The organism is Kribbella sp. NPDC050241 (assembly GCF_044459685.1).
Classification (GTDB): Bacteria; Actinomycetota; Actinomycetes; order Propionibacteriales; family Kribbellaceae; genus Kribbella.
In genome coordinates this window covers 221295-312729 of record NZ_JBITJE010000009.1, presented here as the reverse complement: position 1 = coordinate 312729, position 91435 = coordinate 221295, and the positions used below count along the sequence as shown (strand labels likewise).

The following is a 91435-nucleotide window of genomic DNA, read 5'->3' as shown; positions in this document are numbered from 1 at the left end:
CCTGACTACAAGGTGTTCGCCGACCAGGCAGCCCGCACGGTCGAGGTGCCGAACGTGGCGAACTCGATCACCATCTGGCAGACCTTCCGCGACGCCTACTCCAAGTCGGTCATCTTCGGCCAGCAGGACCCGAACGAGGCCCTCGACGGCGCAGCCCAGAAGGTCGACGAACTCGCCAAACAGTCTTGACGTCCTCCTCGCCCAATTGGCGAGGATTCCAACTACTACGGAAAGGTAGTCAGTTGAGGTTCACGCTTCGGCGAGACCGGGACCGGCATCTCTCGGCGTGCGCTGACGGCCCGTCCGGCCGCGATGTTGACTGCCGCGTTGACGTCAGCGTTTGCCCGATGTCCGCAGGCAACGCACCGGAACACCGCTTGGCTCTTACGGTTGTCCGGTGCGCAATGCCTGCAGACGCTGCAGGTTTGCGACGTGAACGCGGGATTGATCTTCTCGACCCAATCCGTGCGGCGCTCGCGAGCACGGGCGTGCAGTTTGGCGATCGCCGCCTTGACCAGTGCACGGCGGTTGGAGCCGCGACGGCAGCGGGCGAGACGGCGCTGGAGCCGCTTGAACCGTTCCAGTTCCGCTTCGGACAGCCCGGGACATGTCAGGAGCTCACCCGTCGACAGCGCCGCCGACACGGTGACGCCGTGGTCCACGCCGACGACCTCTCCGGTACCCGGTGCAGGGATCGGAGGCGGAATGACAGCGAAGGCGATGTGCCAGCGACCCGCCCGGTCTCGAGTGATGCGGTACGACTTCGCCTCCGGCACGGCGCGGGACATCCGGAACCGCACCCAGCCGACCTTCGGCACATTGACCGCCGCCCACTTCCGGCTGAGCTTGATCACGCGCGATGCCTGGCCGCCCACAACACGGAATCCCTCGTGCAGAGCAGCCTTCCGCCAAGTCGGTCGCTGGTGAGTCCCTGCGTAGAAGTTCCTGACGGCATGGTCGAAATCTCGCAGCGCCTGCTGCTGCACGGTCTGCGACCCGGCCCTCAGCCAACCGAACATCGCTCGCGCCTCGGTCAGTTGCCGTGCCTGCTCGGCGTACCGCGGCGTCGATCCCTTGTCACGCGTCCACATCGACCACTGCTCGAGCGCCAGGTTCCACACGTACCGGGCGTGCCCACACTGGCCGAGCAATGCAGCCTGGTGGGTGCGAGTGGGGTAGAGCCGGAACCGCGACACGCAACATATCAAATCAGGTCGTACCGACAGTTCCCGATCGCTGAAGGGAGGGAGTCGCGGTTGTTCTCCGCCTGCATGGGCGGGATATCCCCGCGACCAGTCTGATGAGACGAGGTTCGGTCACCCGGATCCTGGGTGAGCACCCGGTCGGGACGGTGTTCGTCGCGCCGTACGTCGTGTTCCTGGCCGCGGTGTTCGCCTACCCGCTCGGGTTCGCGGTGTACATGTCGTTCCACGACTACTTCTTCACGGCGCCGGGCGCGATCGTGGACCGGCCGTTCGTCGGGTTCGCCAACTACGTCACGGTGCTGACGGACCCCGCCGTCCAGCGGTCGTTCGTGAACGTGCTGATCTTCCTCGTGATCAACGTGCCGCTGACCGTCGTGTTGTCGCTGGGGCTGTCGACCGCGCTGAACTCGGCGATCCGGTGGCGGACGTTCTTCCGGGTCAGCTACTACGTGCCGTACGTGACCGCGAGCGTCGCCGTGGTCGGGGTGTGGCTGTTCCTGTTCAACTCGAACGGGTTGGTCAACTCCATCCTCGGCCCGCTCGCGCCGGACCCGTCCTGGCTGGTGAACTCGAAGCTGGCGATGCCGACGATCGCGGTCTACGTGACCTGGAAACAGCTCGGGTTCTTCATCCTGCTCTACCTCGCCGCCTTGCAGAACGTCTCGAAGGACCTCTACGAGGCGGCCTCGATGGACGGCGCGGGTCGCTGGAAGTCGTTCATGAACGTCACCGTGCCCGGCGTGCGGCCGGCGACCACACTCGTCGTCCTCGTCGCCACGGTGACCGGGGCGAACCTGTTCACCGAGCCGTATCTGCTGACCGGCGGTGGTGGGCCCGACGGCGCGTCCGCGTCGCCGGTGCTGATCATGTATCAACGCGGGATCGAACAGGGTAATCCGGATGTCGGCTCCGCGATCGGCGTACTGCTGGTGATCGGCGTCCTCATCATCGCTCTGCTCGAACGGCGCTTCGTGGGGAGGGAGGAGTGATGAAGGTACGGTTCGTCGCCTTGCTGCTGGGAGCCTTCGTGTTCCTGTTCCCCTTCTACTACATGCTGATCGGCAGCCTGCAGGCCGAGCCGGATCCGTCCGTCTCCGGGTCGATCCCGACCGGGAACGTGACCCTGCACAACTACAGCGAGATCAACAAGGCGATCAACCTCGGGAAGTCGTTGGTCAACTCCGGCATCTTCACCGGCGGGGTGATCCTGGGGACGCTGGTCTTCGGTGTGCTGGCGGGCTACGCCCTGGCCCGGTTGCAGTTCCGCGGCCGCGGGCTGGTGTTCAACCTGATGCTGCTGATCCAGGTCGTGCCGTTCCAGTTGCTGACGATCCCGCTGTACGTGCTGATCGTGCGCAGCTACGGGCTGGCGGACTCCTACGGCGGCATGATCCTGCCGTTCCTGATCAACTCGACCGCGGTGTTCGTGTTCCGGCAGTACTTCCTGCAGTTGCCGGCCGAGCTCTTCGACGCGGCCCGGATCGACGGTGCGTCCGAGCTCAGCATCCTGTGGCGGATCGCCGTACCGCTGGTGAAGCCCGCCCTGCTGACCGGCGTCCTGCTGACGTTCATCGGCCCGTGGAACGAGTTCCTCTGGCCGTTCCTGATCACCAAGCAGCAGGACCTGCAACCGCTGGCGGTCTCACTGTCGAACTACCTGACCACTGTGTCGGCGCGGGCGGCGAACCCGTTCGGCGCCGTACTCGCGGGGGCGTGTGTGCTGGCAGCGCCCGCGGTGGCCCTGTTCCTGATCTTCCAGCGCCGTTTCATCTCGACGAACATCTCGTCCGGGGTCAAAGGCTAATCCTGAAAGGTTTTGTGGTGACTGTTCCTTACACGCTCACTCGGGTCGGCGTCCTGATGACGGCCGATCCGGGCAACGAGCTGGAGGCCGAGGGCGTCCTGAATCCCGCCACCGGCCACACACCGGACGGGCAGCTGTACCTGCTGCCGCGACTGGTTGCTACGGGCAACGTATCCCGCGTCGGCCTGGCCAGGGTCGAGGTCAAGGACGGAGTACCTGTCGGTGTCGAGCGCGAAGGTGTCGTCCTCGCGCCGGACGAGGGCTGGGAGCGCGGGCTGAACAACGCCGGCGTCGAGGACCCGCGGGTGACCTTCGTCCCGTCGCTCGGCCTGCACGTGATGACGTACGTCGCCTACGGCCCGCTCGGCCCGAAGCCGGCTCTGGCGGTGTCGTCGGATCTCCGTGAGTGGCGGCGTCTCGGTCCGCTGCACTTCGAGTACCAGCCCGATCTCGACACCGATCTGAACCTGTTCCCGAACAAGGACACGGTGTTCTTCCCCGAACCCGTGGCCGGCCCGGACGGCGAACCGTCGTACGCGATGTTGCATCGGCCGATGTGGGACCTGGGCTGGTTCCGTGAGGGCGAGGGCGTGCACCTGCCCGCCGGGGTGACCGACGACCGGCCGGGGATCTGGGTGTCCTTCGTGCCGGTGTCGGCGGTCCAGGAGGACGTCCGAAACCTCGTCCACCTGCGTCAGCACCGGCTGCTGGCGATGTCGGAGTACCCGTTCGAGGAGCTGAAGATCGGGGCCGGGCCGGCGCCGCTGCGGGTGCCCGAGGGCTGGCTGGTGATCCACCACGGCGTCACCGGTGAGCAGCCGGAGGGCTTCGACCCGACGACGCAGAAGGTCTGCTACGCGGCCGGTGCGCTGCTGCTCGACCCGAACGACGTGACCAAGGTGATCGCCCGGACCGAGGAACCGATCCTCGTGCCGGAGACCGAGGAGGAGAAGGTCGGAACGGTCGGGAACGTGGTGTTCCCGACCGCCATCGAGGAGGTGGACGGAGTGCGGTACGTCTTCTACGGGATGGCCGACGCGGCCATCGGGGTCGCCCGGCTGGATCGCCTGCCATGACCCCGACCCGCCGAACCGTCCTCGGCGGAGCGCTCGCTCTGACCGCCGCTTCCACCGTCACGCTGCCGGCTGTTGCTTCCAGCAACAAGCTGAGCAACCTCGCCCATCTCGACTTCCTCCGTACGTCGGTGACACCGCCTGGTGCTGCCGGCCACAGCACCTTCGGCTCCGGCCCGATCGGAGTGCTGTGGACCTATGCGGACCGTCAGTCCGACGGCTCGTACAAGCGCATCGGCGGCGGCACGTACGACGCCGCCACCAACACCTACGGGCAGGGCGCGTACAACGCGGACGACATCGCCCGGGCCACAGTCGTCTACCTACGGCACTACCAGCAGTTCGGTGACGCCGCCTCCCGGAACGCTGCCCGCGACCTCCTCCGAGGTCTCACCTTTCTCCAGTCCGCGAACGGGAACGTCGTTCTGTGGATGCAGCCGGACGGAACGCTGAACCCCAGCGCCGACCCGGTCGAGCTCCCCGACCCCTCCGACTCCGGCCCGTCGTACTGGCTGGCCCGGACCGTGTGGGCGCTGGGGGAGGGGTACGCCGTCTTCCGGCGACTGGACCGTGGCTTCGCCGACTTCCTGAAGGACCGGCTCGAGTTGGCGGTCGCCGCGCTGGAGCGGCAGGTGCTGGTGCGCTACGGCCAGTGGAACATCGTCGACGGCCGTCGTCTCCCCGCTTGGCTGATCGTGAACGGCGCCGACGCGACGTCCGAGGCGGTTCTCGGGTTGTCGGCGTACGTCCGAGCCGGCGGGTCGGCGCGGGCACGTCGTGCGCTGACGCAGTTCGCCGAAGGTGTTGCTGCGATGAGCGCCGGGTCGACGAGCCAGTGGCCGTTCCGCGCACTGATGCCGTGGGGCGAGTCGATCTCGGACTGGCACGCGTGGGGTGCCCAGATGCCGTCCGCGCTCGCCGCTGCCTCCTCAGCGCTCGGGTCCCGCCGTCTACTCGACCCGGCCATCGGCGACACTGCCGGCTTCACACCGCTGCTCGTCACGGCCGGCGGTCCCGACAACGGTTGGCTCCCCGCGCCGATCGACCGTACGCAGATCGCGTACGGCGTCGACGCCCGGCTGCAAGGCCTGCTGGCGGTCGGCCTCCCCGGCCTCAGGCAGATCGCCTCCTTCGTCGCGGCCTGGTACTTCGGCGCCAACCGCGCCGGCACCCCGATGTACGACGCGACCACCGGCCGCACGTACGACGGTCTGGCCGGCGACGGCGTGGTCAACCGCAACTCGGGAGCCGAGTCCACCATCCACGGCCAGCTCTCGATGCTCGCCCTGGACGCATCACCGGCCGTCGCGCAGCTCGCACAGCAGTTGGGCAGCGCAACCCCGGCGTACGACGGACTGACGGTTGTCGAAGGAGAGGCCGCCACCGGTGGTGAGGTGGTCACCCCGCCATCCGCGTGGACCGGCGAATCCCAATGGAGCAACGGCTCCTACCTCTCATTGGCCGCCGGTACGTCGGCGCAGTGGACCCTGCTGTCGTCGCCTCAACCGCGCCTGGTGCTCCCGATCGTGAACCTCGTCGACACCCCGGACGCGGGCCGCACCACGTGGACCAGTGGCTCCCGGCGGCTCGGCACTATCGACCACGGGGCGGGTGGCCCACAAGGCATCTCCGCAGCCCCGGGCGCTCTGCTGCCGATGACGTTGGCCACGCCGCTCCCGCCGAATGCGACCCAGCTCGCCGCCTCGGCTACCGGACCGGCCCAGGTGGACGCACTCCTCCTCATCCCCAGCATCAGCACTCTCCGGCTGGGGACCGCCACGTTGCTGACCAGCGTCGACTCGCACCCCCGTAAGGTCAGCGCGACAGGCCGAATCGCCTACTCGTACACGTCGACGGGCAAGCTGCATTCGCAGGGCACGCCGTCTCACGTCTCGGTGCAGCCCGGCGGCTTCACCGTCGTCCTCGGGTAAGAGCCTCGGCACACCAGGCGGCGACGAAGGCGAGGGCCTGACCGCGCTGGTGGTAGAGGTGCCGGCTGTCGGTCTGCTGGTGGTAGGCGTTGTGGGATGCGGCGGAGGCGCGGCCCAGCAGGCCGGGGAGGAACCAGGCGTACTTGACGCCTGAGGCCATCACGGCGAGGCGGACCTGGTCGGGGTCCCCTCGCCAGCCGGCCTCGTGCAAGCCGTCGAGGTAGTTGCCGATGCAGGTCTCGGCCAGTTCGCGCATCCGCTCGGCCGGCCAGAACAGGTCGAAGACCGCGTCCGGGATGTGGTTGCCGATGTCCTCGCCGAGGGCTCCGTCGCCGGTGAACGCCCAGTCCAGCAAGGCGATCTCGCCGGTCGGCCGCTGAATCACGTTGCACACCCACAGGTCGAGGTGACAGCGCGCCCGCGGCAGGCTCGCGACCAGGTCGAGCAGGTCGTCGCGGTGGGCGAGCAGGTGCAGCCACGCCGACCGCAGTCCTGGCGGCCAGGTCTCCGCGATCAACGGCTGCTGCCAGGCCGCGTCATCGTCGGCCAGATGCCACGGCACGTCGCGACTCGTCGAGTAGTCGCGCAGAAAGCCGGTCGAGGTCCACGGTCGCCGGGCGGCGGGTCGCGCCTGCCACCGCCCGCAGGCCCGTGCCAGCGCGGCGTGCTCGGCCAGGCTGAACTCGGTCCCCGGCGTGCCGCCGATGTCCTCGAGCATCAGTACGGCGTGGTCGTCGTGCTCGGCGATCTGCGCGGCCGGTAGCACCAGGCCGGCAGCGGCGACCTGCTTGCGGAGTTCGTCGTCGGCGTACACCTCGAGTTCGCGGCGCCAGTAGTTCCAGTGCCGCGGATCGGTGGATGCGGCCCAGGGGCCGGTCGACTGGACCGGTTTCCGCAGTTGCTTGCGGATCACGGTGCTGCCGTCGGGATAGGTGAGGCGCTCGACCGTCGCCGTCACCGCGTTCAAGGGGTTGTGCCGCAATGTCGTCGTTCTGACATCGGCGTCAGCGGTCATGAACAGCAATGCTGACACGCCATCCGGCTCAGCGCAGCAGGAGAGTTCCCGGTGGGAGGCCGGTCAGTGCCTTCACGTCGCGGCTGAGGTGAGCCTGGTCGGCGTACCCATGCAGGGCGGCGACGTCGGCGAGGGCGGCACCGGTGCGGGCGTGGTCGAGGGCGACGTTCATGCGCAGGACCCGGTCGAGCATCTTCGGCCCGTAGCCGAACGCGTTCAGGCAGCGCCTGTGCAGCTGGCGCTCGCTCAGCCCGACGCTGCTCGCGAGGCTGATGACGCCGGCTCCACCGCGCAGCATTCCGGCGCGGATGCTCCGCAGTACGTGCGTGATCAGTCGGTCCGGCGGCTCCTCGGTCAGACTCGCGACCGCCTGGTCCAGCGCAAGTGCGGGCACGGGCGCCGACCGCACCTGGTCCAGCATGCGCCGGCTTCGCGCAGGCGACCACAGCTCGCGGAGCGGGACCCGCTCGTTCAGCAGTTCCCTTGCGGGTACGCCGAAGAAGTCCGGCGCGGCTCCGGGTGAGAACCGGATCCCCGCATACCTCGTCCCGGCGTCCGCGATACCGGTGTAAGCGCGGCTGTCCGGCCCGGACACGACCAAGTCGTCATTCATGAACAACAGGTCCATGCAGCCGTCGGGCAGAATCCGGTACTCGCCACCCGTCGCCGTCCGGGTCCACAAGGCAGCCCCGGGCAGCAGCGCAGGACGCTCCCGGTAGGGCTCACCAAGCTGACTCACCCCACCAGTCTGCAACGCCCCACCGACAGTCTTCAGTCGGGCGTGTTCCAGTTGGTGTCCGCAACTACCCGTAGCCGGTGGGCGAGCGGAACGGACGTGTCCTCGGGCTTGACGCTGCTGAGCGTGACCTGCCACCCGCCGACGTACGCCGAATGGAACTGCCCGTCGCGGTGCTGTTCGGCCCATCGTGCGATTGCGTCCAGCAGCCCCGTTCTGCGTGGGCGCGTCGTACCGGACATGCGGATCCTTCCCGTGGGGGAGCGGATCCCGAACCTAGCCCGCGCGAGTGTCACCCCAGTGGTACGACGTCCAGGACCTGCCCGCCCGTCGGGACATATTTGACCAGGGCAACGTTCTCGCGAAGACGCTCCTCGTGGAGGGTCGTGCCGGTGCGGCGATCGATCACCGTGCGCCAGATCTCGTTGCGGCGGAAGTAGTCCGCGCCGACCCGCAGGAAGCGCTCGCCGCGGGCGAACACCCGGTACGACGAATCGGTCGCTGCGTCAGCGAGGATGTCGCCCTCGAGGTAGCGCTCGCCGACGCCGACGCGCAGCTGGAACGTCCGGTCGGTGTCGTTGCGGAACTGCAGATCCACGTAGTTGTAGACGATGCTGCAACCCACGCCCCACGGCAGCACCCGGCCGTTGTCCGGGAACGGGTCGAAGCTGTGCGTCGACCGCTGTGTGACCGTCAGCGGCGAGTGCAGCACCATCCAGTGCAGCAGGTTCGCGAGCTGGCAGATCCCGCCGCCGATGCCGGGCCGCGCCTGCCCGTTCGACAACCGCATACCTTTCACATATCCCTTGCGGCGCGTCGCGTTCCCCACCAGCTTGTTGAACGAGAACGTTTCTCCGGGCCGGATCAGCAGCCCGTCCACCTGAGCACATGCGAGCCTCAGGTTGGTCACCTTGTTGTGCTGCATCCACATCTCGGTCTCGCCGAGCTCCCGCAGCAGCAGCGACTTGTGCCGCTTCACCCGCACCGGCAAGTCGTCCACCTGCCGCGTCTGCGCGTACGGCGTACTGGACCGCAGCCACTCGATCCGCCGCAGCATCCGGTGGTAGCGCACCGCCACCGGGTACAGCACCGGGATCCGCTCGGCCCATCGTTGCCGCCGCATCGCGGGCAGCACCCGCGCCTGCTCGGCGTCGCTGAGCTCCGCCAACCCGATCCGCCACGGCACACCCGGAGCCACCCCAGTGGACTCCGGGTCTGCCGAGTGGGCCTGAGAATTCAGCGTCCTGCTGAGAGTCGTGTCAGACATTCGTTCCCCCGAACGACGAAGACCGATCGTTCGACCGATCCGGTTAACGTACGCCGCGCCTGCGGCAACCACGTGACGGCAACACCACGATCCGATTGCGCTCGGTGAGACGTTCGTACTTCCACGAGAGTTCGCCTGACCGCTCAGTCAGCCGAGCTCGAGCGCCGTACAGACCCATCGGTTGCGGCGGACCTCCATCCGTAGCGCGATGGCGCGCGACCGGTCGCCGCGCCGCACGTGTGCCGCGACCTCCGCCACCCGATGGGCCGGCGTACACACCCGGATCGAGCGGATCACGCTGCGCTCGTGTGCTCCGCGCCCAGTGGCCGTCGTCGTCAACCCCAGCAGCCGCACTCGTCGGTTCAACTCCGCGAACACCTCCTCGTCCGCGAACCGCACCAGCTGCGAGATCGGCCGATCGCCGGCGATCACCTCCGACACCGCCTGCACCAACCGGGACGCCCACGCCACCGCATCCGGCATCCCGGGCCGGACCGTGGGCCGCTGGTGCTCAGGGTTCGGTACCGACCGCAGCAGTCGCACGTTCGACCGCGGTTCGGCGATGGAGTCCGGCCGGCTGACCGTTGACAGGTTGTTCATGTCAGTTCTCCTGGGAGGTGGGCGGCGTGTGAAGGACCTGGCCGGGGTGGATGAGGTCGGGGTCGGAGCCGATCAGCCGGCGGTTCGCGCCGTACCAATCCGGCCAGCGCTCTGCGATCTCCGCGTCCGTCGCGTGCGGTCCGAGCTCGTCCGCGGTGATGCGCCACAGCGACTCCCCAGGCCGGACGACTCGCACCGGCCGACCTGAGCGGACCGTCGTGTAGCGCGTGGGTGCTCCAGCGGTAGGGCGATCCGGTACGCCGACGCGCGCCGGCGACTCGGCCTCGGGCTGGACGGTGGAGCGCGGCTCCACCTGAGCCCAGGGGCGCGCCGTGCCCTCGACGGGGTCGGCGTGGGCTGTGGTGAGCGTGAGCGGAGTGACCGCGGCCACGCCCAGGGCGGACCGCAGGAGAGTGCGGGCAGTCGTCGAGGTGATCCGGCCGGCGATCGCGGACGCGGCGGCCCCGGCGACGCCAGGGAGCTGCTCGAGGATCGTCGCGAGCATCGCGAGGACGAGCCAGCCGTACGCGACCCAAGCGACCGTGCCGACCGCGAGGACCGCCATCGAGTCGAGATCGTGGCTGCTCGCCGTGCCGATCGAGCCTGCGGTCGCCCAGCGCAGACCCAGGCCGACGCCGGCCAGCGTCGTCAGCGTGAACGCGCCCTTCACTCCCCGTGTCATCGCTTCCCTCGTGATCTATGAGTTTGCTTGAGTTTGCTTTGGTTAGATCACTATAGATCCCGGATCAGGGCAGTTGGCAAGTGCTGCGGTAGGTTCGGGGCATGCGATGGGACGCGTTGTTCCAGGACCTGGAGTCGCAGTTCGAGGCGCTGCAGGAGGGAGACCTGTACGGCGAGGTCGCGGACCGGATCCGGACCGAGGTCGGCAAGATCACCGTGCTCGACCGCCTCCGCGGCGCCGTGGACACCGTCGTACGAGTCGAGTTGGCCGACGCCGAGCCCGTGCAAGGGCTGCTCACGCGAGTGGGGAAGGACTGCCTGCTGATCGAGGCGGAGCGGGCCGAGGAGTGGCTGATCCCGGTCGGCGCGCTGGTCGCGGTGCATCGGCTCGGTCCGTGGGCGGAGCCGGCGGTCGGGGCGGTGGCGGGGAAGCTGGGCCTGGCCCACCTGCTGCGCGGGATCGCGCGGGACCGGTCACCGGTCACGTTGTTCTGCGGGGGAGTCCCGGTCACCGGGACGATCGATCGGGTCGGCGCGGACTTCGTGGAGATCGCCGAGCATCCGCTCGACGCGCCGCGACGGCGCAGCGAGGTCTACAACGTCAGGCTGGTCCCGACCGCGGCCCTGTGCGCGCTGCGTCGCCGCTGACGCCGCTGACTCAGTGCAGGTCCTCGGCCTGCTCGGCTTCCTCGCCGAACGGGTGGGCGTCGATGAACTCGCGGGTCTCGGTGTACAGCCGCTCGATGTACTTCTCCAGCTCGGTCGCCTCGACCCGCCACTGGCCGCGACCGCCGATCTTGACCGCCGGGATGTCGCCGCGACGCACCAGCGCGTAGACCTGGTTCGCGGAGATGTTGAGCACCTCGGCGACGTCGGCGAGCTGGAGGAAACGCGGACCCGGCATCCGTCCTACTCCTTCACATCGTGGCTGGTTCCGTCAGTTTGCCATGGTTGGCGCCCGGATGACCGGGTTTGTCCCCAGCCTGTGACTGCCTGTGGATGACCGTGCACGGTGCGCCGCTGGACACGGCAGAATGTCCGCGCAGACGGATCGAGTGACTGGGGAGCCCGACGTGGTCGACACAGCAGTGCGGAGTGGGTTCGGAGCGCCGTCCGCGCCCGCCCAGCGCAACCGACGGGCCCGGTGGAAGGACGGCCGACTGCTCCTGGGCGTCCTACTCGTCGCCGTCACCGGTCTGGCCGGCGCGAAGCTGCTCTCGTCCGCCGACGACACCACCACGATCTGGGCCGCCAAGCATGACCTCCCAGCCGGCACCAAGCTGACCGGCGACGACCTCACCACAGTGCGGGTGCGCTTCACCAGCAGCGACGACGCGAACAAGTACGTCGCCGCCGATGCTGACCTCAAGGGTCTGGTCGTCGCGCGGCCCGTCGACGCAGGCGAGTTCGTTCCACGCGAAGCCGCCGTACCAGAGGCTGAGAGCAACCGCACCGAGCTGCCATTGTCGGTGGCGACCGGGCGGCTGCCGTCGGATGCGGCTGGCGGTGACCAGGTCGACATCTGGGTCGTCCCGAAGACTCAGGACCAGGCGGCCAAGCTGATGTGGAGCGACGTGCGCGTGCTGCAGGTCGATGCGGTGAAGGGCGTCGCTGGTGGCTCGGCCCGCCGGCAGGTCCTGGTCGGCCTCGATCAGGACGATCTGCGACGACTCCCGGCGGCTCTGACCGCGATGAGCTCGGGTGAGCCGGTGCTGGTCAGGCGGGGCAGCTGATGTCGATCCCAGTGCTGCTCGCGGTGACCGGAGCACCGTGGGAGGCAGACGTCGTACGCCGCGCAGAGCGCGCACCAGGCATCCGGGTCGTACGGCGCTGCGTGGACATCGCGGATGTGATGGCGGCAGCCGCGAGCGGGCAGGCGCGAGCGGTGCTGCTCGCGGACGACCTGCCACGGCTCACGTCCGATGCGGTGGCGGCGCTGCATGCTCGTCGGATCGCCGTCGTCGCGCTTGTTGATCCGTCTGAGAACGGCGAACCGTTCGGCACCGAGGACCGGCTCAGCCGGATGGGCATCGAGCGGATCCTGCCTGCCGACGTCAGCCCGGAGGACCTCGGCCGCGCGGTCACCGAAGCAGTGGACGCTGGACCGCCCATCACGGCTTCGCACTTCTCGGGCGGCTTCGTGCCGGTGACGCCGGAGACGGCCGGCAACCCACCACCCGAGTACAGCAACGGCAGCGGCCGGATGATCGCGGTCTGGGGCCCGACGGGTGCTCCCGGGCGAACGACGGTCGCAGTCGGACTGGCCAGCGAGCTCGCAGCCAAGGGCGTACCAACGCTCCTGGCCGACGCCGATGTGTACGGCGGGACCGTCGCACAGCAGCTCGGAATGCTCGACGAGACGTCCGGACTGGCGGCTGCAGCACGGTCGGCGGCCAGCGGCGCCCTCGACATGCCGATGCTGGCGAAGCACGCGCGGCAGGTGGAGCCACGGTTGCTGGTGCTGACCGGGCTCAGCCGGGCGGACCGGTGGACGGAGCTACGGCCGGCGGCGGTCGAGTCGATCTGGTCGACCGCGCGGATGCTCGCGCCGTGCACCGTGGTCGACGTCGGGTTCTGCATCGAGAGCGACGAGGAGATCTCGTTCGACTCGCTGGCGCCGCGGCGCAACGGCGCGACGCTCGCAACGCTGGAGGAGGCCGACGAGGTGATCGTCGTCGGTGCGGCCGACCCGGTCGGGCTGACCCGGCTGATCCGCGCGATCCACGAGCTGCGGGCGGTGGTGCCGTCGGCGGACATCAGGGTCGTGGTCAACCGCCTCCGCTCCGGCTCGCTCGGCAGTTCGCCTGCCGACGCCGTCACCGAGGCCCTCGATCGGTACGCCGGGGTCCCGGTCACCGCCCTGCTCCCGAACGACCAGAACGCCGTCGATGCGGCGATGGCCGCGGGCCGCACCTTGGCCGACGCGGCCCGGTCCAGCAAGGTCCGCAAGGCACTCCAGCAGCTCGCTGCCGTGGTCGCCGAGGGGTTCCCGAGCCGGGCTCATCAAGACCCGAGACTCAGGGTCGGGTAGGTGGCGATCCGGGGGAAAACCCCACCGACACCGGTGCGGGGATGTGTCAGGGTGAGCAGGTAGGTGTCACTCCCTGAGGGGGAAGCATGTCCCAGGTCCAAGGCCGGCCGACGAGCACGATGAGTCCCGAGCGGCGGTACGGGATCGCCATCTCCGTCGCGCTGATCCTGGGCGGGGTCTACTGGGCCCTGACCGGGCTCACCGAGGACACCAAGACGAGCCAGGCCGGCTACCCCGTGCAGGGTGACTCACTGCTGGTCGAGGCCAAGTCGACGAACGTCGAGGTTCGCGTCGGTGACGTCTCCGACGTGCGGGTCGAGCGGCAGTTCGAGCGGAATCTGTTCGGCTCCGACCCGAAGGAGCAGTACGACGACGGCAAGCTGGAGCTGAAGGACACCGGCTGCGGGTTCCTGTCGTTCGGCTGCGAGACGCACTACATCCTCACTGTGCCGAAGGACCTCAAGGTGACGCTGGAGAGCTCGAGCGGCGACCTCAAAGTCTCCGGACTACTGGACGGGGCGAACCTGAAGACCAGCTCCGGCGACATCGAGGTGCAGGACATCGGCGGCCCGCTCTCGCTCGAGTCCAGCTCCGGCGACCTGGAGGCGAGCGGCCTGACCGCGACGTCGGTGACGACGAAGAGCAGCTCGGGCAGCGCCGAGCTCGAGTTCGCCAAGGCACCGCAGTCGGTGGACTCGGAGGCGAGCTCGGGTGACGTGACGATCCGGGTCCCCAACGACACCGTGGCGTACAAGGTGGACACCGAGACCTCGTCAGGCGACGAGTCCGCCACCGTCACGGCCGACCCGGCTGCCACCCACACCATCGACGCCAAGACCTCCTCCGGCGACGTCACGGTCGAGTACACGCACTGAACTGACGACGCGTGTACGGCGAGTGACCGGCAGGACCGGCAGCGTGAGGCCGCTCATGTGCTGAGTAGGCTTGCGCGCATGTCGGACGGGAAGGTCGAGCTGCGCGGGCTACTGGTGGATTGGGGTGGGGTGCTGACCTCCGGGCTGGAGGAGGCGCTGCGCCGGTGGGCCGAGCTCGACGGATTCGACTTCGATTCCTACCTCCAGGCGGTGCTGGCCTGGCTGCCGGCCGAGAACCCGGCCGACGCCACGGCGGAGGCTGAGCTGAATCCCGTTCACGCGCTCGAACGCGGACAGATCGCCGTACCGGACTTCGAGCGCAAGCTGGCCTCGATCCTGCTCCGCCGCGACGGTACGCCGGTGCCCGCGGAGGGGCTGATCGAGCGGATGTTCGCGCACTTCGAGCATCAGCCGGCGATGTCCGCGCTGGTCCGCCGGGCCCGGTCGCTCGGGATCCGCACAGCGTTGCTGTCGAACTCCTGGGGCAACACCTACCCGCGGGACACCTGGGACGGGATGTTCGACGACATCGTCATCTCCGGTGAGGTGGGGATGCGCAAACCCGACCAGGAGATCTTCCTGCTGGCCGCCCGCCGACTCGACCTGAAGCCGGAGGAGTGCGTGTTCGTGGACGACCTGGAGCTGAACGTCGAGGCCGCCCGCGCGCTCGGCATGGCCGGCATCCTGCACACCTCGTACGACGAGACCCGCCGCGCCCTGGAATCCCTGTTCGGAGCCGACCTGACGTGACCGTGACGACCACCACCTCCTCACCCCGCCCGCTCGCTGCGCGCCGAATCCTGATCGTGATCGCGGTCTGCGCGGTCCTGGTCGCGCTCGGCGCGTGGATCGCCGGTCTGTTCGACGGCATGATCGACCTCCGGGTGTACCGGATGGGCGGTTCGGTGCTCCTGCACGGCGACGCGCTGTACGACGCGCAGCTGGCCGGATCCGGGCTGCCGTTCACCTACCCGCCGTTCGCCGCGATCGCGATGGTCCCGCTCGCCGCCGTGCCATGGGGTGTCGCGCTGGTCGTCTGGACCACCATCTCGGTGCTGTGCATCACCTTGCTGTGGCGGACCAGCCTGACCAAGACGTTCTGGTCGTTCGTGACCCAGCGCAAACGGACCGCGGTGCTGGCCGCGCTCACGGTGCTGTCGCTGATGCTCGAGCCGGTCTGGCAGACGTTGCAGTTCGGCCAGATCAACCTGTTGCTGACGGCAATGATCCTGCTGGACCTGGTCCGGCCGGCCGACGCCCGGCTGCGCGGCTTCTGGCTCGGTGTGGCGATCGGCGTGAAGCTGACGCCGCTGCCGTTCCTCGCGCTGCTGATCGTCACCAAGCAGTGGCGGGCGCTCCGCAACGCGGTGTTCGGCCTGCTGGCCACAATGGCGGTCGGGTTCGCGATCGTGCCGCACCAGTCCTGGCGGTACTGGACCGACGTCATCCTCGATGCGAACCGGGTCGGCGGACTGGCCTACACCGGTAACCAGTCGTTCAACGGCTTCCTGCACCGGCTCGGCAACGACGCGAGCTGGGTGCAGCCGACGTGGTTCGTGCTCTCGGCCGTGTTCGGTCTGCTGGTGCTCTGGCTGTCCCGGCGCTACTGGCTGGCCGACGAGCGGGTCACCGCGATCTCCGTGATGGCGCTCGCCGTGCTGTACGCGTCACCGGTCTCGTGGAGTCACCACTGGGTGTGGATCATCCCGCTCGGCGTGAGCCTCATCCGAGCCGTGAACCGGGTCTGGGGTCTCAACCCCGCGGTAGTCGCCGGCGTGCTCTGGTACGGCCTGTTCGTGCTGCGTTCGATCTGGTGGGTCCCCTACCGTGACGACCGCGAACTCAACTGGACCTTCTGGCAGTCGATCCCGGGCAACTCGCACCTGATCCTCGGCCTGCTCGCCTTCGTCCTGCTCGCCGTCACCAGCCGCTCCCTCACGCGTCAGGACGAGAACAAGAGCAGCAAGCCACCCGCGGTGTAGCCGACCATCACGACCAGCAACGGGATCTGACCGGCCAGGGCCTTCTGCCGGGGGAACAGAGCGACGGCGCGGTCGTGGGCCGAGATGACACCTGCCAGGTGGCCGCCCACCACCGCAAGCACCTGGAGCACGGCAATCGCCGTGCTGTGGTTGGTGATGCCGGTGTTCACGGCCAGCAGTCCCGTGCCGAAGATGTTGGCGCCGTTGCTGAGCGGATCACTCAGGTAGATGAGCGTCCGCTGCCCCTCGAGGATGAACAGCGTCAGGTAGTGCGCGACGACGTACCCGAGGGCGATCGGTATGACGGAGTGCGCGAACAGACGCGGCAGTGACGTCCGGGAGCTGTCCGACAGGCGTCCGGCCAGCAGAGTGGCGCCGGAGTACGTCACCAGCACGAACAGGATGAACACGATCAGCGCACAGGTGCCGAGCACGGTCATCGACACATCCTGGTTCTGTGCCCAGCCGATCCACGCCGTCGAGTTCGAGAACCCGTCGTACGCCGTGGAGCCGAGCAGAGCGGAGACCATGCCGACGAGGCCAGGTAGCGGCTTGAGGCCGTCCAGGTTCTCCAGCGGCCGGCGGACCACCAGCGCTCCGTCGGTACGACGGCCCCACGGCGACAGCCGGGACATCAGGGTCGCGTAGACCTCGAACGGGTCGGCGGTCGAGAACCACCGGTCGCCGAACAGGATCGCGCCGAACATCGTGATCACGACGTACAGCGCCATCCACGCCTGCAGGACCGGGATGGTGGCCCGGTCCGGTGCGACCAGCTCGAGCCAGGTGAACGCGAAGATGCCCAGTGCGGCCGGCCAGAGCCCGAGCCTCGGCGAGAGCTCCAGCAGGCCCTTCGAGGGCGGCTGCCGCAACGCCTTGCAGAGCAGGAGGTGCAGGGTTCGCAGCGGGTTCAGCGTCCGCCAGACCGGGCCGAACACGAGCGAGATCGGCACCAGCCCGACCCAGACCAGGATGTAGATGAACCCGAAGATGGGGTTGGTCAGCCGGTCCACGCCGAACACCAGCGACGTCATCGCGTAAAGGAAGGTCGCCAGCCCGACCACTCGGACCACCCAGCGGAACCAGCTGGCGTCGACGGTCCGGGTGATTGCGGCGGGCAACGGCTTGCCGGAGGCGTTGCCGCGGTACTTCGGGCTCCGCCAGGCCAGTGCGAGGACGACGAACGAGACGGCGACCGCCACCGCGGCCCCGCCGACCGCGAGGCCGAACGGGATCGGCAGGTCCTGCCTGCCACCGATCCCGTGCAGCGGGAGAAGAAGCGTGATCACGAGACGACGAGTTTGGCGACCAGCTTGCCGCTCTTGTGCGTCTCGATCTCGAAGGTGCCCTTCATGTTCGCGGTGAACTTGACCGAGGCGGGCTTGCCGGGCGTCAGCTCCAGTTCCTTGTCGTAGCCGTGGATGTGCAGCTCCTCGTCGGCGTCGCTGACCGCGGTCACCAGCACGGTCTGGCCGGCCTTCGCCTTGATGCTCGCGCCGCTCGGGTTCACCTTGCCGTTGGCAACGGTGACGTTGATGGTCACGTCGGCCTGCTCGCCGGACGGGTCCGCGGTGTTCGACGGGGTGGAGGAGTTCGGCTTGCCCGGCGTCGCGGTCATGGTCGGCAGGTCGCTCGGCGTACTGGCCGGGGTGCTCGGCGGGGTGCTCGGACTCGCGCCGCTGTCGGAGTCACCGCCGCCGCAGCCGGCCAGGACCAGCATGCCGAGGGTGGGGAGAAGGGCGGCGGCGGTACCGCGAGTGAGCGTCGAACGCATGGGTCGAGGGGCCTTTCAAGGGGTCTCTTCGGGTTCTCAGGACGCGGGACACGCCCTCTTGCCTGACGAACACAGATAGCTCAGTGTTCCCAGAGAGCTCTCTACGGCCAGTGTCGCAGCCCACTGTCGGAACCGGCCGCTAGGGTGACGAGACAAGCTTCGACTGCGAGAGGAAGGTGATCGGATGCCGGATCGGCTGACGTCACTGGACCTCACCTTCCTCAAGGCCGAGTCGCCGGCCACCCCGATGCACGTCGGGACGGTCGACATCTTCGAGCCGCCGGTGCACTCCGGTGACGGGTTCGACTACGAGAGCCTGGTCGCGCTGATCCGGGACCGGATCGCGTTCGTGCCGCGGTACCGGCAGCGGGTGCAGCAGGTGCCCGGCCGGTTCGCCGGCCCGGTCTGGGTGGACGACGAAGAGTTCGACATCACCTTCCATGTACGGCGCTCCGCTCTGCCCCGGCCGGGGACCCACGCGCAGCTGCTCGAGCTGGTCGCCCGGATCATGTCCCGGCGGCTGGACCGGGCCCGCCCACTCTGGGAGATGTACCTGGTCGAGGGCCTGCAGGGCGACCGCTTCGCGATCATCGCCAAGTCCCACCAGGCCCTTGTCGACGGCAACAGTACGGTCGACATCGGGCAGGTCGTGCTGGACGCGACCGCACATCCGCGGGAGACACCGACCGACACCTGGCAGCCGGACCATCCGCCGTCGGCGCTGGAGCTGCTGGCCGGCGTGTTCGCCGACGCCACCCGCCACCCGACCGCCGTGCTGGAGCTGGCCCGGGCCGAGATGGCCAGCCTGACCGGCTCCACGTCGGTCCGCGAGGTGCTCGGCGACGTGGTCGGCTCGCTGGCAGCGCAACGGCACGCGCAGGAGAGCTCACTGCACGTGAAGACGTCCGGTCAGCGCCGGTTCACCACCGTGCAGACCGACCTCGAGGACTACCGGACCGTCCGGGCGATGCACGGCGGCACGGTCAACGACGTGGTCCTCGCGGTCGTCGCGGGTGCGTTCCGGGCCTGGATGATGACGCGGGGTGAGGGCGTCGGACCGACCCGCAGCGTACGGGCGGTGGTCCCGGTGAGCATCCGCGACGACGAGGACGACGAGCCGACCTCGCTCGGTTCCCGGGTGATCGCCTCGACGGTGAACCTCCCGGTCGGCGAGAACTCCCCGGTCATGCGGCTGCACCAGATCTCGTACCAGACCAAGGTGCACAAGGACACCGGCCGCGCGGTCAGCGCCCGGTCCCTGGTCGGCATCGCCGGGTTCGCGCCGACCACCCTGCACGCGCTCGCCGCCCGGGTCGCCACCACCACGGTCCGGCCGATCGACGACGTGGTGATCACCAACGTGCCCGGACCGCAGTTCCCGCTGTACGCCCAGGGTGCGCCGATGCTCGCGTCGTACCCGGTGGTGCCGTTGATGCCCGGTCAAGGGCTGTCCGTCGGCGTCACGTCGTACGACGGGAAGGTCTCCTTCGGGCTGAACGCGGATCGCACCGCGATGCCCGACCTCGCTGTTTTCGGCCAATGTGTGACGGATGCGCTGGACGAGCTGCTCGACACGACCAAGGGCAGCCACAACCGGGCCTCCCGGGGCCGGAAGAAACCCCGCGGCACGACCAAGAAGGCGGGTACATGAGGGTCTACATCCCATCCACACTGCGGTTGCTGGGCGTCGCGTGCACTGCCGGCGAGATCGGCCCGGCGCCGCTGACCGCGTACGCCGTCACCCCGGCGCTGCGGGAGTGGTACGCCGAGGGCGACAACGAGGAGCTCGAGTACGCCGCGATGACGCAGGCTGCTCGTGCCTCGGTCGGACTGCTCGCGGCCGACCCAGGCCCGGCCCGGCGCCGCGTCGTGGTGGCAGCCGAGGTGAGCGCCGTACCGCCGGCCGATGGTTCGGTCGAGCTGGGGGACGCCCGGTTGGAGCTGCACGTCGTGATCCCGTGGACGACGGTCGCGGCCGTGCACCTGGACGCCGCGGGTGCGGACGCGGTGGTCGGGAAGGCCGCCGACCTGTGGGACGCCGCCCAGAACGGTGACGACGAGGCACTTTTCGCCCTCGATTCGTGCGAGGGTGAAGATCTGCTGTGGTATGCGACACAGGAGGTCCCCGATCTGCTCGCCGCGGAGAGATCCCGCGGCGGCGTGACGGGCCTGAGCTGACAGGGAGCTGATGGCGATGCAGGCGATCTGGAAGGGTGCCATCTCGTTCGGGATGGTGACGATCCCCATCAAGGTGTTCTCCGCGACCGAGGAGAAGGACATCTCGTTCCGCCAGGTGCACGTCGCCGACGGGGGCCGGATCAAGTACAAGCGGGTCTGTTCGATCGACGGCGAGGAAGTGCCGTACTCCGACATCGGCAAGGGCTACGAGATGGCCGACGGCCGGATGGTGGTGCTCGAGCCGGACGACTTCGCCGACCTGCCGCTGTCCAGCAAGAAGGTCATCGACGTCCTCGAGTTCGTGCCCTCGGACCAGGTCGACCCGCTGTACCTGGGCAAGTCCTACTACCTGCAGGCCGACGGCGGGCCGGGCGCCAAGCCGTACGTGCTGCTCCGGGACGCGCTCGACGGCTCCGAGCTCTACGCGCTGGTCAAGGTGGCGCTGCGGTCGCGGGAGAGCCTGGGCCTGCTGCGGACGGTCGACGACATCATGGTGCTGCAGGTGATGCTGTGGCCGGACGAGGTCCGCGACGCGTCGTTCGCGGCTCCGCCCGAGGACGTGGAGATCCGCTCCCAGGAGAAGGCGATGGCGTCGTCGTACATCGACACGCTGCGAGGCGAGTTCGACCCGGACCAGTACCACGACGAGTACCGGTCGGCGCTGGAGAAGGTGGTCGAGGCGAAGGCGGCGGGCGTGCCGCTGCCGGAGACCGAGGAAGAGGAGACCGAGGGCGCCGAGGTCGTCGACCTGGTCGCCGCCCTGCGTGCCTCCGTCGAGGCCGCCAAGGCTCGCCGCGCGGGCGGATCCGGGGACGCCGAGCCGGCCACGAACGCTCCGGCGAAGAAGGCGGCCGCGAAGAAGGCACCGGCCAAGAAGGCAGCAGCGGCCAAGAAGGCGCCGGCGAAGAAGGCTGCCAAGAAGACCGCGAAGAAGTCCGCATGACGGAGCAGCCCGGGATCCCGGACCCGCCGACCGGGGTCCCGGCGCCGCCACCGACGCAGACCGAGATCCCGAAGGACGCCTCGGAGATCCCGGACGATCCCAATGCGCCGCTGGTGAAGCCAGGCGCGTTCCTGCTGGAACTCATCCCAGTGCCGGTGACCGACATCGACCGGGCGAAGCGGTTCTACTCCGAGCAAGCTGGGTTCCACGTCGACGTCGACGTGTCACCCGTGGACGGCGTACGCGTCGTGCAGTTGACCCCGCCTGGGTCCTTCTGCTCGATCACCCTCCTGCAGGGGCTGCCGATGATGGACATGGAGCCGGGCAGCCTGCGTGGCCTTCACCTGGTCGTGAAGGACATCGAGGCCGCTCGCCAGGAACTGATCGGCCGCGGCGTCGAAGTCGGCGAGACCGAAGATCTCGGCGGCGTCTTCTACGCGTGGTTCCAGGATCCCGACGGCAACACCTGGACCCTCCAGCACATGCCCTGGCGGCCCTAACCCCGCTCGCAACCCGGCCATCACCAGCCGCCCGGCCGGCTGCTCGATCGGCACCCCTCCCGCGACCCACTGCAGGTACCGCGTCCCAACGCCGTCCGGCAGACGTCGAGAGACTCGCGCAGTCCAGGAATCCCCATGACCGTCACGTCGTACAGGCGCGGGTAGGTCTCCTGAGCCTCAGCACTCACGAAAGGCCGACACCAGTCACATCCGCGAATTACCGTCCCAGCGGACGGCGGCGGGGAATCACCTGCCGGTGGCTGATGCGCCAGCCGGCCGGGGTGCGGACCACGACGTCCTTGTACGTGAGGCTCGCGCAGCTGCCGTCGGCCATGATCCCAATGGCCTTCGAGAGGCCCGCGACCTCATCCTGGCCCACCTCGGTCAGCACGATGTTGGTGATGTGGTGGCCGACCGGGTTGCCGTCGCCGAGAGTCAGCCCGGCCTCCCACAGTGCCGTGGTCCCGACGATCACGCCGCCGCCGAGGTCCGAAACGTCGTACCTGACGTCCGGGGTGAACAGCCGGTCCGGCGGCTCGCCCGCGTCGACCAGGTGGCCGTGCATCGAGATCAGGTCGGTGATCGCGATCCGGTCGTCGAGATCCATGCGGTGCTCCTAACTGGGGAGATCCCCGGTTCTGGTTCGTCGGCTAGTCTAACCAGGGATGTCCCCACTTAAGCCATTGCGTGCCGATGCCCAGCGGAACCGTGACCAGCTCGTCGCGGTCGCGCAGGCCGTCTTCGGCGAGCTCGGCACCCAGGCGCCCCTCGACGAGATCGCTCGGCGGGCCCGAATCGGCAACGCGACGCTGTACCGCCACTTCCCGACCCGCGACGATCTGATCGTCGCCGTGTACGCCGAGGAGGTCGCAGAATTGTGTGCGGTCGACGACGGCGTCGACCTGTTCGACTGGCTGGAGCGGTTCGTCCGGCACGTGGCCGAGAAGGGGGATCTGGCGCGCAGCCTGGAGCCGTCGGCGCGGCGGTCGGAGCTCCACGACGGGTGGCATGCGGCCATGGTCGAGACGGTTGGGCGACTGGTCGCGCGAGCGCAGCGAGACGGTCGCCTGCGGGCCGACGTGGACCCGGTCGACCTGCTGGTCATGGCGGCCGGAATGGCGACGGCGGAGCCTGCTCGAGTGAAACGTATGCTACAAATGTTGAGGCGCGGGGCGGGTGCTTCCTCACCTGACCAGTAGAGCTCCTGGTCGGGTCTGTGGTCAGGTTCGTTCCAGGTGGTCGGTCGTGGCACCATGCTCGTATCACCAGCGAGCGCGCCGCCCACCCGCACGGCGTACCCGCACGATCCACACCACCAGATCGAGGAGCCCGCAGTATGGATGCCGTCACCGTCGTTCCGACGCCCGCCAACGAGACAGTGAAGGGGTATGCCCCCGGATCGGCCGAGCGCGCGAGCCTGGAGGCGAAGCTCAAGGAGTTCACCTCGGCGGGCGCGATCGACCTGACCTGCACCATCGGCGGTGAGCAGCGGCTCGGTGGCGGTACGTCGATCCAGGTGGTCCAGCCGCACAAGCACGCGCACGTGCTCGGCACTCTCGGCAACGCGACCGAAGCCGATGGCCGATCGGCTGTGGTGGCGGCGCTCGCGGCTGCCCCGTCGTGGCGGTCGCTGTCCTTCGACGACCGCGCCGCGATCTTCCTGAAGGCAGCCGATCTGCTCTCCGGCCCATGGCGCGACACCCTGAACGCGGCCACCATGCTCGGCCAGTCGAAGACGGTGCAGCAGGCCGAGATCGACGCCGCCTGTGAGCTGATCGACTTCCTCCGCTTCAATGTCGCGTTCGCGCGGCAGATCGTCAGCGACCAGCCGATCTCGTCGCCGGGGGTGTGGAACCGGGTCGACTACCGGCCGCTGGAGGGCTTCGTCTACGCGATCACGCCGTTCAACTTCACTGCGATCGCCGGCAACCTGCCGACCGCGCCCGCGCTGATGGGCAACACCGTGGTCTGGAAGCCGTCGCCGACGCAGCAGTTCGCAGCGCACTGGACGATGCGGCTGCTGGAGGCCGCGGGGCTGCCGGCCGGGGTGATCAACCTGGTCACCGGTGACGGCCTCGAGGTGAGCAAGGCCGCGCTGACCCACCCGGACCTGGCCGGTGTCCACTTCACCGGCTCGACCAAGACCTTCCAATCGCTGTGGGGCACGGTCGGCACGAACATCTCGTCGTACAAGACCTATCCGCGGCTGGTCGGCGAGACCGGTGGCAAGGACTTCATCCTTGCGCACCCGTCGGCGGACCCGGCGGTGCTCAAGACCGCGATGGTGCGCGGCGCGTTCGAGTACCAGGGCCAGAAGTGCTCGGCCGCCAGCCGCGCGTACGTCGCCCGCTCGGTGTGGGACCGGATCCGCGACGACCTGGTCGCCGAGACCGAGTCGCTGACCATGGGTGACGTCACCGACCTGTCGAACTTCATCGGCGCGGTGATCGACGACCGGGCCTTCGCCAAGCACAAGGCGGCGCTGGACCGGGCAGCGGCGACCGATTCGATCGAGGTCGTTGCCGGTGGCACCTATGACGACAGCGAGGGGTACTTCGTCCGGCCGACGCTTTTGGCGTCGGCCGACCCGACCGACGAGATCTTCACCACCGAGTACTTCGGCCCGATCCTCGGCGTGCATGTGTACGACGACGCCGACTACGACAGCGTGATGCGGGGGATGGAGCACTCGGCGCCGTACGGGCTGACCGGTGCCGTGATCGCGCAGGACCGGCACGCGGTCGCCGAGGCTGCGGAGTACCTGCGGTTCGCGGCCGGCAACTTCTACGTGAACGACAAGCCGACCGGTGCGGTGGTCGGGCAGCAGCCGTTCGGTGGTGCGCGCGCGTCCGGGACGAACGACAAGGCCGGCTCGATGTGGAACCTGATCCGCTGGGCCAGCCCGCGGTCGATGAAGGAGACCTTCGCGCCGCCGACGGACTACCGGTACCCCCACCAGGGCTGAGGGAAGGTAGTGGTGGGGCCGCGCCAGGGCTAAGTCACCAGGCCCCGCCGGACGGTGATGTAGAAGGTGGTCAGGTCGTCGATCAGGGTCTCGATCTGGCGCTGGTTCCTGAGGTTCGCGTCCACCAGCCAGTCCGAGATCAGGTCGAACAGGCCGCCGACGAGGCCGATCGCAACGCTGTGACGAACCGCCCGCTGGTCGGAGGCATCCCGGCCGGTGGGCGGTCCGTCGTACCGGTCCCAGAGCTGCTCGAGGAAGCCGGCCGCCCAGCGCCGGTTCGCCCGCCGCTGCCGCTCGACCAGCTCGGAGATCCCGGACGCCATCCCGAAGGTGACCTTGGTGACGCGCGGGTCGTCGACGAGCTCGTGCACGAAGGTCGCGAGCAGCCGCGGCGCCTCCTGCCGCTCGTTGCCGGCTGCCTGTGCGGCGACGCCGACCATCCGCTCCTCGAGCCGTTCCGAGGTCCGCCGCAGTAAGGCGACGTAGCACTCCTCCCGGCTGGAGAACAGCTCGTAGAAGCTCTTCGTCCCGATGTACGCCGTACTGCAGATCTGCTCGATGGACGTGCCGAGATAGCCGTTGGCGGCGAACAGATTGAGCGCCGCATCCAGCAGCTGCTCACGTCGTTCGGCCCGCCGTTGCCCGGCGTCCAGTCCCCGTATGGTGCGACTCATGCGCTGGACGTTACCCCTCGTACTCGACTCGTAACCGAGGGAACATGTTCCGAACACGAGCACTTGTTTGCAACCAAGGACCATGCTCTACTGCCCGTGATCCAACAACTACTGAACGATACAATCACGGGGAAAGCACCATGCCAAATCGTCTGCGTCGCGCCGCCGGCCTGATCGCCGCCGTCCTGCTCACCGCGTCCGCCGCCACCGCCACGACCGCGAACGCCGCGCCCTCATCCGGCTTCGACCACTGGTCCTGCAAGCCGTCTGCGGCTCATCCGAACCCGCTCGTCCTTCTGCACGGCCTCGGCGGCAACGGCCCCGGCAACTACTCGTTCCTCGGTCCGTTCCTCGCCGCGAAGGGGTACTGCGCGTTCACGCTCACCTACGGCCAGGCCACGCCCGCGATCCCGGTCGGTGGCACGGTCTCGATCGCGCAGTCGTCGGCCGAGATTCAGGCCTTCGTGCAGCAGGTCCGCCAGGCGACAGGCGCCGCGAAGGTCGACATCGTCGGGCATTCCGAGGGCGCCTTCCAGAGCATCTACGGCCCCAAGGTCCGCGGGTATGCAGGCCAGGTGGGCAAGGTGGTGGCGCTGGCTCCGCCGACACACGGTACGACATTCGGTGGTCTGGTCAGCGTGGGCGACTATTTGGGCCTCAGGCCGCTCGTCGACCAGGTGCTGCAGCAGTTCGGCTGCCCGGCCTGCGACGAACTCATCGTCGGTGGTACGGCGGTGGCGAAGCTGACCACGGGCCCGATCGCTCAGCCAGGTGTCAAGTACACGGTGATCGCGTCGCGGTTCGACGCGCTGGTGACGCCTCACGAGACGTCGTTCATCCGCGAGCCCGGGGTGACGAACAAGTACGTCCAGGACACCTGCCCGCTCGACCCGGTCGGGCATGTCGGCCTGGCCTTCGACCCGACGGTGGCCCAACTGGTCGCGAACGCGCTGGATCCCGCCCAGGCGTCCCGAGTGATCTGCGCGTTCGGCCCGCCGCTGTAACCACGGGTCAGGCGCTGCGGTGATACTCCTGCAACGGTGGATCAACGAGCAGCGCGGATCCGCATTTCACGCAGATCCACTCGTCGGGCTCCTCGACCAGGTGATCGGGTGCCTCGATCTGCTCGAACGGCATCACCGTGGCGCAGAAGACGCAGAACTGCGATTCCTCGCCCGGCTCCGTGCGCTGACCCTTCTGACGAAAGACTTGCTTCCGCATGACTGGCTCACCTCCGAAGAGCACCCCGCGCTCCTCAGACTGCCACCGCGCCCGACCCACCCCAGGTAGCGACACACACCCGAGCGAGCCCGGACACACCAACCGGGCTCCGGAGACAGCAACCGGGGCTCCAGACAGGAACCGGGGGCCGGGGACGGCAACCGGGGCTCCGGACAAGGAACCGGGGCCGGGGACGGCAACCGGGGCTCCGGACAAGGAACCGGGGCCGGGGACAGGAACCGGGGGCCGGGGACGGCAACCGGGGCTCCGGACAAGGAACCGGGGCCGGGGACAGGAACCGGGGGCCCGGGACGGCAACCGGGGCTGCGGACAGGAACCGGGGCTGCGGACAGGAACCGGGGCTGCGGACAGGAACCGGGGCTGCGGACTGGAACCGGGGGCCGGGGACAGGTCCTGTGCTGTCCGCAGCCCCCGGGAGGTGTTCCTGGTCCCGCGGTCTGGCGGTTAGTTGGTGCCGTTGTGCCACTCGCGGCCGGGGACAGGAACCCGGGGCCGGGGACAGCAACCGGGGGCCCGGGACGGCAACCGGGGGCCGAGGACGGCAACCGGGGGAGCGGACAGGAACTGGGGGCTGGGGACAGGTCTTGTGCTGTCCGGAGCCCCCGGGAGGTGTTCATGGTCCCGCGGTCTGGCGGTTAGTTGGTGCCGGTGTGCCACTCGCGGCCGGGGACAGGAACCGGGGGCAGGGGACAGCAACTGGGGGCCGGGGGCGGCAGCCGGGGGTGCGGACAGGAACCGGGGGCAGGGGACGGCAACTGGGGGCCCGGGACGGCAACTGGGGGTCGGGGACGGGAACCGGGGGTGCGGACGGGAACTGGGGGCTGGGGACAGGTCTTGTGCTGTCCGGAGCCTCCGGGAGGTGTTCCTGGTCCCGCGGGCTGGCGGTTAGTTGGTGCCGTTGTGCCAGTCGCGGCCGAGTTCGTGCTCCTTCTGCAGGCCGGAGCGGATCGCGTCCACCACGAACGGCTCCATCTTCTTGCCGATCAGCGGGACGGCGACCTTCACGTCCAGGTCGATCGCCTGCACGGCCTGAACGCCGCTGTCGGTGATGCTCGCGGTGCCCTTGAGCGTGACCGGGGTGTTGACGATCTCGCCGGAGACGTCGGCGTCGCGGGACCCGTCCGGCTTGGCCGCGTGCCAGGTCTCGGTCTGGACCAGGGTCAGCGTCTCACCGACGAACTTCTTGGCGAAGTCCGGGACGCCGTCCGACGGCATCTCCCGGCGGACCTTGACGACCGTGTCGCTCCCGGACTTGGTCACCTCGACGTTGTACGACAGCGCCTTGGTCTTCTCGCAGGCCTGCTCGCGGAAGGTGGCGTCCGTGACGATCGCGAACACTTCCTCGGGGGTGGCGTCGTACGACGCCGACAGCTTGAGCTCCATGCCGCACATCATGGCACCACCGATCGGTCACGGAACCCCTCCGCCGCCGTCGGGCACCGAGGATCGTTACCATCGCCCGATGGACAGCGGATATGTAGCTGTGCCCGGCGGGGCCCTCTATTTCGAACGCACCGGCCAGGGATCGCCCATCGTCTTCGTGCACGCGGGAATCGCGGACCTGACCATGTGGGAACAGCAGGTCGCCGAGTTCGCGAAGGACCACACCGTGGTCTGTTTCGACAGCCGGGGTTTCGGGCGATCGAGGACCGAGGCGGTAGAGTTCTCCCCGGTCGACGACCTGCGCGCTGTGCTCGACCACCTGGAGATCGGGCAGGCGGTGGTTGTCGGCTGTTCGCGCGGCGGTCAGCACAGCCTCGACTTCACGGTGGAGGAGCCGGATCGAGTCGCCGGCCTGGTCTGGGTGTGCGGTGGTGTCAGCGGCTCGTCGCACGAGGCGCCGCCGGCGCAGACCGCGGTCTTCGACCGCATCGAGGCGCTGTGGAAGGCGAAGGACTGGGACGCCCTGGTCGACCTGGAGACTCACGTCTGGACCGACGGCCCGTTGCAGCCCGAAGGGCGCGCACCGCGGGCGGTCCGCGAACACGTCCGACGGATGATCCATGAGATCGAGACGAGGACCGAAGAAGAGCCACAGGTCCTACCGCTGTCTCGGCCCGCCGCGGGCAGGCTCCAGGACATCGCCTGCCCGGTACTCGTCGTCATCGGTGCGCTCGACACCACTGGTACGCAGGCTTCCGCCGACTTGCTCACCGCCGGAGTCTCCGGTGTCGAGCGCGTGGACTTCCCCGACGCCGCGCATGTTCCCAACATGGAGCACCCTGAAAGGTTCAACACCGCCCTTCGCGATTTCCTCGCTCGCTACAGCCTCTGAGCGAGGCAAGGCGCTAGCGCGGGGTCAGCGTGAGGGTGACCGTACGGTTCTGAGCCGCATTCCGGAAGGGCGGCCTGCCCTGATCACCGGCCGGCCCTGATCACCGGCCGGCATGGCGAACGCGGTCAGGGGAGCCCGGATGCCGCACTGAGCTCCTGTGTGGCGGTGCGCGCGCGAAGGAGCGCCGTACGCGATCCGCCCGAGGTGCTGCTCCCCGGTACGACGACCGAGTAGCCGGTCACCATGATCGCGGCATCGAGCTCCGGCAGTCGCTTGCCCAGGGCAACCAGCGCGTCCTGCCGGTCGGGACCGAACTCGGTTCCGGCGGAGAACAGACCTTCGGCGAAGAGCACGCGCACCTGATGCCCGGCTCACCCACCTCCTTTCCACCACGGGAAGCCGGTCCGGATCGGAATCAGGACCGTCTGGACCCACCTTGGACCTCCGGTGGACGCACCCTGGACCGAACCTGCACCCGGACGAGCTGATCAGTGCCTGTTCGTTGCCTGGGACAACCCGATGGGCGTCAGGACAGCAGCAGGGACGCGAGGATGCCGAGGGTGAGGGGCAGCGTGACGGCGATCGCCAGCCGGCGGCCGCGACGGTTGCGCCGGCGGATCGTGGTGCGGTCGATCGTCGTCGCGCAGGGCTCGAAGCACAGCGAGTCGGCCGGTGCGAAGAGACCGCCGAGCCGATCGAGCATCGACTGAGCCGACGCCTGCCGGCCGGCTTCCTGGACGACGCGACGCCGGAGGAACTCCCGTGGGTCGCCGCTCGGGAGGTGCAGCCCGGGCGGCAGGGCGCGCTGTACGACGGCGTGGGCGGCGGCGGTCCGCCGTGACCTGCTGATCGAAGGCGGGAGGATCAGATAGGCCAGGTGGACCAGGGACGCGTAGTCCCCGAGCAGCAGCGCCTCGATCTGCGGTTCTTCCCGGGTCGGTCCCTGGATCGGTCCCGGGATCAGCGGCGTCTCGACCGTGGCGGACATGCAACTCCTCGTTTCGGCGTACCCACCTCCAACGAGCCAATCCCTGACCGGTCACGCACCGGTCAGCTACCCTCGGGCGCATGAGCAGTGGTGACGGGGTGGCGGGGCGGTGGGACGGCGTTGACGTGCATTTCGGCGAGGCGGGCGGACGGCTCACGTACGGGAGCTATCTGCGGCTGGGCGAGCTGCTCGATCAGCAGCGGCTGGAGTCGGATCCACCGGCGCACGACGAGTTGCTGTTCATCACCATCCACCAGGTCTACGAGTTGTGGTTCAAGCAGGTCCTGCACGAGCTGACCGCCTCCCGGGACGCGATGCTGTCCGGCGAACTGTGGCTGGCCGAGCACCTGCTCCGCCGCGTGCACACGATCGAGCGCACGCTCACCCAGCAGGTCGACATCCTCGAGACGATGACCCCGCAGGACTTCGGTGAGTTCCGGCACCGGTTGTCGCCGGCCAGCGGGTTCCAGTCGGTGCAGTTCCGCGAGATCGAGTTCTTGTCCGGGGCGAAGGATCCGTCGTTCGTCCGCCGGTTCCGCGGCCTGACCGAGGTGGAGAAGGAGCGCCTCGGCCGGCGGCTGGAGGAGCCGACCCTGTGGGACGCGTACCTCGTCGTCCTCGAGAAGGCCGGCTTCGGCACCGACACCGAGGACTCCGTCCGGGACGCGCTGCGCAAGGTTGCCGGTGACCGCAGCCACTACGCCGCGGTCTGGGAGCTCGCCGAGGTCCTGCTCCAGCACGACGAGTTGGCAGCCTCCTGGCGTGCCCGGCACGTGGTCATGGTCGAGCGCATGATCGGCACCAAACCAGGCACCGGCGGTTCCTCCGGCGCCGGCTACCTGCGCAGCCGGTTGGATCTTCGTTACTATCCGTTGCTTTGGGATCTGCGTACGACCCTTTAGTCTCACCGCGCACGGAGCCGATGAACGGCCCGATGAAGGGATGGCGCGGTGAAGGTCTACTCCGACGTGGGGACGCAGCGGTTTCGGCAGGTGCTCGGCGATCTGCTGCTGGTGGGCTGGGTCTGGTTGTGGGTCGAGGCCGGTCTGCTGGTGTTCCGGATCACGAACGCCCTCGGGGCGCCCGGACGGAAGGCGGCTGAGGCGGGCGACGGGCTCGCGGGGGACCTGCGCCGGTTGTCGGAGCCGATGGGCAAAGTGCCGGTGGTCGGCGACCAGTTGCGGTCGCCGGTGGACGGCGCCGCGGCGGCCGCGGGCAAGTTGGCCGAGGCCGGCCGGGACCAGGCGCACGCCGTGGAGCAGCTGGCGTACGTCCTGGCCGCCGTGACGATCGCGATGCCGGTGTTGCTGGCGTTGCTGATCTGGCTGCCGCCACGGATCCGGTTCTCCCGGCGGGCGACCGCGGCGCAGAAGTTCATCGACAGCGATGCGGACCTGCAGTTGTTCGCGCTGCGGGCGATGGCGAACCAGCCGATGCACAAGCTCGCGAAGATCTCCGACGATCCGGTCACGGCGTGGCGCGAAGGCGACACCACGGTGATCGGTCAGCTCGCCGGCCTCGAACTCCGCAGCACCGGCCTCCGAGCGCCGGCGCAGCTCCAGGTGGAGTGACGAAGCTAGGCTCAACGCATGGCGCGGGTGTTGCTGGTCGAGGACGATGACGCGATCCGGACGTCGCTGGGCAAGTCCCTGACGGCGGCCGGTCATGTCGTCACGGCCGTCGCAGCCGGCGCCGATGGCATCGCCGCGGTCGCCCGCGATCGGCCCGACGTACTGCTGCTGGATCTTGGCCTGCCGGACCTGGACGGCCGGGACGTGCTGGCCATGGTTCGCGCGGTGAGCGACGTACCGGTGATCGTGGCAACGGCCCGGGACGACGACGCGAGCGTGGTCAGGCTGCTCGACGCGGGTGCGGACGACTACGTGATCAAGCCGTTCAGTTCGGCGCAGATCGACGCGCGGATCCGGGCAGTACTGCGGCGGCTCGGCCAGGGCGAGCAAGGCGAGTCGACGGTCGAGCTGGGCGCGTTGCGGATCGATCCGCGGAGTCGCGAGGTCACGGTGGACGGTTCGCCGGTCGACCTGACACGCAAGGAGTTCGACCTGTTGCTGGCGCTGTCCCGCCGGCCAGGTGCCGTGGTGACCAAGCGCGAACTCCTGGCCGAGGTCTGGGGTCTGCCGTGGGGCGGTGGCGACCGCACGGTCGACGTTCACCTGTCCTGGTTGCGGCGCAAGCTCGGTGAGACGGCCGCGGAGCCGCGGTTCCTGCACAGCGTCCGTGGCGTCGGGATCAAGCTGGCGTCGGGGGGCTGACCATGCGCCGCCGGATCCTGTTCCTCTCGGTCGGCATGACCACGCTGGTCGTGCTGGCCTTCGCCGTACCGCTGGTGTTGTTGATGCGCAGTACGACGGCCAACGAGTCGAAGGAGCGAGCGCGGTACCGGGCCGAAGCGGTCGCGTACTACGTCGGCGACAGGGACAACAGCGCCGACGACATCACGGCGTACATCCAAGGGCTCAGCAAGGACGAGCCGGGCACGATCTCGGTCCGCCTTCCCGACGGTACGACGCTGGGCGACCCGCCACCGGGTGGAGTGTCGGCCCCGAAGCCGCTGCCGGCCGACTACGACGACGACGACGATCGGAAGGGTCCGCCGCAGCTCGGTGACGTGGACTATCGCTCGATCGACGGCGGGATGGCGGTCGAGGTCGCCGTCGGCACCCCGCAGGGCCCGGCCTCGGTCTGCCTGTTCCTGACCGCCGACGAGTTGTACGACGGTCTCACCCCGCGCCTGCTGATCCTGATCGGCGGCAGCCTGGCCGTACTCCTGCTCAGCATTGTCGGCGCCGAACTCGTCTCCCGCCGGCTCGCCCGCCCACTCGAGGAGACGGCCAGTACGGCGGAACGCCTGGCGAAGGGCGACATCGACGCCCGCGCTCCGACGACGGGCCCGGCCGAGGTCGCCAAGGTAGGTGCCGCGCTCAACGGTCTGGCCGATCGCATCGACGAGGTGATCGCGGTCGAACGCGAGGCCGTCGCCGACCTGTCCCACCGGCTGCGTACGCCGCTGACCGCGCTCCGGCTCCAGGTCGAGGCCCTGCCGGACCGCGAGCGTGCCGAGGAACTGAACACCCAGGTGACCAGCCTGGAACGGACGTTGACCGCGGTGATCAGCGCGGCCCGGCGTCCGCAACGCGAAGGCCGGGTCCCGCACTGCGACGCGGTCGAGGTGACCCGCAACCGGGCCGCGTTCTGGGAACCACTGTTCGAGGACCAGGGCCGGGAGCTCGCCCTCGATCTTCCGGAGCCACCCGCCATGGTGCGCTCATCGGCCGAGGATCTCGGCGCCGCGCTCGACGCGTTGGTGGAGAACGTCGTCGCCCACACCCCGGACGGTACGCCGGCCAGGATCACGCTGACCCGGGAGCAGAACGTCGTACGGATCGCTGTCGCGGACAAGGGACCGGGCATCCCGCTCGGAGCCGGTGAGCGTGGCCGCAGCGACCGGGGTTCCACCGGGCTCGGGCTCGACATCGCCCGGCGGTACGCCGAAGCCACCGGCGGCCACCTCACCATTCACGCCAACGAGGTCGTCCTGACCCTCGCTGTCCCGTGATCAGAGCGGGTAGACGCCCGCTGACAGCCTCAGGACAACAAGAAGCGGGGTGGCGCGCCGTTCAGGGCGTTGTCGGAGGTGAGCCAGGCGGCGGTCTCGGCCGGGCGCCGGCGCGCGATCTCGGACAGCAGGAGGTCACGGGCCTGGGCGGCGGTCCCGGTGTAGCCGGACTGGCTTTCGCGGACCACTTCGGCGTCGGTCGCGACCCAGACGGCGTACAACTCGGCGTCCGACCACCTGGCCAGGTCGGCGTCGATGATCTGCTGCTCCGAGGGCGTGGTGGTCCGCCGGCGCGACCTGACCAGGCCGATCGCCAGGATCGCGGCCGCGATCGCGACGGACCCGAACACGATCAGCGCGACCGAGAGCGACGCTTTGACCAGGGCCAGCGCGATTCCGGCCACCGCGACCACGCCGATCGCGACCGACCAGGTCACCATCGGCGCGGCTGGTCCGGGCGCGGACGGACGCTCAGCCACGACGTTCTCTCCTCCTCGGGCACCGCTCACGGTCCTGTGTATCCCGCTCACGGGGCGTAGCGGGGACTCGGAGGACGAACGACACACGATCTCAAAGTTTCCTCAGCATGCTCGTCAAAACCTGGGCCCGCTCACTGCGACCGCAACGCCTCGTAGTCCTTGGCGGTGAGCGGCTTCGTCGTCAGCGAGCCGTCCGCCAGCAGCGCCTCCACCGGTACCCCGTTGTGCGAGAACGTCACCTCGTCGACGGCCGGCAAGGCGGTCACGGACAAGACGATCTGCCCGACGGCCAGGACGTTCTCGGCCGCGGACCGGCCGCCGGTCTCCCCGGACAGTTCGAGTACGACGCTCTTCGCCTGAACGTGGATCACGCTCAACGTCAGTCCCGGCTGCAGGGCGGATGTGAGGCCCCCGGCTCGCTCGGTCGCGCTCGGTCCGTCCTGCAGCCCCTGGAGTACGGCGTTCATCAACTCGGTCGACGTCGTGCTCGGCGCCTCCCGGTTCAGCGCGACCAGCCGGTCCCGACGGACGAAGTTCACCTGAACCGTCGCCTGTCCGGACGTCGCCGGGGCGGGTCCCGTCGTCGGCCTGCTGGCGCTGCGCAACCGGGAGGGGATCGCCCCGGGGTCGATCGGCGCCGGGTCCTCCTGGACCGGAACCCCACAGCCGACCAGTACCAGAGCCGCTGCGACGGCCACGGCGATCGCCCTCACGACCGCCCCTCCGGCAGCCGTACGACGAATCGCGCGCCGCCGGTCGGAGACGCCGAACACCAGACCGCACCACCATGGATCGCGACGGTCTCCGCGACGAGTGCCAGACCCAGACCTGTCCCCGACGACGATCCGCGTTTGGTCGCGCCGGTGGCGAACCGCTCGAACACGCGCTCCCGATCGTGCGGCGGGATCCCCGGCCCGCCGTCGTCGACCAGCACCAGGACGTCCTCGTCGACCCGGGCGACCTCAACGGCGGTCAGCCCACCGCCATGCGTCTCGGCGTTCTCGAACAGGTTGCGGAACAGCCTGCCCAAGCGAGGCTTGTCGGCCTTCACGACGACGTCCGTCCCGCCGCGCAGCAGGGTGGGTTCGCGGCCGACCTCGCCGAGGACCTGGCGGAGCAGTTCGCCCAGATCGACGGTCGTGCTGGGCCGCTGGTCGAGACCGCCGTCGGACCTGGCCAGCTCGAGCAGGTCGTCGAGCAGCCGCCGGAACCGTTGCAGGTCGGCGGTGACGAGGTCCAGTGCCCGCTGTGACCGCTCCGGCAGCTCGTCGCGTCGCGCGTTCAGGAGGTCGACGCTGCCGACGAGTGTGGTCAAGGGGGAGCGGAGTTCATGGCTGACGTCGGCGGCCAGCCGGGCGTCGCGGTTGATCCGCTGCTGCAACGTGTCGACCATGCTGTTGAAGGACCCGACGATCGTGGCGAGCTCCGGGTCCTCCGTCGCGGGCAGCCGGGTGTCGAGCTCGCCGCCGGCGATCGACGCGGCTGTCACGGCGACCCGGTTCAGCGGGGTGACGACGGATCGGCTCGCCCAGAGCCCCAGGCCGGCACCCGCGGCGGTCGCCAGCGCCGCGCCACCCATCAGGATCCCGCTGAGCAGCCGCAGGTTTCCGTCGAGCTCACTGAGAGGAGCGATCTCGTAGAACTGCCCGTTGACCGAGGGCAGCGGCACTCCGACCACCATGTACGCCTCGTCGTCCGACCGGAACCGCTGACTGGCCGGACGGCCGTTCGCGATCTCTTCCAGCACCCCACCCGGTACGGCGTCCCGTCCCTCGTCGAGCGCGGACGCGTACCACTGGTCCCGCCACCGCAGGATGATCGAGTGACCCGCCGGGGTCCCGGCCGCGGTCAGGACCGCGGAGACATCGGCGCCGGCACTCGACAGCCGGCGCTGGACGTACGCCGCATCCGCGAACGTCTGGTGCTGGACGACTTTCTCCCGCTGGGCGAGCAGGTAGCCGCGGGCGAGGAGATAGGTGCTGATGGCAAACACAGCGGAGACGAGCAGCGCCACCACGGCGAAGGCGAGCACCAGCCGGTGCCGCAGCCCCAGGGCGTGCACGCCGAATCTCATCGCGGATCCAGCCGGTAGCCCATTCCCCGGACCGTGGTCACGAGTTGAGGTCGTCCGGGATCACGCTCGACCTTGGTGCGCAATCGTCTGATGTGGACGTCGACGATGCGTTCGTCGCCGTAGTACCCGTGTTCCCAGACCGAGGCCAGCAGCGCCGACCGGCTGAGCACCCGGCCGGGTGGCGAGGCGAGCTCGACCAGCAGCCGGTACTCGGTGACGGTCAGCGGGACGTCCTGGCCGTCCAGCCGGACCGCGCCCCTGGACGTGGACAGCATCAGCCGCCGGCCCGGATCGGAGTCCAGCACGATGTCGGGCTCGGCCGCCTCCGCGCTGGTCCGCAGCCGCCGGCGCAGCGCCCGCAGCCGCGCGGTGATCTCTTTCACCTGGAACGGCTTGGTGACGTAGTCGTCCGCACCGGCCTCCAGTCCGGCCACGATGTCGTGGGTGTCGGACCGCGCGCTGACGATCACGATCGGGATGTCGCTGATCCGGCGGATCTCCCGGATGCACGTGTAGCCGTCGATCTCGCCGAGCATCAGGTCGACCATCATCAGGTCCGGCATCGCGGCCCGTGCCTGTTCCAGCGCCGTCGGCGTATCCGCTGCCTCGGCGACCTGGTAGCCCTCGTCCTCGAGGGCGAGCCGCAGTACGGCCCGAATGCGATCGTCGTCCTCCACGATCAACACCTGCATCGGCACCGGCACATCCTCGCAACTCCGACCGCGGTTGTGACGGGCTGGGCGCCGCATGTCATCCGATCGTAAACAAGGACCACCACCGATCTCAAAGTCCGAGGCGCAGGGTTGTACCAGTGCCACAACTGCATCGGAGGACCCGTCGATGACCGAGACGAGCCACGGTCCACTTCCCCAGAAGGCCATCGTCACGTTGTCCGACACCGACCTGAACGACGGCCTGACCGCACTGCGCTGGCGGCTGCGCGAGCTCGTGATGGAGGGCGTGTGCCTGGTGGTCGTCGACGTGTCCGACCTGGGCCAGATCTCGTCGACCCTGCTGGCCGAACTGCTCGACACGCACCGCACCTGCCGCCGTCGTGGCGGTGGGGTGGTCATCCGGCATGCCAGCCGGAAGATGACCGACGTACTGCGCCGTACCGGCCTCGACAAGGTCTTCGAAGTCGAGGCTGCGTGACGGCGAAGCGATATGACCATCGCCGAGTTCGCCGCTCACACTTGTTGCCGGCAGCAACCGGAGCTCAGTGGAGGACGGGGTTCAACGGGCCGTCGGCGACGGTGCCCGGTGCGCGGTTGCCGAGGAACGCGGCGAGATCGCCCTGCTGGAAGGGATTCGCCGGCGGCGCGATCTCGATCGCCGCGTCCATGTAGATCACGGTTATCACCCGGCGTGGCGTCGTACTGGAGTTGCCCGGGGCGCGGTGGATCGTCCAGCCCGAGTGGAAGCTGACATCCCCGATCGCGTACGGCGAATCGTCGACGCGGAACCCGGACTCGGTCACGAAGGTGTCCAGCTTGGCCTCGGACTCGTCGCTGATCTCGAGCTCACGGCCGTACCCCGACCGGTGGCTGCCGGCCGCGAACGTCAGCGGACCGAGCTCCGTCGGAGTGTCCTGCAGCGGAACCCAGGCGGTGACGGTGCGGTCCGTCGACAGCGGCCAGTAGTGCTGGTCCACGTGCCACGGCGTGAAGCCTCCGCCGGCCTCCTTGTAGAGCGCCTGGTCGTGGTACAGCCGCACCGACGGCACACCGAGAAGCTGAGCGGCGATCCCGGCGAGGCGGCGGGAGAAGACGAACTCGCGGACCGCGTCGCTGTGCCGCCACAGGTTCTCGACCTGGAGGAACGCGCGGCTGTAGGTGTTGCGTTCGGCCAGCGGCAGGTGCTGGGTGTTGATCCGGAGGACCTGCTCGGTGATCTCGGGCTCGTAGTGCGTCACGACGTCGGGGCTCAGTACGCCGCGCAGCTTCACGTAGCCGTCAGCGGCGTACTGGTCGACGGCGCCCGGACTGACGGCGTACGGCTGGTCGAGTTCGGTGGCGGTGGTGGTCATCGGGCCTCCCAATCGGCGAATGGTGACCAGTTTCTCCTCAGCGGCGATCGGGGTGCCACGCGTCCAGCGGCCAAAACCGGTACTCTGCTGACCAATTCGATAGGGCGGATGGCGGTCGGGCGTCGGCAGAGTACTGTTCTGGCATGCGGCCGACGTACGAGCACATCCCTGCCTCGCCGCATCAGTCGTGGCATCTCGGGCTGCGGGCGGAGCCACGGTTCGGGTTCGACTGGCACTACCACCCGGAGTACGAACTGACGCTGATCGTCGGTGGATCGGGCCGGCGCTACGTCGGTGATCGGGTCGCCGATTACGGTCCCGGGGATCTGGTCCTGCTGGGGGCTGAGACGCCGCACACCTGGGAGTCGGAGGCGGCTGGGTGGCATGAGGCCGTGACCGTGCAGTTCCTGTACGACGCCTTCGGCACCGGGTTCTTCGATCGGCCCGAGTTCCAGGGCGTACGGCGCCTGCTGGCCCGATCCGACTGTGGCTTACGCTTCGACGGCGCCGACGGTGTCCCGGAAGCCATGGTTGCCCTGAGCAACACCACCGACGCGGCGAGAGGGACACTCGCCGTCCTGGAGATCCTGGTGTCGCTGGCCGGTCAGCCGGCTGAGACCATCGCGACCCGTTCCCTCGTCACCGACGTCGACGCCGCCGCCCGAGATCGGATCGACCGCGTGATCGGCCTGGTACGTCGCGACTACGCCGAACGCCTCGCCATCGGTGCGGCCGCGGCGCTGGTCTCGATGTCACCGGACGCGTTCAGTCGCTTCTTCCGGCGGCACACCGGCCGGACGTTCACCGACTACGTCAACGACGTACGGCTGGCCGAGGCGTCCCGCCGGCTGATCGAGTCGGACACGCCGATCAGCGCGATCGCGACCGGCTGCGGCTATCCCAACCTCTCGCACTTCAACCGCCGCTTCCGCACGCAGAACGCGATGAGCCCGCGCGACTTCCGCAATCACTTCAGCTCCGCCGCAGTACGCCGAGGGTGAGGACGATCGTGGCGGCGGTGATGGCGGCGCCGGTCCAGGCCGCGGTGGCGTAGGCCGTCTCGGCGGGGAACCGGTCGGTGGTGTGTGCGGCGAGGACGATGCCGGTCAGCGCGCTGCCGATCGAGAAGCCGATGCTGCGGACGACCTGGTTGACGCTCATCGCGCTGGCGGTCTCGGACTTCGGCGTCACGGCCAGGATCACGGCCGGCATGGATGCGAAGAACGCGCCGACGCCGAGGCCGAGGACCGTCATCGCGACCACAGGTCCAGCGAGGTGGGAGCGGGTCAGCGCGAAGAGGACGAAGGCCACGAGCACCGTCGTGGCGCTCGCGGCGAGCCGGCTCCGCGGGCTGAGGCGCAGCCGCGGCAGGAACTTCCCGGCGGCGAAGCCGGCCACCGAGAAGGGGACCAGGATCAGACCGGCCTCGAAGGTGTTCAGGTCGAAGCCGTAGCCGGTCGCGGCGGGCGTCTGGACGTAGCGGGTGATCAGGCTGAGCAGGAGGTACATGCCGATACCGCCGGTGAAGATCACCAGGTTCGCGCCCGCGACGGCCGGATGCCGGAGGAGACGGATGTCCACCAGCGGATGCGCGACGCGGGTCTCGACGAAGGCCCACAGCACCAGGAGAAGCAGTGCGAGGGCCAGGATCGCCGCTGACCAGGTCGGGTGGTCTCGCCAGAGCTGTGTCTGACTGATGACGACGAGGAGAGCCAGTAGACCGACGGTCAGGAGAGCCGCTCCGGGAATGTCGACTCGGCGACCCGGCCGCGGCGGCGCCTGCGGAAGCACCACGAACGCGGCGACGAAGGCCAAGGCCGTGACCACCAGCCCGAGGCCGTACGCCGCGCGGATGCCGGCGGCATCGGTCAACGCTCCGGCCAGGGGATAGCCGACGCCGATGCCGGCGGTCGATGCCACCGACAACAAGGCGATCGTGCTCGCGGCCCGCCGTTCGCCGAGGTGATCGGTGGCGGTCGCCATCATCAAGGCGGTCAGACCGAGCCCGGTCCCTTGCGCCGCGCGCCCGATCAACAACACGGCGAACGGCAGCGGTACGACGGTCAGCGCGCTGCCAAGGACGACGATGCCCAGAGTGGTCAGGACGACGGTCCGGCGATGCGGTCCGGATCCGAGCCGGCCGAGGACCGGGGTGGCCACAGCACCCGACAGCAGCGGGATAGTCAACGTCCATTGGGATGCCGCCAGGGACACGTCGTACTGGTCGGCGACCGCGGTGATCAGCGGCGCGCCGAGGCTTCCGACCACGGCGACGACCAGGGCCACGAACACCACAGCGGGAACCAGGAACCGGGGCTCATCGTTCATGCTGCCCACTCCACACCCGATGCATTGCCCGCCGATATGAATTCCGTCACCGGCAGCGCGAGACGCACGCCTCATCGACACGACAGACCGGGTCTGAGCGCGACGGCTCAGACCCGGTCAGTGGGGTGTGTCAGGTGGTCAGACCCACGGGTCGAACGGGATGCCGGCGGGCTTCGAAGCGTTCAGGAGGTTGCGGAAGCGATCGTCCTTGTCGGTGATCTTGATGGTCGCGGAACCGAAGTCCGCGGTCATCAGGGTGTCCCGCAGGCCGGTGCTGGGCCAGCCGTTCCAGTCGACCAGCGGCGGGTAGCGCCAGTTGTGGTAGTGGTTCTCCGGCGGTTCGTCGTTGCTGTTGGCCAGCCGGAAGAAGTGCGTGCTCGCGCCGTCCTTGTGGTAGACGACCTTCGGGTGCGAGCCGTCGAAGCGCACCTGCGACCTGGCGTAGGTGACCTGGCTGGAGTGCTGCGTGGTGGTCACGTACTCGACCTGGTTGGCCGACTGGTTGATCCACGAGATCACGTGTTCGAAGTCGTGCCGGTGGCCGCCGAGGCTGCTGCCGGGCACGGCCTGGTCCTTCTCGAAGTAGCTGGCGTAGATGACCGCACACCACCCGTTGTTGCACTTCGACCGGGCGTACGTCTGGGAGTTGTCGAGGTCCGACTGGTCCCGGCAACTGCCGTTGACCGCGCCGCTCGGGTTGAGGCCGGGGTTGAGCGTGCCGTCGGATCCGATCGCCGGTACGGCGTAGCAGCCGTCGGTGTCGTAGTCGTACGCCGGTGAGAACGACTGCTCCCATCCACCGGCGTTCTGCGGCAGGTGCGGTGGCGGAGCGGCGTACGCGGCCACTGCGGTGGTGACCATCAGCGTGGCGGTGCCGAGCACGACGCCGAGCAGTCGGCGGGTGCGCGTGCGTCGTCGAGGTGGGGGAGAATCGGGCGTCATTCTCTCTCCTTCAAAGGGGCGGACGATGTTCTGGGGCGCGAACATCGGACCTGAGAATGACAGGACAAAGACGTAGGTGCATATACGTAACGTGTCTACGGATTCAGGGTTTCGTCCCCGGTTCACCGTGCGGGTAGGGCCCGTTCACCGGCGTTCGGACATGACGACTCCAAGCGCATCCACTTGACGATCTGATGACGGCAGGATCGGGCGGCGCAGTGTGAGCATGTCTCTCGGATGACGAATGCTGAAGGCGTCTTGAGCGCTGCCGGACAGGGTTGTTACGTTCAACTCGCGGTCCGGCCGTTCTCCCCCGTAACGGCCGGCCGCATCTTATGAGGCCGCCGCCAACTCATCCGCCGCCAGCTGATCCTGGCCGGCAGCGCTGCCCCCACCAACATCGTGAGCGCCAGTACGACGTGCAGCCACACGTCAGCCGGCCCGATCGGCACCAGATCCGCGACCACCGGAGCCGGGCCCAACTGTCCGTAGCTCAGCAGCACGACCATCAGCAGTCCCGCGCCCGCCAGGAACGCACGGCAATGCCGCGCGGATCCCGCCATCACCAGAGCGGTGACGCCGAGCGCCAGCTGCAGGATCGCACCCACCACGGACACGTGAAAGACCCCGAACAACAGCCCTTCGGTACCGATACTCATCCGCGCGACCCCGAAACAAGCCAGCGAAATGAACGCTCCCGCCACCCACAGCGCAACCCCCTGGGTCGCGGTCGGAATGGAGTGCTGAGCCGATCTGTACTCCATGCGCTCTCCTCACACCGGGCGACCGTGCGGAATGACAATCCTACGAACCCGCGCGCCACTCCGCTCGCCTGTCCGGAGAGTCGTAACCCGGTGCACCCTGCGGTTCACCTGGACATTGCCGCAGGCAACAAGTCCTGAGCGCTACTCGGGGCCGACGGCGCGCCGCTATGATCCGGACGTGTCGACTCCGGTGCTCGCCACCAAGTTGTTTCCGCCGGCCCGGCGGTCGGAACTGGTGGCGCGCCCACGGCTCGCCGGCCGGTTGGACAGCACCCTGGACCGCGGCCACCGACTCACCCTCATCTCGGCGCCGGCCGGCTTCGGCAAGACCACGCTCCTCAGCGACTGGGCCGCGGGCCAGCAGCGGGTGGGGTGGCTGTCCCTCGACGAGGGCGACAACGTGCTGCCGCGTTTCTTCGCCCACCTCTGGGCGGCGCTCGCCGGCATCGGTCTCGACCTGGATCCAGCGGCACTGGACGACGCGCCGATGATCGCGGTCGTCAATGAACTCGTGCGCGCCGGGCGGCAGGCGCCGGACAGCCACTGGCTGCTCGTGCTGGACGACTACCACGTCATCCACGCGCCTGAGGTGCACGAGGCCATGACCTTCCTCCTCGACCACGCGCCGGATCAGCTGCATCTGCTGGTGACGACGCGCGCGGATCCGCCGTTCCCGCTGTCGCGGCTGCGGAGTCGCGGGCAGCTGACGGAGGTGCGGGCGGCGGATCTGCGCTTCGCGCCGGCGGAGGCCAGGGAGTTCCTGAACGAGATGATGGGCCTGCAGCTCACCGGGACCGACGTACAGGCGCTGGAGGAACGGACCGAGGGCTGGATCGCCGGTCTTCAACTGGCTGCGCTCTCGCTGCGGGGTATGGCGGATCGCGGGGACGTTGCCGAGTTCATCGGGGCCTTCACCGGCAGCCATCGCTTCGTCATCGACTACCTGGTGGATGAGGTCCTTGCCCGCCAGGACGCGGTGGTCCGCGACTTCCTGCTCCGCACCGCGGTCCTGGACCGACTGACCGGTGACTTGTGTGATGCAGTCACCGGTGGGGTCGGCGGTGGTCAGGTGCTGGAGGAGCTGGACCGCGGCAACGTGTTCGTGGTCCCGCTGGATGCCGAGCGCTCCTGGTATCGGTACCACCACCTCTTCGGCGATGTTCTGCGCGCTCGCCTGATGGCTGAGCACCCGGAGCAGCTGAAGACGCTGCATCAGGCTGCGAGCGCTTGGTACGCCGCGCACGACCTGGTCGCGGACGCCGTACATCACTCACTCGCCGCAGGTGACCACGACCGCGCTGCCTACCTGATGGAGGAGGCGCTGCCGGAGCTGCGCCGCGCACGGCAGGACAGCCTGATGCTGGAATGGATGCGGTCGCTGCCAGAGTCCGTCGTACGGCGGAGCCCGGTCCTGAGCATCGTGACCGCTTGGTCGCTGATGACGGCTGGTGACCTGGACGGGATGGAGCACCGGCTCGATGATGCCGAGGCGGCGCTGGCGGCCGGCGCACAAGACCAGGCGCTCGCGGCAACGTGGGCTGACAACGAGGACCTGCGAACCGCACCGGCGACCGTGTGGGTCTACCGGGCTGCGCTGGCCCAAGCGCGGCACGACGTACCGGCCACTGTGCAATGCGCCCGGCGGGCACTGGAGCTGGCGGGCGCCGAGGACCACTTCGTGCTGGGAGCCGCGTCCGGGTACCTCGGTCTGGCTGCGTGGGCGGCCGGTGACGTCGAGCAGGCCCTGGCTACGTTCTCGGACGCGGTCCGCAGCCTGCACGCGGCGGGGAACCTGATCGACGAGCTGGACACCACGGTAGTGCTCGCCGACATGTGGATCACCGCAGGCCGTCCCCATCGGGCAAGGCGGCTGTACGAGCAGGCCCTGGCGACGGCGATCGGAGGCGGCGAGCCGTACCCGCGGGCTGTCGCCGACCTGCACGTGGGGCTGGCCGAGCTGGACCGTGAGCTGGGTGATCTGGTCAGTGCAGAGGCCCATCTGGAGACGGCGAGGGTGCTCGGCGAGCGCGGCTCGATCACAGAGAACCGGCACCGCTGGTACGTCGTCACCGCCCAGGTGTGCGTCTCGAACGGCGACCACGCCACCGCGAGGGAGCTGCTCGACCACGCGGCAACGCTGTACCGGCCCGGCTTCTACCCGGACCTCCGCCCCCTCGCCGCCATGCGAGCCCGCGTGGACATCGCAGCCGGAGATCTTGCTGCGGCTCAGCAGTGGGCGGACGACCACGACGTCGCCGTGGCCGATGACGCGTCGTTCCAGCGCGAGTACGGCCACCTGACGCTCGTGCGGCTCCTGCTCGCCAGTGGCACCGCGCCACTGGGAGACGTACTTGCGCTGCTCGACCGGCTGTATGCCGACACTGAGCGGACGCGGGCAGGCAGTCTGTTGGAGATCGGCATGCTGCGAGCCCTCACTCATCAGGCGCGCGGGCAACGACCGGAGGCTCTGGCCGAGCTGGATGCGGCACTGGCCCGGGCGCCGGAGCCGGACGGCTACGTGCGCTTGTTCCTCGACGAAGGCGTCCCGATGCTTGCCCTGCTCCACGAGGCCGCGTCCTTCCAGGAGGGCGGCGAGTACGACGTACTGCGCCGGCATGCTCGCCGACTCCTCGGCACCGGTGCTGCCGACGTACCTGCCCGTGGATCACTGGCCGACCCGCTCAGCGAACGCGAGCTCGAGGTCCTGCGCCTCCTCGACAGCGAGTTGACCGGCCCCGAGATGGCCCGCCGGCTCTTCGTCTCGCTGAACACGCTCCGCACGCACACCAAGCGCATCTTCACGAAGCTGGACGTCAACAACCGCTCGGCCGCCGTCCGCCGTGGCCGCGAGCTCGGCTTGCTGTAGCACTCACCTGTCCCGCGAGGACATGTCACATCGTCAGTCACCACATGTTGTGACGCCCGGTCGCCACCTCCCGAAATACGTTCCGGACATACCGCGGCAGCCGCCACGGACCACCGGAACAGGAGCCGGACATGACCATCACGCCAACCACCCTCACCCGGGCCGCAGGCGCCGCCGCGGTCGTCGCAGGACTGATCTTCATCGGGGTCCAGATCAACCACCCGCACTTGGACGCCACCTCCATCGGCACGACCGAAGTCATGGTGCGGAACTTGCTGAAGCTGCTGATGGCCGTACTGGCGCTGGTCGGCATCACCGGCATGTACCTGAGCCAGGTCCGCAAGAACGGGGTCGTCGGACTCGTCGGCTACCTGGTTCTCGGCACCTGCTACCTCGCCATCATGAGCACCGTCGCCATCGCCGCGTTCGTCCTGCCCTCCATCGCCGACACCAACCCCGGCTACGTGAACGACGTCATCGCCGTGGCCAAGGGCCACTCCGCCACCGGCGACATCGGTCTGCTGCAGATCGTCCAACAGGTCCAGGGCTTCGGCTACCTGGCCGGCGGCCTCGTCTTCGGTATCGCGCTCTATCGCGCCCGCGTTCTGGCCCGCTGGGCGGCCGCGCTGCTCGCCGTCGGTGGCGTCGTCAGCATCGTGCTCTCCTTGCTGCCGGACGCGTTCTACCGGCTGCTGGCCTTCCCGAACGGCATCGCGATGATCGGCCTCGGCTACTCGCTGTGGCGCATGGCCCGAACCGTCACCACTCAGCCGGCCGCGGTCCGTGCGACGGCGGATGCGAAATGACCCAGCACACCGCCTCCGGCACCCGGCCGGCGCCGCAGCGCCGGCCGGGTTCCCGGGACGGTTCGAGCGTGCGAGTGCCTGCCGCGCTGGTCACACTCACCCTCATCCCGCTCGTCGCCGGGTCGCTCCGGCTCGTCGAGCTCGCCGGCGGCCCGCAGGTGTTGCCGACCAACCCGCGCATCGACGCCTCACCCGCCCCGGTCGTCCTGCACGTTGTCGCCGCCGTTGAGCTCAGTTGGCTCGGAGGCGGATGGCCAGTTCGACATCCCAGAGGGTCTTGCGTGGCTGCTGTCGGGGGTCCGTGTGGTACGCCTCGTAGCGGCAGCCGAACTGATCACCGGCCGGTACTTCGTCCTTGTCGAGAACGAGTCCCTCGGCTTCGGACCACTCCAGCAGAGCGCGGTTCGCGCGCAGCGCATGGTTGCGATAGATGAGGGACGCGTACTGACCGGCGGGCAGTACGCCGGGTCGCACCCGGTCGTCGCCCGGATGGCTGGTGCCGGTCACGCCGACCTCGAGTTCCATCGGTCCGTTCATGTCGATCGTGAGCAACCGAAGGAAGAAGTGCCCTCGAGGTTCGACGTTCGCCTGGTCCAACCACCCGATCAGCTCGTTCAGAAGCTGATCACGCACCTTCAACATCCCGCGGAACGGCGTGACCACCGTGATGCCGAGCGTGGCGACCTCAGCCCGGTCGTCGACATGAGGCGGAGTCAGGATCTCCATGCGAACATCCTGGGGTGCTTGACGCCACATGTCGATCCGCCGGCGATCCTGCTGGAGCTCGACCGGCATGACCACCCCATCGGACCTTGTGAAAACCCGTGGTCCTGCTTTCGCTCGGACGCCTATGTTGGCGGTCATGCCTTACGCGACTGCTGACGACGGGTCCGGCGGTGCCCGGCTGGAGTCGGTGGCCCGTACCGCGCTGGCCGCCTACAACCTGCCCGGCAAACCGGCCTTGCGTCCGCTCGCGTTCGGCCTCAATGCGACGTTCGAGGTGCGAGCGGCGTCGACGCGCTACGTGCTGCGGGTCCACCGAACCGGGTATCGCACGGCGGACCAGATCCGCTCGGAACTCGAGTTCGTGCGCACGATCGGCACCGAGTTGGCCGGCGACCCCGCGGTGCCGGAGCCAGTGCCGGATCGAGAAGGAGCGCTGGTCGTCGAGACGGAGTACGGCGGCGAGCGGCGTTACTGCGACCTGCTGAGCTGGCTGGACGGACGGGTGCACTCGGTCGGAGACGGCCTGGATGATGCCGGCGTGTGGGCGCTCGGGCGTGCGCTCGGCCGGCTGCACAACGCCGGCGCAGCCTTCCGGCCGTCGGTCGGATTCGCCTTGCCACGTTGGGATGCCGACGGCATGTTCGACCCGGCCGCTTCACCGTTCCGGCCGACGCTCGCTGTCGAGGACGTACTCGCGCCGGCCGATCGCGCACAGTTCGCCGAGATCGCCGCGCGGACACAAACGGCCTTCGACGCCCTCGGCAGAGGTGAGGACGCGTACGGAATCACGCACATCGACTACATCCTCGGCAACTGCTTCCTGCGCCGGGGCACGGAAGGCTGGAACGTCAGCGTCTTCGACTTCGACGACTGCGGGTGGGGGTACTTCGCTTACGACCTGGTCCCGTTGCTGGGCAACCTCGCCGGTTATCCGGGTCCGGTCAGAGACAACCCTGCCTACCCCGAGCTGCGGGACGCGTACCTGGCCGGCTATCGCAGTGCGCGGCCGCTGCCGACCGAGTGGGAGCGGCTCGTGCCGCTGATGCTGGCCGCGCGGAACGCCAACCACTGCCTGCTCACCGCCCGCCCGGACGTCTCCGGCACTCCGGCGGACGATGCGGCTTGGCGGATGGACCTGGCCCGCCGCTGCTTGGAACTGCCTGTCTAGATTCTGGTCGAGGCTCGGGTGCTCTCCGCGGGGTCACCCCAGCAGGCCGAGCAGGTCCTTGGAGATTGCTTGGGCCTCGCTGATCAGGAGGGGGACGGCCGCCTTGCCGAGTTCCTGCGTCATCCGGAACGTCGGGCCGGAGACCGAGATCGCCATCGAGATCGGGACCTCGGGGATCGCGACGGCATAGCAGACGACGCCGATCTCCTGTTCACCCTTGTCGGTCGCGTAGCCCGCGCGGCGGATCCGGTTGAGTTCCGTGCGGAGCTTGGCCAGGTCGGTGATGGTGTGCGAGGTCTCGGCCGGCATGCCGACCCTGCTCACGATGCGGGCGACCTGGTCGTCGGACAGGGCGGCGAGGATCGCCTTCCCGACCCCGGTCGAATGGGCGTGCGCGCGGTGCCCGACCTCGGTGAACATCCGCATCGCATGCCGCGAGGGGGACTGGGCGATGTAGACGACCATGTCGCCTTCCAGCACCGCGAGATTCGCCGACTCGCCGATCTCCCGGGCGAGCGTGTCCAGGTGCGGTGTCACGATCGGGCCGAACTGCGACTCGACCCGGCCCGCCAGTCTCGTCAGCTTGAGCCCTAGTCCGTAGTGGCGGTTCGGCAGTTGGCGTGCGTAGCCGAGTGAGACCAGCGTCTTGAGGAATCGGCGCGTGGTCGGAGCCGGGACGTCGATCGCGGCCGAGAGTTCGGTCAGCGACGAGTCGCCGCTGTCGGCCAGCAGCTCGAGCAGGTGGAACGCCCGTTCGACGGATTGGACACTCCCCGACGTCCTGTTCTCCACCGTCCCGCTCTCTGTCTCAACCCCCACGCCGGGATTCGCTGGAGCCAGCATAAGTGGTGCGCCGGACGGGTCAGAGCGCTATCGATAGCTTCCGCATATTGGAACTACTCTTCCGCATAGTGTTGACAGCTCTGCGTCGGTGAGCGAACACTTGGACCACCCAGATCAATAGCCCACAGCTCTCAGGCGCCACGTAGTACATCGGTGTAGAGAGCTGTCGTTGCGCAGACTTCGGGGCCTGCGCCGGGCGACCCCGCCTTGCCGAGGGAGACACTCATGACTTCCGGCTCGTTGCTCACCCGCCGCCGATTGCTCCAAGGGGGCCTGGGGCTGGCTGCCGCCGGCGTCGCCGGGACCTCGCTGGCCGCGTGCGGCTCAGGATCGTCCGGTACGCCGTCGGGCTGGACAGAGGTGACCTTCAGTTCCGTCGGCGATCCCACCACCCAGAAGATGTTCAAGGACATGATCGCGGCTGCTCAGAAGGAGAGCCTCGACGAGCACAAGATCAAGATCGTCTGGAAGCCCGCGCCGGGCGACGACTGGGCGAGCGTGATGCTGCAGTTCGCCTCCGGTACGGCGGCCGATCTGCAGCGCATCGACGACGACCGGGTGTACGACCTGGCGACCAACGGCAAGATCCTGCAGCTGGACAAGATGATGCAGGACGCCAGTACGGGGTTCGATCTGACCAAGTACAGCCCGACGTTCACGACCAAGGTCGCGGTCGAGGGGTATCAGTTCTCGATCACGCCCGGCATGAGTGCGAATGCCCTGTACTACAACAAGAAGCTGTTCGCCGATGCCGGGCTCACGGCGCCGACCTCGTGGGCCGATGCGTGGAGCTGGGACGAGTTCGACGCAGCGGTCAGGAAGCTGACGAAGAAGAGCGGCAACAGAACCGATACCTATGGTCTGCAGTACGCGGTCAACACGATCCAGCCCACGGCGTACGGTGCTGGTGACACCGCGCTCTACAACAACCAGACCGAGTGTGGTTACGGCAAGCCGGAGACGCTGGACGCGATCGACAAGCAGGTCTCCTACATCCGCGAGGGTTTCGCCCCCACCATCGACGTCGAGTACCTGCCGCTGTTCAACGCGGGAAAGCTTGCCATGACGTGGCAGGCCATGGACATCAGCGCGCAGATCAGCAAGAACGTCGACTGGGACGTGATGCCTTGGCCCAAGACACCGCTGTTCGCCATGACGAAGAACTACGCCCGGACCTGGGTCATCCCGAAGACCGCGAAGGATCCGCAGGCCGCCTTCCTGGCGATGAAGGCGCTGTGTGGCAAGGCGGCATCGGATGTCATGGCCAAGGCACAGTTCGCCGTACCCGCGCTGACCGAGGTCGCCAAGAGCGCCGCGTTCACCGACCATCCGCGGCCGAAGACGGCCAGCGTCTGGGCTGAAGCGCTGGGCACCGCCGCCGGCCACCCGGTCGACGTGCCGTTCCCGCGTGGGCCGATCGGCACGGCGCTCGCCGACTCCTTCGTCGAAGGCACCAACGCCAACAACCTGGTCAGCGGCAAACTCGCCACCACCGACTACCTCAAGCGCGGACGGGATGCCGTCAACGCCGAGATCAAGAAGCGCGGCTGGAGCGGGGACAAGGGCAAGGAGTTGCTCGAGAAGGGAGGAGCGCTCACCGATCCCGACCTGAAGGTCGCGGCGAAGTGACGGCCACCCAGACCCTCCAGGCGAGGGACCCTGCGGCGGTCGACCGGCGCCGTGGAGGGCGGCGCCGCAACCTCCGCGGCTGGATGTTCATCGGGCCGGTCGTCCTCGGAACGCTGCTGTTCAACGTCATCCCGGTCCTTCCGACCCTGGTGACGAGCTTCACCGACTGGGACGGCCTGGCCGCGCCGAAGTTCACGGGCGTGGCCAACTACAAGGAGATGTTCTCCGGGCAGGATCCACTGTTCGGCAAGAGCCTGATCAACACCGCCATCTACACGATCGGGTACGTCCCGGTCGGGATCATCATCGGGATCGCGCTGGCCGTGCTGGTCAACAACCGGCTCCGGGGGATGGCCGTCATCCGGGCGCTGATCTTCCTGCCGTACGTGACCTCCCTGGTCGCTGTCGGCGTCGTCAGCCGGTGGGTGTTCAGCGATCAGTACGGCGTGATCAACGCGGTCCTGGCCTCGTTCGGCATCACCGGACCGCACTGGCTGGGCGAGCCCGGATCGGCCATGGCCGCGGTGATCGTCACGGCGATCTGGGCGAACATGGGCTTCAACATGATCATCGTCCTGGCCGGCCTGCAGGGGGTTCCGGAGACGTTGATCGAAGCGGCCACCCTCGACGGGGCCGGCCGGTTCTCACGCTTCTTCCACGTGACGCTCCCGTTCCTGACGCCGACGATCTTCCTGTTGCTGATCCTGCAGACGATCGGCTCCTTCCAGGTCTTCGCGCTCGTCCTGGTGATGACGGGCGGCGGACCGGGCGACGGCACGTACGTCTACATCTACCACCTCTGGTACGAGGCGTTCTCGCTGCGACGGATGGGCTACGCCTCGGCCCTGGCGATCGTGCTCTTCGCTGTGCTTCTCGCGGTCACCTGGATCCAGAACCGGATTTCGAAGAGGTGGGTGTTCTATCAATGACGGTCGAAGACACTCGTGCTCCCGAACGGATCGCACCACCGCGGTCGCCGCTGCCGGTCGACGATGGCGGCGGTGAACGGCGACGGCGGGCCGGCCGGATCGTGGGACCGACGGCGACGTACGTCGTCTGCGTCATCGCGGCGTTGATTGCCATCGGCCCGTTCCTGTGGATGCTGTCCAGCTCGTTCAAGGAGCCGGGCGACGTGATCAGCCTGACCCCGCGCCTGCTCCCGAACCCGTTCACCCTCGACAACTACGCGTACCTCGTCAACAACGGCGTCCTGCCCTTCATCCGGTTCCTGGGCAACAGCGCCTACATCACGGTGCTGGTGATCATCGGCCGGCTGATGGTCTGTGCCTTGGGCGCCTACGGCTTCGCGCGGTTGCAGTTCCGCGGACGGGACGCCGCCTTCGGGCTGTTGCTCGCATCGCTGATGATCCCGGACATGCTGATGGTGCTGCCGCTGTACTCCGCCTATGTCAAGGCCGGCCTGATCGACACCCACTTCCCGTTGATCATCCCGCCGATCGTCGCCAACACGTTCGGCACGTTCCTGCTCCGGCAGTTCTTCATGACCATCCCCAAGGAGTACGACGAGGCCGCCCTCGTCGACGGTGCCAGCCACTTCCGGATCTTCGTGAGCATCATCCTGCCGCTGTCGAAGCCGGCCCTGGCCACGCTGGCCGTGCTGACCTTCGTCAACGTGTGGAACGACTTCTTCGGCCCGTTGGTCTACCTCAGCGATGTCAACAAGTTCACCGTCCCGGTCGGGCTGGCGTTCTTCCAGACCCAGGACAGCACCCAGTACGGCCCGCTGATGGCCGGAGCGACGCTGGCCATCATCCCGACCGTCCTGGTCTTCGTGTTCGCGCAGAAGTACTTCACCCGCGGAATCTCGATGACCGGAATCAAATGATGCCTTCTGGACAAGGAGACAATGTGACCAAGTACGTGGTGGCGACGGTCGACGAGATTCCACCCGGCCAGCGGAAAGTGGTCGAGATTGCCAAGCGGTCGATCGGCGTCTTCAACGTCAAGGGCAACTTCTACGCGATCCGCAATCAGTGCCCGCACGGCGGCGGACCGATGTGTGAGGGCGTGACGTCCGGACTGGTGCGCTCGGACAAGCCCGGGAACTACGACTATGTCATGCGCGGGGAGATCATCCGCTGCCCCTGGCACGGCTGGGAGTTCGAGATCGCCACGGGTCAGTCCTGGTTCGACCCCGCGAAGACCAAGGTCAAGGCGTATCCCACCGATGTGGAGTCCGGTGAGGCCCTGACCAGGAATCCGGAGCTGTCCGCGGCCGGGTTCCAGCCCGGTCCGTACTCCGGTGAAACGTACGAGGTCGAGGTCGACCGCGACTATGTCATTGTCAATATCTGACGCCCCGGTGGGAGCGGAGCCGGTAGGCGAAACGACCATGTGCCTGCGGGTGAGATCTCACCGGCAGGTGTCGTCCGGCGTGACCGAACTCTTGCTCGTCGCCGACGACGCCTCGGAGTTGCCGTCGTGGACCCCGGGGAGTCACATCGACGTACAGGTTCGCCCGGGGCTCGTCCGGCAGTACTCGCTGTGTGGCGATCCCGAGGATCGCCGCCAGTGGCGCATTGCCGTGTTGCGCGAGCCGGAGAGCCGTGGCGGCTCCGCCGCGTTGTGCGAGCGGGTCCGGGCCGGTGACGTGCTGACGGCGACCGGGCCGCGCAACCACTTCCCGCTGCACGAGTCCCCGCGGTACCTGTTCATTGCCGGCGGCATCGGAATCACGCCGATCATCCCGATGATCGGCGCGGCGCACGCGGCCGGCGCCGACTGGCGGCTGGTGTACGGCGGTCGCAGCGAGGCGTCGATGGCCTACCGGGACGAAATCAGGAGCTTCGATCCCGAGCGCGTTCTCGAATGGCCGCAGGACCGTCGCGGCTTGATCGAACTGGATCGACTCCTGGACGAACCACAGCCCGGGACGCTGATCTACTGCTGCGGTCCCGAACCCCTGATCGCGGCCGTCGAGGCGAAGAGCGCGCATTGGCCGCACAAGTCGCTTCAGGTCGAGCGGTTCGCGCCGAGACCTCTCACCGAGGTCGCGCCCAACACCTCCTTCGAGATCGAACTGGTCGACAGTGACGAGGTACTCGTCGTGCCGCCCGACCAATCCATCCTCGAAGTCGTGGACGAGGCGGGGATCTACGTCTTGTCGAATTGCGAAGAGGGCACCTGCGGCACCTGCCGGACGACCGTACTGGAAGGCGTTCCGGATCATCGGGACTCCGTCCTCGACGACGACGAGCGCGCCGCCAACGACACGATGATGATCTGCGTCTCGCGCGCACTGTCCGCCCGATTGGTCCTCGACCTGTGAGTTCCCAACCACGAAGGTGAGATCACAAGTGGCCACCCAACAACTCGAGAACTACGCACGACCCCGGCAGTGGGCCGGACTCGACCTGGTCGACACCGACGTACATATCAACCTCGGCAATCTGCGGAGCCTCTTTCCGTATCTCGAGGCGCGGTGGTGCGACTACATCACCGAATCCGGGATGGGCGGGCTGGCCTCGAACCTCTATCCGTCCAACGCGCCGAATCTCTTCCTCGAGGGCTCACGGCCGGACCAGGGACCGCCTGGATCGAGTCTCGAGCTCCTCCAGCAGCAGCTGCTCGACCCGTGGCAGTTGCAGTACGCGATCCTCAACTGCACCTACGCCGTCGACTCCGTCCACAACGACGACCTGGCGGCCGCGCTCGCCCGGGCGCTGAATCGCTGGCAGTTGCACGAGTGGCTGGAGCAGGATCCACGCCTGCGGGGCTCTGCCGTGCTTCCGCTGCAGAATCCGGCGCTCGCGGCCAAGGAGGTCGAATGGGCCGCGCAGCACAGCCAGTTCGTCCAGGTGACCGTGCCGTCGCGCAGCCGCGAGCCGCTCGGCCGGCGCGGATTCTGGCCGATCTACGAAGCCGCGCAGCGGGCCGGGCTCGTCGTCGGCGTCCAGGCCGGAGGTCTGAGCGGCAACCCGGTGACGCCTGTCGGCTGGGCGACGTACTTCGTCGAGGACTACGTGAGTGTTCCGCTGGCGTTCCAGGCGCAGCTGATGAGCTTCGTTGCCGAAGGCGTCTTCGTCCAGTACCCCGAGCTGACCGTCGCGACGATCGAGGGCGGCTTCAGTTGGCTACCGCCGATGCTGTGGCGGTTCGACAAGGACTGGAAGGGTCTGCGCCGCGAGGTTCCGTGGGTGGAACGTCCTCCGTCGGAGGTGATCCGTGATCACGTCCGGATGACCATCGCGCCGCTCGACCGGCCCGACACCCCGCAGTTCCTCGTCGACGTCATCGACCAACTTCTCTGTGACGAGATGCTGATGTTCTCCACCGACTACCCGCATGCGCACTTCGCGAACGCCGCCGACGCGCTGCCCGAGGGGATCTCCGGGGATCTGCAGACCAAGATCATGTCCGGCAACGCGCACGCGACGTACCGGCTGGGATGAGGAGAGACATGACACAGACACAGACACAGCCGCGGGCCGCACGCCGTACCGCCGCGAAGCAGATGATCATCGATTGCGACATCCACAACGTGATGGCACCCGGAGCTCTGGAGCCCTACCTCTCGAATCGCTGGCTCAGCCATCTGAAGACCTTCGGCTCGCGCCAGCACTCGGGCAACGTGTATCCGAAGGGATCGCCGGCCCGGTACGACGCCTTTCCGCCGTCCGGACTGCCCGCGGGTGCCGATCTGGGGTTCATGCAGAAACAGCATCTCGACGGGCTGAATGTCGAGTTCGGGATCCTGGGTCCGCTCAGTGGCTCCGGCAGCCAGCTCGATCCGGAGTTCTCCGCGGCGTTGTCGGCGGCAACCAACGACTGGCAGATCAAGGAGTGGCTCGAGCCGGAGCCGCGGCTGCGAGCGGGCATGATCGTGCCGGCGGAGCACAGCGAGCAGGCGGTCGCCGAGATCGAGCGGCTCGCGGGTCATCCGGGGTTCGTGCAGGTGCTGCTGGTCGCGCGCAGTGCCGCGCCGCTCGGCGACCGCCGCTACTGGAAGATGTACGAGGCCGCCGCCCGGCACGATCTGCCCATCGGCATTCACTACGGCGGTGGCGTTCGGGGCGTTCCGATGAGCGCCGCGGGCTGGCCGTCGTTCTATATCGAGGATCACGCGGGGATGTCCGCCGCGTTTCAGGCGCACGTGGCGAGCCTGATCTTCGGAGGGATCTTCGAGCGGCTTCCGAACCTGCGGATCGCGCTGATCGAGGGCGGGTTCGCCTGGCTGCCGTCCCTGGCCTGGCGGATGGACACGCACTGGGAGCGCTTCCGCGCCGAGGTGCCCGACGTACGCCGCAGGCCGTCGGAGTACCTGCGCGACCACTTCTGGATGACGACGCAGCCGATCGAGGAACCGCATCGACCCGCCGACCTGCTGAAAGTGTTCGAACACCTCGGCGGAACCGACAAGGTGATGTTCTCCACCGACTATCCGCACTGGGACTTCGACCATCCCCAGCACGCCTTCAAGGTCCGATTGTCCGCAGAGCAGCGGGACGACATCTACACCGAGAACGCCCGGGCGTTCTACCAGCTGCCGGCGCGGGTGGAGTCGCTTTGACCAAGATCAGCTCGATCGAGACGTTCGACGGCCATGGTTGCATCGTCCGTGTTCGTACCGACGACGGGCTGGTGGGGTACGGGCAGACGGCGCACTCCGAGGCCCGGATCACCGGGGAGGTGTTGCACACTCTGGTCGCGCGGAACTATCTGGGCCGGGACCCGTTCGACGTCATGACCCTGGCCGAGGAGTGCGCACGTGCGGAGTACAAGTACTTCGGCAGCTTCCTGTTCCGGGCGTTGGCCGGCGTCGACACCGCGCTGTGGGACCTGGTAGGCAAGGCGAAGTCCCAGCCGGTCTACCAGTTGCTCGGTGGAAAGTTCCGGCAGTCGGTGCCGGTCTACGGTTCGGCCATGCGTCGCGACACGACGCCCGAGGAGGAGGTCGACCGGATCGTCGCCGCCGTCGCCGCGCATGGATTCCGCGCGGTGAAGGTCAAGATCGGCGAGCGCAACGGCCGCGATGCGGAGTCGCGATCCGGCCGGACCTGGCGGCTGGTTCCCTTGCTGCGCAAGGCACTCGGCGATGACATCGAGATCAGCGCGGATGCCAATGGTGCCTACTCCCCGGGTCAGGCGGTCCGGGTCGGGCGACTGCTCGAGGAGTACGACTATCTGCACTTCGAGGAGCCGGTGCCGTTCTGGGAGTACGAGAACGCCAGGAGCGTCGCGGCGACCCTCGACATCCCGGTCGGGCTGGGGGAGCAGGAGTTCTCGGTCGAGACCATGCGACGGATCATCCAGGACGGCATGGCCGACGTCATCCAGCCCGACGTCTGCTACATCGGCGGCATCACGCGGGCCCGGCAGGTTGCGGATCTGGCCAACCTTGCCGGGCTCCCGTGTGTCCCGCACTCGTCGGGGAGGTCATTGACGGCGATCTTCACCGCGCATCTGGTGACGGCGATGCCGGCGTGCAACCTCTTTCACGAGTGGACCATCGAAGACGCCTCGAACATGCGGGTCTACGAGCCGTTCCCGGTCGCGCGAGACGGTCAGGTCGTGCTGTCCGACGCCCCCGGCTGGGGCGTCGAGATCTCCGACACCACGCTGCAACGCATGGAGCGCCGGATTTCCTCTCTCTGAACCGACTACCGAGGCGTTGTCTACTCGCCTCGCCGTGGCGGGGAGACGAACGAAGGGGCCCGGTCGTCAACCGGGCCCCTCCTCCTTCCCCTGAGAAGGTCCACTGGCCCTTCGTCGAGGTTGGCTCGGCGCTGCGACCGCCAAGTACGGTTCAGATCCCCAGGCCCTTGCCGTCGACGACCAGGCCGGCGGGTGGCGCCTTGGGTGCGGGAACCCGGCCGTAGTCGGTGAAGGTCAGGAAGTCGCGGCCGGCACCATTCTGGAAGCGGACCGGCCGGGCGGTGCGGGTGTCGATCCAGAGAGTGGCACCCTGTGCCACCAGCCCGACCGACAGGACGCCGTCCACCACCTTCTTGCCGGTCTTCTTAGGGCGGCCGATCCCTGCGAAGAAGCCCTTGAAGAAGGTGTCTTGCTTGGTCAGCTCGATCAGGTCCCGGCCCTCAGCATCGATTTTGGACGGTTTGATCCACTTTCCCTTCAACAGGGCGAGCATTGCGCTTGTCTCAGCCTTGCTGGCCTTGTCCGCCTTCGCCATGGCACGGATGGTTGCCTCCGACATGAGCATGTAGACGTCCTTGCCGACGACGCGGTAGGTGACCGGCAAACCGGCCACGAGGAAGGCACCCTGGCCTCCGCCCTTGCTGAGCCGCAGGTCGAGCCGCAGGTCGTCTGTGCCGTCCACCAGGAGGCCCTTGACCCTCACCCCGGGCGCGGCGCTTGCTGCTGCCTTCGTCCGGGCAAGGAGAGTTGCGGCGGGCAGTGTGGACAGGTCAGGCGGCGCGGGCGGCGTACGGGTGGCCGGCGGACTTGCCGGAGTGGACGGGGTGTTCGATGAGGGGGTGGTGGCAGGGATGGTGGTGGCCTCGTTGGTGGGGCCGCAGCCGACGAGTGCGGCGGCCAGCAGCGTAGTGCCGGCCCAGGCGCCGACTCGAATCCAGGGGAAGAACATGAGGAAGTACTCACTTTCTCGTCCGCCGGTGACATCCGGCGCAGGTGGTGGACCGCCGGTGACGTCCGGCGGTTGCCGCGGCGGGAGTTCGACGGACTCCACGGGGCGGCGGTGACGAGAACGACTCTGGTACGGCGTACTGCGGTCCCGCTGCCGTCTACTGCGGCCCCACTGCCGGATAGAATGCCGTCCCACTGCCGGACCTGCGCAGCCGCTGCGACGGGCGTTGTCCGGCACGGCGGGCAGGGTTGGGGGTGCGGTGGTGGGCGTAGTCCGGTTCGAGCTGCTCGGACCGCTCCAGGCTCGGCGAGACGACCGGGTGCTCGACCTGGGTCCAGCCAAGCAGCGCGCGGTTCTCGCGACGCTCCTGCTGTCGGTGAACCGGCCTGTCCCGATTGCGCGCATCGTCGACGTCGTCTGGCAAGGCGCGCCGCCGGGCAACGGCACCAACGTCGTCCAGAAGTACGTCGCAGGTCTGCGGCAGGTCCTCGAACCAGGTCGCGCACCACGCAGCAGCGGAGATCTCCTGGCGCTGACGGCCGGCGGCTACGTCCTCACTCTCGCGGCCGGCAGCACCGACACCGACCTCTTCGACGAGCTTGTCCGGCAGGGCCACCAACTCCGGACCATGGGAGACGTCGAGCAGGCGGCTGCCACCTTCCGCCGCGCACTAGACCTCTGGCGCGGCAGCGAGGCCTTGGCCGGACTCAGCGGTCCCGTCTTCGACGCGGCGCGCAGGGAGTTCGAGACTCGCCACGCAGCCGCCGCCGAGAGTTGGGCCGACCTGGAACTGGATCTCGGCCGCCACCTGAGCCTGCTGCCCGACCTCACCGGCCTGCTGAGCCGCCATCCCTTGCGCCAAGACCTCCACGCCGCTCACCTGCTTGCTCTCTATCGCACAGGCCGCCAAGCCGAGTCGCTCGACGTCTACCGCGCCACTACCCAGCTGCTCAAGTCCCATCACCAAACCCCCAGTCCACGGCTCCAGGCCCTTCACACGCGCCTCCTGAACAATTCCGCGGATCTTCTCCCACCGGAGGCGGGTGCGGGTCTGCGCTTCGACGTACTGGGTCCACTGCGAGCGAGCCGGGACGGACTCCCGCTACAGCTCGGCCCCAGCAAGCAGCAGGCAGTCCTGGCGACCCTGCTCCTGTCGGCGAATTCGGCTGTACCGCCGGACCGCATCCTGGATGCTGTCTGGCCCGACGACGGACGGCCGGACAACGGGCCCAACGTCGTACAGAAGTACGTCGCGGGGCTGCGGAAGGTTCTCGATCCGGACAGGGCTCCGCGGAGTGCTGGGCAGGTGCTGGACCTGACAGTTTCCGGCTATCGGCTCACGGTCGCACCGAACGGCTCCGACCTCGACGAGTTTGCCGCCCGGATCAGTCGAGCACGTGAGTTGCGAGCCCGCGCCGACCTGGAGGCGGCAGCGACGGAGTTGCAGTCGGCGCTCGGACTCTGGCGAGGCGAACCCCTGGCCGGCTTGCAGGCCGGGTCCGTCTTCGATGCCGCCCGTGACCGTTTGAAGGACGACCGGGCGTCCGCGTTGGAAGACTATGCGGAGGTCTTGCTGGAGCTGGGACGACTCGATGCCCTGCTCGAGTCCCTTCCAGCGCAGATCAAGGAGTTCCCGCTGCGTGAGCGACTCCGGGCTGTACTGATCGAGGCTCTCGACCTCAGCGGCCGGCGTACGGAGGCGCTCGCGGCGTACGACGAGACCCGGCGACTGCTGGTGGGGGAGTACGGGATCGAACCCGGCCAAGTGCTGCAACGCCTTCACACCCGCCTGCTCCAGGACAACGAGCCGCCCGGAGGACGGATTCCACGGCCTGAAGCGGCAACACCTCCGTCAGGTCCGTTTCGGGTCTCCTGGCCGCAGGCGCCCAGCGTCCCCCGACGCACTCGCCTGCAACGCATCTTGCTGAAGGTCCTCGCCGCCGCTTTGCCGATCGTCACCTGGGGGTTCGCCTGCGGCCCGATGATGGCCGTGCTCGCCTGGCGCCGCCGTAGCCGCCTTCTGGGTGCCTGCGCGGTCGGGTACTTCGCTCTGCAGTGGACCGGCGTGGTGATGTTCACGCAAAGCCCGGAAGACTTCAGCGGTATCTTCGACGACCTCGGCATGTCGTTGATGATCTTTCCCTTTCTCATCTGCTCAGTCCAAGCGGCCGTGATCGTCGCCCCGGCACCCTCCGCCGCCGCCGACCACGACCTCGCCGAGGAACACCGGCGCGTCGCGCGCGAGATCGCGGCTCGCTCACCGCTGTACGCGCAGCGGCTCGGCATCGGCCGCCCCGACCTTCCGCGGACGTTCGACGACGGTGGTCTGGTCGACCCGAACCATGTGCCGACGGAGCTTCTCGCCGCGGTCCCCGGCATTTCGCTCCAGCACGCGGTCCTGATCGTGGTCGACCGGACCCATCGTGGCCCGTTCAAGTCGGTCGAGGAGCTGGCTGAGCGAGGACTGCTGCCGCACCCGCTGCCGAGTTCCACCCGCGACCACCTCGTCGTCGTACAGCCGGACGACGGGTCGCCGATAGCTCACTAGCCACCTGCCCGCTTGACATCCTCATCCGAAGACACATACTTAGGTATATGCCTAAGTATTCGGAGGGGGCCGACGGCGACGCCAAGCTCGACCGAATGTTCCGCGCACTGGCGGACAGCACCCGCCGGGCGATGGTCGCCCGGCTGGTCCACGGGCCGGCGTCAGTGAGCCAGCTCGCCGAACCGTTCGGCATGGCGCTGCCCACCGTCGTCCAGCACCTCGGGGTGCTCGAGGAGGCGCAGATCGTGTCGTCCGAGAAGGTCGGCCGGGTGCGCACGTACCAACTCGTGCCCGACGCGCTGGTCCCGGCCAACGCCTGGATCGTGGCCCACCGCCGCCCGCAGGAACGCCGGCTCGACCGCCTGGGCGACTACCTCACCAACCATGACCCGACACAGGAGCAATGACATGAACGACCGCACCCAGACCCACGCCACGTTCGTGCTCGAGCGCGAGTACCCGGTCCCGCTCGAGCGCGTGTGGGCCGCCTTCGCCGACCCTGAGATCAAGCGCAAGTGGTTCGGCAGCGACGACTTCGTCTACGTCGAGCGCTCCGACGAGTTCCGGATCGGCGGCGTGGCGATCGACGACGGGCGTCTGGGCGAGGACGGCCCGCTGTCCCAGTTCCACGCCACGTACACCGACATCTCGCCCAACGAGCGGATTGTGTACACGTACGACATGTGGCTCGACGGGGTGCACGCCTCGACGTCGATCAGCACGATCGTGTTCGAGCCCACCGACGACGGCGCCGGCCCGGGGACCAGGCTCACGTTCACCGAGCAGGGCGTCCACCTGGATGGTGTGCACGGTCCCGGGCCGGATGCCGCGGCCGGTCGCGAGTCCGGCACCGCCGGCCTGCTCGACGCGATCGGCAAGCTGCTCGCCAACGGCGGCTGAACCCGTCGCGGTGGACCGAACTCACCGGAACCAGATCACCTCGATCGAGACCACACTGAAAGAAGCGGAGAACTGATGGCTGGAAAGGTGTTCTTCAGCGTGACGATGTCGCTGGACGGCTTCATCGCGCCCGAGTCCCTCGAGGACTTGATGGGGAAGCAGTGGATGGAACTGCAGGCGTGGGCGTTCCCGCAGCGGTTCTTCCGGGAGAACCTCAAACTCGGCAAAGGCGGCGAGGAGGGACTCGACAACGACATCGCTCGGGCGACGCACGAGCGCACCGGTGCGAGCGTCATGGGTAAGCGCATGTTCGACGCCGGCGAGAAGATGTGGCCGGAGGAGGCGCCGTTCCACACGCCGGTCTTCGTCGTGACGCACGAGAAGCGTGACCCCTGGGAGCGGCCCGGCGGCACCACCTTCCACTTCGTCAACGACGGCATCGAGGCCGCGCTCGACCGGGCCCGCGTGGCAGCCGGCGACCGCGACGTCCGCATCGCCGGTGGCGGCGCGACGATCCTGGAGTACGTGAACGCCGGCCTGATCGACGAGTTCTCGATCGCGCTGTCGCCCCTGCTGTGCGGCTCGGGAATCCGCCTGTTCGAGGGCGTGGACGCGGGCCGCGTCGCCTTGGAACCGGTCCGCGCAGAGCCCTCTCCGAGGGTCACCCACCTGACCTACGCCATCCGAGAGCGGTAGGCACCGCGGACGGCGTACGCGAACGAACACCCACGGTGCTGCGCGCTCGGAGAATGCGAGATGACCGTATGCGAGGACGAGCCCGCGGAGGTGCCGGACGAGAATGATTTCTCGGGTATCGCTGACGGTGTCCGAGGCGCGTGGGAGGCTGGCGAGTATGTGTGGTCGATACGCGTCGGTGGCCAGCCGTGCCGATCTGCTCGACGCCGGCGAGGACGCTGACCCGGTGCGGCCACTGCGGGCGAGGGGAGAGATCAGGTGCCCAGAATGAGGACGTCGACAGCTTTCGGGGTCGACATCGGCGGCAGCGGGATCAAGGGCGCCATCGTCGACCTGGAGAAGGGCGACCTGGCCACGGAGCGGGTGAAGTACCTGACGCCCGACCCGTCCACCCCGGAGCCCGTCGCTGCGGTCGTGGCCCGGCTGGTCAAGGAGGCCGGGTGGACCGGTGACCTGGGTGCGACGTTCCCGGCCGTCATCAAGAACGGGGTGGCCAGGAGCGCCGCGAACGTCGACAAGAGCTGGATCGGGACCGACGTCGACAAGGTCCTCACCGACATCACCCACTGCGACGTGACCGTGCTCAACGATGCCGACGCGGCCGGTATCGCCGAGGCCCGGTTCGGCGCGGCCAAGGGCGTCGGCGGCGTGGTCATCATGCTCACCTTCGGCACCGGTATCGGCAGCGCGCTGCTGCTCGACGGCCGGCTCGTGCCCAACACCGAGCTCGGTCACCTCGAGCTGGACGGGTACGACGCGGAGACGAAGGCCTCCTCGGCGGCGAAGGACAACGAGGGCCTGTCGTTCAAACAGTGGGCCAAGCGGGTGCAGCGATACCTTCGGCACGTGGAGAACCTGTTCACCCCCGACCTGTTCGTGGTCGGCGGCGGGGTCAGCAAGCACGCCGACAAGTGGGTGCCGCTGCTCGAGATCTCCACCCCGGTGAAGCCGGCTCAGCTGCTCAACAACGCCGGCATCGTCGGCGCAGCGATGGCCGCGCACGAGAAGTTCACCGAGTAGGCCGACGACAACCCGGCGCCGGCTCGGCGGCTGCGCGTTAGTACTGCGCAAAGAAGCTCACCTGGTCCTGTAACGCGGGTGTGGTCTGGACCGATGTAGGCCACGAACGGGTGGGGATCGACTGTTCACGCGCCGGTCCTCGACCTGGACGTGAGGCGTGTGCGGAACCGCTGGCCCGGACTGTCGAGCAAGTCTGGAAGGGCTTACATGTTCCGCAAGCTGATGGCGTCTGCTGTCGTCGTTGTCGTGGTGGCGTCAGCCACGTTGTTCGTTGTGCGGTCCGCGGATGCGGCCGGCGCCAGTGTGACCATCACGGCGACCGCAGCCTCGAACGGTACGACGACCTTGACGTACCGGGCGAGCGTGCTCCGGGCCGGGTCCGTGCGGGACATCGTCGTCTCGATTCCTTCCGGCTCGACCGGGCGGATTACCTCGGTCAACGGGACAGTGAGTACGGTGTCAGCCGGCGTGTTGCGGTGGCGGCCCAGTAAGACCGTGAACGTTGGCGTCGGTGCTCGTTTCTCCATCCCGCTGTACGGGCTGCGGTTGCCCGCCGGTGGGCCGTGGACGCTCAGCTTCAAGGCGACCGGAACGGCCGGGCAGATCCTGACATCCGGCACCGGGGTCCTTCAGCCGCTCAAGACCTACACGGCCGCTGTGCGCATCACCGCGACCAAACCGGTTCCTGGTCAGACCACGACGCTGACCTACGCAGGTACTGTGACGCGGGCCGGTGTTCTGTCGGCTGTGCGCATGCAGCTGCCGGCGGGGTCGCGCGGTGCGATCACCAGCGTGAACGGGACGTTGAGGACAGCGAGCGGCTATGTGACCTGGACGCCCAAGGCTCCTATCAGCGTTGCCGCCGGCGCGCGCCTGGCGATTCCGATCTACGGGCTCGTGCTGTCCAAGTACGGCGGTGTCCTCACCCTCTCCATGTCCGCCCAGACGTCGACCGGAACGTTGCTGCTGTCTGGGACTGGCTCCATCGCGTTGATCGCTCCGCCGGCCGCGATGCCGGCGGTGTCAGTGGCGGGTTTCGTGGCTGTTCCGGAGGGATGCCCGACCAGTTGGCCGACGACCGCCGCGGAGAATGCGAAGCCCGGTGACGACGAGTGGGTCATCCCGACATCGATGAACGGCCCGCTGGCGGCGTACCTCACCGAAGTCTCGGCGACCTGTGGCGACACCGTTGACCTCAAGGTGACCTCCGGCAAACCGGTCAGTGTTGTGGCGTACCGGATGGGCTACTACCAGGGCCTCGGTGCCCGTGAGGTCTGGCGGCAGGACGGCGTACCGACCGTCGTGCAACCGGCACCGACCACGGGCGGCACCGCCAACGGCAAAGAGCTGCGGATGACGTCCGCGGCGACCTGGACCAAGACGCTGACCATCGCCGTGGACAAGGACTGGATCCCTGGCACGTATCTCATCAAGGTCAGTGATGGCCGGTACGCGTCGTACGCACCGTTGACCGTCAGGGACGACACCGGGACCAAGCACGACCTGATGATCCAGCAGGCGACCGCGACCTGGCAGGCCTACAACTCCTATGGTGGCTTGGGTTTCTACTCCGGGGGTGTGGCCGGAGGTTCCGGTCGGCTGACCTTCGATCGCCCGTACAACGAGGGCCAGGGGTCGGGGCAGTTCCTGACGCTGGAGCAGGGGCTGGTGTTCTGGGCCGAGTCGAAGGGTCTCGACGTCACGTACTGGACCAACAACGACCTGGACGAATTCGGCGGTCAGTTGCCCGCGCGGGCCGGGACGATTTTCCTGCCGGGGCACGACGAGTACTACTCGCTGCGTATGCGTGCGGCGCTCAGTCAGGCGATCACTCGTGGTGTGAACGTGGCGAATCTCGGCGCGAACACGGCGTACCGGCTGATCACGTTCACCGACGCCAGCCGGCGGGCCTGGGATATCGACCGGTACACCGACGGCTACAACTCGACAACGTGGCGGTACCAGGGCGATGCCTATGCTTCGCAGCCGCTGCTCGGCGCGGAGTACATCTGTCCGGTGCTGGGGCAAACGCTGACCACGGGGACGAGCTGGATGTTCGCGGGCATCCCGGCAGGCACCGCCGTACCGGGGTTCATCGCGGGCGAGGTCGACTACGTCTGGCCAGGGTTGTACAAGCATCCGGGGCTGACCACGATCGCGAGCGGTACCGGCAACTGCCACTCGAACAACCAGGCCGTGCCAATGCACACGACCGCGTACACCGCACCGTCGGGTGCCCGGGTGCTGAACGGCTCGACGTTCGCCTACGGCTGCTTCCTCGTCCGCCGCTGCCCCTCCAACTGGACAGTTCCCGCACCGTCCCTGGCCTCGCAGCAGGCCGTCGGCGCGATCGTCGGCAACATCACCGAGTGGGTCAGCAAGGGCGCCATCCAGGTGCCGGCCGACACCACAGCTGCCGCGATGCGCGTCGGCCTACCAAAGCACACCCTCCAGACCAACGCCCAACCCTGACCCATCCACACCCGACCCCGGGAGTTGCCTCCATATCGGTCGGCTGCCAGGCTCGCGGCCGCGCAACACGCACGCCTCACCAAACGCCGCGGTGCCGACCGAGCCCAGATCGCCGTCGCCCATTCCATCCTCGTCGCGGCCTGTCACATGCTCAGTCCCGAGAAGCTGTGATCGGCCATCACCTCTCGTTCTCAACGGGGAGCTGCTGTTGGGGAACGGCGACCCGTGCCGCGGCGGCCGTGTCGTCCGGTGGCATTTCGTTACTCGGCTGAGGAGGTGTGGCCGTATGCCAATGCTGGCTGCGCGGCTATCCACTCGCGCTGTCCGATCAGGAGCCGCCGCCGCCGGCCAACGTGCCGTTCCCGCCGGTCGGCGCGCCGCGCAGCGCTGCGGGAGGCCTGTCCACCTCCCGGTCTTTGGTACGGCGTGGACGGTAGAGCTCCGCGGCGCCGGCCGCGAGGGTCAGCGACAAGACGAGGAAGCCGCCGTAGAGGTACCAGGGATTGCTCGGCTCATCGCCACCGGCTGACCAGAGGGCGAATTGCGACAGGCCGATGCCGGCAACACCGATCACCCGGGCCCACAGGTGGTGAAGGTAGAGGAAGCCGCCGAGGAGAAACGCCGGTAGGAAGAGGATGCCGGGGCCGGCGAAGGTCGGCAGACACAGGAGGGCGAGCACCCGCCACCACCGCGATCTGCCTGCGCGGCGTACGCCGTACAGGATCCCGAGCACGAGACCAGACACCCCGGTCAGCCCGAGGATGATGCCGGTGCCGGCCCAGGTGAACTGCGGCTCGGTCGAGATCAAGCGCATCCAGCCCCGAGCCGCAATTCCCCACCCGACGCCGAGCCCGAGCCCGGCAGCGGCCGAATGCCAGACGCTCACCATGACACCGGCAAACAGGCCAGCCGCGGACCGGCGACGCCGTGCTCATCGGTCGGGTCCTGATGGATCACGATCGCACGGTCGCCGGCCTGCGGAACGAACGGGACCGCGGCGAAGGCATGACCGGTGCCGCCGGCGGTGACGGTGAAATCGAGCCAGACCTCGGTCGTCTCGTCGACGCGAGGCGGGACACGGCCGGCCAGGGTGTCGGTGTTGTAGTGCGGACCGGCCGCGGCGCCGTTGCCCGCGACACACGGACCGACATGCAGATGCGCACCGAACCTGCGACCTGCCTGCGAGCGATCGATGCCGTGCACCTGCAGGCGGACGGAGGTCTCGCCGTCGTCAGACACCATCATGAGCACCGCCGAGGCATGGTCGAGTGGACCGGCCGTGGCGGGTGCCAGGTCGCGGAGCTCGCCGTGCTCGGTCACCACACGTGCATGTGGGTCGGCACCGGACTGCGCGGCCGCCACCGGAACGGCGACGAGCGCGGAGACGACGAGTACCGCCGTCGCGGGTAGAACCTTGCGCACCAGAGCTGTCATGACTCCCCCTCTCGCGTCCATGCTGGGTGCACGGATCACTACGACAGACGGGCCACTGACGCGGTTCGGGTGACAGCGAAAATACTCTCCCCGCCGCGTCACCCGGTCCGCGGACTCGCTCGTCCGTAAGGGTGATGGGGGCTATGAATGCGACTGCGGATCTCCCCGCGTACGGCGTACGACGGGACGCCGACGCGCTCGTGATCGCGTTGTTCCAGGCGGAAGCGGCCCGCCTGGTCCAGCTCGCCCGCTGGTTCGTCGACGACCGGACCGCGGCCGAGGACCTGGTCCAGGAAGCGTTCCTCCGGCTCGCCCGCAACCATCACCGGATCAACGATCAGGACCGGGCAGCGGCGTACCTGCGCTCGATCGTGATCAACCTCGCCCGCGATCACAACCGCCGCGGCCTGGTCTCACTCCGGCACCGCCTCCCGGCCGACCCCGACGACCGGTCGGCCGAGGACCACGCCGCCGAGGACGAGAGCCGCCGCGAGGTGATCGACGCCCTGCGCGCACTACCCCGCCGCCAGCGCGACTGCGTCGTACTTCGCTACTACCTCGAACTGTCCGTCGCCGACATCGCCGAGACCCTCGGCCTGTCGCCGAACTCGGTAAAGACCCATCTGCAACGCGGCCTGCGGTCGCTGAAAGCTGAATTGGAGGTTCAGGGATGAACCAGCGGCCCGAGACTCCCGGCGAACCTTCCGAGGTCGAACGCCGGCTGTACGACGCTCTGGACGCGGCGGCGACCCGGCCGCCGGCGCCGGATCTGTTCGAGCGTGTGCTCGGCAGCATCGCGGACGACCGGGTCCGGCGGCGCCGGATCCTCCGCACCGCCGGTGTTCTGATCGTCGCCATCTCGTTGCTAACGGCAATGGTCTTGCTGTTCACGCCGCGCACAGTGACCGGGGATCTGCTGCTGGAGTGGTGGATCCTCGAGCTCTTCGCCAACGTCCTGCTGATCGGATTGGCGCTCTGGCTCGGGCCGTTCATCAAACGCTTCGGCCGGGCCTACGCCGCGGACGTCTTCCACGACAACCCGCAGACCGGCAAGAGCTACATCGTGCTGACAGACATCGTGTACTACCTGATCTTCACCGCCTACATCCTGTTCACGATCAGCTTCCAGCCACGGGAGGACTGGACCCATTTCGTGGTGCCCGCACAAGCAGGCTTCGAGGCGGCCCGGCTCGGCGGCATCCTGCTGATCATCGGCGTCCTGCACGGTCTCAACATCATCCTGATGCCGATCCTCGGCCGCCTCTTCTCCCTCAACCGAAAGCTCTCCGGCCGGTGACCGCCGACCTGACCGTTGGTCCGGCGATTCACCTGGGATGCTAGGAGCGGGTCGATCGCGCAGGCCGTCGTGGCCACAACGGCTGCGACACCCGGGTTATCTGCACTCCTCAGGCGAGAAATGAGGTGTTCGCCGGTAGAGCACCAGGTTTCGGGCTGGTGGGAGTGTCAGGGACGTGAGCCACAGGGCGGGAGGGCGATCCGCGCCGGGCAGCGCGCGCTTTGATTCGAGGGGTTCACCCACCGGCCCGGCCCGTGTCGCCGCGGATCGGGTCCTGGCTGCTTTGCTCGCTCCGCCGCAGTTCCTGGGCAATCGCTTTTGCCGCGCGTCGGGCCTGTTTGGCGGCGAATCCGATCTGTGACGGTCTCGGCACGAACCCGATGAACCGCAGGCCGTCCGCGGCGGGCGCTTCGCCAGTGGTCTTCGGCCAACCTCGCTCGTCGAGCACGCCGAGGTGCCCGACCAGCTGCGAGAGGCCTCTCCGGAAGCCGGTCGCGCAGACCACGGCGTCCGGGTTGATTCGCGTTCCGTCCGCCAGCGCCACGCCGGCGGCGTCGAGGGCCCCGACGCCGCGGACGATCTCGATGGACTTGTCCCGGATGACCGCGATGACGTCTTTGTCCAGGATCGCCGGGGCCACGCCGAGCCGCGAGCTCCGCGCGAAGATACCTTCGGCGGGCACGGGGAGTCCGAATTCGTGCAGGTCTCCTATGTCCATCCTCCGGCTGAACCGAGCAATCGCATCGGCGATCCGGACCGGGGCATGGTAGAGCGGCGTCGCGATGAAGTCGCCCGGTATACCCCCGGGTCCCTGGCGGAGCATGATGTTGGGCGGCGTGCGAACGGCGAGCCACACCTTGGCCGCACCGCCCGTGGCCAGGTCGTAGGCGATCTCCATGCCGGAACTACCCGGTCCTACCACCAGGACCCGTTTGCGGTTGTATGGCAACGGATTGCGGTACTGCGAAGAATGAATCAGACCGCCTGGCCACTCGTCGCGCCCCGGCCAATCGGGGATGAAGGGCTCGTGATCGAAGCCAGTGGCAACCACCACCTGGGAAGCTTCGACCTCGCCGGTGGAGGTTGTCAGCCGCCAATGCCCGTCGGCTCGGTCGAGCCGTTCTGCCGTGCAGCCCAAGCACAGTTCGATTCCGTCCTCGTTCGCATGTCGCTCGATGTGGTCGATCACCTGGTCCCGTGTGGGAAAGGTCGGTGTCCCACTCGGGTAGGGACGGTTCGGCAGATGCGAGAACTGCCTGCCGGTGTTCAGACGCAGCCGGTCATAGCGACTGCGCCATGACGAGCCGACCTGGTCGGCCCGGTCGACGAGCAGCGGCCTGACGCCGCGATCGGCAAGGGCCACGGCTGCCGAGACACCGGACGTGCCCGCGCCGATGATCGCAACCTGGTGCGAGATCATCGCGAAACTCCCTTCCTGCAAGCGTCAGTCGCGCCGTCCCGTAGGGCGAGCGAGGTGGCCGTAACGACGAGTCCGCGCCGCGCACGCCGGCCATGACCATTCGTTCCGGGTTCAAGCGGTCTCGGCGATGATGACGCTTATCGGTCCGGCCAGCAGCCGGTGATCGAGAAAGCGCCAGCCCGTGTCGTGCAGCCAGGCGGTGCCTTCCTCGACGCTGTAGACGTCGCCGTCGTTGACGTGGATCGCGAACTCGCCTGCCATCAGCGCGGCCGGGAGCGGCTGGGTGTGGGTCGGGTCGGTCCAGAAGTCGGCGAGCAGCAGGCGGGCCCCTGGTTCGGCAGCGGCGCGGATCCGGTGCAGGATCGACTGGTTGGTCTCCGGAGCGAAGCAGTGCACCAGGTTGGCAAGCAGGAAGGCGTCGTACCCCCGTGGCAGATCGTCGGCCACGAGGATGTCACCGACGTGGACGTCGAGGCGGTCTGAATACGCCGTGGCGCGCAACTGTTCCCTTGCGACGGGCGCAACGAAGGGGAGTTCGAAGACGGTCGCGGTGAGGGCCGGGTCGGCCGCGGCCAGGGCGATCGACCAGGAACCGGTGCCGCCGCCGATGTCCAGCAGCCGGCTTCCTGCAGGCAGCGCGGCCGCCTCGGGAAGAGCATGGCAGGCCGCGGCGGTGGCGGCGGCGATGCCGGCCGACATGATCGGTATCAGGTCGTCGTCGATCTCGAAGATCTCGTGGGCCGGTCGGCCGCGGCCGAGGGCGCCGGCGAGGTCCTCCCAGGCGGGGTAGCTGAGCCGGTCCCAGAACCTGAGCAGCGGCCGGAAGTCGGCCGGGGTCGCGCCGGACAGGAAGGTGGCCGCCACCGAGCTGTTCGCGTAGCGGTCGCCATGCCGCTCGAGCAGGCCGATCGCGACCATGGCGTCCGCGCTGATGCGTGCCGTACGGCGCGTGAGACCGGTGCGGGCGGCGAGACCGGCGAGATCCACCGGCCCTTCGCCCAGCGCCTCGAACACGCCGAGCTCGCACGCCGCGAACAGGTGCTTGCTGGCCATGAAGCCCTGCGCGATCTCGAAGATCCGGCTCGGCGTCACGTCGTGGAGATTCCCCGTGGAGGCTGTGTCTGTGGTCGTCATGCCCTCAGCGTGCGGAGCGGCTTCAGATGGCCGCAATCCCACGATTCTGGGGGTGCCGCCGGACAGGGGCCGCGCCGTACTCTGCAGAGGTGACAGGGACTTTGGCACCGCGGATCCGCTACGAGATCCAGCGGCTGGGTGGCGGCGGAATGACGTGGGTGGACTTCGGCAACGCTGTAGCCGATGTGCTCGCGACCGTCATCCCCTTCCACGCCTGGTGCTGCCACACGGTCGACCCGGGAACGATCCTGTTCACCGGCAGCGTCAACCGGAACGTCGGCTGCTCCGGCTCGTGGCTGGCCCATCACGAGTACGTCATCGAGGACGTCAACAAGTGGTCCTTCCTCGCCCGCAGCGGCCGGATCGCCGGTGCGACCAGCATCGACACCCACGGCGAGCTGTCCCGCTCGATTCGGCACCGGTCCCAAGAGACCCACGGATTCGGCGACGAGCTGCGCGTGTCGCTCGTTGCCGATGGCATCTACTGGGGCGCGGCGGCCTTCCTGCGTCGCGCCGACGAAGCCTGGTTCACCGAGGGGGAGGTGCGGACGCTGGCCACGTTGGCTCCCGTGATCGCGACTGGTCTGCGCCGCGCCATGCTGGCGCGGCCGATCTCGCCGTACGTCGGAGGGCCGGTGGACCACGGCCCAGGGGTGGTCGTATTCGACGAGCACGGCGAGCCGGAGTCGATCTCCGGTGCCGCGGAGCGGTGGATCGGCGAGCTTGTCGAAGAGCCTCCACCGAGTTCACCGAGCGAGTCGAAGACGGTGCAGGCGATCGCTGCCCGCGCCCGCGCGATCACGCCCGGCACCGATCCCCTCGAACTGGCCGCCCGAGCCAGGGTCCGGACCCGCTCCGGCGCCTGGCTCCTGCTGTACGGCACCCGGCTCAGCGGAGGCACCGGCGACAGGACCGCGGTGATCATCCATCCCGCCACCCCGCAGGACGTCGCGCCGGTCATCGCCCTCTCGTACGGCCTGACCGACCGGGAGTGCCAGGTGGCCGTGCAGTGCGTTCAGGGTCGGGTCACCAAGGAGATCGCCCGCGCCTTGACCATGTCGCCGTACACCGTGCAGGACCACCTCAAGTCGATCTTCGACAAGACCGGTGTGCGCAGCCGGGGCGAGCTGGTCGGGCAGATCTTCCTCGACCACTACGCGACCCGCTGGGAGGCCCCGGCCGGCGCGACACCTGGCCTGCTGGTGCGCGGCATCTCACCCGACGAACCCTGACGCCGGCCGCTCAGATCAGCGGGTCCGCTGTGCCGTCCCGTGCCACAGCCCAGGCTGTGCCGGGTCTATGCGGGCAAGTTCTTGCTCCGTCGCTGCTCCGTGCGACGCTGACAAACACTGGTCATCGTTGATCATTGACGTATGGCGAAACCGCAGGTCAGGAGGCAGATGTGCCTCTCCCGGTCGAGGTTGCCGCCAGGCTGGAAGAGATCTACACCATCTTCGAAGGCGCGTCCGAGATCCAGCGCCTCGTCATGTCCGGGAGGCGCATCGGTACTCTGCCACCGCCTGTCCGCGGTTCCGCGGTCGCATGCGCAGCCGGCGGCTGTCGCCAGTCCCGTCGGGGACACGCATGCCAGCTACCTCAGCCGCCCGTGATCACGCCTACGCCGCCCGCGCGGTCATGGCGTCGGCGACAACAAAGCAGACCGACTTGCCGAGCTTGACCTTTTTGAGGGCGACAGGTTCGCGCATACCCCACAACAGAACTGGTCGGACTACCTGGGCACGGCGACCGTCACCAAAGCGGCCGGTGTCGCCATCGCGCGCAGTAGCGTGCAGGCCAACGGCTGTGGATCGTCGCGACCCGGTGCAGCACCTGCGGCGGGCTGACCGTGTACTACAGCGGCAAGTCGGTCGGCACGGTCAACCTCGCTTCGCCCAGCCTCGTGTGTACGCCGCACCTGAACAAGCAGCTCCAGGCGCTCGCCCGCAGCCAGAGACCTTTCCGACAACCATGAGAACGTGATGTGCAGCACGAGGCGTCACAGTCTCGGTCGCTGCGGGGTCGTATGTATGAGGAGGGCCGAATCATGCGAGGTCCCTGGAGCAATCTGCGAGCGAGAGTATTCCCTGATCACTGGTCGCTGCTGTTCGGCCAGATCGCCTTCTACAGCTTCGTTGTGGTGACGCTCACCGGCCTTGTGCTGATGGTGCCGTACCAACCGTCGGTCGAGCACGTTGTGTACGACGGCCCGTACGAACCGCTGCACGGCGTACAGATGTCACAGGCGATGGACTCGACGATGACGATCAGCTTCGAGCTGCGCGGTGGCCTGCTCGTGCGCCAGATGCACCACTGGGGCGCGCTGATCATGGTGGCGGCGATCCTGCTGCACCTGTTGCGGCTGTTCTTCACCGCCGGGTTCCGCCGGCCGCGGCGGCTGAACTGGGTGGTCGTCTTCGGGTTGCTGATCATCACGCTCGGCGCCTGCCTAACCGGTACGTCGCTCCCGGACGACATGGCGTCCGGCACGAGCCTCGCAGTACTCGACGGCGTCCTGCAGGCAACTCCGTTCGTGGGAACGCAGCTCTCGGCGCTGCTGTTCGGAGGGGCTTTCCCGGGCGATGTGATCACGCAGTTCTACCCGCTGCACATCATCGTCCTACCCGCACTCCTCGTTGTGCTCTTCATCGTCAGCGGGGCGCTCGCGCTCAGGAACAAACCGGCGCAGTTCGCCGGCCCCGGGCGAACCGAGGACAACGTGGTGGGAAGTCCGGCGACTGTCGCCGTGGTCAAGGGCGTCGGTCTGTTCTGCTTCGTCGCCGGAGTAGTCGGCCTGATGGGCGCGCTGGCCACCATCAACCCGGTGTGGCTGTTCGGCCCGGCCGATCCGGCGAACACCTCAGCAGGAGTCGGCTCGGCGTGGTACCTCGCCTTCCTGGACGGTGCGCTGCGGCTGGCGCCGGGCTGGGAGGCCGTCTGGTGGGGCAGGACCATCAGCTTCGCCATCCTGCTCCCGGTTGCCATCTGCACGCTGTTCCTCGCGCTCCTCGGGATCTACCCGTTCATCGAGGAGCGAGTGACCCGCGACCGGCGCGAACACAACCTGCTCGAACGCCCGCGCAGCAACCCGATCCGCACCGGCATCGGCGTGGCCGGAGCCGTCTTCTACGGCACGCTCTGGGCCGCCGCCGGGGCCGACACGATGGCCGTCCAGTTCCACCTCTCGGTCAACGCCTTGATCCACCTGTTCCAGGCACTGCTGATCCTCGGCCCACCGGTCGCCTTCAGCATCACCCGCCGTATCTGCCTGGGCCTACAGCAACGCGACACGGAGATCGCCACCAACGGCATCGAGACCGGCCGGATCCTCCGGCTCCCGACGGGCGGGTACGTCGAAACGCACCGCCCGGCCCACCTCCAACTCACCTCATCCGAAGCCAGCCGCGTGGATACGACCGGTCGTCGTTGACAGCCGGGCCAGCTCGTCCTCGGTCACGCCCGCAGCCGGCAACCGCGACAGGCGGTCCTCGTGAGTACGCCGCGAGCCCATCGCCCCGATGTAGCCGGCGCCGTCCGCAACGCCAACCACGCAGATCGCTGACGACGGAAACACCGACTTGGTGCCGATGCTCCGGTCAGTACGCGACCGTAGCCGGTGAACGGCCTGGTCCGGGTGCCAATAGCCGACCATCCTGTGCCGTCCGATTCTGCCTGGCGCCCCGACAATCGCCGCCGGAAGTAGCGCCGCGGGCCGGGTGGGCTTGGGTCAGGTCCCGAGCCGCCGTTGCTGCGTGGTCAGATCGTCAGTTTTGGGCGGCTTTGAGTTCGTCCTGGTGATTGGTGAGCCAGGTTGCGAAGGACTGGACCTCGGGGTGGAGTTCGCGGACCTTGGTGAGCTCGCGGTCGGCGGTGAAGCGGTCGGCGTCTTCGGCGTAGAACTGGAACATGTTGCTGAACTCGATGGCCAGCGGGAACGGGAGGGCGCGGTAGTCCTGCCAGGTCGGGGGCTGGTAGACGACCTCCTCGCCGAGTACGTCGGACAGGCCGGCGGCGTACTCCTTGCCGGTCAGGTGGTCGCCCGCGATGCTCACGGTCTCTCCGATGAACTCCGTGCCGCGCTTGAGGATCGCCAGTGCGGTCCGGCCGATGTCTTCGGACGCGATCCCGGACAGCAGCCGGTCCGCCATCGGCATCGAGATGGTCAGCTTGCCGTCCTCGCCGCGGGCCGGCGGCATTCCGTTGATGAAGGCATCGAAGTAGAACGTGGTCCGCAGGAACGTCGTCGGTACGCCGTACTTCGTGAACAGGTCGTCCGCCTCGCCCTTCGCGTCGAAGTGCGGCACCTTGTAGCGCCCGTCGTCCAGGCCCGGTACGTCGTCCCGATCGCTGAAGAACGGCCTGGTGTCCTCGAGTGTCGACCAGATCACGTGTGCAACACCGGCGTCCTTGGCAGCGGCCGCGGCGATGTCGGCCTGCTGGAGCTCCATCTCCGCCCGGGTCCGGGCCGCCTCCTCCTCGGGGGTGCGGTCGACCCAGTAGTTCGTCACCACGAAGGCGCCGTACACGCCCTCGAAGGCTGCCCGCACGCTCGCCTCGTCGTCGAGGTCGGCCGCGACCACCTCGGCGCCGGCCGCCGCCAGCTCCTTCGCCTTGGCGGACTCCGGGTTGCGGGTCAGCGCCCGTACGCCGAACTCGCCGGACGGATCGGCCAGGATCGCGCGGGCCAGTCCGCCGCCCTGGGCCCCGGTGGCTCCGACCACGGCGATCAGCTTCTGCTCAGTCATATCGAACTCCCCAGAATTTAGGTTGATGTGTCAACGCGATCGATCGTAGCGCGCTTGGTTGATGTGTCAACCCGGTCGGGTACCATGGTCGTCGTGGGCAAGGGACCGTGGCTCGACGACGACGAGCAGAAGGCGTGGCGCAGCTACCTGCTGATGCACAAGACGCTGGAGACGCACATGGAGCGTCATCTCCAGCGTGAGTACGGCCTGTCCAAGTCGGACTTCGAGATCCTGGTGAATCTGTCGGAGTCGAAGACCGGGCGGATGCGGGCGTTCGAGCTGGGCCGGGCGACCCAGTGGGAGAAGAGCCGGATGTCGCACCACCTGACCCGGATGGAGAAGCGCGGCCTGATCCAGAAGGTGGCCTGCGACTCCCGGTACCCGGAGATCGCGATCACCGCGGAGGGGATGGCGGCGATCGAGGCCTGTGCGCCGGCCCACGCGGCCCGGATCCGCGAGTTCTTCGTCGACGTCTTCGGGCCCGACCGGCTGGCCGTGCTGGGCGAGGTGTCGGACGAGATCGTCGACACCATCCGCAAGCACGAGGGCAACGACTGCCCACCCGAGGTGAGCGGGAACTGCTGACCTGAGAGGGCCTCACAGAGAGCTCTCAGGAGAACTTGATGCCGGCTTGACGGTCTCTTGGAGTGCGGCTGATGAGTCTGCCGCGAGGCTGACGGCATGGTCACCACAGAGGCGTTCGAAGAGCCCCACTCAGCCCGCCGGCGCTGGCTGCGCCGGGCGTCCGCGGCCGCGATCGCGACAGCGGTCCTCGGTATCGGCGGCACCGGACTGTCCGTCGCGATCGTGTCCGCACGGCAGGCCGACAACGGCAGCACCGGCACGACCACCAGCTCCGGCACAGGGTCCAGCAGCAGCGGTGGTTCCAGCAGCGGTGGTTCCAGCAGTAGTGGTTCCAGCAGCGGTGGCTCCAGCTCGGACGACAGCGGCTCGAGTGGTCTCGGCTCGGCCTCGTCCGGCTCGACCGCGCAGGGCGGGAGCAACGGATCATGAGCGCCTCGCGTACCTGGACCGCCTGGAGCTGCACTGTCCGCCTGACCGTCGACGACCCAGCCGTTCTCGGCGCTGCCTGTGGTGAGCTGAAGGCTCTGATGGATCGCGTCGACAAGGCGGCCAGCCGGTTCCGCCCGGACTCTGAGCTCTCGATCGTCAACTCCCGCGCCGACGCCCTCGTACCGGTGTCGCGTTTGCTCGTCGACCTGGTCGACGTAAGCCTGGTCGCGGCCTCGGTGAGCGGTGGTGCGGTCGACCCGACGGTCGGCGCCGCGGTGATCGCGGCCGGCTACAACGACGACATCGAGGCGGTACGGCGGCGGTTCCCGGAGCCACCGGCCGACCCGAAACCGATCCCCGGCTGGCAGCAGGTCCAGCTCAACCGGAAGCTCGCGTTGCTCGGCGTACCGAGTGACTGTGCTCTGGACCTCGGCGCGATCGCCAAGGCGTGGACCGCCGACCGGGCCGCTCTGGTGCTCAGCAAGCGCTACGGCTGCGCAGTCCTGGTCGAGATCGGTGGAGACCTCCGTGCCGCCGGCGATCCGGTCAAGCCGTGGGTCATCACGGTCGCCGAGCGCGCCGGTGACCCCGGCGTACTCGTCACCCTCGCTCACGGCGGCCTGACGACCTCTACCCGGACAGTACGGCGCTGGCAGACGCCGACCGGCTACGCACACCACCTCATCGACCCCCGCACCGGCAAGCCCGCGGATGGTCAGTGGCGAACCGCATCGGTCTGGGCGCCAACCGCAGTACGAGCCAACACGTTCAGTACGGCGCTGGTCGCGACAGGGGAGGCTGCGCTCGGGCGACTGACTCTGGCTGGTCACCCGGCCCGGCTGATCGACGACGGCGGTGAGGTCACTGAGCTGTCCGGTTGGCCGGCGTCGAGCGAGGCCGCCTGATGACACTCTGGTACCTCGCCCGCGCGGCGGGAATCGTCGCCATGGTCATGTTCACGGTGTCGGCCTCGCTCGGCATCCTCACGTCGGGCAGTCGCGATCCGGGGCGCCGGTTCTGGCTGCAGTACGTGCACCGCTCGGCGGCAGCCACCGGTCTGGTCCTGCTGACGACGCATGTCATCGCGGTCATCGCCGACGCCTACGTCGACATCGGTCCGGCCGTTCTGGTCTGGCCCTTCGGCTCCGGCTACCGCCCCTTCGCCATGGTCGTCGGAGTACTCGCGCTGTACGGGCTGGTGCTCGCCGCAGTCGTCGGAGCCGCCCGCGGCCGCCTCGCGAAGTCGGAGACCGTCACCAGGCACTGGCGCTCGATCCACGTCGCCGCATCGATCGGCTGGCTGCTGTCCATCGGGCACTCGCTGCTGGCCGGTACCGACCGCGGCACCCCCTGGATGCTCGCCATCACCCTCGGCTGCCTCGGCGCAGTCGCCGCAGCGGGTGCGTACCGCGCTCGCAGCCAGGCGGCACGCGCCGGTACGCCGCTGAACCTCGCACGAGCCGGGAGAACGCGATGACGACCTTGCAGGACACCCGAGTGCGGGTCATCGGTGAGCCACGGTTGCTGGCGGGTGTCGACCGGGGCGGTCTGGATCTGCAGCGCCATCACTGGAACCACGGCACTCAGCCGGACCTCACCCGCGAGACCTACACGCGGTTGGCCGAGTCTGTCGGTCTCAGAGGGCGTGGCGGGGCGGCGTTCCCGGTCGCACTGAAGCTGGCTGACCTCCCGGCCCGCGGCGTCGAGGCTGTCGTCGTCAACGGTTCGGAGAGCGAGCCGGTGAGCCGCAAGGACCGTCTACTCCTGACAGTCGCGCCGCACCTGGTCCTGGACGGTGCTGTCGGCCTGGCCCGCGCACTCGGTGCGCCCCACGTGCTGATCGCCGTACATGATGCGACCGCGGCAACCTCCGTTCGGGAGGCGATCGTGGAACGCGACGACGGTATGGCGATCGAGGTGAGCGACACACCTGGCCGCTTTGTCGCAGGTGAGGCCCGTGCGGTGCTGAGTGCGTTGGAAGGTGGCCCCGCCGTACCGCCCGGGCGGAGGGTGTTGCCGACAAAGAAGGGGTACCACCGGCGGCCGACGTTCCTGTCGAACGTGGAGACGTTCGCGCAACTCGCCGTACTCGCGCGACTGGGGTCGAGAGGGTTCAGTAGCACCGGACTGATCAGCGAGCCCGGTACACAGTTGCTGACGATCGACGGTGCCGTGCGACAGCCGGGCGTGATCGAGGCGCCGACCGGTGTGCCGCTGGACACTGTCCTGCAGTTCGCGGGTGCGGAGCCCGGTCCGGTGCTGCTGGGTGGGTACCACGGCCGCTGGCTCGCACGGACCGACGGCCTGACGCTGCAGCGACCGGAGGCATCGGCCGGGATCATCCTGGCGCTCGGGTCGGACACCTGCCCGCTCGGTGAGGTGCACCGGGTCGCGGGCTGGCTGGCGAGTCAGTCAGCCGGGCAGTGCGGGCCGTGCGTGTTCGGCCTCGCGGCTCTGGCCGACGACTTCGGCAGGTTGGTGCGCGGCGAGGCGACCGGCTGGCACGACGCCCACCGTCACCTAGGTCTTGTCCCGGGGCGTGGAGCGTGCGCGCACCCGGACGGCTCGGCGCGGTTCCTCGCGTCGGCGCTGGAAATGTTCGGTGAGGACGTGCGGCTCCACCTCGGCGGTGGCGGAGGCGGTGGCGGCTGTGGCCGACCGGTCCGCGGAGTCCTACCTGTGCCTGGAGGTGAGTGATGAATAGACTGGAGATCGACTGGACGCGCTGCGACGGGCACGGCCTCTGCGCCACCCTGTTGCCGGACGACGTCGTCCTCGACGAGTGGGGTTTCCCGGTACTGCGCGGACGGGAGGTCACCGCCGGTGATGCGCCGGCTGTACGCCGCGCGATCCTCGCCTGCCCGGCCCTGGCGTTGCGCTTTGCTGACAGGTGAAATACGCGATGCAACCGATCCGTGAAGTGTGATCTACAAGGCTCTGGACAGGCTCGTCCCGACAGCACACCAGTGACAAAGGTGGACTAGTCTCTGAGTGATCGCACAATGTCGTGCGATCCGGCGCGAGCGGCGCCGAGGGCACGCGTGGAGACGGTGGGGAATGCAGAGCAAGCTGGACGTCCAGAAGGCGGAAGTTCTCGCCAAGGCGGTGGCTGCGGGAACACATGGGCACGACAAATCGGTGGATCCGGCGAAGCTGAGGACGTTCCTCGAGCGCTACTACCGCTACGTCGCCGCCGAGGACGTGGCCGAACGCCAGCCGACCGACTGTCTGGGCGCTGCACGGCACCATTACAAGACCGCGGCGTCGCGGCCGCAGGGTACGGCGAAGGTTCACGTCTTCACGCCGACCCTGGAGGAGCACGGCTGGTCCGCGGACGGCCGGACCGTGGTCGAGATCGTCGTCGACGACATGCCGTTCCTGGTGGACAGCGCCTCGATGGCGATCACCGACCACAACCTCGAGTTGCAGCTGCTGATCCACCCCCAGTTCGTGGTCCGGCGGGACGTCGCAGGCACGCTGCAGGAGGTTCTGGACGACACCGAGGCCTCGGACGCGCACGATCTCGTCCGGGAGAGCTGGATGCACCTGGAGGTCGAGCGGATCGCCGACGTCGCCGAGCAGCGGGCCCTGGAGCAGGCGCTGCAGACGGTGCTGCACGACGTGCGCGAGGCGGTCGAGGACTGGCCGAAGATGCACGAGAAGGCGGTCTCGATCGCCGAGGAGCTGAACGCGGCCGACCTGCCGGTGGGCGAGAACGAGGTGGAGGAGGCGCGCGAGCTGCTGGAGTGGCTGGCCGACGAGCACTTCACCTTCCTCGGCTACCGCGAGTACGACTTCACCATGGAGGGCGAGCAGGGCATCCTGCGCGGCCGTCCCGGGACCGGGCTGGGCATCCTCCGGCCGGACCCGAAGCCGAACTCCGGCAAGCTGCCGCCCGAGGTGAGCGCGAAGGCCCGTGAGCGCAAGCTGCTGATCCTGACCAAGGCGAACTCGCGGTCCACCGTGCACCGGTCGGCGTATCTGGACTATGTCGGCATCAAGCAGTTCGACGCGAACGGCGACCCGGTGCTGGAGCGCCGGTTCATCGGTCTGCTGGCGTCGACGGCGTACACCGAGAGCGTCATGCAGATCCCGGTGCTGCGGCGCAAGGCGCTGGAGCTGTTCCGGCTGACCGGCTTCGACCCGAACAGCCACAGTGGCAAGGGCTTGCTCGACGTACTGGAGACGTATCCGCGCGACGAGTTGCTGCAGGCGCCGGTGGAGGACCTGCTGCCGATCGTGCAGTCGGTGCTGCACCTGCAGGAGCGGCGTGCGGTCAAGCTGTTCGTACGGCGCGACGTCTACAACCGCTACCTGTCCTGCCTGGTGTACCTGCCGCGTGACCGCTACACCACTGCGGTCCGGCTGCGGATGCAGCAGATCCTCAAGGACGCCATCGGCGCCGAGTCTGTCACCTATGCGGCGTACGTGACCGAGTCCGTGCTGGCCCGCGTCCACTTCGTCGTCCGGATGAAGCAGGGCGAGACCGTTGGGGAGTTCGACGCCGAGCTGCTCGAGCAGAAGGTGGTCGAGGCGACCCGCGCCTGGGAGGACGACTTCACCGCAGCACTGCACGCCCAGGGTGGCGACGGTGCCGTGACGCAGCTGGCCCGCCGGTACGCCGGCGCGTTCCCGGAGGCGTACAAGGAGGACTTCGACGCCCGGGTCGCCGTCAAGGACGTGACCGTGCTGGAGTCGCTGCCCCCCGACAACGGGCTGGCCATGTCGCTCTACAGTCCGCTGGACGAGGAGTGGGAGGGCGAACGCCGCTTCAAGGTCTACCGGACCGGATCGGCGCTGTCGCTGTCGCAGGTGCTGCCGCACCTGACCCACATGGGCGTCGAGGTCATCGACGAGCGCCCGTACGAGATCCGGCGCGGCGACGCGACGGTGTACATCTACGACTTCGGGCTGAAGGCGCCGGAGAAACCCGACGAGCGCGAGGAGCTGCGCAAGCTCTTCTCCGACACGTTCCAGGCGGTCTGGCAGGGCCGGGCGGAGTCCGACAAGCTGAATGCGCTGGTCCTGCGCGGAAGCCTCAGCTGGCGCCAGGTGTCGATCCTGCGGGCGTACCAGCGGTACATCCGGCAGGGCGGTACGCCGTTCAGCCAGGACTACATCCAGAACACGTTCCTGAACCACGTGGACGTGGCCTGCCTGCTCGTCCAGCTGTTCGAGGTCAGCTTCGACCCGGCCCGCGGCGCCGGCGACGACCCGGACCGGATCGCCCGGACGGCCCAGCTGGAGAAGGAGATCCTGGCCACGCTGGACACGGTGCAGAGCCTGGACGAGGACCGGATCCTGCGCTCGTACCTGACCGTGATCAAGGCGACGCTGCGGACGAACTACTTCCAGCCCCGGATCGCTGACGGCGAGCCGCGTGACTACATCTCGCTGAAGCTGGAGCCGAAGGCGATCCCGGATCTGCCGCAGCCGCGGCCGGCGTACGAGATCTTCGTGTACTCGCCGCAGGTCGAGGGTGTGCACCTGCGGTTCGGCGCGGTTGCCCGCGGCGGGCTGCGCTGGTCCGACCGGCGCGAGGACTTCCGGACCGAGGTGCTCGGTCTGGTCAAGGCGCAGATGGTGAAGAACTCGGTGATCGTGCCGGTCGGCGCGAAGGGCGGGTTCTACGCCAAGAAGCTGCCCGATCCGACGGTTGACCGCGACGCCTGGCTGGCCGAGGGCATCGCGTCGTACAAGACGTTCATCTCCGGCCTGCTCGACATCACCGACAACATCGTTGCCGGTGGCATCGTTGCGCCGCGGGACGTGGTCCGGTACGACGGTGACGACGCCTACCTGGTCGTTGCCGCGGACAAGGGCACGGCGACGTTCTCGGACATCGCGAACGGGGTCGCGAAGCAGTACGGATTCTGGCTGGGTGACGCGTTCGCGTCCGGCGGCTCGGTCGGGTACGACCACAAGGCGATGGGTATCACCGCGCGCGGTGCCTGGGAGTCGGTCAAGCGGCACTTCCGCGAGATGGGCCACGACTGCCAGAACGAGGACTTCAGCGTCGTCGGTGTCGGCGACATGTCCGGAGACGTGTTCGGCAACGGGATGCTGGCCTCGGAGCACATCCGGCTGGTCGCGGCGTTCGACCACCGGCACATCTTCCTCGACCCGGCACCGGACGCGGCCAAGTCGTACCTGGAGCGGCGGCGGCTGTTCGACCTGCCGCGGTCGTCCTGGGCCGACTACGACTCGGGCCTGATCTCCGAGGGCGGCGGCATCTACCCGCGCACCGACAAGGCGATCCCGATCTCGGCCGAGGTCCGCGAGGTGCTCGGCATCGAGGGCAGCCCGGCGACACTGACGCCGGCCGAACTGATGAACGCGATCCTGAAGGCGCCGGTCGACCTGTTCTGGAACGGCGGCATCGGCACGTACGTGAAGGCGTTGAGTGAGTCGAACGGCGACGTCGGCGACAAGGCGAACGACGCGATCCGGATCAACGGCGCCGACCTGCGCGCCCGCGCGGTCGGCGAGGGCGGCAACCTCGGCTTCACCCAGCTGGGCCGGATCGAGTTCGCCGCGGGCGGCGGCCGGATCAACACCGACTTCATCGACAACGTGGCCGGCGTCGACACGTCCGACCACGAGGTGAACATCAAGATCCTGCTGGACAAGGTGGTTGCCGACGGCGACCTGACCGAGAAGCAGCGCAACGATATCATCGCCTCGATGACCGACGAGGTCGGCGGGCTGGTGCTGAAGAGCAACTACCGGCAGAACGTCGCGCTGGCCAACGGGGTCGCGCAGGCGCCGGCCCTGATGCACGTCCACCAGGACTGGGTACGGCGGCTGGAGAAGCAAGGACTGCTGAACCGGGAGCTGGAGTTCCTGCCGAGCGTCGCCGAGTTCAAGCGGCGCAAGGCCGACGGACGCGGGCTGACCTCACCTGAGCTGTCGGTGCTGATCGCCTACACCAAGATCGTGCTCGCGGCCGAGTTGCTGAAGACCTCGCTGCCGGACGACCACTACCTGGCGCACAAGCTGTCCAGCTACTTCCCGAAGGCGATCCAGGAGCGGTTCGCCGAGCAGATCCAGTCCCACCAGTTGCGGCGCGAGATCATCACCACCCAGGTGGTGAACGAGTTCGTCAACACCTCCGGGATCACGGCGTACCACCGGCTCTCGCTGGAGACCGGCGGTACGGTCGAGGACGTCGTTCGCGCCAACCTGGCTGCCTCGCGGATCTTTGCGCAGCCCGAGCTGCTGTCCGGGAACGCCGCCCTCGACAACATCGTCGACGCGGGGACACAGACGCACATGCGGCTGGAGACGCGGACGCTGGTCGAGCGGGCCACGCGGTGGCTGGTCAGCAGCCAGCGGCCACCGGTGGACATCGAGGAACTGATCGAGTTCTTCGGGCCGGGGATCGCGAAGCTGACCGCTGCGCTGCCCGACGTCTTGCGGGGTCGCGAGCTGGGGCTGTTCGAGCAGCGGCGGGAAGCCCTTGTGCAGAAGGGGGTTTCACCCGAGTTCGCCACCCGGATCGCTGTGCTGCCCCCGGCGTACGCCGGACTCGGGGTCGTCGAGACGGCGTCCCGCGACAACCTCGACATCCTCGAGGTCGCCAAGGTCCACTTCGCCCTCGGTGAGCGGCTGCAACTGGGTCGGTTCCTGGAACGCATCATCAACCTGCCCCGCACCGACCGCTGGCAGACGATGGCCCGGGCCGCGCTGCGCGACGACCTGCACGCCGTCCACGCCCGCCTCACTCGCCAGGTCCTCGCCACCACGGACGCCACCGACGAGCCCGAGGACCGCGTCATCACCTGGCAGGACCAGAACGAAGCAGCCCTGTCCCGAGCCGCCACCATGCTCGAGGAGATCGTGGAAACCGAAGGCCCAGAACTGGCCCACCTCTCTGTCGGCCTCCGCCTGGTCCGAACCCTCCTCGCCAACCAGGCCTGAGTTTTCGCCAGTCGGCCGGACGGAGGGAGTTCCCGTCCGGCCACCCTGGTCGAGTAGTTGGGGCTACTGCTTGGCGGCGTGGACGACGAGGAGGCGGGAGGTGGGGGTTGCGGGCTCGTCGCGCCAGCCGCCTCGGACGGTGACGGCGCCGAAGCCGGCGTCTTCGAGGGCGGCGGTGATCTCCTCGGCAGTGCGGAAGTAGAGGGTGGTGGTGTAGACAGCGTCGCGGCCGTCGTCGAAGAGGTTGTGTGCGTCGAACACGACCCGCCCGCCGTCCACCTCGGTCACCTCGATCCATTCGCGCAGGTGACCCACTGACGTGTCGCGTTCGCCGTACGTCGCTTGCCTGGTCCATCCCTCCCAGGCACGCGTGGCCGGATTGCGGCTCTCGAAGGCGATCACGCCGCCTGGCCGCAGGGCGCCGGCGCAGGACTTCAGCGCGGACGGGAGGTCGTCATCGGGGATGTGCATCATCGTGTTGCCGCTGCTCACGACCAGATCGATGTCTCCGGTGGCCGCGATCGCCGAGGCGTCGCCGTCGATCCAGGTCACTGCCTCCGCTCCCGGTTGCCGGCGCGCGAAGTTCAGCATCGTCGCGCTCGGGTCGATTCCGGTGACGACGCGTCCGGGCGTCACCAGAGACCTGGTCAGCAGCCCTGTCCCACAGCCGAGGTCGACGACCTTGGTGGCCCCGATCGTGTCGGCCAACCGCCGGAAGTAGTCGTGGTCGTCGCCGGCCGGGTTGTCGCCGTCGTACAGCTCGACGAGTTCCTCGTCCCCATACGGATCCAATGTCACCGGCTCACGGTAGGTGCACCGCTCGGAGCGCGCAACGAGGTTTCCCCAGCCCGACGATCTGGTCATCCGTTGCGATGCGAGGATGACGCCGTGCGTGGACTTGTGGATGTCGTTGGTGCGGTGGAGTACCCGGGGCGTGGGTTGGTGCTGGGGCGGGATCCGGACGGTGCCGGGTTTGCGGCGTACTGGTTGACGGGGCGTACTGCGGCGTCGCAGGGGCGGAAGCTGGTGATGTCGGACGACTCGGTCGTGGTGCAGGACGTATCGGGTGCGTCTACCGACGACCTCCGTCACTACACGGCCGCCGTTCGTGGCGACGACTGGCTCGTGGTTGGGAACGGGACACAGGTGAGCGAGCTCGCGCAGGCGCGCCGAGACGGGCGTGATCTACAGGTGGCGCTGCGGGATCAGGCGTATGAGCCGGACCCGCCGATTCGTACGCCGAGGATCTTCGCGACCGCGTCGACGGACGGGACCGGCGTGATCGTCGGCTCGGCCCGGTCGGTCCCCGGCTCTGAGGAGTTGGTGGAGCACCCGTCCCTCTTCGTCCCGGAGTTGCCACCGGCAACGGCCATCCACGTCAGCACGTACGCCGGGACGGCCGCCGACGTGATCACCTCCGGCTACCCCGAGGTCGTCGGGATCGGGAGTGGCTGGCAGGACGTCGCGGACGGCGTCTGGAGTGCCCTTGACCCCTCGTTGAGGGTTGCGCTGTTCGTCGTCCCGCTCGCTGCGCCCTTCGGTGCGGCGATCGTGCGTTGATCAACGGTCGGAGACGAGGACGTCGACCGAGTACTGGTCGGCTCGGTAGCAGTGGTCGCCGAATTCGACGGGGGAGCCGGCGGCGTCGTAGGCAGAGCGGGTCATGGTGACCAGGGGCTCGGCCTTCGACATGTGCAGGGTGCGGCGTTCCTCGGCGGTGGCGTTGCGCGCGCCGATCCGCTGGCGGGCGACGGTCGGGCGGATCCCACGAGCCCGGAGCACGGCGTACAGGCCGTCGGTCTCGAGTTCGGTCGCGGTCAGATCGTTCATTGCTGGCGGCAACCAGTTGCGCAGGATCGCGAGTGGCAGGTCGCCGGCGTACCGCAGTCGCACGATCGACACCAGGGGGCTGCCTGGCGGCAATCCGAGCACCTCGGCGGCCCGGTCGTCGTACGCCTCGCAGCTGAGCGCGAGCACATCGGTCCGCGGTGTCCGGCCCTCCCGGACCAGGTCGTCGTACAGGCTGGTCAGTTCGGCCTTGCGGTGCACCATCTGGTTCGCGACCGTGGTGCCGATGCCGCGGCGGCGGACCAGCAGGCCCTTGTTCACCAGTTCGGAAATGGCGCGGCGGACGGTCGGCCGGGACAGGCCGAGGCGGTCCGACATCGCGATCTCGTTCTCGAACGGGTCGCCGGGGCGGAGCGTGCCGCCGCTGATGGCAGCGGTCAGTTGCTCGGCGAGCTGGTGGTAGAGCGGCACCGGGCTCGTCCGATCGATGCTGATCGGCAGGGCGGCCATGGCCGGATGCTACCCGAGCCGCGTAAGCATGTCTGCACGTCCGAATGTGCTAACAAACTATTGACACGTCTTCGGTGGCCCGGAAAGCTGGCCGGGCGGGCGGCGCCGGACCATGCTGGAGCCGTCGACTGACTGCGCCTGGCTGCTGGCCGGGTACGACGAGAGAGGGCGGCTGGGGATGCGGATCGGGTTGGTCGGGGTGGGGCGGATCGGGGCGTTCCACGCCGCGACGCTCAGGGGGTTGCCGGCGGTGGATCAGGTGGTCGTCGCGGACGCCGACCCTGGGCGCGCCGAGGTGGTCGCGAAGGATCTCGGGGTCGAGTTCGCCGCGGACGTTCCGGCCCTGCTGGCGAGCGGGCTGGACGGCTTCGTCATCGCCGCCGCCACGTTGGCGCACGCGGAGCTGATCGCGGCCGGTGTTGCGGCCGGCATTCCGACGTTCTGCGAGAAGCCGGTCGCGCTCGACCTCGCCGAGACCGAGCGCGTGGTCGAGCTGGTGGAGGCGTCCGACGTACCGGTGCATATCGGCTTCCAGCGCCGCTTCGACGCCGGCTACCAGGCCGCACGGGCAAAGGTCGAGTCCGGCGAGCTCGGCTTCATCCACCACATCCGCGCGAACACCAACGACGCCTTCCCGCCGCACCGCGAGTACATCCCGCAGAGCGGCGGCTTCTTCCGCGACTGCACCGTGCACGACTTCGACATCATCCGGTACGTCACCGGCCGCGAGGTCGTCAGCGTCTACGCGACCGGCGCCAACCGCGGCGAGGCATTCTTCGGCGAGTACGGCGATGTGGACGCGGCGGCTGCTCTGCTCACGCTGGACGACAGCACCTTCGTCGCGGTCAGCGGCACGCGCTACAACGGCGCGGGCCACGACGTACGGATGGAGCTCCTGGGCAGTCTGGGTTCGGTCGCGGTCGGGCTGGACGAGCACACGGCGCTGCGCTCGGCGGAGCCCGGCGTCACCTTCCCGGACGGCAAGCCGCATCTGACCTTCATGGACCGCTTCCAGCCGGCGTACGTGGCCGAGCTGACCGCCTTCACGGAGGTTGCCGGGGGCACCCGTGAGGTGCCCTGCACTGTCCGCGATGCGCTCGCGGCCTTCCGCATCGCCGACGCGTGCGAACAGTCCCGCCACGAAAACCGCGTCGTCACCCTGAACCCCTGAGTCGTCACCCTGAACCCCTGAAGAGGAGACCTGCTCGATGACTGATCTCGCTGCCCGGATCGCCGGCGCCCCGATCTCGTGGGGCGTCTGCGAGGTCCCGGGCTGGGGCTGGCAGTACGACGCGGAGGCGGTGCTGGCCGAGATGCGCGCCGTCGGCCTCGCCGCGACCGAGTTCGGCCCGATCGGATTCCTGCCGGACGACCCGGCCGACAAGGCGAAGACGCTCGCCGATGTGGGTCTGCGGGCGGTCGGCGGATTCGTCCCGGTCGTCCTGCACGATCCGTCGTACGACCCTGCTGGGGAGGTCACCACGGCGCTCGACGGTTTCGTGGCGGCCGGTGCGACCACACTGGTCCTCGCCGCCGCGACCGGCCAGGAGGGGTACGACGACCGACCGGTGCTGGATGAGGACGGTTGGGGCACGCTGCTCGCCAACCTGGACAAGCTGTCCGCGATGGCTGCGGACCGCGGCGTGCTGGCCACGATCCACCCGCACGTCGGCACCATGGTCGAGAACAACGACGACGTCGACCGCGTCCTGCGCGGGTCGTCGATCGGTCTCACTCTGGACACCGGCCACCTGCTGATCGGCGGCGTCGATCCGGTCGCGCTCACGCTCGGGCACACCGCCCGGATCAAGCACACCCACCTGAAGGACGTCGACGCCGGTTGGGCCGCGAAGGTCCAGGCCGGCGAGGTCACCTACACCGACGCCGTCCGGCAGGGCATGTACCGCCCGCTCGGCGCCGGTGACATCGACCTCAGCGCGATCATCAGCACGCTGGAGAAGGCGGGGTACGACGGTTGGTACGTGCTGGAGCAAGACACGATCCTGCCGGACCGGCCGATCGACGAGGGCCCGGTGGTCGACGTACGGGCGAGTATCGCGCATCTGCGCGGGATCGCGGAGGCCGTGTGATGACGTTGTTGACAGTCGATGACCTGGTGGCGGTGTGATGGCGGACGACGTACTGACGATCGGGCGGATCGGAGTGGACCTCTATCCGCTGCAGATCGGCACGCACCTGGAGGACGTCACGTCGTTCGGGAAGTTCCTGGGTGGCAGTGCGACGAACGTGGCGGTGGCCGCGGCGAAGCACGGGCGGAAGTCGGCGGTGATCAGCCGGACCGGCAACGACCCGTTCGGTACGTTCATCCATCGGACCCTGCTCGAGCTGGGGGTCGACGATCGGTACGTGACGCCGGTCGACGGGCTGCCGACGCCGATCACGTTCTGCGAGATCTTCCCGCCGGACAGTTTCCCCTTGTATTTCTACCGGTTCCCGAAGGCGCCGGATCTCGTGATCAACCCGTCGGAGCTCGACCTCGACGCGATCCGGGACGCGCGGATCTACTGGTCCACGGTGACCGGGCTGTCGGCTGAGCCGTCGCGGTCGGCACACTTCGCCGCCTGGGAAGCTCGCGGACGGCGGCCGATCACGGTGCTGGATCTCGACTACCGTCCGATGTTCTGGGCCGATCCGAGCGAGGCGCACGAGCAGGTCAGCCGGGCGCTCGAGTACTGCACGGTTGCTGTTGGCAACCGTGAGGAGTGTGAGGTCGCGGTCGGCGAGACGGATCCGGACAAGGCGGCGCAGGCGTTGCTGGATCGCGGTCTCGACCTCGCCGTCGTCAAGCAAGGGCCGAAGGGCACCCTGGCCCGGACCCGGGACGAGCGGGTCGAGGTCCCGCCGTACCCGGTCGAGGTCGTCAACGGCCTCGGCGCCGGCGACGGGTTCGGCGGCGCGTTGTGTCACGGCCTGCTGTCCGGCTGGCCTCTGGAGAAGATCATCCGTTTCGCCAACACGGCCGGCGCCATCGTCGCGTCCCGCCTCGAATGTTCGACTGCCATGCCCACCACCAAGGAAGTTCTCTCCCACATGGGTGATGAAGCATGACCCCTCCCGACCAGAACCCCGAGTCCCGCCGCCCCATCCCGATCCGCCGCCCCGACCCGGACAACGACCCCACAGTCCTCACCCCCACCCCCGACGGCCCATCCCTCGATGACCCCGCGGCCGCCCACCCGCGCCGCCATCGCCCCGACGACCCAACGGTCGCCCACCCACCCGGCGCCAACGACCCAACGGTCGCGGTGCCATCCGCACCGCCCGGCGTCAACGATCCAACCGTGGTCGCACAGGCTCCGGGCTACCCCGACGACCCAACCGTCGAGTCGTGGCCCGATTCAGCACCGTCCCACCCAGCCGCAGGACCCGCCGCTGGAGCCGCCGCGCCAGGCTGGGCGACACCACACGGTCAGGCAACACCACCGGGTCAGGTGGCACCCGGCGACATGACGCCACACGGTCAGGCAACACCACCGGGTCAGGTGGCACCCGGCGACGTGACGCCACACGGTCAGGCAACACCACCGGGTCAGGTGGCACCCGGCGACGTGACGCCACACGGTCCTGCCACGCCACAAAGTCCAGCCACGCCGAGAGGTCCGGGGCGTCACCATGCACCCCGCAGGGACGTTGGGCAGGAGGCTCCCGCCGCCGCGTGGCAACCGGCGACTCCGACCGGCCAACCGACCCCCACCAACCAGCCCACACCCACCGGCCCTCCCGCCGACGACCAGACGACCGCGATCGCCAACCTGGACTTCTCAGCCGCGCATCCGCCCCCGCAAGCAGCAGCGCAACCACCGTCGCAACCACCAGTGCAACCAGCGGGGCCAACGTCATTGCAAGGACCAGCGCAGCCATCGTCCCAACCATCAGGCCAACCGCCGTCGCAAGGATCCGAGCAAGCGCCGGCGCAGCAGCCGTGGAAAGGATCGGAGCAACCGCCGTCGCAAACCTCGGAGCAGCAGTCGTGGCAGGGATCGGAGCAACCGCCGGAGCAGCAGTCGTGGCAGGGATCGGAGCAGCCGCCGGAGCAGCAGTCGTGGCAAGGGTCGGCGCAGGCGCCGTCGCAGCCTGCGGTGCAGCTGCCGTCTCAGCCGCCGGCGTATGGGTCTGGGGCTGGGCAGGGGTATGGGGCTCGGTTGGCTGAGCTGACTGAGATTCGGGTCCGCCACCCTGAGCGGGTTGCGGACGCGTGGCAGCGGCGCCGGACCCGTGAACTCGTCGGTGAGGACGGCCGCCTGCTCATCGTGGCCGCCGACCACCCCGCCCGTGGAGCCCTCGGCGTACGTGACGACCGCCTCGCAATGGCCAGCCGTCCCGGCCTGATCGACCGCCTGATCACAGCACTCGAGCGCCCCGGCGTCGACGGCGTCCTCGCAACCCCGGACGTCCTCGAGGACCTCCTCCTGCTCGGCGCGCTCGAGGGCAAGGTCGTCATCGGCTCGATGAACCGCGGCGGCCTCCAGGGTTCGGCGTTCGAACTCGACGACCGCTTCACCGCGTACGCAACAGCGGCCGACATCGCCTCCCGTCGCCTCGACGGCGGCAAGATGCTGACCCGGATCGACCTCGGTGACCCCGGCACCGTGGCCACGCTCGAAGCCAGCGCAAAGGCGGTCACCGAGCTCGCCGAGCACAAGTTGATGGCGATGGTCGAGCCGTTCTGGTCCACCCGCCGCGACGGCCGCGTCACCAACGTCCTCGACGCCGACTCGGTCATCAAGTCGGTGAACATCGCCGCCGGCCTGGGCGCCACCAGCGCGTACACCTGGCTCAAGCTCCCGGTCGTCGACGACCTGGACCGAGTCATGGACGCGACCACGCTTCCGACACTGCTCCTCGGCGGCGACCCGACAGTCGCTCCCGAAGAGACGTACGCGTCCTGGGGTAAGGCCATGAGCCTCCCATCGGTCCGCGGCCTCGTCGTCGGGCGCGCGCTCCTCTTCCCGCCCGATGGCAACGTCGCGTACGCCGTCGATCACGCC

At 68.5% G+C, this 91435-nt stretch carries 93 protein-coding genes and 1 pseudogene (1 of these 94 running past the window's edge); 58 read left to right on the top strand and 36 right to left on the bottom strand.

Features of this window, described 5'->3' with window-relative positions; translation table 11 throughout:
• A pseudogene (locus tag ACIBG5_RS34290) lies at nt 1-189 on the top strand (sugar ABC transporter substrate-binding protein); the annotation flags it as partial.
• Between the two features lie 35 nt (nt 190-224).
• Here the strand turns inward: ACIBG5_RS34290 and ACIBG5_RS34285 are convergent.
• Complete coding sequence (locus tag ACIBG5_RS34285) at nt 225-1196, bottom strand: RNA-guided endonuclease InsQ/TnpB family protein (protein WP_396395670.1); 972 nt, start codon at nt 1194-1196, stop codon at nt 225-227.
• A gap of 104 nt (nt 1197-1300) precedes the next feature.
• On the opposite strand from ACIBG5_RS34285, the gene ACIBG5_RS34280 reads away from it, so the two are divergent.
• Genes ACIBG5_RS34280 through ACIBG5_RS34265 form a run of 4 tightly spaced genes read left to right on the top strand, consistent with a single transcriptional unit; the run spans nt 1301 to nt 6013 of the window.
• Nucleotides 1301-2194 (top strand): carbohydrate ABC transporter permease, encoded by an 894-nt coding sequence (locus ACIBG5_RS34280; protein WP_396395669.1) that lies wholly within the window; start codon nt 1301-1303, stop codon nt 2192-2194.
• The gene (locus ACIBG5_RS34275; RefSeq protein WP_396395668.1) at nt 2194-3009 is read left to right on the top strand and encodes a carbohydrate ABC transporter permease; all 816 of its coding nucleotides are present in this window, start codon (nt 2194-2196) and stop codon (nt 3007-3009) included. Before ACIBG5_RS34280 ends, ACIBG5_RS34275 begins: the two co-directional genes overlap by 1 nt.
• Before the next feature lie 17 nt (nt 3010-3026).
• Nucleotides 3027-4085 carry a glycosidase gene (locus tag ACIBG5_RS34270; protein WP_360445543.1) on the top strand — a complete coding sequence of 353 codons (1059 nt, stop codon included), beginning with the start codon at nt 3027-3029 and terminating at the stop codon, nt 4083-4085.
• The gene (locus ACIBG5_RS34265; RefSeq protein ID WP_396395667.1) at nt 4082-6013 is read left to right on the top strand and encodes a hypothetical protein; all 1932 of its coding nucleotides are present in this window, start codon (nt 4082-4084) and stop codon (nt 6011-6013) included. The genes ACIBG5_RS34270 and ACIBG5_RS34265 overlap by 4 nt, the downstream gene beginning before the upstream one ends.
• Here the strand turns inward: ACIBG5_RS34265 and ACIBG5_RS34260 are convergent.
• From ACIBG5_RS34260 to ACIBG5_RS34235, 6 genes are all read right to left on the bottom strand, one after another.
• Nucleotides 5994-7028 carry an aminoglycoside phosphotransferase gene (locus ACIBG5_RS34260; RefSeq protein ID WP_396395666.1) on the bottom strand — a complete coding sequence of 345 codons (1035 nt, stop codon included), beginning with the start codon at nt 7026-7028 and terminating at the stop codon, nt 5994-5996. The genes ACIBG5_RS34265 and ACIBG5_RS34260 overlap by 20 nt on opposite strands.
• A gap of 28 nt (nt 7029-7056) precedes the next feature.
• Nucleotides 7057-7767 carry a helix-turn-helix domain-containing protein gene (locus ACIBG5_RS34255; RefSeq protein ID WP_396395665.1) on the bottom strand — a complete coding sequence of 237 codons (711 nt, stop codon included), beginning with the start codon at nt 7765-7767 and terminating at the stop codon, nt 7057-7059.
• A gap of 32 nt (nt 7768-7799) precedes the next feature.
• A complete protein-coding gene (locus ACIBG5_RS34250) occupies nt 7800-8006 on the bottom strand; it encodes a hypothetical protein (RefSeq protein ID WP_396395664.1) in 207 nt (68 codons plus the stop codon).
• A gap of 50 nt (nt 8007-8056) precedes the next feature.
• Complete coding sequence (locus ACIBG5_RS34245) at nt 8057-8950, bottom strand: VanW family protein (protein ID WP_396395663.1); 894 nt, start codon at nt 8948-8950, stop codon at nt 8057-8059.
• Nucleotides 8951-9178: 228 nt separating this feature from the next.
• Nucleotides 9179-9631, bottom strand: a complete 453-nt coding sequence (locus tag ACIBG5_RS34240) for an Rv3235 family protein (RefSeq protein ID WP_396395662.1) — start codon at nt 9629-9631, stop codon at nt 9179-9181.
• 1 nt (nt 9632) lies between these two features.
• Nucleotides 9633-10313 carry a LysM peptidoglycan-binding domain-containing protein gene (locus ACIBG5_RS34235; protein ID WP_396395661.1) on the bottom strand — a complete coding sequence of 227 codons (681 nt, stop codon included), beginning with the start codon at nt 10311-10313 and terminating at the stop codon, nt 9633-9635.
• A 101-nt stretch (nt 10314-10414) separates the two neighbouring features.
• Between ACIBG5_RS34235 and ACIBG5_RS34230 the strand changes: the two genes are divergently transcribed.
• Nucleotides 10415-10960: a hypothetical protein gene (locus tag ACIBG5_RS34230; protein WP_396395660.1), complete on the top strand. Its 546-nt coding sequence runs from the start codon at nt 10415-10417 to the stop codon at nt 10958-10960.
• A gap of 10 nt (nt 10961-10970) precedes the next feature.
• Here ACIBG5_RS34230 and ACIBG5_RS34225 read toward each other — a convergent pair whose 3' ends face one another.
• The gene (locus ACIBG5_RS34225) at nt 10971-11216 is read right to left on the bottom strand and encodes a helix-turn-helix domain-containing protein (protein ID WP_131352629.1); all 246 of its coding nucleotides are present in this window, start codon (nt 11214-11216) and stop codon (nt 10971-10973) included.
• 169 nt (nt 11217-11385) lie between these two features.
• Here ACIBG5_RS34225 and ACIBG5_RS34220 point away from each other — a divergent pair, with 169 nt between their 5' ends.
• The 5 genes from ACIBG5_RS34220 to ACIBG5_RS34200 all read left to right on the top strand — a co-directional run bounded on the left by ACIBG5_RS34220 (nt 11386) and on the right by ACIBG5_RS34200 (nt 16200).
• Nucleotides 11386-12045 carry an SAF domain-containing protein gene (locus ACIBG5_RS34220; RefSeq protein WP_396395659.1) on the top strand — a complete coding sequence of 220 codons (660 nt, stop codon included), beginning with the start codon at nt 11386-11388 and terminating at the stop codon, nt 12043-12045.
• Nucleotides 12045-13343 (top strand): CpaE family protein, encoded by a 1299-nt coding sequence (locus tag ACIBG5_RS34215; RefSeq protein WP_396395658.1) that lies wholly within the window; start codon nt 12045-12047, stop codon nt 13341-13343. The genes ACIBG5_RS34220 and ACIBG5_RS34215 overlap by 1 nt, the downstream gene beginning before the upstream one ends.
• An 86-nt stretch (nt 13344-13429) precedes the next feature.
• Nucleotides 13430-14218 carry a DUF4097 family beta strand repeat-containing protein gene (locus ACIBG5_RS34210; RefSeq protein WP_396395657.1) on the top strand — a complete coding sequence of 263 codons (789 nt, stop codon included), beginning with the start codon at nt 13430-13432 and terminating at the stop codon, nt 14216-14218.
• A 78-nt stretch (nt 14219-14296) separates the two neighbouring features.
• Nucleotides 14297-14968 carry an HAD family hydrolase gene (locus ACIBG5_RS34205; RefSeq protein ID WP_396395656.1) on the top strand — a complete coding sequence of 224 codons (672 nt, stop codon included), beginning with the start codon at nt 14297-14299 and terminating at the stop codon, nt 14966-14968.
• Nucleotides 14965-16200 (top strand): glycosyltransferase 87 family protein, encoded by a 1236-nt coding sequence (locus ACIBG5_RS34200; RefSeq protein WP_396395655.1) that lies wholly within the window; start codon nt 14965-14967, stop codon nt 16198-16200. The genes ACIBG5_RS34205 and ACIBG5_RS34200 overlap by 4 nt, the downstream gene beginning before the upstream one ends.
• Here the strand turns inward: ACIBG5_RS34200 and ACIBG5_RS34195 are convergent.
• Together ACIBG5_RS34195 and ACIBG5_RS34190 are read right to left on the bottom strand one after the other, a co-directional pair.
• Nucleotides 16161-17489 carry a hypothetical protein gene (locus ACIBG5_RS34195; RefSeq protein ID WP_360445515.1) on the bottom strand — a complete coding sequence of 443 codons (1329 nt, stop codon included), beginning with the start codon at nt 17487-17489 and terminating at the stop codon, nt 16161-16163. The two genes, ACIBG5_RS34200 and ACIBG5_RS34195, sit on opposite strands and share 40 nt — an antisense overlap.
• A complete protein-coding gene (locus tag ACIBG5_RS34190; protein WP_396395654.1) occupies nt 17486-17974 on the bottom strand; it encodes a cupredoxin domain-containing protein in 489 nt (162 codons plus the stop codon). The genes ACIBG5_RS34195 and ACIBG5_RS34190 overlap by 4 nt, the downstream gene beginning before the upstream one ends.
• Before the next feature lie 184 nt (nt 17975-18158).
• Between ACIBG5_RS34190 and ACIBG5_RS34185 the strand changes: the two genes are divergently transcribed.
• The 4 genes from ACIBG5_RS34185 to ACIBG5_RS34170 are packed head-to-tail and all read left to right on the top strand — an operon-like array spanning nt 18159 to nt 21595.
• Nucleotides 18159-19625 (top strand): wax ester/triacylglycerol synthase family O-acyltransferase, encoded by a 1467-nt coding sequence (locus ACIBG5_RS34185; RefSeq protein ID WP_396395653.1) that lies wholly within the window; start codon nt 18159-18161, stop codon nt 19623-19625.
• Entirely contained in the window at nt 19622-20152 is a 531-nt protein-coding gene (locus ACIBG5_RS34180; protein ID WP_396395652.1) for a DUF6912 family protein, read from the top strand. Before ACIBG5_RS34185 ends, ACIBG5_RS34180 begins: the two co-directional genes overlap by 4 nt.
• A 16-nt stretch (nt 20153-20168) precedes the next feature.
• Nucleotides 20169-21095, top strand: a complete 927-nt coding sequence (locus ACIBG5_RS34175) for a Ku protein (protein ID WP_396395651.1) — start codon at nt 20169-20171, stop codon at nt 21093-21095.
• Nucleotides 21092-21595: a VOC family protein gene (locus ACIBG5_RS34170; RefSeq protein ID WP_396395650.1), complete on the top strand. Its 504-nt coding sequence runs from the start codon at nt 21092-21094 to the stop codon at nt 21593-21595. Before ACIBG5_RS34175 ends, ACIBG5_RS34170 begins: the two co-directional genes overlap by 4 nt.
• A 217-nt stretch (nt 21596-21812) precedes the next feature.
• On the opposite strand, the gene ACIBG5_RS34165 is transcribed toward ACIBG5_RS34170, so the two are convergent.
• On the bottom strand, nt 21813-22202 hold the full coding sequence (locus ACIBG5_RS34165) for a nuclear transport factor 2 family protein (RefSeq protein WP_396395649.1): 390 nt from the start codon (nt 22200-22202) through the stop codon (nt 21813-21815).
• Between the two features lie 58 nt (nt 22203-22260).
• Between ACIBG5_RS34165 and ACIBG5_RS34160 the strand changes: the two genes are divergently transcribed.
• Nucleotides 22261-22794, top strand: coding sequence for a TetR/AcrR family transcriptional regulator (locus ACIBG5_RS34160; RefSeq protein WP_396395648.1), 534 nt, complete (start codon nt 22261-22263; stop codon nt 22792-22794).
• A gap of 137 nt (nt 22795-22931) precedes the next feature.
• Nucleotides 22932-24560, top strand: a complete 1629-nt coding sequence (gene pruA, locus ACIBG5_RS34155) for an L-glutamate gamma-semialdehyde dehydrogenase (protein ID WP_396395647.1) — start codon at nt 22932-22934, stop codon at nt 24558-24560.
• Nucleotides 24561-24589: 29 nt separating this feature from the next.
• Here the strand turns inward: pruA and ACIBG5_RS34150 are convergent, their stop codons facing one another.
• Nucleotides 24590-25234 (bottom strand): TetR/AcrR family transcriptional regulator, encoded by a 645-nt coding sequence (locus ACIBG5_RS34150; RefSeq protein ID WP_360445496.1) that lies wholly within the window; start codon nt 25232-25234, stop codon nt 24590-24592.
• A gap of 140 nt (nt 25235-25374) precedes the next feature.
• On the opposite strand from ACIBG5_RS34150, the gene ACIBG5_RS34145 reads away from it, so the two are divergent.
• A complete protein-coding gene (locus ACIBG5_RS34145; protein WP_396395646.1) occupies nt 25375-26238 on the top strand; it encodes an esterase/lipase family protein in 864 nt (287 codons plus the stop codon).
• Between the two features lie 7 nt (nt 26239-26245).
• On the opposite strand, the gene ACIBG5_RS34140 is transcribed toward ACIBG5_RS34145, so the two are convergent.
• Together ACIBG5_RS34140 and ACIBG5_RS34135 are read right to left on the bottom strand one after the other, a co-directional pair.
• Nucleotides 26246-26455, bottom strand: coding sequence for a hypothetical protein (locus tag ACIBG5_RS34140; protein ID WP_360445492.1), 210 nt, complete (start codon nt 26453-26455; stop codon nt 26246-26248).
• A gap of 906 nt (nt 26456-27361) precedes the next feature.
• Complete coding sequence (locus ACIBG5_RS34135) at nt 27362-27859, bottom strand: DUF2505 domain-containing protein (protein ID WP_396395645.1); 498 nt, start codon at nt 27857-27859, stop codon at nt 27362-27364.
• Nucleotides 27860-27938: 79 nt separating this feature from the next.
• Between ACIBG5_RS34135 and ACIBG5_RS34130 the strand changes: the two genes are divergently transcribed.
• Nucleotides 27939-28751, top strand: a complete 813-nt coding sequence (locus tag ACIBG5_RS34130) for an alpha/beta fold hydrolase (protein WP_396395644.1) — start codon at nt 27939-27941, stop codon at nt 28749-28751.
• Nucleotides 28752-28876: 125 nt separating this feature from the next.
• Here ACIBG5_RS34130 and ACIBG5_RS34125 read toward each other — a convergent pair whose 3' ends face one another.
• Nucleotides 28877-29104 (bottom strand): hypothetical protein, encoded by a 228-nt coding sequence (locus tag ACIBG5_RS34125; protein WP_396395643.1) that lies wholly within the window; start codon nt 29102-29104, stop codon nt 28877-28879.
• Nucleotides 29105-29277: 173 nt separating this feature from the next.
• Nucleotides 29278-29739, bottom strand: coding sequence for a hypothetical protein (locus ACIBG5_RS34120; RefSeq protein ID WP_396395642.1), 462 nt, complete (start codon nt 29737-29739; stop codon nt 29278-29280).
• A gap of 80 nt (nt 29740-29819) precedes the next feature.
• Between ACIBG5_RS34120 and ACIBG5_RS34115 the strand changes: the two genes are divergently transcribed.
• The 4 genes from ACIBG5_RS34115 to ACIBG5_RS34100 are packed head-to-tail and all read left to right on the top strand — an operon-like array spanning nt 29820 to nt 33316.
• Nucleotides 29820-30641, top strand: a complete 822-nt coding sequence (locus ACIBG5_RS34115) for a tryptophan 2,3-dioxygenase (RefSeq protein WP_396395641.1) — start codon at nt 29820-29822, stop codon at nt 30639-30641.
• A 48-nt stretch (nt 30642-30689) separates the two neighbouring features.
• A complete protein-coding gene (locus tag ACIBG5_RS34110; RefSeq protein ID WP_396395640.1) occupies nt 30690-31310 on the top strand; it encodes a hypothetical protein in 621 nt (206 codons plus the stop codon).
• Nucleotides 31311-31328: 18 nt separating this feature from the next.
• Nucleotides 31329-32012: a response regulator transcription factor gene (locus ACIBG5_RS34105; protein ID WP_396395639.1), complete on the top strand. Its 684-nt coding sequence runs from the start codon at nt 31329-31331 to the stop codon at nt 32010-32012.
• A 2-nt stretch (nt 32013-32014) separates the two neighbouring features.
• The gene (locus ACIBG5_RS34100) at nt 32015-33316 is read left to right on the top strand and encodes a sensor histidine kinase (protein WP_396395638.1); all 1302 of its coding nucleotides are present in this window, start codon (nt 32015-32017) and stop codon (nt 33314-33316) included.
• A 29-nt stretch (nt 33317-33345) separates the two neighbouring features.
• Here ACIBG5_RS34100 and ACIBG5_RS34095 read toward each other — a convergent pair whose 3' ends face one another.
• The 4 genes from ACIBG5_RS34095 to ACIBG5_RS34080 form a co-directional block, all read right to left on the bottom strand.
• Nucleotides 33346-33795, bottom strand: a complete 450-nt coding sequence (locus tag ACIBG5_RS34095; RefSeq protein WP_396395637.1) for a hypothetical protein — start codon at nt 33793-33795, stop codon at nt 33346-33348.
• A gap of 131 nt (nt 33796-33926) precedes the next feature.
• Entirely contained in the window at nt 33927-34508 is a 582-nt protein-coding gene (locus tag ACIBG5_RS34090) for a GerMN domain-containing protein (RefSeq protein ID WP_396395636.1), read from the bottom strand.
• On the bottom strand, nt 34505-35869 hold the full coding sequence (locus ACIBG5_RS34085; RefSeq protein WP_396395635.1) for an ATP-binding protein: 1365 nt from the start codon (nt 35867-35869) through the stop codon (nt 34505-34507). Before ACIBG5_RS34085 ends, ACIBG5_RS34090 begins: the two co-directional genes overlap by 4 nt.
• A complete protein-coding gene (locus tag ACIBG5_RS34080) occupies nt 35866-36561 on the bottom strand; it encodes a response regulator (RefSeq protein ID WP_393388742.1) in 696 nt (231 codons plus the stop codon). The genes ACIBG5_RS34085 and ACIBG5_RS34080 overlap by 4 nt, the downstream gene beginning before the upstream one ends.
• 148 nt (nt 36562-36709) lie before the next feature.
• On the opposite strand from ACIBG5_RS34080, the gene ACIBG5_RS34075 reads away from it, so the two are divergent.
• On the top strand, nt 36710-37021 hold the full coding sequence (locus ACIBG5_RS34075; RefSeq protein ID WP_360445470.1) for an STAS domain-containing protein: 312 nt from the start codon (nt 36710-36712) through the stop codon (nt 37019-37021).
• A gap of 64 nt (nt 37022-37085) precedes the next feature.
• Here the strand turns inward: ACIBG5_RS34075 and ACIBG5_RS34070 are convergent, their stop codons facing one another.
• Nucleotides 37086-37895 (bottom strand): phytanoyl-CoA dioxygenase family protein, encoded by an 810-nt coding sequence (locus tag ACIBG5_RS34070; protein ID WP_396395634.1) that lies wholly within the window; start codon nt 37893-37895, stop codon nt 37086-37088.
• Nucleotides 37896-38038: 143 nt separating this feature from the next.
• Between ACIBG5_RS34070 and ACIBG5_RS34065 the strand changes: the two genes are divergently transcribed.
• The gene (locus tag ACIBG5_RS34065; RefSeq protein ID WP_396395633.1) at nt 38039-38896 is read left to right on the top strand and encodes an AraC family transcriptional regulator; all 858 of its coding nucleotides are present in this window, start codon (nt 38039-38041) and stop codon (nt 38894-38896) included.
• On the opposite strand, the gene ACIBG5_RS34060 is transcribed toward ACIBG5_RS34065, so the two are convergent.
• From ACIBG5_RS34060 to ACIBG5_RS34050, 3 genes are all read right to left on the bottom strand, one after another.
• Nucleotides 38868-40223 carry an MFS transporter gene (locus ACIBG5_RS34060; RefSeq protein WP_396395632.1) on the bottom strand — a complete coding sequence of 452 codons (1356 nt, stop codon included), beginning with the start codon at nt 40221-40223 and terminating at the stop codon, nt 38868-38870. The two genes, ACIBG5_RS34065 and ACIBG5_RS34060, sit on opposite strands and share 29 nt — an antisense overlap.
• A 138-nt stretch (nt 40224-40361) precedes the next feature.
• Nucleotides 40362-41165 carry an NPP1 family protein gene (locus tag ACIBG5_RS34055; protein ID WP_396395631.1) on the bottom strand — a complete coding sequence of 268 codons (804 nt, stop codon included), beginning with the start codon at nt 41163-41165 and terminating at the stop codon, nt 40362-40364.
• 287 nt (nt 41166-41452) lie between these two features.
• Nucleotides 41453-41929 carry a DUF4383 domain-containing protein gene (locus ACIBG5_RS34050; RefSeq protein ID WP_396395630.1) on the bottom strand — a complete coding sequence of 159 codons (477 nt, stop codon included), beginning with the start codon at nt 41927-41929 and terminating at the stop codon, nt 41453-41455.
• A gap of 178 nt (nt 41930-42107) precedes the next feature.
• Here ACIBG5_RS34050 and ACIBG5_RS34045 point away from each other — a divergent pair, with 178 nt between their 5' ends.
• Together ACIBG5_RS34045 and ACIBG5_RS34040 are read left to right on the top strand one after the other, a co-directional pair.
• Nucleotides 42108-44795 (top strand): LuxR C-terminal-related transcriptional regulator, encoded by a 2688-nt coding sequence (locus tag ACIBG5_RS34045; protein WP_396395629.1) that lies wholly within the window; start codon nt 42108-42110, stop codon nt 44793-44795.
• Nucleotides 44796-44926: 131 nt separating this feature from the next.
• On the top strand, nt 44927-45601 hold the full coding sequence (locus ACIBG5_RS34040) for a hypothetical protein (RefSeq protein WP_396395628.1): 675 nt from the start codon (nt 44927-44929) through the stop codon (nt 45599-45601).
• Nucleotides 45602-45832: 231 nt separating this feature from the next.
• Here the strand turns inward: ACIBG5_RS34040 and ACIBG5_RS34035 are convergent, their stop codons facing one another.
• Entirely contained in the window at nt 45833-46327 is a 495-nt protein-coding gene (locus ACIBG5_RS34035) for a hypothetical protein (protein WP_396395627.1), read from the bottom strand.
• 136 nt (nt 46328-46463) lie between these two features.
• Here ACIBG5_RS34035 and ACIBG5_RS34030 point away from each other — a divergent pair, with 136 nt between their 5' ends.
• A complete protein-coding gene (locus ACIBG5_RS34030; protein ID WP_396395626.1) occupies nt 46464-47495 on the top strand; it encodes a phosphotransferase enzyme family protein in 1032 nt (343 codons plus the stop codon).
• A 33-nt stretch (nt 47496-47528) separates the two neighbouring features.
• On the opposite strand, the gene ACIBG5_RS34025 is transcribed toward ACIBG5_RS34030, so the two are convergent.
• Complete coding sequence (locus ACIBG5_RS34025; RefSeq protein WP_396395625.1) at nt 47529-48287, bottom strand: IclR family transcriptional regulator; 759 nt, start codon at nt 48285-48287, stop codon at nt 47529-47531.
• Nucleotides 48288-48563: 276 nt separating this feature from the next.
• Here ACIBG5_RS34025 and ACIBG5_RS34020 point away from each other — a divergent pair, with 276 nt between their 5' ends.
• The 8 genes from ACIBG5_RS34020 to ACIBG5_RS33985 all read left to right on the top strand — a co-directional run bounded on the left by ACIBG5_RS34020 (nt 48564) and on the right by ACIBG5_RS33985 (nt 56582).
• Nucleotides 48564-49967 (top strand): extracellular solute-binding protein, encoded by a 1404-nt coding sequence (locus tag ACIBG5_RS34020; RefSeq protein WP_396395624.1) that lies wholly within the window; start codon nt 48564-48566, stop codon nt 49965-49967.
• Entirely contained in the window at nt 49964-50896 is a 933-nt protein-coding gene (locus tag ACIBG5_RS34015; RefSeq protein WP_396395623.1) for a carbohydrate ABC transporter permease, read from the top strand. The genes ACIBG5_RS34020 and ACIBG5_RS34015 overlap by 4 nt, the downstream gene beginning before the upstream one ends.
• On the top strand, nt 50893-51813 hold the full coding sequence (locus ACIBG5_RS34010) for a carbohydrate ABC transporter permease (protein WP_396395622.1): 921 nt from the start codon (nt 50893-50895) through the stop codon (nt 51811-51813). Before ACIBG5_RS34015 ends, ACIBG5_RS34010 begins: the two co-directional genes overlap by 4 nt.
• 23 nt (nt 51814-51836) lie before the next feature.
• Nucleotides 51837-52283, top strand: a complete 447-nt coding sequence (locus ACIBG5_RS34005) for a Rieske (2Fe-2S) protein (protein WP_396395621.1) — start codon at nt 51837-51839, stop codon at nt 52281-52283.
• Nucleotides 52284-52362: 79 nt separating this feature from the next.
• Entirely contained in the window at nt 52363-53256 is an 894-nt protein-coding gene (locus tag ACIBG5_RS34000; RefSeq protein WP_396395620.1) for a PDR/VanB family oxidoreductase, read from the top strand.
• A gap of 28 nt (nt 53257-53284) precedes the next feature.
• Nucleotides 53285-54379: an amidohydrolase family protein gene (locus ACIBG5_RS33995; protein WP_396395619.1), complete on the top strand. Its 1095-nt coding sequence runs from the start codon at nt 53285-53287 to the stop codon at nt 54377-54379.
• An 8-nt stretch (nt 54380-54387) separates the two neighbouring features.
• On the top strand, nt 54388-55497 hold the full coding sequence (locus ACIBG5_RS33990) for an amidohydrolase family protein (protein WP_396395618.1): 1110 nt from the start codon (nt 54388-54390) through the stop codon (nt 55495-55497).
• Nucleotides 55494-56582, top strand: coding sequence for a mandelate racemase/muconate lactonizing enzyme family protein (locus ACIBG5_RS33985; protein WP_396395617.1), 1089 nt, complete (start codon nt 55494-55496; stop codon nt 56580-56582). The genes ACIBG5_RS33990 and ACIBG5_RS33985 overlap by 4 nt, the downstream gene beginning before the upstream one ends.
• A gap of 151 nt (nt 56583-56733) precedes the next feature.
• Here ACIBG5_RS33985 and ACIBG5_RS33980 read toward each other — a convergent pair whose 3' ends face one another.
• Nucleotides 56734-57633, bottom strand: coding sequence for a hypothetical protein (locus tag ACIBG5_RS33980; protein ID WP_396395616.1), 900 nt, complete (start codon nt 57631-57633; stop codon nt 56734-56736).
• A gap of 160 nt (nt 57634-57793) precedes the next feature.
• On the opposite strand from ACIBG5_RS33980, the gene ACIBG5_RS33975 reads away from it, so the two are divergent.
• The 5 genes from ACIBG5_RS33975 (at nt 57794) to ppgK (ending at nt 62695) form a co-directional block, all read left to right on the top strand.
• The gene (locus ACIBG5_RS33975) at nt 57794-60079 is read left to right on the top strand and encodes a BTAD domain-containing putative transcriptional regulator (RefSeq protein WP_396395615.1); all 2286 of its coding nucleotides are present in this window, start codon (nt 57794-57796) and stop codon (nt 60077-60079) included.
• Nucleotides 60080-60126: 47 nt separating this feature from the next.
• Nucleotides 60127-60486, top strand: coding sequence for an ArsR/SmtB family transcription factor (locus tag ACIBG5_RS33970; RefSeq protein WP_396395614.1), 360 nt, complete (start codon nt 60127-60129; stop codon nt 60484-60486).
• A gap of 1 nt (nt 60487) precedes the next feature.
• Nucleotides 60488-60979 carry an SRPBCC domain-containing protein gene (locus ACIBG5_RS33965; RefSeq protein WP_396395613.1) on the top strand — a complete coding sequence of 164 codons (492 nt, stop codon included), beginning with the start codon at nt 60488-60490 and terminating at the stop codon, nt 60977-60979.
• A 75-nt stretch (nt 60980-61054) separates the two neighbouring features.
• Nucleotides 61055-61675, top strand: coding sequence for a dihydrofolate reductase family protein (locus ACIBG5_RS33960; RefSeq protein ID WP_396395612.1), 621 nt, complete (start codon nt 61055-61057; stop codon nt 61673-61675).
• 267 nt (nt 61676-61942) lie between these two features.
• Complete coding sequence (gene ppgK / locus ACIBG5_RS33955; RefSeq protein ID WP_396395611.1) at nt 61943-62695, top strand: polyphosphate--glucose phosphotransferase; 753 nt, start codon at nt 61943-61945, stop codon at nt 62693-62695.
• 203 nt (nt 62696-62898) lie between these two features.
• Here the strand turns inward: ppgK and ACIBG5_RS33950 are convergent, their stop codons facing one another.
• A complete protein-coding gene (locus tag ACIBG5_RS33950) occupies nt 62899-63135 on the bottom strand; it encodes a hypothetical protein (RefSeq protein WP_396395610.1) in 237 nt (78 codons plus the stop codon).
• Between the two features lie 55 nt (nt 63136-63190).
• Here ACIBG5_RS33950 and ACIBG5_RS33945 point away from each other — a divergent pair, with 55 nt between their 5' ends.
• Nucleotides 63191-65167, top strand: a complete 1977-nt coding sequence (locus tag ACIBG5_RS33945) for a N,N-dimethylformamidase beta subunit family domain-containing protein (RefSeq protein WP_396395609.1) — start codon at nt 63191-63193, stop codon at nt 65165-65167.
• A gap of 328 nt (nt 65168-65495) precedes the next feature.
• Here the strand turns inward: ACIBG5_RS33945 and ACIBG5_RS33940 are convergent, their stop codons facing one another.
• A complete protein-coding gene (locus tag ACIBG5_RS33940) occupies nt 65496-66053 on the bottom strand; it encodes a hypothetical protein (protein ID WP_396395608.1) in 558 nt (185 codons plus the stop codon).
• On the bottom strand, nt 66050-66601 hold the full coding sequence (locus ACIBG5_RS33935; RefSeq protein ID WP_396395607.1) for a hypothetical protein: 552 nt from the start codon (nt 66599-66601) through the stop codon (nt 66050-66052). Before ACIBG5_RS33935 ends, ACIBG5_RS33940 begins: the two co-directional genes overlap by 4 nt.
• 143 nt (nt 66602-66744) lie before the next feature.
• On the opposite strand from ACIBG5_RS33935, the gene ACIBG5_RS33930 reads away from it, so the two are divergent.
• Together ACIBG5_RS33930 and ACIBG5_RS33925 are read left to right on the top strand one after the other, a co-directional pair.
• Nucleotides 66745-67275, top strand: a complete 531-nt coding sequence (locus ACIBG5_RS33930) for an RNA polymerase sigma factor (RefSeq protein ID WP_396395606.1) — start codon at nt 66745-66747, stop codon at nt 67273-67275.
• Nucleotides 67272-67898, top strand: coding sequence for a hypothetical protein (locus ACIBG5_RS33925; protein WP_396395605.1), 627 nt, complete (start codon nt 67272-67274; stop codon nt 67896-67898). Before ACIBG5_RS33930 ends, ACIBG5_RS33925 begins: the two co-directional genes overlap by 4 nt.
• A 235-nt stretch (nt 67899-68133) precedes the next feature.
• On the opposite strand, the gene ACIBG5_RS33920 is transcribed toward ACIBG5_RS33925, so the two are convergent.
• Nucleotides 68134-69318 carry a flavin-containing monooxygenase gene (locus ACIBG5_RS33920; protein ID WP_396395604.1) on the bottom strand — a complete coding sequence of 395 codons (1185 nt, stop codon included), beginning with the start codon at nt 69316-69318 and terminating at the stop codon, nt 68134-68136.
• 111 nt (nt 69319-69429) lie between these two features.
• Nucleotides 69430-70452, bottom strand: a complete 1023-nt coding sequence (locus tag ACIBG5_RS33915; protein WP_396395603.1) for a methyltransferase — start codon at nt 70450-70452, stop codon at nt 69430-69432.
• Between the two features lie 89 nt (nt 70453-70541).
• Here ACIBG5_RS33915 and ACIBG5_RS33910 point away from each other — a divergent pair, with 89 nt between their 5' ends.
• On the top strand, nt 70542-71684 hold the full coding sequence (locus ACIBG5_RS33910) for a helix-turn-helix transcriptional regulator (RefSeq protein WP_396395602.1): 1143 nt from the start codon (nt 70542-70544) through the stop codon (nt 71682-71684).
• Between the two features lie 812 nt (nt 71685-72496).
• On the top strand, nt 72497-73879 hold the full coding sequence (locus ACIBG5_RS33905; RefSeq protein WP_396395601.1) for a cytochrome bc complex cytochrome b subunit: 1383 nt from the start codon (nt 72497-72499) through the stop codon (nt 73877-73879).
• On the opposite strand, the gene ACIBG5_RS33900 is transcribed toward ACIBG5_RS33905, so the two are convergent.
• Nucleotides 73838-73960: a hypothetical protein gene (locus ACIBG5_RS33900; protein ID WP_396395674.1), complete on the bottom strand. Its 123-nt coding sequence runs from the start codon at nt 73958-73960 to the stop codon at nt 73838-73840. The genes ACIBG5_RS33905 and ACIBG5_RS33900 overlap by 42 nt on opposite strands.
• Before the next feature lie 253 nt (nt 73961-74213).
• Nucleotides 74214-75194 (bottom strand): NmrA/HSCARG family protein, encoded by a 981-nt coding sequence (locus ACIBG5_RS33895; RefSeq protein ID WP_396395600.1) that lies wholly within the window; start codon nt 75192-75194, stop codon nt 74214-74216.
• Between the two features lie 93 nt (nt 75195-75287).
• On the opposite strand from ACIBG5_RS33895, the gene ACIBG5_RS33890 reads away from it, so the two are divergent.
• The 7 genes from ACIBG5_RS33890 (at nt 75288) to ACIBG5_RS33860 (ending at nt 84128) form a co-directional block, all read left to right on the top strand.
• Entirely contained in the window at nt 75288-75779 is a 492-nt protein-coding gene (locus ACIBG5_RS33890; RefSeq protein ID WP_360445395.1) for a MarR family winged helix-turn-helix transcriptional regulator, read from the top strand.
• Nucleotides 75780-75875: 96 nt separating this feature from the next.
• Nucleotides 75876-76208, top strand: coding sequence for a hypothetical protein (locus ACIBG5_RS33885; RefSeq protein WP_396395599.1), 333 nt, complete (start codon nt 75876-75878; stop codon nt 76206-76208).
• On the top strand, nt 76205-77113 hold the full coding sequence (locus ACIBG5_RS33880) for an FAD:protein FMN transferase (RefSeq protein WP_396395598.1): 909 nt from the start codon (nt 76205-76207) through the stop codon (nt 77111-77113). Before ACIBG5_RS33885 ends, ACIBG5_RS33880 begins: the two co-directional genes overlap by 4 nt.
• Nucleotides 77113-77685: a hypothetical protein gene (locus tag ACIBG5_RS33875; protein ID WP_396395597.1), complete on the top strand. Its 573-nt coding sequence runs from the start codon at nt 77113-77115 to the stop codon at nt 77683-77685. Before ACIBG5_RS33880 ends, ACIBG5_RS33875 begins: the two co-directional genes overlap by 1 nt.
• Complete coding sequence (locus tag ACIBG5_RS33870; RefSeq protein ID WP_396395596.1) at nt 77682-78905, top strand: NADH-ubiquinone oxidoreductase-F iron-sulfur binding region domain-containing protein; 1224 nt, start codon at nt 77682-77684, stop codon at nt 78903-78905. The genes ACIBG5_RS33875 and ACIBG5_RS33870 overlap by 4 nt, the downstream gene beginning before the upstream one ends.
• Entirely contained in the window at nt 78905-79102 is a 198-nt protein-coding gene (locus ACIBG5_RS33865; protein ID WP_396395595.1) for a ferredoxin, read from the top strand. The genes ACIBG5_RS33870 and ACIBG5_RS33865 overlap by 1 nt, the downstream gene beginning before the upstream one ends.
• Before the next feature lie 163 nt (nt 79103-79265).
• On the top strand, nt 79266-84128 hold the full coding sequence (locus tag ACIBG5_RS33860) for an NAD-glutamate dehydrogenase (protein WP_396395594.1): 4863 nt from the start codon (nt 79266-79268) through the stop codon (nt 84126-84128).
• Nucleotides 84129-84191: 63 nt separating this feature from the next.
• Here the strand turns inward: ACIBG5_RS33860 and ACIBG5_RS33855 are convergent, their stop codons facing one another.
• Nucleotides 84192-84926 (bottom strand): class I SAM-dependent methyltransferase, encoded by a 735-nt coding sequence (locus ACIBG5_RS33855; RefSeq protein ID WP_396395593.1) that lies wholly within the window; start codon nt 84924-84926, stop codon nt 84192-84194.
• A 90-nt stretch (nt 84927-85016) separates the two neighbouring features.
• Here ACIBG5_RS33855 and ACIBG5_RS33850 point away from each other — a divergent pair, with 90 nt between their 5' ends.
• The gene (locus ACIBG5_RS33850) at nt 85017-85688 is read left to right on the top strand and encodes an IMP cyclohydrolase (protein WP_396395592.1); all 672 of its coding nucleotides are present in this window, start codon (nt 85017-85019) and stop codon (nt 85686-85688) included.
• Here ACIBG5_RS33850 and ACIBG5_RS33845 read toward each other — a convergent pair whose 3' ends face one another.
• On the bottom strand, nt 85689-86426 hold the full coding sequence (locus ACIBG5_RS33845; protein ID WP_396395591.1) for a GntR family transcriptional regulator: 738 nt from the start codon (nt 86424-86426) through the stop codon (nt 85689-85691).
• A gap of 112 nt (nt 86427-86538) precedes the next feature.
• Between ACIBG5_RS33845 and ACIBG5_RS33840 the strand changes: the two genes are divergently transcribed.
• The 4 genes from ACIBG5_RS33840 to ACIBG5_RS33825 all read left to right on the top strand — a co-directional run.
• Nucleotides 86539-87597: a Gfo/Idh/MocA family oxidoreductase gene (locus tag ACIBG5_RS33840; protein WP_396395590.1), complete on the top strand. Its 1059-nt coding sequence runs from the start codon at nt 86539-86541 to the stop codon at nt 87595-87597.
• A gap of 37 nt (nt 87598-87634) precedes the next feature.
• Complete coding sequence (locus tag ACIBG5_RS33835; RefSeq protein ID WP_396395589.1) at nt 87635-88516, top strand: sugar phosphate isomerase/epimerase family protein; 882 nt, start codon at nt 87635-87637, stop codon at nt 88514-88516.
• A gap of 37 nt (nt 88517-88553) precedes the next feature.
• The gene (gene iolC, locus ACIBG5_RS33830) at nt 88554-89495 is read left to right on the top strand and encodes a 5-dehydro-2-deoxygluconokinase (protein ID WP_360445371.1); all 942 of its coding nucleotides are present in this window, start codon (nt 88554-88556) and stop codon (nt 89493-89495) included.
• Between the two features lie 1094 nt (nt 89496-90589).
• Nucleotides 90590-91435 carry the 5' portion of a deoxyribose-phosphate aldolase gene (locus ACIBG5_RS33825; protein ID WP_396395588.1) on the top strand. Its footprint extends 30 nt past the window's final position, so only the first 846 of its 876 coding nucleotides appear in the window; its start codon is at nt 90590-90592; its stop codon lies beyond the right edge, outside the window.

Coding starts and splice junctions, on each gene's coding strand:
- ACIBG5_RS34280 (WP_396395669.1), top strand. CDS start 1,301: ATGAGACGAGGTTCGGTCACCCGGATCCTGGGTGAGCACCCGGTCGGG.
- ACIBG5_RS34275 (WP_396395668.1), top strand. CDS start 2,194: ATGAAGGTACGGTTCGTCGCCTTGCTGCTGGGAGCCTTCGTGTTCCTG.
- ACIBG5_RS34265 (WP_396395667.1), top strand. CDS start 4,082: ATGACCCCGACCCGCCGAACCGTCCTCGGCGGAGCGCTCGCTCTGACC.
- ACIBG5_RS34260 (WP_396395666.1), bottom strand. CDS start 7,028: ATGACCGCTGACGCCGATGTCAGAACGACGACATTGCGGCACAACCCC.
- ACIBG5_RS34250 (WP_396395664.1), bottom strand. CDS start 8,006: ATGTCCGGTACGACGCGCCCACGCAGAACGGGGCTGCTGGACGCAATC.
- ACIBG5_RS34240 (WP_396395662.1), bottom strand. CDS start 9,631: ATGAACAACCTGTCAACGGTCAGCCGGCCGGACTCCATCGCCGAACCG.
- ACIBG5_RS34235 (WP_396395661.1), bottom strand. CDS start 10,313: ATGACACGGGGAGTGAAGGGCGCGTTCACGCTGACGACGCTGGCCGGC.
- ACIBG5_RS34230 (WP_396395660.1), top strand. CDS start 10,415: ATGCGATGGGACGCGTTGTTCCAGGACCTGGAGTCGCAGTTCGAGGCG.
- ACIBG5_RS34225 (WP_131352629.1), bottom strand. CDS start 11,216: ATGCCGGGTCCGCGTTTCCTCCAGCTCGCCGACGTCGCCGAGGTGCTC.
- ACIBG5_RS34215 (WP_396395658.1), top strand. CDS start 12,045: ATGTCGATCCCAGTGCTGCTCGCGGTGACCGGAGCACCGTGGGAGGCA.
- ACIBG5_RS34210 (WP_396395657.1), top strand. CDS start 13,430: ATGTCCCAGGTCCAAGGCCGGCCGACGAGCACGATGAGTCCCGAGCGG.
- ACIBG5_RS34205 (WP_396395656.1), top strand. CDS start 14,297: ATGTCGGACGGGAAGGTCGAGCTGCGCGGGCTACTGGTGGATTGGGGT.
- ACIBG5_RS34190 (WP_396395654.1), bottom strand. CDS start 17,974: ATGCGTTCGACGCTCACTCGCGGTACCGCCGCCGCCCTTCTCCCCACC.
- ACIBG5_RS34185 (WP_396395653.1), top strand. CDS start 18,159: ATGCCGGATCGGCTGACGTCACTGGACCTCACCTTCCTCAAGGCCGAG.
- ACIBG5_RS34180 (WP_396395652.1), top strand. CDS start 19,622: ATGAGGGTCTACATCCCATCCACACTGCGGTTGCTGGGCGTCGCGTGC.
- ACIBG5_RS34175 (WP_396395651.1), top strand. CDS start 20,169: ATGCAGGCGATCTGGAAGGGTGCCATCTCGTTCGGGATGGTGACGATC.
- ACIBG5_RS34170 (WP_396395650.1), top strand. CDS start 21,092: ATGACGGAGCAGCCCGGGATCCCGGACCCGCCGACCGGGGTCCCGGCG.
- ACIBG5_RS34165 (WP_396395649.1), bottom strand. CDS start 22,202: ATGGATCTCGACGACCGGATCGCGATCACCGACCTGATCTCGATGCAC.
- ACIBG5_RS34160 (WP_396395648.1), top strand. CDS start 22,261: ATGTCCCCACTTAAGCCATTGCGTGCCGATGCCCAGCGGAACCGTGAC.
- pruA (WP_396395647.1), top strand. CDS start 22,932: ATGGATGCCGTCACCGTCGTTCCGACGCCCGCCAACGAGACAGTGAAG.
- ACIBG5_RS34150 (WP_360445496.1), bottom strand. CDS start 25,234: ATGAGTCGCACCATACGGGGACTGGACGCCGGGCAACGGCGGGCCGAA.
- ACIBG5_RS34145 (WP_396395646.1), top strand. CDS start 25,375: ATGCCAAATCGTCTGCGTCGCGCCGCCGGCCTGATCGCCGCCGTCCTG.
- ACIBG5_RS34140 (WP_360445492.1), bottom strand. CDS start 26,455: ATGCGGAAGCAAGTCTTTCGTCAGAAGGGTCAGCGCACGGAGCCGGGC.
- ACIBG5_RS34135 (WP_396395645.1), bottom strand. CDS start 27,859: ATGGAGCTCAAGCTGTCGGCGTCGTACGACGCCACCCCCGAGGAAGTG.
- ACIBG5_RS34130 (WP_396395644.1), top strand. CDS start 27,939: ATGGACAGCGGATATGTAGCTGTGCCCGGCGGGGCCCTCTATTTCGAA.
- ACIBG5_RS34120 (WP_396395642.1), bottom strand. CDS start 29,739: ATGTCCGCCACGGTCGAGACGCCGCTGATCCCGGGACCGATCCAGGGA.
- ACIBG5_RS34115 (WP_396395641.1), top strand. CDS start 29,820: ATGAGCAGTGGTGACGGGGTGGCGGGGCGGTGGGACGGCGTTGACGTG.
- ACIBG5_RS34105 (WP_396395639.1), top strand. CDS start 31,329: ATGGCGCGGGTGTTGCTGGTCGAGGACGATGACGCGATCCGGACGTCG.
- ACIBG5_RS34100 (WP_396395638.1), top strand. CDS start 32,015: ATGCGCCGCCGGATCCTGTTCCTCTCGGTCGGCATGACCACGCTGGTC.
- ACIBG5_RS34085 (WP_396395635.1), bottom strand. CDS start 35,869: ATGAGATTCGGCGTGCACGCCCTGGGGCTGCGGCACCGGCTGGTGCTC.
- ACIBG5_RS34080 (WP_393388742.1), bottom strand. CDS start 36,561: ATGCAGGTGTTGATCGTGGAGGACGACGATCGCATTCGGGCCGTACTG.
- ACIBG5_RS34075 (WP_360445470.1), top strand. CDS start 36,710: ATGACCGAGACGAGCCACGGTCCACTTCCCCAGAAGGCCATCGTCACG.
- ACIBG5_RS34070 (WP_396395634.1), bottom strand. CDS start 37,895: ATGACCACCACCGCCACCGAACTCGACCAGCCGTACGCCGTCAGTCCG.
- ACIBG5_RS34065 (WP_396395633.1), top strand. CDS start 38,039: ATGCGGCCGACGTACGAGCACATCCCTGCCTCGCCGCATCAGTCGTGG.
- ACIBG5_RS34060 (WP_396395632.1), bottom strand. CDS start 40,223: ATGAACGATGAGCCCCGGTTCCTGGTTCCCGCTGTGGTGTTCGTGGCC.
- ACIBG5_RS34055 (WP_396395631.1), bottom strand. CDS start 41,165: ATGACGCCCGATTCTCCCCCACCTCGACGACGCACGCGCACCCGCCGA.
- ACIBG5_RS34050 (WP_396395630.1), bottom strand. CDS start 41,929: ATGGAGTACAGATCGGCTCAGCACTCCATTCCGACCGCGACCCAGGGG.
- ACIBG5_RS34040 (WP_396395628.1), top strand. CDS start 44,927: ATGACCATCACGCCAACCACCCTCACCCGGGCCGCAGGCGCCGCCGCG.
- ACIBG5_RS34035 (WP_396395627.1), bottom strand. CDS start 46,327: ATGGAGATCCTGACTCCGCCTCATGTCGACGACCGGGCTGAGGTCGCC.
- ACIBG5_RS34030 (WP_396395626.1), top strand. CDS start 46,464: ATGCCTTACGCGACTGCTGACGACGGGTCCGGCGGTGCCCGGCTGGAG.
- ACIBG5_RS34020 (WP_396395624.1), top strand. CDS start 48,564: ATGACTTCCGGCTCGTTGCTCACCCGCCGCCGATTGCTCCAAGGGGGC.
- ACIBG5_RS34010 (WP_396395622.1), top strand. CDS start 50,893: ATGACGGTCGAAGACACTCGTGCTCCCGAACGGATCGCACCACCGCGG.
- ACIBG5_RS33990 (WP_396395618.1), top strand. CDS start 54,388: ATGACACAGACACAGACACAGCCGCGGGCCGCACGCCGTACCGCCGCG.
- ACIBG5_RS33970 (WP_396395614.1), top strand. CDS start 60,127: ATGCCTAAGTATTCGGAGGGGGCCGACGGCGACGCCAAGCTCGACCGA.
- ACIBG5_RS33965 (WP_396395613.1), top strand. CDS start 60,488: ATGAACGACCGCACCCAGACCCACGCCACGTTCGTGCTCGAGCGCGAG.
- ACIBG5_RS33960 (WP_396395612.1), top strand. CDS start 61,055: ATGGCTGGAAAGGTGTTCTTCAGCGTGACGATGTCGCTGGACGGCTTC.
- ppgK (WP_396395611.1), top strand. CDS start 61,943: ATGAGGACGTCGACAGCTTTCGGGGTCGACATCGGCGGCAGCGGGATC.
- ACIBG5_RS33935 (WP_396395607.1), bottom strand. CDS start 66,601: ATGACAGCTCTGGTGCGCAAGGTTCTACCCGCGACGGCGGTACTCGTC.
- ACIBG5_RS33930 (WP_396395606.1), top strand. CDS start 66,745: ATGAATGCGACTGCGGATCTCCCCGCGTACGGCGTACGACGGGACGCC.
- ACIBG5_RS33925 (WP_396395605.1), top strand. CDS start 67,272: ATGAACCAGCGGCCCGAGACTCCCGGCGAACCTTCCGAGGTCGAACGC.
- ACIBG5_RS33920 (WP_396395604.1), bottom strand. CDS start 69,318: ATGATCTCGCACCAGGTTGCGATCATCGGCGCGGGCACGTCCGGTGTC.
- ACIBG5_RS33915 (WP_396395603.1), bottom strand. CDS start 70,452: ATGACGACCACAGACACAGCCTCCACGGGGAATCTCCACGACGTGACG.
- ACIBG5_RS33905 (WP_396395601.1), top strand. CDS start 72,497: ATGCGAGGTCCCTGGAGCAATCTGCGAGCGAGAGTATTCCCTGATCAC.
- ACIBG5_RS33900 (WP_396395674.1), bottom strand. CDS start 73,960: ATGGGCTCGCGGCGTACTCACGAGGACCGCCTGTCGCGGTTGCCGGCT.
- ACIBG5_RS33895 (WP_396395600.1), bottom strand. CDS start 75,194: ATGACTGAGCAGAAGCTGATCGCCGTGGTCGGAGCCACCGGGGCCCAG.
- ACIBG5_RS33885 (WP_396395599.1), top strand. CDS start 75,876: ATGGTCACCACAGAGGCGTTCGAAGAGCCCCACTCAGCCCGCCGGCGC.
- ACIBG5_RS33880 (WP_396395598.1), top strand. CDS start 76,205: ATGAGCGCCTCGCGTACCTGGACCGCCTGGAGCTGCACTGTCCGCCTG.
- ACIBG5_RS33875 (WP_396395597.1), top strand. CDS start 77,113: ATGACACTCTGGTACCTCGCCCGCGCGGCGGGAATCGTCGCCATGGTC.
- ACIBG5_RS33870 (WP_396395596.1), top strand. CDS start 77,682: ATGACGACCTTGCAGGACACCCGAGTGCGGGTCATCGGTGAGCCACGG.
- ACIBG5_RS33865 (WP_396395595.1), top strand. CDS start 78,905: ATGAATAGACTGGAGATCGACTGGACGCGCTGCGACGGGCACGGCCTC.
- ACIBG5_RS33860 (WP_396395594.1), top strand. CDS start 79,266: ATGCAGAGCAAGCTGGACGTCCAGAAGGCGGAAGTTCTCGCCAAGGCG.
- ACIBG5_RS33845 (WP_396395591.1), bottom strand. CDS start 86,426: ATGGCCGCCCTGCCGATCAGCATCGATCGGACGAGCCCGGTGCCGCTC.
- ACIBG5_RS33840 (WP_396395590.1), top strand. CDS start 86,539: ATGCTGGAGCCGTCGACTGACTGCGCCTGGCTGCTGGCCGGGTACGAC.
- ACIBG5_RS33835 (WP_396395589.1), top strand. CDS start 87,635: ATGACTGATCTCGCTGCCCGGATCGCCGGCGCCCCGATCTCGTGGGGC.
- iolC (WP_360445371.1), top strand. CDS start 88,554: ATGGCGGACGACGTACTGACGATCGGGCGGATCGGAGTGGACCTCTAT.